This window comes from Pseudomonas neuropathica (assembly GCF_015461835.1).
GTDB lineage: Bacteria > Pseudomonadota > Gammaproteobacteria > Pseudomonadales > Pseudomonadaceae > Aquipseudomonas > Aquipseudomonas neuropathica.
In genome coordinates this window covers 1-103724 of record NZ_JACOPX010000020.1, presented here as the reverse complement: position 1 = coordinate 103724, position 103724 = coordinate 1, and the positions used below count along the sequence as shown (strand labels likewise).

At 59.7% G+C, this 103724-nt stretch carries 103 protein-coding genes; 44 read left to right on the top strand and 59 right to left on the bottom strand.

Annotation, left to right across the window (positions count from 1 at the left end; all coding sequences use genetic code 11):
* Positions 1 to 152: 152 nt before the first annotated feature.
* The 4 genes from trkA to def are packed head-to-tail and all read right to left on the bottom strand — an operon-like array spanning position 153 to position 4409.
* Positions 153 to 1529: a Trk system potassium transporter TrkA gene (gene trkA / locus H8F23_RS25615; protein ID WP_123454924.1), complete on the bottom strand. Its 1377-nt coding sequence runs from the start codon at positions 1527 to 1529 to the stop codon at positions 153 to 155.
* A gap of 22 nt (positions 1530 to 1551) precedes the next feature.
* The gene (gene rsmB, locus H8F23_RS25610; protein WP_194936223.1) at positions 1552 to 2862 is read right to left on the bottom strand and encodes a 16S rRNA (cytosine(967)-C(5))-methyltransferase RsmB; all 1311 of its coding nucleotides are present in this window, start codon (positions 2860 to 2862) and stop codon (positions 1552 to 1554) included.
* Positions 2859 to 3845 (bottom strand): methionyl-tRNA formyltransferase, encoded by a 987-nt coding sequence (fmt, locus tag H8F23_RS25605; RefSeq protein WP_194936222.1) that lies wholly within the window; start codon positions 3843 to 3845, stop codon positions 2859 to 2861. Before fmt ends, rsmB begins: the two co-directional genes overlap by 4 nt.
* A gap of 57 nt (positions 3846 to 3902) precedes the next feature.
* Positions 3903 to 4409 (bottom strand): peptide deformylase, encoded by a 507-nt coding sequence (def, locus tag H8F23_RS25600; protein ID WP_016984087.1) that lies wholly within the window; start codon positions 4407 to 4409, stop codon positions 3903 to 3905.
* 160 nt (positions 4410 to 4569) lie between these two features.
* On the opposite strand from def, the gene H8F23_RS25595 reads away from it, so the two are divergent.
* The 4 genes from H8F23_RS25595 (at position 4570) to H8F23_RS25580 (ending at position 8304) form a co-directional block, all read left to right on the top strand.
* Positions 4570 to 5595 carry a LysM peptidoglycan-binding domain-containing protein gene (locus H8F23_RS25595; RefSeq protein WP_194936221.1) on the top strand — a complete coding sequence of 342 codons (1026 nt, stop codon included), beginning with the start codon at positions 4570 to 4572 and terminating at the stop codon, positions 5593 to 5595.
* A gap of 80 nt (positions 5596 to 5675) precedes the next feature.
* Entirely contained in the window at positions 5676 to 6776 is a 1101-nt protein-coding gene (gene dprA / locus H8F23_RS25590) for a DNA-processing protein DprA (protein WP_194936226.1), read from the top strand.
* Between the two features lie 55 nt (positions 6777 to 6831).
* Complete coding sequence (locus H8F23_RS25585; protein WP_093429535.1) at positions 6832 to 7389, top strand: L-threonylcarbamoyladenylate synthase; 558 nt, start codon at positions 6832 to 6834, stop codon at positions 7387 to 7389.
* A 240-nt stretch (positions 7390 to 7629) separates the two neighbouring features.
* A complete protein-coding gene (locus H8F23_RS25580) occupies positions 7630 to 8304 on the top strand; it encodes a hypothetical protein (protein ID WP_093429534.1) in 675 nt (224 codons plus the stop codon).
* Positions 8305 to 8368: 64 nt separating this feature from the next.
* On the opposite strand, the gene H8F23_RS25575 is transcribed toward H8F23_RS25580, so the two are convergent.
* The gene (locus tag H8F23_RS25575; protein ID WP_099757607.1) at positions 8369 to 9346 is read right to left on the bottom strand and encodes an NADPH:quinone reductase; all 978 of its coding nucleotides are present in this window, start codon (positions 9344 to 9346) and stop codon (positions 8369 to 8371) included.
* A 150-nt stretch (positions 9347 to 9496) separates the two neighbouring features.
* Between H8F23_RS25575 and hemF the strand changes: the two genes are divergently transcribed.
* Together hemF and aroE are read left to right on the top strand one after the other, a co-directional pair.
* Positions 9497 to 10411 (top strand): oxygen-dependent coproporphyrinogen oxidase, encoded by a 915-nt coding sequence (hemF, locus tag H8F23_RS25570; RefSeq protein WP_099757608.1) that lies wholly within the window; start codon positions 9497 to 9499, stop codon positions 10409 to 10411.
* A 9-nt stretch (positions 10412 to 10420) separates the two neighbouring features.
* Positions 10421 to 11242: a shikimate dehydrogenase gene (aroE, locus tag H8F23_RS25565; protein ID WP_194936220.1), complete on the top strand. Its 822-nt coding sequence runs from the start codon at positions 10421 to 10423 to the stop codon at positions 11240 to 11242.
* Between the two features lie 91 nt (positions 11243 to 11333).
* On the opposite strand, the gene H8F23_RS25560 is transcribed toward aroE, so the two are convergent.
* The 3 genes from H8F23_RS25560 to betC all read right to left on the bottom strand — a co-directional run bounded on the left by H8F23_RS25560 (position 11334) and on the right by betC (position 15611).
* Positions 11334 to 12902, bottom strand: a complete 1569-nt coding sequence (locus H8F23_RS25560; RefSeq protein ID WP_194936219.1) for a SulP family inorganic anion transporter — start codon at positions 12900 to 12902, stop codon at positions 11334 to 11336.
* A 257-nt stretch (positions 12903 to 13159) separates the two neighbouring features.
* Positions 13160 to 14080: a choline ABC transporter substrate-binding protein gene (gene choX, locus H8F23_RS25555; protein WP_194936218.1), complete on the bottom strand. Its 921-nt coding sequence runs from the start codon at positions 14078 to 14080 to the stop codon at positions 13160 to 13162.
* 16 nt (positions 14081 to 14096) lie between these two features.
* Positions 14097 to 15611, bottom strand: coding sequence for a choline-sulfatase (betC, locus tag H8F23_RS25550; RefSeq protein ID WP_194936217.1), 1515 nt, complete (start codon positions 15609 to 15611; stop codon positions 14097 to 14099).
* Positions 15612 to 15725: 114 nt separating this feature from the next.
* On the opposite strand from betC, the gene H8F23_RS25545 reads away from it, so the two are divergent.
* Positions 15726 to 16676, top strand: coding sequence for a choline sulfate utilization transcriptional regulator (locus H8F23_RS25545; protein ID WP_194936216.1), 951 nt, complete (start codon positions 15726 to 15728; stop codon positions 16674 to 16676).
* 7 nt (positions 16677 to 16683) lie between these two features.
* Here the strand turns inward: H8F23_RS25545 and H8F23_RS25540 are convergent, their stop codons facing one another.
* Positions 16684 to 17349 (bottom strand): NAD(P)-dependent oxidoreductase, encoded by a 666-nt coding sequence (locus H8F23_RS25540; protein WP_093429526.1) that lies wholly within the window; start codon positions 17347 to 17349, stop codon positions 16684 to 16686.
* 83 nt (positions 17350 to 17432) lie between these two features.
* On the opposite strand from H8F23_RS25540, the gene H8F23_RS25535 reads away from it, so the two are divergent.
* Entirely contained in the window at positions 17433 to 17759 is a 327-nt protein-coding gene (locus H8F23_RS25535; protein WP_194936215.1) for a DOPA 4,5-dioxygenase family protein, read from the top strand.
* Here H8F23_RS25535 and H8F23_RS25530 read toward each other — a convergent pair whose 3' ends face one another.
* A complete protein-coding gene (locus tag H8F23_RS25530; protein WP_194936214.1) occupies positions 17760 to 18161 on the bottom strand; it encodes a GFA family protein in 402 nt (133 codons plus the stop codon).
* Between the two features lie 323 nt (positions 18162 to 18484).
* Here H8F23_RS25530 and H8F23_RS25525 point away from each other — a divergent pair, with 323 nt between their 5' ends.
* The 9 genes from H8F23_RS25525 (at position 18485) to H8F23_RS25485 (ending at position 28937) form a co-directional block, all read left to right on the top strand.
* Positions 18485 to 19792, top strand: a complete 1308-nt coding sequence (locus H8F23_RS25525) for a CitMHS family transporter (RefSeq protein ID WP_194936213.1) — start codon at positions 18485 to 18487, stop codon at positions 19790 to 19792.
* 85 nt (positions 19793 to 19877) lie between these two features.
* A complete protein-coding gene (locus H8F23_RS25520; RefSeq protein ID WP_077575185.1) occupies positions 19878 to 20645 on the top strand; it encodes a TerC family protein in 768 nt (255 codons plus the stop codon).
* Positions 20646 to 20950: 305 nt separating this feature from the next.
* Positions 20951 to 22609, top strand: a complete 1659-nt coding sequence (locus H8F23_RS25515; protein ID WP_194936212.1) for a Na/Pi cotransporter family protein — start codon at positions 20951 to 20953, stop codon at positions 22607 to 22609.
* Positions 22610 to 22777: 168 nt separating this feature from the next.
* Positions 22778 to 24157 carry a M16 family metallopeptidase gene (locus tag H8F23_RS25510; RefSeq protein WP_194936211.1) on the top strand — a complete coding sequence of 460 codons (1380 nt, stop codon included), beginning with the start codon at positions 22778 to 22780 and terminating at the stop codon, positions 24155 to 24157.
* A gap of 185 nt (positions 24158 to 24342) precedes the next feature.
* Positions 24343 to 25371, top strand: a complete 1029-nt coding sequence (locus H8F23_RS25505; RefSeq protein WP_194936210.1) for a DUF5924 family protein — start codon at positions 24343 to 24345, stop codon at positions 25369 to 25371.
* Positions 25372 to 25425: 54 nt separating this feature from the next.
* Positions 25426 to 26574 carry an ABC transporter permease gene (locus tag H8F23_RS25500; RefSeq protein ID WP_093429519.1) on the top strand — a complete coding sequence of 383 codons (1149 nt, stop codon included), beginning with the start codon at positions 25426 to 25428 and terminating at the stop codon, positions 26572 to 26574.
* Entirely contained in the window at positions 26571 to 27374 is an 804-nt protein-coding gene (locus H8F23_RS25495; protein ID WP_116254167.1) for an ABC transporter ATP-binding protein, read from the top strand. The genes H8F23_RS25500 and H8F23_RS25495 overlap by 4 nt, the downstream gene beginning before the upstream one ends.
* A gap of 1 nt (position 27375) precedes the next feature.
* Positions 27376 to 28314 carry an MlaD family protein gene (locus H8F23_RS25490; protein ID WP_194936209.1) on the top strand — a complete coding sequence of 313 codons (939 nt, stop codon included), beginning with the start codon at positions 27376 to 27378 and terminating at the stop codon, positions 28312 to 28314.
* Positions 28311 to 28937, top strand: a complete 627-nt coding sequence (locus H8F23_RS25485) for an ABC-type transport auxiliary lipoprotein family protein (RefSeq protein WP_194936208.1) — start codon at positions 28311 to 28313, stop codon at positions 28935 to 28937. The genes H8F23_RS25490 and H8F23_RS25485 overlap by 4 nt, the downstream gene beginning before the upstream one ends.
* Positions 28938 to 29055: 118 nt before the next feature.
* Here H8F23_RS25485 and H8F23_RS25480 read toward each other — a convergent pair whose 3' ends face one another.
* The 5 genes from H8F23_RS25480 to H8F23_RS25460 all read right to left on the bottom strand — a co-directional run bounded on the left by H8F23_RS25480 (position 29056) and on the right by H8F23_RS25460 (position 33506).
* On the bottom strand, positions 29056 to 30285 hold the full coding sequence (locus H8F23_RS25480) for a nucleoside recognition domain-containing protein (protein ID WP_194936207.1): 1230 nt from the start codon (positions 30283 to 30285) through the stop codon (positions 29056 to 29058).
* A 198-nt stretch (positions 30286 to 30483) separates the two neighbouring features.
* A complete protein-coding gene (gltP, locus tag H8F23_RS25475; protein ID WP_093429514.1) occupies positions 30484 to 31815 on the bottom strand; it encodes a glutamate/aspartate:proton symporter GltP in 1332 nt (443 codons plus the stop codon).
* Positions 31816 to 32517: 702 nt separating this feature from the next.
* Positions 32518 to 32982: an inhibitor of vertebrate lysozyme family protein gene (locus H8F23_RS25470; RefSeq protein ID WP_194936206.1), complete on the bottom strand. Its 465-nt coding sequence runs from the start codon at positions 32980 to 32982 to the stop codon at positions 32518 to 32520.
* A gap of 2 nt (positions 32983 to 32984) precedes the next feature.
* Positions 32985 to 33149, bottom strand: coding sequence for a DUF1328 domain-containing protein (locus H8F23_RS25465; RefSeq protein WP_003177151.1), 165 nt, complete (start codon positions 33147 to 33149; stop codon positions 32985 to 32987).
* A gap of 72 nt (positions 33150 to 33221) precedes the next feature.
* Positions 33222 to 33506 carry a hypothetical protein gene (locus H8F23_RS25460; protein WP_093429512.1) on the bottom strand — a complete coding sequence of 95 codons (285 nt, stop codon included), beginning with the start codon at positions 33504 to 33506 and terminating at the stop codon, positions 33222 to 33224.
* A gap of 427 nt (positions 33507 to 33933) precedes the next feature.
* Between H8F23_RS25460 and algB the strand changes: the two genes are divergently transcribed.
* Positions 33934 to 35280 (top strand): sigma-54-dependent response regulator transcription factor AlgB, encoded by a 1347-nt coding sequence (gene algB / locus H8F23_RS25455; RefSeq protein ID WP_007954049.1) that lies wholly within the window; start codon positions 33934 to 33936, stop codon positions 35278 to 35280.
* 10 nt (positions 35281 to 35290) lie between these two features.
* Positions 35291 to 37081 (top strand): KinB sensor domain-containing domain, encoded by a 1791-nt coding sequence (locus H8F23_RS25450; protein ID WP_194936205.1) that lies wholly within the window; start codon positions 35291 to 35293, stop codon positions 37079 to 37081.
* On the opposite strand, the gene H8F23_RS25445 is transcribed toward H8F23_RS25450, so the two are convergent.
* The 7 genes from H8F23_RS25445 to H8F23_RS25415 form a co-directional block, all read right to left on the bottom strand.
* Entirely contained in the window at positions 37078 to 38691 is a 1614-nt protein-coding gene (locus H8F23_RS25445; protein WP_194936225.1) for an EAL domain-containing protein, read from the bottom strand. The two genes, H8F23_RS25450 and H8F23_RS25445, sit on opposite strands and share 4 nt — an antisense overlap.
* A gap of 76 nt (positions 38692 to 38767) precedes the next feature.
* The gene (locus H8F23_RS25440; protein ID WP_194936204.1) at positions 38768 to 39550 is read right to left on the bottom strand and encodes an N-acetylmuramoyl-L-alanine amidase; all 783 of its coding nucleotides are present in this window, start codon (positions 39548 to 39550) and stop codon (positions 38768 to 38770) included.
* A 101-nt stretch (positions 39551 to 39651) separates the two neighbouring features.
* A complete protein-coding gene (locus tag H8F23_RS25435) occupies positions 39652 to 41730 on the bottom strand; it encodes a diguanylate cyclase (protein ID WP_194936203.1) in 2079 nt (692 codons plus the stop codon).
* Positions 41727 to 42605 carry an endonuclease/exonuclease/phosphatase family protein gene (locus tag H8F23_RS25430; protein WP_194936202.1) on the bottom strand — a complete coding sequence of 293 codons (879 nt, stop codon included), beginning with the start codon at positions 42603 to 42605 and terminating at the stop codon, positions 41727 to 41729. Before H8F23_RS25430 ends, H8F23_RS25435 begins: the two co-directional genes overlap by 4 nt.
* Before the next feature lie 14 nt (positions 42606 to 42619).
* Entirely contained in the window at positions 42620 to 43261 is a 642-nt protein-coding gene (locus tag H8F23_RS25425) for a thiol:disulfide interchange protein DsbA/DsbL (protein WP_122604722.1), read from the bottom strand.
* Positions 43262 to 43448: 187 nt separating this feature from the next.
* Positions 43449 to 44060: a c-type cytochrome gene (locus tag H8F23_RS25420; RefSeq protein ID WP_008081240.1), complete on the bottom strand. Its 612-nt coding sequence runs from the start codon at positions 44058 to 44060 to the stop codon at positions 43449 to 43451.
* Between the two features lie 43 nt (positions 44061 to 44103).
* Entirely contained in the window at positions 44104 to 44394 is a 291-nt protein-coding gene (locus H8F23_RS25415) for a c-type cytochrome (RefSeq protein WP_034152239.1), read from the bottom strand.
* Between the two features lie 191 nt (positions 44395 to 44585).
* Here H8F23_RS25415 and yihA point away from each other — a divergent pair, with 191 nt between their 5' ends.
* Positions 44586 to 45230 carry a ribosome biogenesis GTP-binding protein YihA/YsxC gene (yihA, locus tag H8F23_RS25410; protein ID WP_194936201.1) on the top strand — a complete coding sequence of 215 codons (645 nt, stop codon included), beginning with the start codon at positions 44586 to 44588 and terminating at the stop codon, positions 45228 to 45230.
* 424 nt (positions 45231 to 45654) lie between these two features.
* Here the strand turns inward: yihA and polA are convergent, their stop codons facing one another.
* Positions 45655 to 48459 (bottom strand): DNA polymerase I, encoded by a 2805-nt coding sequence (gene polA / locus H8F23_RS25405; protein WP_194936200.1) that lies wholly within the window; start codon positions 48457 to 48459, stop codon positions 45655 to 45657.
* A gap of 74 nt (positions 48460 to 48533) precedes the next feature.
* Between polA and H8F23_RS25400 the strand changes: the two genes are divergently transcribed.
* Together H8F23_RS25400 and H8F23_RS25395 are read left to right on the top strand one after the other, a co-directional pair.
* Entirely contained in the window at positions 48534 to 48830 is a 297-nt protein-coding gene (locus H8F23_RS25400; protein ID WP_093429504.1) for a DUF2782 domain-containing protein, read from the top strand.
* A gap of 61 nt (positions 48831 to 48891) precedes the next feature.
* Positions 48892 to 49845: a homoserine kinase gene (locus H8F23_RS25395; protein WP_194936199.1), complete on the top strand. Its 954-nt coding sequence runs from the start codon at positions 48892 to 48894 to the stop codon at positions 49843 to 49845.
* Positions 49846 to 49909: 64 nt separating this feature from the next.
* Here the strand turns inward: H8F23_RS25395 and H8F23_RS25390 are convergent, their stop codons facing one another.
* Positions 49910 to 50830: a zinc ABC transporter substrate-binding protein gene (locus H8F23_RS25390; protein WP_194936198.1), complete on the bottom strand. Its 921-nt coding sequence runs from the start codon at positions 50828 to 50830 to the stop codon at positions 49910 to 49912.
* A gap of 66 nt (positions 50831 to 50896) precedes the next feature.
* Here H8F23_RS25390 and H8F23_RS25385 point away from each other — a divergent pair, with 66 nt between their 5' ends.
* The 4 genes from H8F23_RS25385 to H8F23_RS25370 are packed head-to-tail and all read left to right on the top strand — an operon-like array spanning position 50897 to position 53696.
* Positions 50897 to 51379, top strand: coding sequence for a Fur family transcriptional regulator (locus tag H8F23_RS25385; protein ID WP_007911760.1), 483 nt, complete (start codon positions 50897 to 50899; stop codon positions 51377 to 51379).
* The gene (gene znuC, locus H8F23_RS25380) at positions 51379 to 52164 is read left to right on the top strand and encodes a zinc ABC transporter ATP-binding protein ZnuC (RefSeq protein ID WP_007911759.1); all 786 of its coding nucleotides are present in this window, start codon (positions 51379 to 51381) and stop codon (positions 52162 to 52164) included. Before H8F23_RS25385 ends, znuC begins: the two co-directional genes overlap by 1 nt.
* The gene (gene znuB, locus H8F23_RS25375) at positions 52157 to 52945 is read left to right on the top strand and encodes a zinc ABC transporter permease subunit ZnuB (protein WP_007911758.1); all 789 of its coding nucleotides are present in this window, start codon (positions 52157 to 52159) and stop codon (positions 52943 to 52945) included. Before znuC ends, znuB begins: the two co-directional genes overlap by 8 nt.
* 37 nt (positions 52946 to 52982) lie before the next feature.
* Positions 52983 to 53696, top strand: a complete 714-nt coding sequence (locus tag H8F23_RS25370) for a PA5502 family lipoprotein (protein ID WP_194936197.1) — start codon at positions 52983 to 52985, stop codon at positions 53694 to 53696.
* Positions 53697 to 53832: 136 nt separating this feature from the next.
* Here the strand turns inward: H8F23_RS25370 and katE are convergent, their stop codons facing one another.
* Positions 53833 to 55974 (bottom strand): catalase HPII, encoded by a 2142-nt coding sequence (katE, locus tag H8F23_RS25365; RefSeq protein ID WP_194936224.1) that lies wholly within the window; start codon positions 55972 to 55974, stop codon positions 53833 to 53835.
* Positions 55975 to 56234: 260 nt separating this feature from the next.
* On the opposite strand from katE, the gene H8F23_RS25360 reads away from it, so the two are divergent.
* From H8F23_RS25360 to H8F23_RS25350, 3 genes are all read left to right on the top strand, one after another.
* Entirely contained in the window at positions 56235 to 57242 is a 1008-nt protein-coding gene (locus H8F23_RS25360; RefSeq protein WP_099757627.1) for a methionine ABC transporter ATP-binding protein, read from the top strand.
* A complete protein-coding gene (locus tag H8F23_RS25355; protein WP_016986455.1) occupies positions 57242 to 57916 on the top strand; it encodes a methionine ABC transporter permease in 675 nt (224 codons plus the stop codon). The genes H8F23_RS25360 and H8F23_RS25355 overlap by 1 nt, the downstream gene beginning before the upstream one ends.
* A gap of 76 nt (positions 57917 to 57992) precedes the next feature.
* Positions 57993 to 58763, top strand: coding sequence for a MetQ/NlpA family ABC transporter substrate-binding protein (locus H8F23_RS25350; RefSeq protein ID WP_016986456.1), 771 nt, complete (start codon positions 57993 to 57995; stop codon positions 58761 to 58763).
* 282 nt (positions 58764 to 59045) lie between these two features.
* On the opposite strand, the gene H8F23_RS25345 is transcribed toward H8F23_RS25350, so the two are convergent.
* Genes H8F23_RS25345 through H8F23_RS25325 form a run of 5 tightly spaced genes read right to left on the bottom strand, consistent with a single transcriptional unit; the run spans position 59046 to position 62954 of the window.
* Positions 59046 to 59681, bottom strand: coding sequence for an SCO family protein (locus H8F23_RS25345; RefSeq protein ID WP_159813369.1), 636 nt, complete (start codon positions 59679 to 59681; stop codon positions 59046 to 59048).
* Positions 59678 to 60577: a heme o synthase gene (gene cyoE, locus H8F23_RS25340; RefSeq protein ID WP_194936196.1), complete on the bottom strand. Its 900-nt coding sequence runs from the start codon at positions 60575 to 60577 to the stop codon at positions 59678 to 59680. Before cyoE ends, H8F23_RS25345 begins: the two co-directional genes overlap by 4 nt.
* A complete protein-coding gene (locus tag H8F23_RS25335) occupies positions 60565 to 61644 on the bottom strand; it encodes a COX15/CtaA family protein (protein WP_194936195.1) in 1080 nt (359 codons plus the stop codon). Before H8F23_RS25335 ends, cyoE begins: the two co-directional genes overlap by 13 nt.
* 10 nt (positions 61645 to 61654) lie before the next feature.
* Positions 61655 to 62248 carry a hypothetical protein gene (locus H8F23_RS25330; RefSeq protein WP_116254398.1) on the bottom strand — a complete coding sequence of 198 codons (594 nt, stop codon included), beginning with the start codon at positions 62246 to 62248 and terminating at the stop codon, positions 61655 to 61657.
* Positions 62214 to 62954: an SURF1 family protein gene (locus tag H8F23_RS25325; RefSeq protein WP_194936194.1), complete on the bottom strand. Its 741-nt coding sequence runs from the start codon at positions 62952 to 62954 to the stop codon at positions 62214 to 62216. Before H8F23_RS25325 ends, H8F23_RS25330 begins: the two co-directional genes overlap by 35 nt.
* A 71-nt stretch (positions 62955 to 63025) precedes the next feature.
* Here H8F23_RS25325 and H8F23_RS25320 point away from each other — a divergent pair, with 71 nt between their 5' ends.
* Entirely contained in the window at positions 63026 to 63229 is a 204-nt protein-coding gene (locus tag H8F23_RS25320; protein WP_007911731.1) for a twin transmembrane helix small protein, read from the top strand.
* A 9-nt stretch (positions 63230 to 63238) separates the two neighbouring features.
* Here the strand turns inward: H8F23_RS25320 and H8F23_RS25315 are convergent, their stop codons facing one another.
* From H8F23_RS25315 to coxB, 4 genes are all read right to left on the bottom strand, one after another.
* On the bottom strand, positions 63239 to 64126 hold the full coding sequence (locus H8F23_RS25315; protein ID WP_093429494.1) for a cytochrome c oxidase subunit 3: 888 nt from the start codon (positions 64124 to 64126) through the stop codon (positions 63239 to 63241).
* A 25-nt stretch (positions 64127 to 64151) separates the two neighbouring features.
* Positions 64152 to 64703, bottom strand: a complete 552-nt coding sequence (locus H8F23_RS25310; RefSeq protein ID WP_194936193.1) for a cytochrome c oxidase assembly protein — start codon at positions 64701 to 64703, stop codon at positions 64152 to 64154.
* Between the two features lie 116 nt (positions 64704 to 64819).
* Positions 64820 to 66406, bottom strand: coding sequence for a cytochrome c oxidase subunit I (gene ctaD, locus H8F23_RS25305; protein WP_194936192.1), 1587 nt, complete (start codon positions 66404 to 66406; stop codon positions 64820 to 64822).
* Positions 66407 to 66488: 82 nt separating this feature from the next.
* Positions 66489 to 67616, bottom strand: coding sequence for a cytochrome c oxidase subunit II (gene coxB / locus H8F23_RS25300; RefSeq protein ID WP_034152255.1), 1128 nt, complete (start codon positions 67614 to 67616; stop codon positions 66489 to 66491).
* A gap of 369 nt (positions 67617 to 67985) precedes the next feature.
* On the opposite strand from coxB, the gene H8F23_RS25295 reads away from it, so the two are divergent.
* On the top strand, positions 67986 to 68636 hold the full coding sequence (locus H8F23_RS25295) for a hypothetical protein (RefSeq protein ID WP_093429493.1): 651 nt from the start codon (positions 67986 to 67988) through the stop codon (positions 68634 to 68636).
* A 124-nt stretch (positions 68637 to 68760) separates the two neighbouring features.
* Here H8F23_RS25295 and H8F23_RS25290 read toward each other — a convergent pair whose 3' ends face one another.
* The 3 genes from H8F23_RS25290 to H8F23_RS25280 form a co-directional block, all read right to left on the bottom strand.
* On the bottom strand, positions 68761 to 70287 hold the full coding sequence (locus H8F23_RS25290) for a SulP family inorganic anion transporter (protein WP_194936191.1): 1527 nt from the start codon (positions 70285 to 70287) through the stop codon (positions 68761 to 68763).
* 90 nt (positions 70288 to 70377) lie between these two features.
* A complete protein-coding gene (locus tag H8F23_RS25285; RefSeq protein ID WP_064116616.1) occupies positions 70378 to 71106 on the bottom strand; it encodes a carbonic anhydrase in 729 nt (242 codons plus the stop codon).
* 238 nt (positions 71107 to 71344) lie between these two features.
* Positions 71345 to 72403, bottom strand: coding sequence for a PA0069 family radical SAM protein (locus H8F23_RS25280; protein ID WP_194936190.1), 1059 nt, complete (start codon positions 72401 to 72403; stop codon positions 71345 to 71347).
* 226 nt (positions 72404 to 72629) lie between these two features.
* On the opposite strand from H8F23_RS25280, the gene H8F23_RS25275 reads away from it, so the two are divergent.
* Entirely contained in the window at positions 72630 to 72932 is a 303-nt protein-coding gene (locus H8F23_RS25275) for a hypothetical protein (RefSeq protein WP_194936189.1), read from the top strand.
* 70 nt (positions 72933 to 73002) lie between these two features.
* On the opposite strand, the gene H8F23_RS25270 is transcribed toward H8F23_RS25275, so the two are convergent.
* From H8F23_RS25270 to H8F23_RS25260, 3 genes are read right to left on the bottom strand one after another with little or no spacing between them, the layout of a single operon-like run.
* Positions 73003 to 74304, bottom strand: coding sequence for a c-type cytochrome (locus H8F23_RS25270; protein WP_194936188.1), 1302 nt, complete (start codon positions 74302 to 74304; stop codon positions 73003 to 73005).
* A 12-nt stretch (positions 74305 to 74316) separates the two neighbouring features.
* On the bottom strand, positions 74317 to 76101 hold the full coding sequence (locus H8F23_RS25265; RefSeq protein WP_116254160.1) for a GMC family oxidoreductase: 1785 nt from the start codon (positions 76099 to 76101) through the stop codon (positions 74317 to 74319).
* A 2-nt stretch (positions 76102 to 76103) separates the two neighbouring features.
* A complete protein-coding gene (locus H8F23_RS25260; protein ID WP_194936187.1) occupies positions 76104 to 76850 on the bottom strand; it encodes a gluconate 2-dehydrogenase subunit 3 family protein in 747 nt (248 codons plus the stop codon).
* 303 nt (positions 76851 to 77153) lie between these two features.
* Here H8F23_RS25260 and H8F23_RS25255 point away from each other — a divergent pair, with 303 nt between their 5' ends.
* Positions 77154 to 77798: a dual specificity protein phosphatase family protein gene (locus H8F23_RS25255; RefSeq protein WP_194936186.1), complete on the top strand. Its 645-nt coding sequence runs from the start codon at positions 77154 to 77156 to the stop codon at positions 77796 to 77798.
* Positions 77799 to 77847: 49 nt separating this feature from the next.
* On the opposite strand, the gene H8F23_RS25250 is transcribed toward H8F23_RS25255, so the two are convergent.
* Both H8F23_RS25250 and prlC read right to left on the bottom strand, forming a co-directional pair.
* Positions 77848 to 78135 carry a YheV family putative zinc ribbon protein gene (locus H8F23_RS25250; RefSeq protein ID WP_194936185.1) on the bottom strand — a complete coding sequence of 96 codons (288 nt, stop codon included), beginning with the start codon at positions 78133 to 78135 and terminating at the stop codon, positions 77848 to 77850.
* Positions 78132 to 80183, bottom strand: coding sequence for an oligopeptidase A (gene prlC / locus H8F23_RS25245; RefSeq protein WP_095113094.1), 2052 nt, complete (start codon positions 80181 to 80183; stop codon positions 78132 to 78134). The genes H8F23_RS25250 and prlC overlap by 4 nt, the downstream gene beginning before the upstream one ends.
* A gap of 88 nt (positions 80184 to 80271) precedes the next feature.
* On the opposite strand from prlC, the gene H8F23_RS25240 reads away from it, so the two are divergent.
* Together H8F23_RS25240 and H8F23_RS25235 are read left to right on the top strand one after the other, a co-directional pair.
* Complete coding sequence (locus H8F23_RS25240) at positions 80272 to 80817, top strand: gamma carbonic anhydrase family protein (protein WP_093429483.1); 546 nt, start codon at positions 80272 to 80274, stop codon at positions 80815 to 80817.
* A gap of 28 nt (positions 80818 to 80845) precedes the next feature.
* Positions 80846 to 81496, top strand: a complete 651-nt coding sequence (locus H8F23_RS25235; RefSeq protein ID WP_194936184.1) for an HAD family hydrolase — start codon at positions 80846 to 80848, stop codon at positions 81494 to 81496.
* 93 nt (positions 81497 to 81589) lie between these two features.
* Here the strand turns inward: H8F23_RS25235 and H8F23_RS25230 are convergent, their stop codons facing one another.
* Positions 81590 to 82672, bottom strand: coding sequence for an aminopeptidase (locus H8F23_RS25230; protein WP_194936183.1), 1083 nt, complete (start codon positions 82670 to 82672; stop codon positions 81590 to 81592).
* A gap of 59 nt (positions 82673 to 82731) precedes the next feature.
* On the opposite strand from H8F23_RS25230, the gene H8F23_RS25225 reads away from it, so the two are divergent.
* Positions 82732 to 83154, top strand: coding sequence for a PA0061/PA0062 family lipoprotein (locus tag H8F23_RS25225; protein WP_034152270.1), 423 nt, complete (start codon positions 82732 to 82734; stop codon positions 83152 to 83154).
* 40 nt (positions 83155 to 83194) lie between these two features.
* Positions 83195 to 83614 carry a PA0061/PA0062 family lipoprotein gene (locus H8F23_RS25220; RefSeq protein ID WP_186620380.1) on the top strand — a complete coding sequence of 140 codons (420 nt, stop codon included), beginning with the start codon at positions 83195 to 83197 and terminating at the stop codon, positions 83612 to 83614.
* Positions 83615 to 83620: 6 nt separating this feature from the next.
* Here the strand turns inward: H8F23_RS25220 and H8F23_RS25215 are convergent, their stop codons facing one another.
* Positions 83621 to 83860 carry a DUF1161 domain-containing protein gene (locus H8F23_RS25215; RefSeq protein WP_093429479.1) on the bottom strand — a complete coding sequence of 80 codons (240 nt, stop codon included), beginning with the start codon at positions 83858 to 83860 and terminating at the stop codon, positions 83621 to 83623.
* A 259-nt stretch (positions 83861 to 84119) separates the two neighbouring features.
* Complete coding sequence (locus tag H8F23_RS25210; protein ID WP_007911695.1) at positions 84120 to 84551, bottom strand: OsmC family protein; 432 nt, start codon at positions 84549 to 84551, stop codon at positions 84120 to 84122.
* Positions 84552 to 84793: 242 nt separating this feature from the next.
* On the opposite strand from H8F23_RS25210, the gene H8F23_RS25205 reads away from it, so the two are divergent.
* Positions 84794 to 85795, top strand: a complete 1002-nt coding sequence (locus tag H8F23_RS25205; protein ID WP_095113090.1) for an LLM class flavin-dependent oxidoreductase — start codon at positions 84794 to 84796, stop codon at positions 85793 to 85795.
* A gap of 274 nt (positions 85796 to 86069) precedes the next feature.
* On the opposite strand, the gene H8F23_RS25200 is transcribed toward H8F23_RS25205, so the two are convergent.
* Together H8F23_RS25200 and H8F23_RS25195 are read right to left on the bottom strand one after the other, a co-directional pair.
* Positions 86070 to 86291 (bottom strand): DUF1161 domain-containing protein, encoded by a 222-nt coding sequence (locus tag H8F23_RS25200; protein WP_194936182.1) that lies wholly within the window; start codon positions 86289 to 86291, stop codon positions 86070 to 86072.
* Between the two features lie 128 nt (positions 86292 to 86419).
* Positions 86420 to 86635, bottom strand: a complete 216-nt coding sequence (locus H8F23_RS25195; RefSeq protein ID WP_003220389.1) for a dodecin — start codon at positions 86633 to 86635, stop codon at positions 86420 to 86422.
* A gap of 157 nt (positions 86636 to 86792) precedes the next feature.
* On the opposite strand from H8F23_RS25195, the gene H8F23_RS25190 reads away from it, so the two are divergent.
* On the top strand, positions 86793 to 87119 hold the full coding sequence (locus H8F23_RS25190; RefSeq protein WP_007911686.1) for a DUF883 family protein: 327 nt from the start codon (positions 86793 to 86795) through the stop codon (positions 87117 to 87119).
* Here H8F23_RS25190 and H8F23_RS25185 read toward each other — a convergent pair.
* The gene (locus tag H8F23_RS25185; protein WP_194936181.1) at positions 87092 to 88009 is read right to left on the bottom strand and encodes a LysR family transcriptional regulator; all 918 of its coding nucleotides are present in this window, start codon (positions 88007 to 88009) and stop codon (positions 87092 to 87094) included. The genes H8F23_RS25190 and H8F23_RS25185 overlap by 28 nt on opposite strands.
* Before the next feature lie 114 nt (positions 88010 to 88123).
* Here H8F23_RS25185 and trpB point away from each other — a divergent pair, with 114 nt between their 5' ends.
* The 3 genes from trpB to H8F23_RS25170 all read left to right on the top strand — a co-directional run bounded on the left by trpB (position 88124) and on the right by H8F23_RS25170 (position 90746).
* Positions 88124 to 89356, top strand: coding sequence for a tryptophan synthase subunit beta (gene trpB, locus H8F23_RS25180; protein WP_194936180.1), 1233 nt, complete (start codon positions 88124 to 88126; stop codon positions 89354 to 89356).
* Positions 89356 to 90168 (top strand): tryptophan synthase subunit alpha, encoded by an 813-nt coding sequence (gene trpA, locus H8F23_RS25175; protein WP_194936179.1) that lies wholly within the window; start codon positions 89356 to 89358, stop codon positions 90166 to 90168. Before trpB ends, trpA begins: the two co-directional genes overlap by 1 nt.
* Before the next feature lie 122 nt (positions 90169 to 90290).
* A complete protein-coding gene (locus H8F23_RS25170; protein WP_194936178.1) occupies positions 90291 to 90746 on the top strand; it encodes an anti-virulence regulator CigR family protein in 456 nt (151 codons plus the stop codon).
* Positions 90747 to 90793: 47 nt separating this feature from the next.
* Here H8F23_RS25170 and H8F23_RS25165 read toward each other — a convergent pair whose 3' ends face one another.
* The 11 genes from H8F23_RS25165 to H8F23_RS25115 all read right to left on the bottom strand — a co-directional run bounded on the left by H8F23_RS25165 (position 90794) and on the right by H8F23_RS25115 (position 100930).
* Positions 90794 to 92755 carry a DUF7844 domain-containing protein gene (locus H8F23_RS25165; RefSeq protein WP_194936177.1) on the bottom strand — a complete coding sequence of 654 codons (1962 nt, stop codon included), beginning with the start codon at positions 92753 to 92755 and terminating at the stop codon, positions 90794 to 90796.
* Positions 92752 to 93072 carry a DUF2388 domain-containing protein gene (locus tag H8F23_RS25160; protein WP_007911662.1) on the bottom strand — a complete coding sequence of 107 codons (321 nt, stop codon included), beginning with the start codon at positions 93070 to 93072 and terminating at the stop codon, positions 92752 to 92754. The genes H8F23_RS25165 and H8F23_RS25160 overlap by 4 nt, the downstream gene beginning before the upstream one ends.
* A gap of 43 nt (positions 93073 to 93115) precedes the next feature.
* Positions 93116 to 93433, bottom strand: a complete 318-nt coding sequence (locus H8F23_RS25155) for a DUF2388 domain-containing protein (protein WP_099757646.1) — start codon at positions 93431 to 93433, stop codon at positions 93116 to 93118.
* A gap of 107 nt (positions 93434 to 93540) precedes the next feature.
* Positions 93541 to 93858: a DUF2388 domain-containing protein gene (locus tag H8F23_RS25150; RefSeq protein WP_093429471.1), complete on the bottom strand. Its 318-nt coding sequence runs from the start codon at positions 93856 to 93858 to the stop codon at positions 93541 to 93543.
* Between the two features lie 134 nt (positions 93859 to 93992).
* A complete protein-coding gene (locus tag H8F23_RS25145; protein ID WP_194936176.1) occupies positions 93993 to 94202 on the bottom strand; it encodes a DUF1127 domain-containing protein in 210 nt (69 codons plus the stop codon).
* A 258-nt stretch (positions 94203 to 94460) separates the two neighbouring features.
* Entirely contained in the window at positions 94461 to 94676 is a 216-nt protein-coding gene (locus tag H8F23_RS25140) for a DUF1127 domain-containing protein (RefSeq protein ID WP_007911656.1), read from the bottom strand.
* Positions 94677 to 94998: 322 nt separating this feature from the next.
* Positions 94999 to 96492, bottom strand: coding sequence for an acetyl-CoA hydrolase/transferase family protein (locus tag H8F23_RS25135; RefSeq protein WP_123593397.1), 1494 nt, complete (start codon positions 96490 to 96492; stop codon positions 94999 to 95001).
* A 214-nt stretch (positions 96493 to 96706) separates the two neighbouring features.
* Positions 96707 to 98140 carry an NAD(P)(+) transhydrogenase (Re/Si-specific) subunit beta gene (locus H8F23_RS25130; RefSeq protein WP_007911651.1) on the bottom strand — a complete coding sequence of 478 codons (1434 nt, stop codon included), beginning with the start codon at positions 98138 to 98140 and terminating at the stop codon, positions 96707 to 96709.
* Positions 98140 to 98460: an NAD(P) transhydrogenase subunit alpha gene (locus H8F23_RS25125; protein WP_003187417.1), complete on the bottom strand. Its 321-nt coding sequence runs from the start codon at positions 98458 to 98460 to the stop codon at positions 98140 to 98142. Before H8F23_RS25125 ends, H8F23_RS25130 begins: the two co-directional genes overlap by 1 nt.
* 15 nt (positions 98461 to 98475) lie before the next feature.
* A complete protein-coding gene (locus H8F23_RS25120) occupies positions 98476 to 99597 on the bottom strand; it encodes a Re/Si-specific NAD(P)(+) transhydrogenase subunit alpha (RefSeq protein WP_122604768.1) in 1122 nt (373 codons plus the stop codon).
* A gap of 433 nt (positions 99598 to 100030) precedes the next feature.
* Positions 100031 to 100930, bottom strand: coding sequence for a LysR family transcriptional regulator (locus H8F23_RS25115; protein ID WP_194936175.1), 900 nt, complete (start codon positions 100928 to 100930; stop codon positions 100031 to 100033).
* Between the two features lie 157 nt (positions 100931 to 101087).
* On the opposite strand from H8F23_RS25115, the gene H8F23_RS25110 reads away from it, so the two are divergent.
* On the top strand, positions 101088 to 102269 hold the full coding sequence (locus H8F23_RS25110; protein ID WP_007953903.1) for an acyl-CoA dehydrogenase: 1182 nt from the start codon (positions 101088 to 101090) through the stop codon (positions 102267 to 102269).
* 13 nt (positions 102270 to 102282) lie between these two features.
* Positions 102283 to 103503 (top strand): CaiB/BaiF CoA transferase family protein, encoded by a 1221-nt coding sequence (locus H8F23_RS25105; protein WP_194936174.1) that lies wholly within the window; start codon positions 102283 to 102285, stop codon positions 103501 to 103503.
* The last annotated feature ends 221 nt before the right edge of the window (positions 103504 to 103724 follow it).

The window sequence follows — 103724 nt, the reverse complement described above, 5'->3', positions numbered from 1 at the left end:
CCACACGTTGTTCGAACGTCCATCAAGCATTGAACATCTTGAGCACCGAAGGCAGAAGCGAACGGAGCAGAAGGCAGCTCAAGGCTGCCTTCTGCTTGAAACAGGTTTTACCGGACACTAGTGACGCGGAGCATGGGAACGATCAATCAGGATCAGAAGAAGCTCAACCCCACATGAAACAGCTTCTCCACATCGCGAATATGCTTTTTATCCACAAGGAACAGAATCACATGGTCGCCCGCTTCGATCACCGTGTCGTCGTGGGCGATGATCACTTGTTCATTGCGGATCACCGCACCAATCGTGGTGCCCGGCGGCAGGCCGATCTTCTCGATCGGTTTGCCGATGACCTTGCTCGACTTCGCATCACCGTGAGCAATCGCCTCGATCGCTTCTGCGGCACCGCGACGCAATGAATGCACGCTGACGATATCGCCACGACGTACGTGCGCCAGCAAGGTGCCGATGGTCGCCAGTTGCGGGCTGATGGCGATGTCGATGTCGCCGCCCTGAATCAGATCGACGTAGGCCGGGTTGTTGATGATCGTCATGACCTTCTTCGCCCCCAGCCGTTTGGCCAGCAGCGACGACATGATGTTGGCTTCGTCATCGTTGGTCAGCGCGAGAAAAATGTCGGCGTCGGCGATATTCTCTTCCAGCAGCAAATCACGGTCAGAAGCGCTGCCCTGCAACACCACGGTGCTGTCGAGGGTGTCGGAGAGATAACGACAACGCGCCGGATTCATCTCGATGATCTTCACCTGATAACGGCTTTCGATGGCCTCGGCCAGACGCTCGCCGATCTGCCCGCCACCGGCAATGACAATGCGTTTGTAGGTTTCATCGAGACGGCGCATTTCGCTCATCACCGCGCGAATATTCTCACGGGCAGCGATGAAGAAGACTTCGTCATCGGCCTCGATCACCGTATCGCCCTGGGGCAGGATCGGCCGATCACGGCGGAAAATCGCTGCGACGCGGGTCTCGACGTTCGGCATGTGTTCACGCAGCTGCCGCAGTTGCTGACCCACCAGCGGCCCGCCGTAATAGGCGCGCACCGCCACCAGTTGCGCCGCGCCTTCAGCGAAGTCGATCACCTGCAACGCGCCCGGATGCTGGATCAGGCGCTTGATGTAGTTGGTCACCACTTGCTCGGGGCTGATCAACACGTCGACCGGAATCGCTTCGTTCTGGAACAGTTGCTCCTCGCGATTGAGGTAGGACGCTTCGCGTACCCGGGCGATCTTGGTCGGCGTGTGGAACAGCGTGTGGGCGACCTGGCAGGCGACCATATTGGTCTCGTCGCTGTTGGTTACCGCCACCAGCATGTCAGCGTCGTCGGCGCCGGCCTGACGCAGCACCGACGGCAGCGAGCCACGGCCCTGCACGGTGCGGATGTCGAGGCGGTCGCCGAGGTCGCGCAGGCGCTCGCTGTCGGTGTCGACCACCGTGATGTCGTTGGCCTCGCTGGCCAAATGCTCGGCCAGCGAACCGCCGACCTGTCCCGCACCGAGGATGATGATTTTCATCCAGTCACTCCGTTGAATCCGTTTAGCCGCGCGCGGCAGCGATCTTGATCAGCTTGGCGTAGTAGAACCCGTCATGGCCACCCTGCTGGGCCAGCAATTGGCGACCATGGGGCTGTTTGATTCCGGCTGTGGTGGCCAGATCGAGTTCGCGGGCACCCGGGGTGCGCTCGAGGAACGCAGCGATGACTTCAGTGTTCTCGGTCGGCAGCGTCGAGCAGGTGGCGTACAGCAGGATGCCGCCGACTTCGAGGGTTTTCCACATCGCGTCGAGCAGTTCGCCTTGCAGTTGCGCGAGGGCGACGATGTCGTCCGGCTGACGGGTCAGCTTGATGTCCGGATGACGGCGAATCACACCGGTGGCGGAGCATGGTGCGTCGAGCAGAATGCGCTGGAACGGTTTGCCGTCCCACCATTTCGCGGTATCGCGGCCGTCGGCGGCGATCAGTTCGGCGTTGAGACCGAGGCGTTCAAGGTTCTCCTTGACCCGCACCAGACGCTTGGCTTCCAGGTCCACCGCCACCACACCGGCCAGCGCCGGTTCGGCTTCGAGGATGTGGCAAGTCTTGCCGCCCGGCGCGCAGCAGGCGTCGAGCACGCGCTGGCCCGGCGCCAGATCGAGCAGATCGGCGGCCAGTTGCGCCGCTTCGTCCTGCACGCTGATCCAGCCTTCGGCGAAACCCGGCAGGCTGCGCACGTCGGCGGCGGCTTCGAGGATGATGCCGTCGCGGCTGTACACGCATGGCGTTGCAGCAATCCCGGCTTCAGTCAGCAGACCGAGGTAAGCATCGCGACTGTGATGGCGACGGTTGACCCGCAGGATCATCGGCGGATGCGCGTTGTTCGCCTCGCAGATGGCTTCCCACTGTTCCGGCCAGAACGCCTTCAAGGATTTCTGCAGCCAGCGCGGGTGAGCGGTGCGCACCACCGGATCGCGTTCCAGCTCGGCGAAGATCGTTTCGCTCTCCCGCTGGGCGTTACGCAGCACGGCGTTGAGCAGGCCTTTCGCCCAAGGCTTTTTCAACTTGTCGGCGCAACCGACGGTTTCACCGATGGCGGCGTGGGCCGGCACGCGGGTGTAGAGCAATTGGTAGAGACCGACCAGCAGCAGCGCTTCGACATCGGCGTCGGCAGCCTTGAACGGTTTCTGCAGGAGTTTTTCCGCCAGCGCCGACAGGCGTGGCTGCCAGCGCGCGGTGCCGAACGCCAGATCCTGGGTGAAGCCGCGATCGCGATCCTCGACCTTGTCCAATTGCGTCGGCAAGGAGCTATTCAACGAGGCTTTGCCACTGAGGACAGCGGCGAGTGCCTTGGCGGCGGCCAGACGCGGATTCATTGTGCGTCCACCGCTGCGCCAAGCACGGTGCCGACGGCGAATTTCTCACGGCGGCTGTTGAACAGGTCGCTGAAATTCAACGCCTTGCCGCCGGGCAATTGCAGGCGGGTCAGACACAGCGCTTGTTCACCGCACGCGACGATCAGGCCGTCCTTGCTGGCGCTGAGGATTTCACCGGGTCCGCCTATTGGAAAAATCTCAGAACCCGAACCAACGCCATCAACCACTCGAGCCGCCAGCACTTTCATTGCTTCCCCGTTGAGGGTGCTGTGGGTGATCGGCCATGGATTGAAGGCGCGAACCAGACGTTCCAGCTCAACCGCCGGACGGCTCCAGTCGATGCGCGCTTCGTCTTTGTTCAGCTTGTGCGCGTAAGTGGCGAGCTCGTCGTTCTGCACTTCGCCTTCCAGCGTGCCAGCGGCCAGGCCGGCAATCGCTTGCACCACGGCTGGCGGGCCCATTTCGGCGAGGCGATCGTGCAGGCTGCCGCCGGTGTCTTCAGCGCTGATCGGGGTGACGACTTTGAGCAGCATCGGTCCGGTGTCGAGGCCGGCTTCCATGCGCATCACGGTCACGCCGCTTTCCGCGTCACCGTGTTCCACAGCGCGTTGAATCGGCGCCGCACCGCGCCAGCGTGGCAGCAACGAGGCGTGGCTGTTGATGCAGCCCAGACGCGGAATATCCAGCACCACTTGCGGCAGGATCAGGCCATAGGCGACCACCACCAGCAAATCCGGTTTCAGCGCGGCCAGTTCAGCTTGGGCGTCAGCGTTGCGCAACGTCGGCGGCTGCAACACCTGGATATTATTTTCCAGCGCGAGCTGTTTGACCGGGCTCGGCATCAGTTTTTGCCCGCGACCGGCCGGACGATCCGGTTGGGTGTAGACCGCAACGATCTCGTAAGGGCTGCTCAGCAGGGCCTTGAGGTGTTCGGCGGCGAATTCCGGGGTGCCGGCAAAAACGATGCGCAGTGGCTCAGTCATGAAGGGAGTCTCATAAAAAGAAAAAGGCTTGCCGCAGCAAGCCTTTGAAGAGGGGCATCAAGCGTTCTGGCGGTGCTGCTTTTCCAGTTTCTTCTTGATCCGGTCGCGTTTGAGCGTGGACAGGTAATCGACGAACAATTTGCCGTTGAGGTGGTCGCATTCGTGCTGGATGCACACCGCGAGCAGGCCTTCGGCGATCAGCTCATAGGGCTTGCCGTCGCGGTCCAGCGCCTTGATTTTGACCTTCTGCGGGCGGTCGACGTTTTCGTAGAAACCCGGTACCGACAGGCAGCCTTCCTGGTATTGGTCCATTTCGTCGGTCAGCGATTCGAACTCGGGGTTGATGAACACCCGCGGTTCGGTGCGGTCTTCGGAAAGGTCCATCACGACGATACGTTTGTGCACGTTGACCTGGGTCGCGGCAAGGCCGATGCCCGGCGCTTCATACATTGTTTCAAACATGTCATCGACCAACTGACGCACTTCGTCGTCCACTACAGCCACAGGTTTGGCGATAGTGCGCAGACGCGGGTCCGGGAATTCGAGGATGTTTAAAATGGCCATAGGCTTTGATTGCTGCACACGTTGAGTAAAGTCGGGCGATGGCCTGGCAGGTCCGAAGATGCAGGCTACCGTTGTGAAGCGTAGCTTGTGCATTTTGCACAAGCGAGCCACGGGGGCTCTGACGGTTCACGCGAATGCACATGATAAAGGGATTCACTGCATGAGGAAAACACTACTCGCCCTGCTGCTGTTGGCTTCGGCCGGCGTGGCGCAAGGGCAAGTGCAACTCAGGGATGGTTTTCCACAGCAATACACGGTGGTTTCGGGGGATACGCTCTGGGACATTTCCGGCAAATACCTGCGCGAGCCCTGGCAGTGGCCACAACTGTGGCGGGCCAACCCGCAAATCGAAAACCCCAACCTGATCTATCCCGGCGACACGCTGACGCTCAGTTATGTCGATGGCCAGCCACGTCTGACCCTTAATCGCGGCGAGTCGCGCGGCACCATCAAGCTCTCGCCACGCATTCGCACCAGCCCGGTGGCCGAGGCGATTCCGAGCATTCCGCTGAAATCGATCAACAGCTTTCTGCTGAGCAACCGCATCGTCGACAAGGTCGAGGATTTCGACAAGGCGCCGTATATCGTCGCCGGCGATGCCGAACGCGTGCTCAGCGGTACCGGTGACCGGATCTTCGCGCGCGGCCATTTTGATCCTGATCAACCGGTCTACGGCATCTTCCGTCAGGGCAAGGTCTACACCGATCCTGAGACCAAGGAGTTTCTCGGGATCAATGCCGATGACATTGGTGGCGGTGAAATCGTTGCGACCGAAGGCGACGTCGCCACCCTCGCGCTGCAACGCACCACGCAGGAAGTGCGCCTCGGCGATCGCTTGTTCAGCGGCGAGGAGCGTTCGATCAACTCGACCTTCATGCCCAGCGCGCCCACCAGCAAGATCAACGGCGTGATCATCGATGTGCCGCGCGGTGTCACCCAGATTGGCGTGATGGACGTGGTCACCTTGAACAAGGGCAAGCGCGACGGTCTGGCCGAAGGCAACGTGCTGGTGGTAATGAAAACCGGTGAAACCGTGCGCGACCGCATCACTGGCCAGCCGCTGAAAATTCCTGATGAACGCGCCGGGCTGCTGATGGTGTTCCGCACCTACGACAAACTCAGTTATGGCCTCGTTCTTAACGCATCGCGCTCGCTGGCGGTGCTCGACAAGGTGCGCAATCCGTAAGCGTGCTTCACAAGTTACCAACAGAGTTATCCACAGCTTGTTCCGAATGGTTCGGGGCTTATAACGATCAAGGATGATCCATCATGTTGCCTGTTTGTACGCCGGTTTCCCCGGCGGAACTGGAAGCGCGTCTGCGCCTGCACCGCTTGCCGGATGTCGGCCCGAAGCGTTTTGCCAAATTGCTCGAAGCCTTCGGCTCGGCCTCCAAAGCCATCAGCGCGCCGGCCAGTGCCTGGCGTTCTCTCGGTTTGCCGGCGGCGTGCGCCGAAGCGCGGCGCTGCCCCGAAGTTCGCGACGGCGCCAGCCATGCAATGCGCTGGCTAGAGCGGCCGGATCAGCATTTGCTGATGTGGGACCAAGCCGATTACCCCGCATTACTGGCGCAGATTCCCGACCCGCCGCCAATGTTGTTCGTGGCCGGTGATCCGCAGATTCTGGAAAAACCGCAACTGGCGATGGTTGGCAGTCGCCGGGCATCGCGTCCGGGCATGGATACTGCCGCAGCGTTTTCCCGCAGCCTTGCCGGTGCCGGTTTTGTCATCACCAGCGGATTGGCACTGGGTATCGATGCCGCTGCGCATCAGGCCGCGCTGGATGTTGGCGGGTTGACGGTCGGTGTCCTCGGCACGGGGCTGGAAAATTTTTATCCACAGCGCAACCGCCGCTTGGCTGACGCGATGATTGCGTGCGGCAGCGCAGTGCTTTCCGAGTTTCCGCTGGATGCCGGGCCGACCGCGAGCAACTTCCCGCGACGTAACCGCATCATCAGCGGTTTGTCCCTCGGCGTGCTGGTGGTCGAGGCCAGCGTCGCCAGCGGTTCGCTGATCACCGCACGGCTGGCGGCGGAACAGGGACGCGAGGTTTACGCGATTCCCGGTTCGATCCATCACCCCGGTGCACGCGGTTGCCATCAGTTGATCCGCGATGGCGCGGTGCTGGTGGAAACCATCGAGCACATCCTCGAAGCCCTGCGCGGTTGGCAGCATCTGCCGCTATCCAATGACACGGCGAACGTCGATCACCCGTTGCTCAGCCTGCTCCACGCCGCCCCGCACACCAGCGAAGGCTTGGCTGACAGCAGCGGCTGGACATTGCCCAAAGTGCTGGCGGCACTCACCGAACTGGAAATGGATGGCCGTGCAGTGTGCGAAAACGGTCGCTGGTTGGCCAGGACACGCTAGGTTTTACAAGGAAGATCGGTAAACTGCGCGAAACCTGTTTGCGGAGAGTTTTTTCATGGTTAACAGTTGGCGTGTGCAACAAGCCGCACGAGAGATTCGCGCCGGGGCGGTGATTGCCTATCCAACCGAAGCCGTCTGGGGGCTGGGTTGCGACCCATGGAACGAAGAGGCCGTGGATCGGTTGCTGGCGATCAAGAATCGTTCGGTGGTCAAAGGCCTGATTCTGGTTGCCGACAACATTCGCCAGTTCGACTTCCTGTTCGAAGACTTCCCGCAAGAATGGATCGACCGCATGGCCAGCACCTGGCCGGGGCCGAACACCTGGCTGGTGCCGCATCAGGGCTTGCTCCCGGAATGGGTGACCGGCATGCACGATACCGTCGCACTGCGGGTCAGTGATCATCCGCAAGTACGCGATCTGTGCTCGATGGTCGGGCCGTTGATTTCGACCTCAGCCAACCCGCAGGGCCGCCCGGCGGCGCGCACGCGATTGCGTGTCGAGCAGTATTTCCGTGGGCAGATCGATCTGATACTGGGCGGGCAACTGGGTGGGCGCAAGAACCCCAGCGTGATCCGTGATCTGGCGACCGGCAAAGTCATTCGTCCCGACTGATCCAGCCTCGAACATTTGTAACGTGAGTACTCCTCGCTTTGATGGCGAGGAGTACTACACGTGCCTGCGATTTATCCTGCAATGATGCTGGTTGTTGCGTCGGAAAAATCGTCAACTAGCTGAATTAAATGAATTTTCCCACCTGATTATCAGACCGCGTTTCGTGGCGGTATCGCCAAAAGCAACCATCCTTTCCCTGCACTCGAAACACTTCGATAAGTTAAGGTCTGCGGAGAAAGAATGGACACTACGGATTTGCAACTCACGGATTACCTGCAGGCGCTCCAGGTGACGTTAAACAGTCATCAGGAGGGTTGCCGTATCGTGATGCTTGAAGCGGGGTCGGATACCCAGGTGTTCGATCGGTTTATCGATCGGCAATTTCGGCTTCGGCTGCAGCATTACATGCTGACGTCCAGGGCGCGGATGCTCGAAACCCGACTGGCGACACGGTCGCGCAGTACCCACTTTCTGCTGTATCGGCACGAGCAACTGCTGGCGGTATTGAGGGCCACTCCGGCGCCGTTCGAGTGGGCATCACTGGCGCAGCAACATGTTTCGCCCACGGTGGCGTTGTCACGCCATGTCGAACTCAGTCGCTTGATCTCGTACGCGCCCAGCCAACAGCCCATTGCCGTCGACAGTCTGCTGGCGGCCGCTGCCGAGTGGGCCATAAAACAGGGCTATTTAGGTGTCACCGCGTTGTGCAGGGCATCGCAGCTGCGCCTGTACCAGCGTTTCGGTCTGATGCCGGTCGCCTCCAATCCCTTGCATATCGAACAGCGCGCACGCGGGGATTACTGGGTGTTGTCAGCCGAGTGGCGGCAAATCCTCGCCGCGTTGCAACAGCCTGATTCCGCGACGGTCGGTCATTGGGCGCCAAGACCGTTGGCGGCTCATCCACCGCAATACTGAACACGCTCGAAGCGTCCTGCCAGTCATGGTTCTGAAACCCTGACTGGCAGGACGCCGGGAGGTATCAAGGCAGCAGGATGGTGGAACCGGTAGTGCGCCGCGCCGACAGTTCGGTTTGCGCCTTCGCCGCATCAGCCAGTGGATAACGCTGGCTGACATCCACCTTCAACTTGCCACTGATGATCATCTCGAACAGCTCATCGGCCATTCGCTGCAGGTTTTCGGCGTTGTTGGCATAAGTCGCCAGCGTCGGCCGGGTCACGTACAGCGAACCCTTGGCGGAGAGAATTCCCAGATTCACGCCGTCCACCGCGCCGGAAGCGTTACCGAAGCTCACGACCAGGCCACGCGGCGACACGCTGTCGAGGGACGTCAGCCAAGTGTCCTTGCCGACACCGTCATAGACCACCGGGACTTTCTTGCCATCGGTCAATTCCAGCACGCGCTGGGCAACGTTTTCGTGGCTGTAATCGATCGTCGCCCAGGCGCCATTGGCCTTGGCCAGTTCGGCTTTCTCTTTGGAGCTGACGGTGCCAATCAGCTTCACGCCTAACGCTTTGGCCCATTGGCAGGCCAGTGAACCGACACCGCCGGCCGCCGCGTGGAACAGAATGGTTTCGCCACCCTTGAGTTCATAGGTCTGGCGCAGCAGGTATTGCACGGTCAGGCCTTTGAGCATTACACCGGCAGCCGTTTCGAAACTGATTTCGTCGGGCAGATGCACCAGATTGTCCTGGGGCAGCACATGCAATTCGCTGTAGGCCCCCAACGGGCCGCTGCCATAGGCCACGCGATCACCGACCTTGAACCGGGTGACGTCGCTGCCCACGGCATCGACGATCCCCGCACCTTCAGCACCCAGGCCGGACGGCAAGGCAGGCGGCGCGTACAGACCGCTGCGGTAATAGGTGTCGATGAAGTTCAGGCCGATCGCCTTGTTAGCCACGCGGACTTGATTGGGGCCGGGCGCGGCGGGTTGGTAATCAACATATTCGAGCACTTCGGGGCCGCCGTGGGCGCGGAACTGGATACGCTTTGCCATCTGCCTGCTCTCCTTGGGTCTTTTGTGAGCCCCCTATCCAACTCCCATGCTTGATCTTCGTCAACTGCGGCGGGCTGTTGTGCGGTGGTATGCTACGCGCCCATTTGCGTCGCCCGTCTGCCGGGGCGCCGCCCGATTCAAGGTGAAGCCATGACGACCCGCACCGACGCCGTAAAGGCCTATCTGCTCGACCTGCAAGACCGCATCTGCGCGGCTCTCGAAACCGAAGACGGCGGCACGCGCTTCGTCGAAGACGCCTGGACCCGGCCCGCCGGCGGTGGCGGTCGTACTCGCGTGATCGAGAACGGCACGGTAATCGAAAAGGGCGGTGTCAACTTTTCCCACGTCTTCGGCAGTGGTCTGCCACCGTCGGCCAGCGCCCATCGCCCGGAATTGGCTGGCCGCGGTTTCGAAGCCCTTGGCGTGTCGCTGGTGATCCACCCGCACAACCCGCATGTGCCGACGTCCCACGCCAACGTGCGCTTTTTCATCGCCGAGAAGGAGGGTGAAGAGCCGGTCTGGTGGTTCGGCGGCGGCTTCGACCTGACCCCGTATTACGGCAATGAAGAAGATTGCGTTCACTGGCACCGCGTTGCCGAGCAGGCTTGCGCGCCGTTTGGCCCGGACGTCTACCCGCGCTACAAGGCCTGGTGTGACACCTACTTCCACATCAAGCATCGCCACGAACCGCGCGGCATTGGCGGTTTGTTCTTCGATGACCTGAACGAGTGGGACTTCGATACCAGCTTCGCTTTTATGCGGGCCATCGGCGACGCCTACATCGATGCTTATCTGCCGATCGTGCAGCGCCGCAAAAACGATGCGTTTACCGCTCAGCAGCGTGAATTCCAGGAGTTCCGCCGTGGCCGCTACGTCGAGTTCAACCTGGTGTATGACCGTGGCACGCTGTTCGGCCTGCAATCGGGCGGGCGTACCGAGTCGATCCTGATGTCGTTGCCGCCGCAAGTGCGCTGGGGCTATGACTGGAAAGCCGAGCCTGGCAGCGAAGAAGCACGCCTGACCGAGTACTTCCTGCAAGACCGCGACTGGCTGGCCGAGGCCTGAGGACATCTGATGGATCGTTACGTCGTTTTCGGCAACCCGATCGGCCACAGCAAATCGCCGATGATTCACAAGCTGTTCGCCGAGCAGACTGGCCAGCACCTCGACTACAGCACCTTGCTGGCGCCGCTTGAAGATTTCGCCAACTGCGCCACGGCGTTTTTCCAGGAAGGTCGCGGCGCCAACGTCACCGTGCCGTTCAAGGAGGACGCCTATCGTCTGGCCAATAGCCTGACCGCTCGCGCACAACGGGCCGGTGCGGTGAACACCTTGAGCAAACTGGCCGACGGCTCACTGCTCGGTGATAACACTGACGGCGCCGGACTGGTGCGCGATCTGACGGTGAACGCCGGGTTCAGCCTGACTGGCAAACGCATTCTGCTGCTCGGTGCCGGTGGTGCGGTGCGCGGTGCGCTGGAACCGTTGCTGGCGGAACAACCGGCGTCGGTGATCATCGCCAATCGTACGGTGGACAAGGCTGAGTTGCTGGCGGAGTTGTTCTGCGACCTCGGGCCGGTCTCGGCCAGTGGTTTCGACTGGTTGCGCGAGCCGGTGGACGTGATCATCAACGCCACATCGGCCAGTCTCACTGGTGATGTGCCGCCGATTGCACCGAGCCTGATCGAGCCGGGCAAGACCTTGTGCTACGACATGATGTACGGCAAAGAGCCGACGGCGTTTTGCCGCTGGGCCAGTGAGCATGGCGCGGCGGTGGCGATGGATGGTTTGGGGATGTTGGCCGAGCAGGCGGCTGAGGCTTTTTTCCTGTGGCGTGGTGTGCGCCCGGACACTGCGCCCGTGCTCACAGAGTTGCGTCGACAACTGGCCCTTTAAAAAGCTTCGCGAGCAAGCTCGCTCCCACAGTGGAATGCGATCAGATGTGGGAGCGAGCTTGCTCGCGAATGGCCGCACCGCCGGTCTTTGATCAATCCTCAAACCGGATCGGACATTTCTCCGGCCCTTCCAGCTTCCTCAGCTCCTCCACCACCTGCGGCCGCGCCCGGCGCAAGGTCAGGCTGCGATCCTGGCTAAGCAAGCGCCGCGCCTCCTGATGCAGCATCTCCACGCCCGAATAATCGATGAAGTTGATCTGCTGCGCCTCAATTACCACTCGCGAGCCGTGCAGCCGTTGCAGGCGTACCTGCAGGTAATGGCTGGCGCCGAAAAAGATCGATCCGCCGACACGCAACACATCGTCTTCGCCGTCGCGCCAGTGCTGCACGCGCGGTTGCGAAGTGCGCTTGAGGTAGAAGAACAGCGATGCGAGCACACCGGCATAAATCGCAGTCTGCAACTCCAGCAGCAACGTCGCCAGACAAGTCAGCGCCATGACCACGAACTCGGCGCGACTGACCCGCAACAAGGCACGAATGCCGCGGTGATCCACCAGTCCCCAGGCAATCAGCAGAATGCTCCCCGCCATCGCCGGGATCGGAATGTGCGCGATCAGCCCGGCGCCGAATATCGCGAACAGCGCGACCCAGATCGCCGAAAACACCCCGGCCAGTGGCGAACAGGCGCCTGCCTCATAACTCAACCCCGAGCGAGTAAACGAGCCTGCCGACAATGATCCGGAGAAAAACGCGCCGACAATATTCGACAAGCCCTGCGCGCGGACTTCCTGATTGGCATCGAGCAGCTGTTGCGACCGCGCCGAAATCGAGCGGGCAATCGACAGACTGGTGACCAGTCCGAGCATGCCCACCGCCACGGCGCTGGGCAGCAGACGTAAAATCAGATCCAGATCCAGCGGCAATCCACTGAACGGCGGCAAACGCCCGACAAAGGCGCTGACCAGATGCACGTGGCCGAACATCGCCGGCCAAAGCCACACCAGCAGGCTGGCCAAAGCGAGGGTTATCAACAGCGTCGGCCAGCGCGGCAGCAATTGTTTCAACACCACACCGACAACCACCGTCGCCACACCGAGTACCAACGAAGGTTTATCCACAGCCCTGAGGTGTTGCAGCAGATCCATCAAACTGGCCAGCGCCGTGGCTTTGGCCGGCAGCTCGAGTCCCAAAAGATTAGGCAACTGCCCGATGGCAATCACCACTGCCGCGCCGAGGGTGAACCCCAGCACCACCGAATGCGAAACGAAGTTCACCAGCGCACCGAAGCGCAGCAAGCCAAGCAGCCACTGGAAAAGCCCGGCGAGGAAGGTCAGCAGCAGGATCAGCGTGATGTAGTCCTGCGATGCTGGTACGGCCAAAGGGCTGACGCTGGCGTACAGCACGATCGAAATCGCCGCGGTCGGGCCACAGATCAAATGCCATGACGAGCCCCACAGGCAGGCAATCAGCACCGGGATGATTGCGGCATAGAGGCCGTATTCAGGTGGGAGACCGGCGATCAGCGCGTAGGCAATCGACTGGGGTAACGCGAGAATCGCACCGCTAAGGCCGACGATCAGGTCCCGTCCGACGCTGGCGCGGGTTTGCCGCGGTAGCCAGGTGAGGAAGGGCAAGAGAGAGTGGCGGCTGGGGAAGGCCATGGGTCCTCGCGGTTGGGGTTTTGTTCAAGGTTATCAGGGTGTCAGGGGAAAGGCCCCTCACCCTAGCCCTCTCCCAGAGGGAGAGGGGACTGACCGAGGTGATCGGACTCGCTACATCGACCTGAGGAATCAGCGTCGAACTCAGGTCTCGAATCCAAAAAATATCGGCTCCCTTTCCCCCTCGCCCCCTCTGGGGGAGAGGGCTGGGGTGAGGGGGCAAAAATCTCAAGCAGTGCACAATTCCAGCAATCCCACGATCAGAGCTTGGCTTTGACCGCCACCAACGCATCCTTGCCATCTACGGTCCTCACCCCATCCAGCCACTTGTCCAACACCGCCGGATTCTCCTTGATCCACGCCTTCGCCGCCTCGGCATTGCTGACCTTCTTGTTCACCACCTCAGCCATGATGCTGTTCTCCATCTCCTGCGTGAACGAAAGATTGGTCAGCAACTTACCCACATTCGGACAGGCTTCGGCGTAGCCCTTGCGCGTCAACGTAAACACGCTGCCGGTATCGCCAAAATACTTCTCGCCGCCCTTGAGGTAATGCATCTTCAACTGCACGTTCATCGGGTGCGGCGTCCAGCCGAGGAAGGTGACGAATTTCTGTTTCTTCACCGCCCGCGACACTTCAGCCAGCATCGCCTGTTCGCTGGATTCGATCAGCTTCCACTGGCCCATGTCGAAGTCGTTCTTCTTGATGATTTCCTGCAACGAAATATTCGCCGGCGCGCCCGAACCGATGCCGTAGATCTTGCGCTCGAACTTGTCCGCATATTTGTTCAGGTCGGCAAAGTTATGCACACCCGCGTCCCACACGTAGTCCGGCACGGCGAGGGTGAATTCGGTGCCGTCGAGGTTCTTCGCCAGTTGCGTGACATCGCCGGTGGCGACGAACTTGTCATAGAAACCCTGCTGCGCCGGCATCCAGTTGCCGAGGAACACGTCCACCTGGCCGTCCTTCAAACCACCGAAGGTGATCGGCACCGCGAGGGTGTCGACCTTAGCCTTGTAGCCCATGCCATCCAGCAGAAACCCGGTGATGGCGTTGGTCGCGGCGATGTCGCTCCAGCCCGGATCGGCCATTTTCACGGTGTCGCAGCTTTGCTCAGCGAAGGCCGAGGCGCTGCTCAGCGCGAGCAGGCCGACCGTCACTACTGTGGATAACTTACGCATGGACTTCCCCTTAACATTATTGGTTTTGGCAGGGTTGTGGATAACGTGCTTTGCGTTCCAGATCGTCGAGGTCGATGTGGTTGCGCATGTATTGCTGACTGGCGTCCACCAGTGGCTGGTGATCCCAGCTCTTCAGCTTGCCGATGGTCAACGCGTCGGCGACAAATCGGCGGCGGCGCTGGCTCGCGAGGACCTCCCGGTGAATCGACTGAATGTCCCATTTGGCCCGTGCTTCGGCGATAAAATCGTCGAAAAGCAGGCGATGTTGCGGCGATTGGCTGAGTTCTTCCAGTTCATGCGGATCGTTATTTACGTCGAAGAGTAGGCAAGGGTCGCTTTCACTGTAGATAAATTTGTACGCGCCGCGACGGATCATCATCAGCGGGCTGATGGTGCCTTCGGCCATGTATTCGCCGAACACTTCGTCATGACCGCCCTGCCCTCGCAGGTGCGAAACCAGTGAGCGGCCATCCAGTGGCAAGCCGGCTTGCAGCGTGCCGCCGGCCAATTCGACGAAGGTTGGCAACAGGTCTGCGGTCGATACGGCAGCGCTGACACGCCCGGCATCGAACTGGCCTGGAGCACTTATCAACAGGGGGACGCGGGCTGCCATTTCGTACCAATGCATTTTGTACCAAAGGCCCTTTTCGCCGAGCATGTCGCCGTGGTCACCGGAGAAGACAATAATTGTGTCATCGATCAGCCCGGTTTCTTCGAGGGTTTGCAGAAGTTTGCCGACGTTGGCGTCGATATAGCTACATGCACCGAAATATGCCCGGCGTGCATCGCGAATCTTATCCACAGGCAGTGGCTTATCCCACAGGTCATAAACCTTGAGCAGCCGCTGCGAGTGCGGATCGAGTTCGTGTTGATCCGGCGTTGTAGGCAACGGGATATCAGCATCGTCATACAAATCCCAGAATGCTTTGGGAATGGTGTACGGGTCGTGTGGATGAGTCATTGATACGGTAAGGCAGAACGGCTGATCGCCCTCCTCGCGAATGTGATCGAACAGGTATTGCTGCGCCTTGAATACCACCTCTTCATCAAAATCGAGTTGGTTGGTACGCACACACGGACCGGCCTGCAGCACCGAAGACATGTTGTGGTACCAGCTCGGCCGTACATCCGGCTCATCCCAGTTCACGGCCCAACCGTAATCGGCCGGGTAGATATCACTGGTCAGGCGTTCTTCATAACCGTGCAACTGGTCCGGACCGCAGAAGTGCATCTTGCCGGATAGCGCGGTGCGGTAGCCGAGGCGGCGCAAGTAATGGGCATAAGTCGGCACATCGGCAGGGAAATCGGCGGCGTTGTCGTAGGCGCCGATCTTGCTCGGCAACTGGCCGCTGACCAGGGTGAACCGCGATGGCGCGCACAACGGGCTGTTGCAGTAAGCGGCATCGAACACCACGCCTTGGGCGGCGAGGCGGGAAAGATTCGGCAGTTTGATCGGCGATGGGCCGTAGAACGGCAACATTGGCGCGGCCATCTGATCGGCCATGATGAAAAGAATATTCTTGCGCTTCATGTGATCGCGGCATTCCATAGTGAATATTTATGCGACATTGCTGCGATCGAGCATGGAGTCCATGCTTTATCCGGTAAAGCCCGCGCCGGACAATGACTAGGATAAGCACAGCTTATGTATGAAGCCTTGGGTGATCTGTCGCTCGACCTGCTGCGCGCCTTCGAAGCTGCAGCCCGCCAGCGCAGCTTTACTGCAGCAGCGGTAGAGCTTGGCACCACGCAACCAGCGATCAGTCAGCAGATCAAACGGCTGGAAGAACAGCTCGGCACGCGCCTGTTTGATCGGATTTACCGAGGGATTGAGCTGACCGAAATCGGTGCGATCCTGTTTGAGCAAGTTACTCTCGGTTTGCAGAATATCGATGCAGGATTGAGCGCGATCAGCGCACAGCAGCAACATGAAGTCCTGCAAGTTGCCACCGACTTTGCCTTCGCTGCTTATTGGCTGATGCCGCGCCTGCACCGCTTTCATGAAGCTAACCCACAGGTCGACGTCAGCCTGGTGACCAGCGAACGCAACCACAACATGCTACGCACCGATATCGACGTGGCGATCCTGTTCGGTGATGGGCGTTTCAAGCAGGGCGAAAGCCATTGGTTGTTCAGCGAAGAAGTATTCCCGGTGTGCAGCCCGCAATTGCTCAAGGATCGCGCCCTGCCCTTGCCTGCTCACGCGCTGCTGGAGTTTCCGTTGCTGCACCTGCGTGGGGAAAACAGCAGCAACTGGTTTGACTGGAGTGGTCTGTTCCGTGAACTCGGTATCAATACACCGCCGGCGCCGGGGCAATTGCGCTTCGACAATTACACGCTGTTGATTCAAGCGGCGATTGGCGGCCAAGGCGTGGCGATTGGCTGGCGGCACCTTGTGGATAACTTGCTTAGTCAGGGTTTGTTATGCCGGCCGATTGCTGAAACCACGCTGTCGCGCCTCGGTTATTACGTGGTGCTGCCCCAGCGCAAACGTCGGGGCGCGTTGATTCAACAGTTTGTCGATTGGTTAATGGCGGAACAGGCGAGCAGCGCGCAATCCCTCAACGGTTTGACGTTGCCTTCGATCGCGGTTTGAAGATCGTTTACGAATCTGAAGCCGCAACGAAATTCACATGCTGCCCTACATGCAAATTCAGCCGTAGCTCATCGGCAATCCCCACCGCCACGCGGTTCAGCCGCTCCAGTGGCTCGGCCAGACCCGGTTCGAGATTGCCGCCGACCTGGCTGAAATGCTCAATGGTCAGCCCGGCCACGCCGTGTGGCGCATTGACCAGCGTCCAGTGCAGCGGGCTGCTTTGCACGGCTTCGCGAATTTCTTCGGCGGCATGGCGTTGCAGGCGATCATCGACGTCCGGCTCATCGAGTACGGCAAAATCCCCCACCAGAAACAGCCGCGAAACGTTGGCGGCTTGCAGTCCATCGACCAATGCATCGACGGCCAGCACCTGCTCGACGGGGCCGAGTACGACAGAGCGCTCAACGTGATCGCTGCTGAAGGGCAAACCTGGCGCATCCAATAAGCAGATGACCACCGAACTGCCGGCCACACTTTGATTGACTCTCTCGGAATCGAACAGATCGCCGCTCTTGGTGCGTAGTCCGGGACGCGGCGCAAGTGCGGTCAGATCGTCGAGAATGGCGATGACTTCATGCTGACGACGCAGCAACTCAGCCATCAACGCGCTGCCCAGGCTACTCATGGCACCATAGAGCACCACTTTTACCGCCGGGGTTTCGGCATTTTTCATGGCTGATCCCTTTTCTTATCCCTTGTATGGCGTGTGACATACGGGCAATGCCGAGGGTTCGAACCGATTTCCGAGGGCTTCAGATGCAAGCGATCAAGGGCTACCACGCCCACGTCTATTTCGACGCCAGCACCATTGAACAGGCACGGGCCTTGTGCGAACAGGCCGCGCAGTTATTTCCAGTGAAAATGGGCCGTGTTCACGAACGTCCGGTCGGTCCGCATCCGGACTGGAGTTGCCAGTTGGCCTTCGGCCCTGAGCTGATCGGCGAGGTGCTGCCATGGCTGGCGCTGAATCGAAAAGGCCTGGTGGTATTCCTGCACCCGGACACCGGCAATGATTTGCTCGACCACACTGAGCATGCGATCTGGATGGGTGCGATCAGGCCGCTGAACTTGTCTGTTTTTTGATCACAGCGTTTCTTCGGCTTCGCCCGGCAGATGCTCGTCCAGGTGCAGCCAGGGCAATTGGCTGTCGGTCCAGATGTGTCGTTCGGCGGGCGCCAGCTCGGGTTGATCAAGGGTGGCGATGGTTACGTCGATACTCTGTGGGCTGAGCAACGTCACCAACGCCAGTTGCGCGCCGCACTGCGGGCAGAAGTATCGCGCGCAACTGTCGGATGAGTCATAACGCGCCGGCGTACCAGCCAGCCATTGGAAATTTGCCGCCGGCACGGTGATCCAGGTTGTGACAATCCCGCCGCTGACCTTGCGGCAAATCGAACAATGGCAATGGGCGATATCCTGCAACGCCCCGCTGAACTGATAACGAATGTGTCCGCAATGGCAGCCGCCGCTGTGCAATTCGCTCATGTCGAACGCCCTCCTTCCCGGGTTTATTGACTTTAGTTCGCATCCGACGACCGGTTGACCGTTCACCCAAAGCTTTCTTCAGCGAAAGGTAGCTGAAAGCTTCCGCGATTAGCATCGCCTCCACTTCCGGCAACAGACCGGTTGGCCAACGCGTGTGATACCTCGCACGAACGGCCCAATTAACAACAACAATGGTGATTCTGATGTCCTCTGTAGCCCGCCTCCTCGCTTCAACTCCGCCCGTACGTCTCGTGCTTCCCGTTCTGCGCTGATCCCGCCCGATCCGCTCACTCAACTAGCCGCGCTACGCCTGGAGTATTCCCATGCTGACTTTCCTTGGCTTCGCCATGGTCATCACGTTCATGTTCCTGATCATGACCAAGCGCCTGTCCGCGCTGATCGCTCTGATCATCATCCCGATCGTCTTCGCCCTGTTCGGCGGCTTTGCACCGAAGATCGGCCCGATGATGCTCGAAGGCATCACCAAGCTCGCGCCGACTGGCGTGATGCTGATGTTCGCCATTCTCTATTTCGCCCTGATGATCGACTCCGGCCTGTTCGACCCGGCCGTGCGCAAGATTCTCAAACTGGTCAAGGGTGACCCGTTGAAGGTCTCGATCGGCACCGCCGTGCTGGCGCTGGTGGTGTCCCTCGATGGTGACGGCGCGACCACTTACATGATCTGCGTGGCCGCCATGCTGCCGCTGTACAGCCGCATCGGCATGAGCCCGCGGATCATGGCCGGTCTGATCATTCTCGCCGGCGGCGTGATGAACATGACCCCATGGGGTGGTCCGACTGCCCGGGCTGCGAGTGCGCTGCATGTCGACCCGTCGGACATCTTCGTACCGATGATCCCGGCGATGGCCGCGGGTGTGGTCGCGATTCTGGTTATCGCTTATTTCTACGGCAAACGTGAACGTGCGCGTCTCGGTGAGCTGCACCTGATCGGCGACGAGATCGATCACAGCGAAATCAGCGTCTCGCAATTCCCCGATGCGCGCCGTCCGAAACTGATCTGGTTCAACGGCGCCCTGACCTTCGGCCTGATGTGCACCCTGATCGCCGGCCTGTTGCCGTTGCCGGTGCTGTTCATGGTGGCATTCAGTATTGCCATGATCGTCAACTACCCTTGCCTGCAGATGCAGAAGGACCGCGTCGCGGCTCACGCCGGTAGCGTGCTGGCAGTGGTCGGGCTGATCTTTGCGGCGGGTATCTTCACCGGTATCCTGAGCGGCACCGGCATGGTCGATGCGATGTCGAAGAGCCTGTTGGCGGTGATCCCGGATTTCCTCGGCCCGTACCTGGCGGTGATCACGGCGCTGGTGAGCATGCCGTTCACCTTCTTCATGTCCAACGATGCGTTCTACTATGGCGTGTTGCCGGTGTTGGCCGAAGCCGCCAGCCACTATGGAATCACTGCAGTGGAAATGGCCCGTGCCTCGATCGTCGGTCAGCCCGTCCACTTGCTGAGCCCGTTGGTGCCATCGACGTATCTGTTGGTGGCCCTGGCCGGCATCGATTTCGGTGACCACCAGCGTTTCACCCTGAAATGGGCGATCCTGGTTTGTATCTGCATCCTGATTGCTGCACTGCTGTTGGGGACTTTCCCGGTGTTCAGCACTCTATAAGCCCAAGACTCACCGTTTCGGGTCCTGGCTTCGCGGTTTGAAGCCCGGACCTTTTTCGGTTTAACAATTGCTCAAAGGAATACACATGGAATGGCTGACCAACCCCGAAATCTGGGTTGCCTTCTTCACCCTGACCGCCCTGGAAATCGTCCTCGGCATCGATAACATCATCATGATTTCGATCCTGGTCAGCCGCATGCCGAAACACATGCAGCAGCGCACCCGGATCTTCGGTCTTGGCCTGGCCATGATCACTCGCATCCTGTTGCTGCTGTCGATCACCTGGGTCATGCGCCTCACCGCCGACCTGTTCGAAGTGTTCGGTCAGGGCATTTCCGGCCGTGACCTGATTCTGTTCTTCGGTGGTCTGTTCCTGCTGTGGAAGAGCTCGCAAGAGATGTACCACGCGCTGGAAGGCGAAGACGAAAGCGACGAAACCCCGGGTGGCAAGGGTGGCAACTTCCTTTACACCATCATCCAGATCGCGATCATCGACATCGTCTTCTCGCTGGATTCGGTGATCACTGCAGTGGGTATGGTTTCCCACGTGCCGGTGATGGTTGCGGCGATCGTTGTGGCCGTGCTGGTGATGATGCTGGCCTCGGGCAAGATCAGCGAGTTCATCGACAAGCACCCGTCGCTGAAGATGCTGGCGCTGTCGTTCCTGCTGGTGGTCGGCACCGTGCTGATTGCCGAGTCGTTCGACGTGCATGTGCCGAAGGGCTACGTCTACTTCGCCATGGCATTCTCGCTGGCGGTGGAAGCGATCAACATCAAGCTGCGCGGCGCAATGGCCAAGAAAAAACAGCAGCAAGACCCGGTGAAACTGCGCAAGGACATCCCGGGCCAGTAACCCGGTAGTCTTCAGGCAACACCCCTTGTAGGAGTGAGCCTGCTCGCGATAACGGTCTGTCAGTCAACATCAATGTTGAGGCTGATGGCCCTATCGCGAGCAGGCTCACTCCTACATTTGTTTGTGGTGGATTCAGGTGGGTGGATGAAGCGCCTTTCATGACACTTTTGTTTCAATCGACACTTTAGCTGTGCAATGCTGGCGCCCAGACCGTTAGCCAACTACAGCTTAAGTATCAAAAACGTAGAAACCGCGCGGTACCGTCAACTTGCCTCTCTGAGGCGCTGCTACTACAGGGGGTTTGTATGCTCACCCTGCTCAATCTGCTTTCCGCCGTCGCCCTGCTGATCTGGGGCACGCACATCGTTCGAACCGGCATCCTGCGGGTATACGGCACCAATCTGCGCCATGTGATTGGCCAGAACATGTCCAAGCGCTGGCTGGCCTTTGTCGCCGGCATCGTCGTTACCGCGATGGTGCAGAGCAGCAATGCCACGGCCATGCTCGTGACCTCTTTCGTCGGCCAGGGCCTGATGGCGCTGACCCCGGCGCTGGCGACCATGCTCGGCGCCGACGTCGGTACCGCGCTGATGGCGCGGGTGCTGACCTTTGACTTGTCGTGGCTGTCGCCGCTGCTGATTTTCCTCGGGGTGATTTTCTTTCTGTCGCGCAAACAGACGCGGCTCGGGCAGATGGGCCGGGTCAGCATCGGTCTGGGGTTGATCATTCTCGCGCTGCAATTGATCGTCGAGGCCGCCGCACCGATCACCCACGCGCAAGGGGTCAAGGTGATCTTCGCCTCGCTGACCGGCGATATCCTTCTCGACGCCTTGGTCGGCGCGTTGTTCGCGATGATTTCCTACTCGAGCCTCGCCGCTGTGTTGCTCACCGCGACACTGGCCGGCGCCAGTGTGATCAGTCTGCCGGTGGCGATCGGCCTGGTGATCGGCGCCAATATTGGCAGCGGCATTCTTGCGTTCATGAGCACCAGCATGCAGAACGCGGCCGGGCGGCAAGTGGCGCTGGGCAGTCTGTTGTACAAACTGATTGGCCTGCTGCTGATCATCCCGGTGCTCGACCCGTTGGTGCACTGGATCGACAGCCTCGATTTCAGCCCGCAGGAAATGGTCATCGGCTTCCACTTGCTCTACAACACCGCGCGCTGCCTGATTCTGCTGCCGTCGGTGGGGCCGATGGCGCGCCTCTGCGCGTGGCTGCTGCCGGAGCGGCCGGAGGTCAACGGCACCGCCAAACCGCGCCATCTCGACGCGACCGCGCTGGTCACACCGAGCCTGGCGCTGGCCAACGCCGCGCGGGAAACCCTGCGCATGGGCGATCTGCTCGACAACATGCTCGACGCCTCGCTTGATGTGTTGCGCGGCAAGCAGACCGCCGTCACCCAGGAAATGCGTCGACTGACCGACGACGTCGAAGCGCTGTACAGCGCAATCAAACTGTACCTGGCGCAGATGCCCCGCGAAGACCTCGGCGAGCAGGACAGTCGGCGCTGGGCCGAAATCATTGAGCTGGCGATCAATCTGAAACTGGCCGCCGACCTGATCGAACGCATGCTGCGCAAGATCCAGCAGCAGAAAACCTCGCAGCGGCGCTCGTTTTCCGAAGAGGGTCTGGAGGACCTGGCCGGGCTGCAGCAGCAACTGATCGCCAATTTGCGTTTGGGCCTGTCGGTGTTTCTCAGCGGCGACCGCGAAAGTGCCCGGCAATTGCTCCGCGAGAAACGCCGCTTTCGCGCGCAGGAACGTCGTTTGGCCCACGCGCATGTCAGCCGCTTGCAACGCAAGATCGTGCAGAGTATCGAGACCAGTTCGCTGCACCTGGAGTTGATTGCCGACATGAAACGCTTGAATTCGCTGTTTTGCGGCAGTGCGTATGTGGTGCTGGAAACGGCGGATACCGGGGCGCTGGCGGCGGATGATATTGCCGACATTACGCATTCGCCTTGAACGACTGGGGCTGGGTTTAGTCAGTTACATTGATTCAGCCTTCAGGCCGCTATCGCGAGCAGGCTCACTCCTACAGGGGGACGCATTCCAAATGCAGGAGTGAGCCTGCTCGCGATGGGGCCCTGACTGACGACACGGATCTCCAAATCAGCCGTACGGAAGCCTGTTATGCGTTGCCTGTTGTTCGCCTGTCTGTTGCTCGGTTCCCTGCCCGTCTTCGCCCTGGATCGTTTTCAGGTTGAAGGCTATGCGCTGCCCAACGGTTTGCAGCTAATGCTCAAGCCCGGCACCGAACGGGGGCATGTGGCGATCCGGCTGGTGGTCGGCGTCGGCCTTGATGATTTCGAGTGCGATGACAAGGAGCTGCCGCACCTGCTCGAACACCTGCTGTTCAGTGGCATCGACGCCACCGGCGAAGGTGGTCTGGAGGAGCGCATGCAAGCGCTGGGCGGTGACTGGAATGCCTTCACCAGCAACGCCGACACCACCTTCGTCATCGAAGCTCCGGCGAAGAACCAGCGCAAGGTACTCGACCTGCTGCTCGCTCTGCTCACGCAAACGCGTATCGACGACAACGCGATCAACGCCGCCAAACGTGTGGTCGAGCGCGAGGACGGCGGCCATTACACACGCCTGCAACGCTTTCTCGATCGTCAGGACCTCGGCCACACCGCGAGCAATCAGCTCGCTGTTGAACTGGGCCTCAAATGCCCGCAACGCGCCGAGGTCGGCCATCTGACTCAGGAGCAACTGGAGAAGGTGCGCAAGGCCTGGTACGCGCCGAACAACATGACTCTGATTGTCGTCGGCGAACTCGACAAACTGCTGCCGGCCTATCTGGAACGCACTTGGGGCGCGCTCGAAGCGGTCGAGCCGAGCGAACACCGCCCACTGCCGGATATCCGCACCAGCGCCGCCCACGAGCGCACGCTCACCCGTGGCTTTATCGGCGACAGCGCCAAATTGCACTGGCTGGTACCGGAACCGGTGCTGGACGATCAGTACGACCAGACGTTCGATATCCTCAAGGATTATCTCGACTGGGCGCTGTACCGGCAGATTCGTCTCAACCACGGTTTATCCTATGGGCCGTGGGCCGAGCGTGAGGTGTTTGGCGGCGTCGGTTTCATGAGCCTGAATGCCGATCTGGATCGTGATGACGTTGACGAAGCCATTCAGGTGCTGGAGGACCTCAAGGCTGATCTGCTGAAAAACGGCCTGGACCCGGATACTTTCGCGCGGATCAAGCAGGCCTCGATCGCCCATCAGGCGTGGGCGGTGCAAGGCAACAGTGCGCTGGCGGATTATTACTGGAGCGCCCTCGGTGATTACCAGGACGGTCGTTTTGCCAACCCGGCGCGGGAGCTGCAAGGGGTGACGCTGGAAGCGGCGAACAAGGCCATGCGTGAGTTGCTGTTGCAACCGGGGTATCTGCGGATCGAGAAGCCGTTGATCAGTGATGATCAGGTTTTGTGGTTGAGTGCGGGTGGCTTGGGTCTGGTGTTGTTGATCCTGATCGGCTGGCGTTTGCACCGCAAGCGGGGTTGAAGATCAAAAGATCGCAGCCTGCGGCAGCTCCTACAGGGGATTGCGTTCCAAATGTAGGAGCTGCCGAAGGCTGCGATCTTTTGAGGCCCTGAAATGCACCGAATAAGTGACCGGCAGCCTCGCCACAACGCCCGGCGGGCGCTACTCTGTCGAGGTTTTTTCCCCTCAAGTCGTGAACCGCCCAAATGCCAAAAATACAGCTCCTGATCCAGCGCATTCTCGAACTGATGAAGCGTTATCCCGGGGTCATTGCGCTTGGCGGGTTCATCTCCGGGGTCGGCAGTTTCATCATGGTCGATCGTCAGCAGGGCCTGGCGAGCTGGATCACCGTGATCATGCTGCTCAGCTGGATCTGGCTGATGCTGGAAAACACCCTCACCGGCCTCTTCACCCGCGTGTTCAAACGCGAGATTCCCCAGCCGCTGCTGCGTTACGCGACGCAGATGATCCATCAGGAAAGCCTGTTTTTCGTCTTGCCGTTTTTCTTCATCACCACGACCTGGAACAGCGGCCAGTTGTTTTTCACCGGGCTGCTCAGCGTCGCCGCACTGATTTCCATCGTCGATCCGCTCTATTACAAATGGCTGGCGCCACGGCGCTGGGCGTTTCTCGCGCTGCACACTCTGACCCTGTTCGCCGCCCTGCTCACCGCATTGCCGGTGATCATGCACCTGACCACTTCGCAAAGTTTCAAATGGGCGCTGGGCATTGCCGTGTTGTTGTCGTTCCCGAGCCTGGCGTCGATCTTCCCGATCCGCACGGTGCGCAATGCTTTGGCAATCCTGTGCATCACGGTCGGCATCGGTGGCGTGGGTTGGGCGCTGCGTTCGTGGGTGCCGCCGGCGACGCTGTGGATGACCGACGTGGCGATCAGCACGCAAATGCAGGACCGCACCCCCGGCGCCAGCCTCGACACGGTCAGCGCCGAGCAGATTCGTGGCGATGGCCTCTATGCCTACACCGCAATCAACGCGCCGCGCGGGCTCGATGAGCGGATCTATCACGTCTGGCAATTCAACGGCAAAGAGGTCGACCGCATCGCCCTCGACATCCATGGCGGGCGCAAGGAAGGCTACCGCGCGTGGACGCACAAGCAGAACTTCCCCGGCAACCCGGCGGGCAAGTGGCAAGTGCGGGTGTTGACCGAGGATGGCCAGGTGATCGGCGTGCTGCGTTTCGAAGTCACGGACAGCACAGCGATCAAAGAAAAGTAATCCGGTTCGTGCTATTACGTTAGTTCGCATAAAGGCCGAACAAGCACGGAGCTTATGACCAGCAGCTCGATCAGCGGTAATGCTCAACTGGACACGTCGATAACCCCTGCCCGCCTGCGGGTCACGGGGGACTGGACGCTTGCCCATTACGCCGAGCTCAAGCAACTGAGCGAAAAGCTCCACGGTCAGTACGATGCCAACACCCCGATCGACCTCAACAGCCTCGGCGCCCTCGACACCGCTGGCGCTTCGTTGCTGGTCGAACTGCTCGGCTCCGAACGCCTGGGCAAATCCGCCGAACACCCCGATTGCACCCTGACCTCCGCCGACCGCGCGCTGCTGCAAACCGTGTACTGCTCGATGACCGATTTCTGCGTGCCGATCAAAGAGCCGGAAATCAGCGTCAGTGTGCAACTGCTGACGCGCATTGGTCGCGCCGTCGACACCGTCTGGCAGGACACTCTGCAACTGCTCGGTTTCGTCGGCCTGATCATGGAAACCATCGCTCGCAACCTGTTACGGCCCAAGCGCTGGCGCATCACGCCGATGATCGCGCACATCGAGCAGACCGGCCTCGACGCCGCGCCGATTGTGGCGTTGCTGACTTTTCTGGTGGGTGCGGTGGTGGCGTTTCTTGGCGCGACGGTGCTGGCCAGTTTCGGTGCGACAATTTTTACTGTGGACCTGGTGGGCTTCTCGTTCCTGCGCGAATTCGGTGTGCTGCTCACGGCGATCCTCATGGCCGGGCGCACTGCCAGTGCCTTCACTGCGCAGATCGGCTCGATGAAGGCCAACGAGGAAATCGACGCAATCCGCACCCTCGGCCTCGATCCGATGGAGTTGCTGGTGGTGCCGCGGGTATTGGCGATGCTAGTGGCGCTGCCGATGCTGACGTTTCTCGCCATGCTGTGCGGGATCATCGGTGGCGGCGTGGTCTGCGCGGTGTCGCTGGATATTTCGCCGGCGATGTTTCTGTCGTTGCTGCAATCGGACATCGGCATCCAGCATTTTCTGGTGGGCCTGGTCAAAGCCCCGATCTTCGCTTTCCTGATTGCCGCGATTGGTTGTCTGGAAGGTTTCAAGGTCAGTGGCAGCGCCGAGTCGGTTGGCGCGCACACCACGTCTGCCGTGGTGCAATCGATTTTCGTGGTGATCGTGCTCGACGCGGTGGCTGCGCTGTTCTTCATGGAGATGGGCTGGTGAGTCGTCTACCCCGCGCGCCCTCGGAGGCGGTGATCGAAGTCCGTGGCCTGTGCAATCGCTTCGGCAGCCAGAGCGTGCACGAGAACCTCGATCTGGATTTGTACAAAGGCGAGATTCTCGCCGTGGTCGGCGGCTCCGGCAGCGGCAAATCGGTGTTGCTGCGCAGCATCGTCGGCCTGCGCCGCCCCAGCGAAGGTATCGTCAAAGTGTTCGGCAAGAATCTGCCGAGCCTGTCCGAGCATGAGCGCTCGCTGGTCGAACGCCGTTTTGGCGTGCTGTTTCAGAAAGGCGCGCTGTTCTCCTCGCTGACGGTCACCGAAAACGTCGCCCTGCCCCTTATCGAACACGCCGGCCTCAGCCGCAACGACGCCGAACACCTGGCCGCGGTGAAACTGGCGCTGGCCGGGTTGCCGTTGTCGGCGGCGGACAAATACCCGGCGTCGTTGTCTGGCGGCATGATCAAGCGTGCCGCGCTGGCCCGGGCTCTGGCACTGGACCCGGACATCCTGTTTCTCGACGAGCCCACCGCTGGCCTTGATCCGATTGGCGCGGCGCAATTCGATCAATTGATCCTGACCTTGCGCGATGCACTCGGCCTCAGCGTGTTTCTGGTGACCCACGACCTCGACACGCTCTACACCATCACTGACCGCGTGGCGGTGCTGGCGCAGAAGAAGGTACTGGTGGCAGGTCCCATCGACGTTGTCTCGGAAACCGACGACGCGTGGATTCACGAATACTTCCACGGCCCGCGTGGCCGCTCGGCGCTGGACGCCGCCAAATTGCTCAACGAGGTCTGACATGGAAACCCGAGCGCATCATGTGTTGATCGGCCTGTTCACCGTGATAGTGGTGGCAGGCGCCCTGCTCTTCGGCCTGTGGCTGGCCAAGTCCAGCGTCGACACCGAGTTCAAGGATTACGAAATTGTCTTCAGTGAGGCGGTCAGTGGCTTGTCCAAGGGCAGCCCGGTGCAGTACAGCGGGATCAAGGTCGGCGATGTCATCAACCTGCGCCTTGATCCGAAGGACCCACGGCGCGTGCTGGCGCGGATTCGCCTGGCCGGTGACACGCCAGTCAAGGAAGACACCCAAGCCAAACTGGCGCTGGCCGGGATCACCGGTACGTCGATTATCCAGCTCAGCGGCGGTACGCCGGAGAGCCCGAAGCTGCGTGGACATGATGGCAACCTGCCGACCATCGTCGCCTCGCCCTCGCCTATTTCGCGGCTGCTCAATGACTCCAACGATTTGATGAGCGGCATCACTGCGCTGCTGCAGAACGCCAACCAGATGTTCTCTGCCGACAACGTCGAGCGTGTGAGCAAGACCCTCGCCCATCTGGAGCAGACCACCGGGACGATCAACGATCAGCGCGGCGACATCAAACAGGCCATGCAGCAACTGGCGACCGTCGGCAAACAGGCTGGCAGCATGCTCGAACAGACGTCGCTACTGATGCGCAACGCCAACGGCTTGATCAACGACCAGGGCAAACAGGCACTGGGCAGCGCCGAGCAGGCGATGAAGTCGCTGGAACAAAGCACCACCACCATCAGCACTCTGCTCAGCAAAAACGAAAACTCCATCGACAATGGCATGCAGGGCCTCAACGGCCTGGCTCCGGCGATCCGCGAACTGCGTGAGACGCTGACCTCGCTGCGGGCCATTTCGCAACGCCTTGAGGCCAATCCCAGCGGTTACTTGCTGGGCCGTGACAAGAACAAGGAATTCACGCCATGAAGCTGACTCGCCTCGCCCTCTTCGCTGCCGGTTTTTCCTTGATCAGCGCCTGCTCGATTCTGCCCAAGTCCGAGCCGTCGGATGTCTATCGCCTGCCGGCCGCACAGGCGCCCGCCTCGGCCAGTTCGGCGGCGACTCAGTCTTGGTCGTTGCGGCTGAACAAGTTGCAGGCCAGTGAGGCGTTGAACCGGCCGACGATTGCGGTGATTCCGCAGGGCGACGTGATCAGCAGTTACAAGGGCTCGCGCTGGAGTGATCCGGCGCCGGTGCTGGTGCGTAATCGCTTGCTCGATGGGTTTGCGCGTGATGGTCGGGTGACGTTGCTTAGTACCGATGACAGCAACTTTGCGGCGGATCTGGAATTGGGCGGAAGTTTGCAGGCGTTTCAGACCGAATACCAAGGCTCACAGGCCAGCGTTGTGGTGCGCGTCGATGCGTTGCTGGTGCGCGGTTATGACCAGCGCATTCTGGCCAGTCGCCGCTTTGAAGAGCGCCAGCCGTTGAGCGATGTGCAGGTGCCGGCGGTGGTTGCCGGGTTTGGCCAGGCCAGTGATCGCCTGACCGCGAAAGTCGTCGCTTGGGCTGTCGACCAAGGCCAGAAACTCGCTCCCGAAAAGCCCTGATTCATCACAATCCATGTAGGAGTGAGCCTGCTCGCGATAGCGGTCTATCAGCCACCATCATCGGTGACTGTCACCCAGCTATCGCGAGCAGGCTCACTCCTACAGTTTTGATGTGTGATCAGCCGAAGAACCAGTAGCAGACGCCAATCGCGCCGAGCACACCCGCCAGCTCCGCCAGCAACGCACACCCCACCGCATGCCGCGCGCGTTGAATCCCCACCGCGCCGAAATACACCGCCAGCACATAGAACGTCGTCTCGGTACTGCCCTGCACCGTCGCCGCGACCAGCGCCGGGAAGCTGTCAACGCCCGAGGTCTTCATCGTCTCGATCAGCATGGCCCGCGCTGCGCTGCCGGAGAACGGCTTGACCATCGCGGTCGGCAACGCATCGACAAACCGCGTGTCCCAACCGGCCCACTCGACCAGATGGCGAATCCCGTCCAGCCCGAAGTCCAGAGCTCCAGAGGCACGCAGTACGCCCACCGCGCAGAGCATCGCCACCAGATAAGGCAGCAGATTCTTCGCGACATCGAAGCCCTCTTTGGCGCCTTCTACAAACGCCTCGTAAACCTTGACCTTGCGAAACGCGCCGATGATCAGAAACAGCATGATCAACCCGAACAGCGTGAGATTGCCGAGGATCGACGACAATCCCGCCAAAGCCGTCGCGGAAAGGGTGCCGAGCAACGCCATGAAGCCACCCAGGAGCAGCGCGCCCGGCACCAGATAGGCCAACACCACCGGATCCCAGATCCGCAGGCGCTGCATGAATGCCACCGAGAGGAAGCCGACAATCGTCGAGCAACTGGTCGCCAGCAGAATTGGCAGGAACACCAGCGTCGGATCCGGCGCGCCTTGCTGGGCGCGGTACATGAAGATCGTCACCGGCAGCAGGGTCAGGGAGGAGGCGTTGAGCACCAGGAAGAGGATTTGCGCGTTACTGGCGATGGTGGCGCTGGGATTGAGCTCCTGCAGCGCCTTCATGGCTTTCAGGCCGATGGGCGTCGCGGCATTGTCGAGGCCCAAGCCGTTGGCGGCGAAGTTCAGGGTGATCAGGCCAAGGGCAGGGTGGCCGGGTGGGACTTCCGGCATCAGCCGCAGAAACAGCGGGCCGAGGACCTTGGCCAACCATTCGACAATGCCGGCCTTCTCGGCAATGCGCAGAAAGCCCAGCCACAGGGTGAGGGTGCCGAACAGCAGCACCATGACCTCGACCGAGAGCTTGGCCATGGCGAAAATGCTTTCCACCATCGCCGCAAAGATCCCGGCGTTACCGCCGATCAGCCACTGCGCCAGCGCCGACACGGCTGCCACGATGAAGAAGCCAAGCCACAGGCCATTAAGCATCAGTCAAATCCCCCGAAGAATGCCGCGAATGATAGCGGGGTCACCAGAAACGACAAACCCCGGATTTCTCCGGGGTTCGTATGGCTGATGCGGTCCACTGTAGGCGTGAGCCTGCTCGCGATCGCGGTGTATCAGACAACAGAGATGTTGAATGTACAGCCCTCATCGCGAGCAGGCGAAGGCCTACAGGGTTTTGCGTTACGGCTTGGAGATTTCGCCCGCTGGCAGTTTTTCCTTGCTGCGCCAGTGTGGCAGGGAGTTCCAGTAGCGCTGGCCCTTGGCATCGTCGTACATGCCTTCCCAGCGTGCGATAACCAGTACCGCGAGGGCATTGCCGATCACGTTCAGAGCGGTACGCGCCATGTCCATGATGCGGTCGACACCGGCGATGAACGCCAAGCCTTCCAGCGGAATACCGACGCTGCCCAGAGTGGCCAGCAGCACCACGAAGGAAACGCCCGGTACGCCGGCGATGCCTTTGGAGGTGACCATCAGGGTCAGGACCAGCAACAGTTGCTGGCTGATCGACAGGTCGATGCCATACAGCTGGGCAATAAAGATGGCGGCGATCGACTGGTACAGGGTCGAACCGTCGAGGTTGAACGAATAACCGGTCGGCACCACGAAGCTGCAGATGGCTTTCGGTGCGCCGTAGGCTTCCATCTTCTCGATCACGCGTGGCAGCACGGTTTCCGAAGACGCGGTGGAGTAGGCCAGCACCAGCTCATCCTTGAAGATGCGCATCAGCTTGATCACAGAGAAACCGAACAGCTTGGCGATCAGGCCCAGCACCACGAAGGCAAAGAAGGCGATGGCGACGTAAACCAGAATCACCAGCTTGGCCAGCGGCAGCAGCGAGGCGAAGCCGAAGTTGGCCACGGTCACCGCGATCAGTGCGAACACGCCGATCGGGGCGTAGTTCATGATCATGTGGGTGACTTTGAACATGCTTTCCGAGACGCCCTGGAACATCTTCACCAGCGGCTCGCGCAGGTCCGACTGCAGGCTCGACAGACCGAGACCGAACAGCACGGAGAAGAAGATGATCGGCAGCATTTCGCCGCGGGCCATGGCCGCGAAGATGTTCGACGGGATCAGGTTGAGGATGGTCTCGATGAACGCGTGTTCATGCTGCACTTCGGCGGCGGTCGCTTGGTACTTCGAGATGTCCACCGTACCCAGGGTGCTCATGTCGATGCCGGTGCCCGGATGGAACAGGTTGGCCAGCAGCAGGCCGACAACGATGGCGATGGTGGTGACGATTTCGAAATAGATGATCGTCTTCAGGCCGATCCGCCCGAGTTTCTTGGCGTCGCCCACGCCGGCGATGCCGACGATCAGGGAAGAGATGACGATCGGGATCACGATCATCTTGATCAGACGGATAAAGATATCGCCTGCCGGTTGCAGGACGTTGCTGATCCACCAAGCCTTCTCGGCACTGAAGTGATTGAGCAACGCACCAATTGCAATCCCTAGAACAAGACCGATGAGGATCTGCCAGGCGAGGCTGATTTTTGCCTTCTTCATTATCTTTACCCTTACTTGCGTTTGACTCAGGCACATGCAGGAACTGGAACGCTCTTTAGCGGAAAAGTCTGTGCATCTGCCTCCGTATAAGGTGCCCCGAAGCGCGTATTTACGGCTCTTCGGCAGGCGAAAAAAGGCGCAACTATTCCGATGCAAGGTTGCGCCGTCTAATGCCGTAAACGCCTACCCTATGCCGAATCGGCATGAGCTTTTTTAAATGAAACTGGCGTCCCAACCGGTTCGATTGTGACATTTCGGCCGGCATAAGTGCCGTGAACCGGCCATCACAGCCTAGGTTGGTTGTTTTTTGAACGAGAAAAATCGACGAAATATTTAGGAAAAAGCCTACGCAGGAAGACTAGAAGTCCTACTGTTTAAGTGGTCTCTTTGTCGATATACGGTCGCCATGAAACACCGCGTAATGTTTTCGCGCGCAGTGTCAGCGATAAAAAGGATGAGCTGGACGCTCTGGATCAATGTTTTGCGTGTTGGAAAGCTCAGCGCAAGTCCGTCGAGCCACTACGGGTCGGCGAACCTGCGGCGCAGCTTTTACCCTGACCCGGCCCTTGCGCAGGCACTCCCTGTACCCGTAGGTCACTCCGACCCTGCAACAGTCAGAACATCCCGGCCCCTTGGTCATGCGCCTGCCTTCCTCAGGTGGGCGCAATGGAAGGCAGCAGGGCTGCTGCCTTCATGTTCAAATCAGTACCACTTCGGATCTTTCTTCAGGGTTTCCATCAAAAGATCCTGCATGCCTTGATCGGGTTTACCGAGGAAGCGATAGGTCGCATGTCGCGTCGGCGACTTGTCGGCCGGCAGTCCTTCGGGCACATCCACGAGCATGGCGTAAGCGTCTTGCTTGTCGAAACTGAAGGCGACGATCAAACGATGGTTGAGGCACTTGTCTGTGGATTCGCAGAGCGGGCCGACCAGATACTTGTCGCCATCTTCAGTCACGGCATTCATCTGCTGGTCAGGCGTGCCGGACAGGTTCATCACCCATTCCGGCAGGCGTTCTTCCTTCTTCACCACGCCTTCCCAGGTTTCGCGATACTGCGGGTCGGAACTCAACAGTTCGTTGACCCGCGCCTGGCCGTCATTGGCCGCCATCGCCATGGCACTACCGCCCAACAGCAGGGCGGCTGCCAGTGTCTTTAACACAGTCATCGTTAACCTCGGCCGCGACGGCCAAAGAAGAAGGAAGCGATGAACATCACCAGGAACACGACAAAGAGAATCTTGGCGATACCCGTGGCGGTGCCCGCGATACCACCGAAGCCCAGTACTGCAGCGATGATGGCAATGATCAAGAATGTAATTGCCCAGCTCAACATGGTGATTCTCCTTACTTCTCTATTTAGGGGTGTTACGTGTTCTGGCGCTGCGCGCCCGAATTCATGTGTTCTTTAGAAAACCCAACGCTCTTCACGTGGCAGTTGATCCAGCGGCTGCGCCTGATCGACATCCATCATGCGCATCGAGGCGCTCTCGGCCTGGCTGCTGCTGACGGCGCTGAAGTGTGTTTGCGTGTTGTGCTGGATCGAAATCAGCGGCTCAACCTGCTGGCTGTTTTCCCAGCGCAGGTATTGCTGACAGGCGATCAAGGTGATCAACAGCGCCAGTACGCCAAACAGACCTTGCTGAATATGCAGTGGCGAGATACGCACTTGGGCGGCACGTTGGCGAGTCATCCTGGGTTCCTCACTCTTATTCGGTTGGGGCAGTTCGTATCTGCCCTGGCTGAATGAGGTATTGCAGCCTGCATGCCAGTTTTTTAATTGAAAAATATCTAATAAAATCAATGAGTTAAATTAGCTGTAAAAACCGCCTGCGACGCATCCTGCACGATGGGTCATCTGGGATCGTGCGCAATGCACGATTTTTTCGTAGGAGATTTCATTCTTATGGAATTGAGAGCAGGGCGCAGATGTCAGAAAAGTACGCAGGGAATGCCCTGCAAATCGGCATTTGTTTAAAAAACCAACAAAATCAACGTATTGGCCGTAAAGGCAGGAGAGAGCTACCCTCCTATGGCTGGCATCGTTCAGAATCAACCATGCAACTTGCCCGATTTTTCCGGGACTAACCCAAGACCAATCACTATGGAGCGTAGGAAAAATGGAATCTGCCACTGAGCATCAAGGCCGCATTCTGCTGGTGGACGACGAATCCGCCATCCTGCGTACTTTCCGTTATTGCCTCGAAGATGAAGGCTATACGGTTGCCACAGCCAACAGCGCGGCTCAGGCCGACGCCTTGCTGCAACGCCAGGTCTTCGATCTGTGCTTCCTTGATTTACGTCTGGGCGAAGACAACGGCCTCGACGTACTGGCGCAGATGCGCATTCAGGCACCATGGATGCGAGTGGTGATTGTCACCGCGCATTCGGCTGTCGATACCGCCGTCGACGCGATCCAGGCCGGCGCCGCCGACTATCTGGTCAAACCGTGCAGCCCGGATCAGCTGCGTCTGGCCACTGCCAAGCAATTGGAAGTGCGCCAACTGTCGGCGCGCCTCGAAGCCCTCGAAGGCGAGATCCGCAAACCGAAGGACGGTCTCGATTCCCACAGCCCGGCAATGAAAGTCGTACTGGAAACTGCACGTCAGGTCGCCGGCACCGACGCCAACATTCTGATCCTCGGCGAGTCCGGCACTGGTAAAGGTGAGCTGGCCCGAGCGATTCACGGCTGGAGCAAGCGCGAGAAAAAATCCTGCGTGACCATCAACTGCCCGTCGCTGACGGCGGAATTGATGGAAAGCGAACTGTTCGGCCACAGTCGCGGTGCGTTTACCGGCGCCAGCGAAAGTACACTGGGTCGAGTCAATCAGGCCGACGGCGGTACGCTGTTTCTCGACGAGATCGGCGATTTTCCGCTGACATTGCAACCAAAATTGCTGCGTTTCATTCAGGACAAGGAATATGAGCGGGTAGGGGATCCAGTCACCCGCCGCGCTGATGTGCGCATCCTCGCCGCAACCAACCTCAATCTGGAAGACATGGTTCGAGACGGCCGATTCCGTGAAGACCTGCTCTATCGCCTCAACGTCATCACTCTGCACCTGCCGCCTCTGCGCGAGCGTGCCGAGGACATCCTGACGTTGGCCGACCGCTTTCTCGCCCGCTTCGTCAAAGAGTATGCGCGTCCGGCGCGCGGCTTCAGCGACGAGGCACGCGAGGCGCTGCTCGGCTACCGCTGGCCAGGCAACATTCGCGAATTGCGCAACGTTGTCGAGCGAGCAAGCATCATTTGCCCGCAGGAGCGCGTGGAAATCAGCCACCTCGGCATGGCCGAACAACCGGCCAACAATGCACCGCGAGTCGGTGCCGCGTTGAGTCTCGACGAGTTGGAGAAGGCGCACATCGGCGCGGTTCTCGCCACCGCCGGCACGTTGGACCAGGCGGCGAAAACGCTCGGCATCGACGCCTCGACCCTGTATCGCAAGCGCAAGCAGTACAACCTGTGAGCGCCCGACGATGAAACTGGCGATGAAGTTGCGGACCCGTTTGTTCTTGAGCATTTCCGCGCTCATCACCGTGGCCTTGCTCGGGCTGCTGCTCGGGCTGGTCAGCGTGATGCAGATGGCGGGAACGCAAGAAGCCTTGGTGCGCAGCAACTTCGTCACGTTGGATCTGGGGCTAAAATTGCGCCAGACCCTGGGTGATCAACTGATCATCATGATGGCTGAAAAGCCCGACCCGGTAGCGTTCGAAGCGTCGAAACAGCATTACTTCCAGTTGCTGGATGAGGGCATTGCCCAAGAGCAAGAGGGTGATGGTCGGCAATACGGGTTCAGTCAGGCCAAAGCGGATTACCTGAACTTCCTGCAATCGTTCGATCTGTCGCGTGACCCTGCCAGTTCGATGAGCAGCAGCGCCGACTTCAGAGAGCGCTTCAATACTCTGCGCAACGGGCTGATCGCCGAACACAAGCATGCGCTGGACAACATCAACGCGGTACAGCATGAGGCACGTGAACGCGCATTGCTGATCGCCGGTCTGCTGGGCTTTGTCGGGCTGGCGGTGCTGATCATCGGTTTCATCACGGCTCACGGCATTGCCCGGCGTTTCGGCGCGCCAATCGAGGCGCTGGCGAAAGCCGCGGACAATATCGGCCAAGGCAATTTTGAAGTGACCCTGCCGATATCCTCGGCGATGGAAATGAACCTGCTGACCAAACGCTTTGGCCTGATGGCCGAGGCACTGCGTGAGCATCAGGCGACCAATGTCGACGAATTGCTCGCCGGTCAGCAGCGCTTGCAGGCGGTACTCGACAGCATCGATGACGGCTTGCTGATGATCGACCGGCAAGGGCATCTGGAGCACCTCAATCCGGTCGCTCAGCGTCAATTGGGCTGGGAAGATGACCGTCTCGGCCAAGGACTGGGGACGGCGCTGGAGCGCTCGGAGCTGGATGCGCAGCTGCAACTGGTACTGCGCGGCGGCACCCTGGAGCGGGCACCGGAAGATCTGAGTATCGAGGTCGACGGCGAATCAAGATTGCTGACCTACAGCCTGACGCCGGTCAGCCACACCCAGGGCCATATCCTCGGCGCGGTGATGGTGTTGCACGATGTCACCGAGCAGCGCGCCTTCGAACGGGTACGCAGTGAATTCGTCTTGCGAGCCTCACACGAACTGCGCACGCCGGTCACCGGCATGCACATGGCATTCGGCCTGTTCCGCGAACGGGCGAAGTTTCCTGCAGACTCCCGCGAGGCCGATCTGCTCGACACCGTGAACGAGGAAATGCAGCGCCTGATGCAGTTGATCAATGACCTGCTCAACTTCTCGCGTTATCAGAACGGCCTGCAGAAACTCACGCTGGCACCGTGTTCCATCGAAGATTTGCTGGAGCAGGCGCAGCTGCGCTTTGCCGATTTGGCGGCAGCCAAGGGTATCGTCCTGAATGTCGAAGTTCAGGGGCCACTACCGCGTTTGCAGGCTGATCAGGCGCAGCTTGATCGCGTCCTCGACAATCTGATCGACAACGCCTTGCGCCATACCGCCCGCGCCGGTCAGATCCGCTTGCAGGCACGTCGGCATGGTGAGCGGGTGATTATCAGCGTCGAAGACAACGGCGAAGGTATTGCCTACGGCCAGCAGGGGCGGATTTTCGAGCCGTTCGTGCAGGTGGGGCGCAAGAAGGGCGGTGCCGGCCTGGGATTGGCACTGTGCAAGGAAATCGTCCAGCTGCATGGCGGGCGCATGGGCGTTTACTCGCGGCCGGGGCAGGGCACGCAGTTTTATATGGCGCTCGCTGTCTAGGCTTCATCATCCATGCGCCGTCCGGCGAGGCGCCGGCCACGGGTGATCAGTTCGATGAACTGCACCGCGCTCAGCGCATGGGCGAATAACCAGCCCTGACCGAACTTCACACCTTCGCTGCTGAGCAATTGCGCCTGTGATTCCAGCTCGATGCCTTCGGCTATCACCTTTAAATCCAACGCCTGGGCCATATGAATGATGTGCGGGGCGACGCCGCTGCTGGCCGCGTCATGGCCCAGTGCATCGATAAACGCTTTGTCGATTTTCAGGCAATCGACCGGCAAGGTTTGCAGGTAGGCGAGGCTGCAATAGCCGGTGCCGAAGTCGTCGATCAACACCTGATGACCAACGTCGCGCAAGGCTTGCAGGTTTTCCCGCGCCACCACCACATCAATCAAGCCACGTTCGGTGACCTCGAAGGCAATCTGTTTCGCTGCCACGCGATGCAGGGTAAGCAGCCGCGCCATGACCTGGCCGATGCGGGGCACCATCACGTCGCAGGCTGCCAGGTTGACCGAGATGTATAGCTGCGGATTGGCGCGCAGCAACTGGCCCAGTTGCTCCAGCAGGCGCTGCAGGACGAAGTCGGTCATCTGCCGGATCTGCCCGGTGTTTTCTGCCATGGGGATGAACAGGTCGGGGCTGGTCAGCGTGCCGTCGGGGCGGCGCCAGCGCAGCAGGGCCTCGGCTCCGACGCAGTTGCGGCTATCGAGGTCGAAGATCGGTTGATAGAGCACCTGCAACTCGCCGCGGCGGATCGCACCGTGTAGTTCGGCATCCAGAGACTGACGCTGGCGCACCAGTAAGAACACGAAAAATCCGACAAAGGCGCCGAGCAGTAGACACGCCGGGATGATCCACCACCAGACAGCCGGAATGTGCGTGCCGGTTCTGGGGGTGATCAGCACCAACTGATACTCCGGATTATCCGTGGGCATGCGGTAGATCAGCCGGGTCTGCGTGACTTGCAGGGCATCGCGACTTTTCGGTGGCCAGTGTTCCGTGGGTGGCCAGGCTTGCGCCGTGCCCAGCACCGGGATCGCACGGGTGCCATGGTCGAGCACCACCAGCAGGCTGCTGCCGGGGGACAAATCGACCATGTCGGTCAGATGCCCGCGCGAGGTGGCCACGCGGAAATTGCCGCGCCCCAGCATCAGCGCCGCGCGGTTTTCATCAGGTTCGGTGGTGGTGTTCAGCCAATAGCTGTAGGTCGGGCCTTTGATGTCTGGCGCGCGGACCACCGACAGACCTTCCTGGCGCGGACGGTTGGAGCAGATCCGCGAGGCGTCCATGTAAGCTGCTTCATAGACGAAGCGATAGTTGAAGGTGACTTGCTGCAGGGTGGCGATCATTTCATCGTCACAACTGCGCAAGGGCTGCGCTTCCAGGTCGTCGAGACTTTCACGCAACTGGCCAAACAATTGTTCGAGGCGGGCCAGAAAACGTTCGCCTTGTGCGTTCATTTGTTGGCTTTCGTTTTGCTCGACCTGACGCATGGCCACGAACATACCGCCGGCGATCAGCAGGCTGGCACTGAGGACAGCCGCGATCATCGCCAAAAACCAGGGGCGATAAAACCAGCTACGCAGCGTCTCTCGGGTAGCAACCATCATGGAATATCCGAAGAATTACCAATGAGTTATAGCTGCTGATTGCAATTTCGCCCTGACCGTCGGGCGGGCGTCATTATTTTGTCTGATTGAGTACCAGCAACAACGCGGCCGTTTGTGCATCCGGCGTGCCGTCGAAACGCGCAGGGCGGAAGTGCATCTGGAAGGCGGCGAGGACGTGGCGTGTGGCAACGTCCAGCTCACCGGTCTGCGGTGTGTCATAACCCAAGTGCGCCAACTGTGCCTGGAACCAGCTGATGCTCGGCAGTTCGCTGCTGTTGAACAGCATTTGCTGGCGCGCTACTGCCTGTTCGTTCGGCCATACGCCCAAGCCTTCGGCGGCGAGACGTTTCCACGGGAACAACGGGCCCGGATCGAGTTTGCGCAGTGGGGCGATGTCGCTATGGCCAATGATGTGGCGCGGGCTGATGCCGTTGCGCTTGCTGATGTCCTTGAGCAGGACGATCAACGATTGAATCTGCGCTTCGCTGTACGGATACCACAGACGACCGGTCGGGGTGTCCTTGAAGCCCGGATTGACGATTTCGATACCGATCGAGCTTGAGTTAAGCCAGGTACGGCCCTGCCATTGGCTTTCGCCGGCGTGCCAGGCGCGCTGGTTTTCGTCCATCAGCTTGTAGATGGTGCCGCTCTTGTCGTCGCCGATCAGGTAATGGCTGCTGACTTCGCCATGGGTCAGCAGTTGCAGCGAGCGTTCCAGCGACGCCGAGGTGTAGTGGACGATCACGAACTGGATACGGCTGTCGTAATTGGCTGAAGGATGGCTAGTGTCGTAACGCGGGGCGCTGGCACAACCGGCCAGAACGAGCAGCGACGCGAGGAGGGCAAAGAATTTCATGGCAGAGGACAGTACACGCAAGACAGTAATGCAACAGTGTAACGTACTGCCTCGCGTCTCGATGGTCAGTGGGCGGATTTAAACAAAATGGAACAATTTGCTCAGCCCAGCTCGACCCTGTTGCGCCCCGCATTTTTCGCCCGGTACAACGCCTGATCGGCTCTTTTCAATACAAGATCGCTGTGTTCTCCGGCACGGAATGTCGCCAGTCCCATGGAGAGGGTGATGGTCACTCGTTCACCCTTGAAGTGGAACGGGCAGGCTTCGATAGCGGCGCGCAGGGTTTCCAGCAGTTTTGCGCCGACCGCTGGCGGGGTCGCCGGCATCAAAAGAACGAATTCCTCACCGCCGAAACGGGCGATGAAATCGCCGCCGCGCAGACGTTTGCGCAGTACGGTGGCGATGATTTTCAGCACCTTGTCGCCGGCCAGATGGCCGTAGTTGTCATTGATCCGCTTGAAATGATCGAGGTCGAGCATGGCCAGGCTCAGCGTGTTGCCGTGCTGTTGCCACTGCTTGATTTCATGCTCAAGGCGTTCGCTCCACGCGGCGCGGTTCGGTAGGCCGGTGAGCGGGTCGATCAGTGCTTTCTGCCGTTGTACTTCAAGATGTTCGCGGAAACCCTGGGCTTCCTGCTCCATATGCGCCACGCGTTCGGACAGGCTTTTCAGCCGCGTGGCGACTTCCTGCTCGCGGGCGTCGCGCTGCTTCTGGTGCTGGTCCATGGTGCCGAGCAGGCCTTCAAGATGATTTTCCAGCACGTGCTTGAGGTCTTCCAGATCCGCCGCTTCCTGCACGCTGGTCTGCAGGCCGTCGACTTGCTCACGGATCTGCGTGTCCATGGCTTTCGCCGCCGAGCTGTTGTCGGCATGGCCTTCGCTGGCAGCTTGCAGATTGCTCTGAAACGCTTCGAGGCGTTCATTGAGTTGCTGCAGATAGGCTTCGAATTCGTGCTGGCCGCTGTCGGTGATCGCCAGCATCAACGTTGCAAGATCGTCGAGAATCGGGATCAGTTCGTACCAGTTCAAACCGTGTTTTAGCCGCTCACGCATGGCTTCGGCTTGCGGGCGGTGGCGTTCCGGCAGGGTCAGGTCGTCGAGCAGCCCGATCAGGGTATCTTCGATGTGCTTGGCCACGGAACTGTAAGAGGGCTCCGGGGTGTCCGGCAGGGCGAACAGGATGTCGTGCTCGGGCTGTTCCGGGTCGATGGCGGCCAGCGCCTGAGCAATCGGTTCGGGCAGGGGCAGGCTGTCGATGATCGGTGGTGATGGATCACCGGGGTGGATCAGTTCATCAGGATTGACCGCCTCAGCGGTGATCGGCGCTTGAGCCGGCGCTGAAGCGGGGGCGAAAACGGGCTCGGGCTCGAAGCGCTCTGCCTCCGGATCGAGCGGTTCACTGATAACTTCGCTGACGACCGTTGGCGGCACGAAGGCCACCACATTTGCCGGTTCCAACGGGGTTGGAGCGGCTGGCGTGGATGGTTCGACAACAGGCGCAAGTGCTCCGCTGGCAGGCGCTGCCGGTACCGGCTCAGTCGCCGCGACAGGCGCGAGCTGTACGGTTTCCGGTGTGGGTGACGGTGCAGCCAGCGGTTGCTCTGGCGGCGAGGCTGGAACCTGCGCGGGGGATTGTGTCGCTAGCGCTTCTTCGCTGTCACGGCTACCAAACAAACGCTGCAACAATCCTGGGCGCCCCGGTTCGGCTGGCGTTTCCAGCTGACTCAAAGCCTTGCCCTGCAAGCCACTGAGTTCACTCAGCAACAGCGGCATTTCCCGCGCCGAGCCGACGCGGCTATCCAGTTGTTTGGCGAATTTCTTCAGTGGCTGAGCGACTTCACGCGGCAACGGCAAAGCCTGCAACTGCGTGACCAGCGATGTCAGCGCGGTACTGACTTGATCGATGCGGGTTTCGCGGCGCTGCTCGGAATCGAGCACGGCTTTTTCCAGGCGCGGCAACAGGGCGGCGAGGCCGGCGTCCATATCGTCGGTGCGCACCACGTCGCGCATCTCTTTCATGCACTGATCGACGACTTTATCGGTGCCTTCAGCCGCTAGTGTGCTGCGCACCAGACCGCGCCGTAGCAAGTCGAGCCTGGCGGCCCAGCGCCGTTCAAGCTTGTCTTGCTGTTCGATGCTTTTGAGGTACTTCTCTTTCCAGCGCTGGGCGTCGTCGCTCATTCAGGGGTTCCGCGAGGGGCAGGACTCAACGCGGGCAATGCATCGGCCGTGAGCGAACCCGGCAGACGAATCTCTACCGCGACCGGCAGGTGATCGGAAATCGGTTGTGCCAGCACTTCGACCTTTTCCAGCGTCAGGGTCGGGCTGAGCAAAATATGATCAAGGCAACGCTGAGGACGCCAGCTGGGGAATGTCGCTTCCACCTGCGGGGCCAGCAGGCCGAGATCGCGTAACGGAGAATGTTGCAGCAGATCGCTGGCATGGGTGTTCATGTCGCCCATCAATACCTGGTGTTTGTAGCCACCGATCAGCTCACGAATATAGGCCAGTTGCAGGCTGCGGGTTCGCGCGCCAAGGGCCAGGTGCATCATCACCACCACCAGCGCTTCCGGGCCTTCGCCGAAGCGCAGCAGAATCGCGCCGCGACCTTTCGGGCCTGGCAGCGGGTGATCCTCGATCGCCCACGGTTTCAGGCGACTGAGCACGCCATTGCTGTGCTGGGCCAGTCGACCGAGGTTGCGATTGAGTTGTTGATACCAATAAGGGAAGGCGCCGAGCTGCGCCAGATGTTCGACCTGATTGACGTAGCCCGAACGCAGGCTGCCGCCATCGGCTTCCTGCAGCGCGACCAGATCGAAGTCGCCGAGCAAGTCGCCGATCTTCTGCAGATTGCCTGAGCGGCCGTTGTGCGGCAGCAGGTGCTGCCAGCTACGGGTCAGGTAATGCCGATAACGCTCGGTGCTGATGCCGACCTGGATATTGAAACTGAGCAAGCGCAGACGCTGGTCTGCGGGCAGGCCCGTGGACTCCAGGTGATGCTCGTTGACCTGCGGATCATGCAGGCCAACGGTGCGTTCAGACTTCCAGCGGCGCATGGCGGTAGCCGCGCTTAGTTGGCGGCAGCCTTGGTTGCCGCTCGCTCTTTGGCAACCAGTTGGTCAGCCAGCTTCAGCGCCTGCTCGGCACCACCGGCAGAGCCGATGTCGAAGCGGTACTTGCCGTTGACGATCATGGTTGGCACGCCAGTGATTTCGTACTTCTTGGCCAGTTCACGGGCCTTGACGATCTGGCCTTTGATGGCGAACGAGTCGAAGGTGGCGAGGAACTTGTCCTTGTCCACGCCTTGAGTGGCGAGGAAGTCAGCCATGTCGTTCTTGTCGGTCAGCTTCTTGTGTTGTTTCTGGATGGCTTCGAAAACCGCCGCATGAACCTTGTGCTCGACGCCCATGGCTTCGAGGGTCAGGAACATTTGGCCGTGGGCGTCCCATGGGCCGCCGAACATGGCCGGGATACGCACGAAGTTGACGTCGGACGGCAGTTTTTCAACCCAAGGGTTGATCACTGGCTCAAAGGCATAGCAGTGCGGGCAGCCGTACCAGAACAGCTCGACCACTTCGATCTTGCCAGGCTCTGCAACCGGCACCGGGTTGGCCAGCTCCACGTAAGGGGCGGCAGGTGCTTCGGCGGCTTGAGCGGTCACGCCGAACAGGCTGGCAGCGACGAGGGCGGCGCTGATGATCAGATTACGCATGCTTTACTCCTGGACAATTTGGGTCGCCTCGCGCGACCTGTTTTCAGACAGATCCTGGCGGGCATGAGTTCTGTAGTGTAACGGCAGCGGCCACAAAAAAGGGCGGCCAAAGCCACCCTTTTTATACTTGCTGCGACGGATTAATCGAGCGTTAACGTTGCACGAGATCTATCGCTGCCAAATGCTCTTAGTGCAGACCTTGAATGTAGCTGGAGACCGCAGCAATATCTTCGTCGCTCAGGCGCTTGGCGATGGTCTGCATGGTCATGGTGTCGCCGTCGTTGGTGCGGCCGCCTTCTTCCTTGCGGAAATCGGTCAGTTGCTTGGCGATGTATTGAGCGTGTTGGCCACCCAGGTGCGGGAACCCGGCGGCGGCGTTGCCAGCGCCATTCGGCGAATGGCAGCCAGTGCAGGCTGGCAGGCCCTTGGCCAGGTTGCCGCCACGGAACAGCGCTTCACCGCGAGCGACGATCTTCGGATCGGCGGCGCCGACGCTGCCTTTCTGGCTGGCGAAGTAGGCGGCGATGTCGGCCAGGTCCTGATCGCTCAGGTTGGTCAGCAAGCCGGTCATTTCCAGAACGGTGCGTTTGCCCGACTTGATGTCGTGCAGTTGCTTGGTCAGGTAGCGTTCACCTTGGCCGGCCAGTTTCGGAAAGTTTGGCGCCATGCTGTTCCCGTCCGGGCCATGGCAGGCTCCGCATACGGCGGCTTTTGCCTGGCCTGCTGCGGCATCACCGGCAGCATGGGCGAAGCCTGAGATTCCCACGGTCAACAGCAGACTCACGATCAATTTGTTCATCAGCTAATCCAACTACGGCTAAGGGTTAAGTTATGGACCGGGTTTACTCGCTCATCCACAGGATGATGGCTTGGTAATCCTCGGCACTGCAGTCCATGCACAAACCACGCGGCGGCATCGCCTTGAAACCCTGGGTCACGTGTTGCACCAGCGTCTCCATACCTTTCGCCAACCTCGGCGTCCAAGCTTCCTGATCGCCTCTTTCGGGCGCCATGGGTAGTTGGCCGGAATGACAGGCACCACAAACACGGTTGTACACAGCTTCCGGATCCTGTGTAGCCTGTGCGCTGTAAAGCGGCATCAAGACTCCGGCAGCCAGCAGCCATTTCGTCATAAAACGACCTTTTCAGGGTTGAGAGCGTTCTGCGTTCTAATGCGCAATCAAGGTCTGTCGCTCTCGTGAACTTCATCCTACGCTGGGACAAAGCACACACAAAATCTGCGGCATTATATACTGGCGTCACTGAAACGGAAGCGACACCGCGTTCCGCGCCCAATCCCGGCGCCGCCCACATCGGAAATCCCATGCAACTCAAGAATCCCATCCTCGGCCTGTGCCAACAGTCCACGTTCATGCTCAGTGCCGCCAAAGTTGATCAATGCCCTGACGACGAAGGCTTTGAAGTAGCGTTTGCCGGCCGTTCCAACGCCGGCAAATCCAGCGCGCTGAACACATTGACTCACGCCAGCCTGGCGCGCACCTCGAAAACGCCGGGTCGCACACAGCTGTTGAACTTCTTCAAGCTAGACGAAGATCGCCGTCTGGTCGACCTGCCGGGCTACGGTTATGCAAAAGTACCGATCCCGCTGAAGATGCACTGGCAGCGTCACCTTGAGGCTTACCTCGGTGGCCGCGAGAGTTTGAAGGGTTTGATTCTGATGATGGACATCCGTCATCCAATGACCGACTTCGACCTGCTGATGCTCGACTGGGCCGTTGCGGCCGGCATGCCGATGCACATCCTGCTGACCAAGGCCGACAAGCTCACCTACGGCGCAGCCAAGAACACCCTGCTCAAAGTGCAGTCGGAAATCCGCAAGGGTTGGGGCGATCTGGTCACCATCCAGCTGTTCTCCGCGCCAAAACGCATGGGCCTGGAAGAGGCCTACACTGTACTGGCCGGCTGGATGGAACTGGCAGACAAAGGCACCGAGGCGGCAGCCGAGTAATTCGGGATATGGAAATTTGTTTGTAGTGTGTTCAGGCAAGGCGAAAGGGCAGTGAAAAGCGGCCGGGGTCGCGCTCGACTTTAGGGGACCTAAATGAGCATTTGAGCTGATCTTTCAACGCAGCATGAACGCGCTACAGACAAATTTTGGGCAAAAAAAGCCCCGGATTTCATTGGGGAGGGAGAAATTCCGGGGTTTAAGTTCCGAACCGCTAGGGCGGGGTTCAGATATCTGCCAACACTTAACACAACATAGGAGCATCGAAGGGCTTCACCAGCCATTCAGTATCTCTGAGTGGTGTCCTTCCAGATTAGTTCAGATTTTTTTCAAAAAGCTTTGGAATAATCCCAAGCGCTTTTCGAAATAAGCAGGTTTTACTGGCGTTGCCGCGACAACAGGTCGCGGCAGACCGAGATCAAATGGCTCAGTGAGCCTCATCCCAATTGTTGCCCACACCCACTTCGACCAGCAGCGGCACATCCAGTTTCGCCGCTTCGCTCATGTGCACGCGAATCTCGGCACTGACTTGTTCGACCAGATCCTCACGAACCTCCAGCACCAGTTCATCGTGCACCTGCAGGATGACTCTGGCATCCAGACCGGATGTTGCCAGCCAGTTATCCACCGCCACCATGGCCTTCTTGATGATGTCGGCAGCCGTGCCCTGCATCGGCGCGTTGATCGCTGTGCGCTCGGCAGCGGCGCGTTCCTGCGGCTTGTTCGAGTTGATCTCCGGCAGGTACAGACGACGACCGAAGAAAGTCTCGACATAGCCCTGATCCGCCGCCTGCGCGCGGGTGCGATCCATGTACTCGCGTACGCCTGGATATCGGGCGAAGTAGGTATCGATGTAAGCCTTGGCGGTCTTGGTGTCGACGCCGATGTCCTTGCCGAGCTTCTGCGCGCCCATGCCGTAGATCAGGCCAAAGTTGATCGCCTTGGCGCCACGGCGCTGGTCGGAGGTCACTTCGTTGAGTTCGACCTTGAACACTTCGGCAGCGGTGGCGGTGTGCACGTCCAGATTGTTGCGGAAGGCGTTCATCAAGCCTTCGTCCTTGGACAGGTGCGCCATGATCCGCAGTTCGATCTGCGAATAGTCCGCCGCCAACAGTTTGTAGCCCTTCGGCGCGACGAACGCCTGACGGATGCGTCGGCCTTCAGCGGTGCGCACCGGGATGTTCTGCAGGTTTGGATCGCTGGAGGACAAGCGACCGGTCGACGCCACAGCCTGATGATACGAGGTGTGGACACGCCCGGTGCGCGGATTGATCTGCTCCGGCAGACGATCGGTGTAAGTGCTTTTCAGCTTGCTCATCGAGCGGTGCTCCATCAGCACCTTCGGCAAGCGGTGATCGTCTTCAGCGAGCTTCGCCAACACTTCTTCAGCAGTGGACGGCTGGCCCTTGGCGGTCTTCTTCAATACTGGCAGGCCGAGTTTCTCGTAGAGAATCACGCCCAACTGCTTCGGCGAGCCAAGGTTGAACTCTTCCCCGGCGATCTCGAACGCTTCGCGCTCAAGTGCGACCATTTTGTTGCCCAGTTCGATGCTCTGAATGCCGAGCAGTTCGGCATCAACGAACGCGCCTTGGCGTTCGATGCGCGCCAACACTGGCACCAGCGGAATTTCGATGTCGGTCAGCACGCTGGCCAGACTCGGGATCGCGCTGAGTTTTTCGAACAACGTCTGGTGCAGGCGCAGGGTGATATCAGCGTCTTCAGCGGCGTACGGCCCGGCCTGTTCCAGGGCGATCTGGTCGAAGGTCAGCTGTTTGGCGCCTTTGCCGGCGATGTCCTGGAAGCTCACAGTGGTGTGATCCAGGTACTTCTGCGCGAGGCTGTCCATGTCGTGGCGGGTGGCGGTGGAGTTGAGCACGTAGGACTCAAGCATCGTGTCGAAGGCGATGCCGCGCACGTTGATGCCTTGGCTCTGATCGCCGCCGATGGCGCAGTTGGCCAGGATGTTCATGTCGAACTTGGCGTGCTGGCCGACCTTGAGCTTGTTCGGGTCTTCCAGAATCGGCTTGAGTGCGCGCAGCACGGTGTCGCGATCCAGCTGCTCCGGCACGCCGATGTAGGAGTGGGTCAGCGGAATGTACGCGGCTTCGTTGGCCTGCACGGCGAACGACAGGCCGACCAGTTGCGCCTGCTGCGCGTCGATGCCGGTGGTTTCGGTGTCGAAGGCGAACAGCTTGGCGTTGTTGAGTTTTTCCAGCCAGACGTCGAAGCGCGCCTGATCAAGGATGGTTTCGTAGGCAGCTTCGGCGGGAGCGGCAGGCGCTTCTTCCGCTGGTGCGCTGAACAGATCGCCGGCCAGCGCAGGTTCGCTGGCTGCGCTCAGTTCCAGACGTTTGGCGTCGCGATCGAGATCGTTGATCCAGCTTTTGAATTCCAGCAACGAGTACAGCTCGTAGAGCTTGGCCGGGTCTTCGGCACCCATCTGCAAATCATCGAGTTCAACGTCCAGTGGCACGTCGACCTTGATGGTTGCCAGTTGATAGGAAAGGAACGCCATCTCCTTGTGCTCTTCAAGCTTGGCCGGCAGGGTCTTGGCGCCGCGAATCGGCAGGGTCGGCACGATGTCGAGATTGGCGTACAGCTCGGTGAGGCCGCCATTCACGCCGACCAGCAGGCCGGACGCGGTTTTTGGGCCGATGCCGGGAACGCCCGGAATGTTGTCGGACGAATCGCCCATCAGCGCCAGATAATCGATGATCTGCTCCGGAGCGACGCCGAATTTCTCCTTAACGCCCTCCACGTCCATCGAGCTACCGGACATGGTGTTGACCAAAGTAATGTGGCCATCGACCAGTTGCGCCATGTCCTTGTCGCCGGTGGAGATGATCACCGGGCGATCCGCCGCCGCGCTGCTGCGCGCCAGGGTGCCGATCACGTCGTCAGCCTCGACGCCTTCCACGCACAGCAGCGGGAAACCGAGGGCGATCACGCTCTGGTGCAGCGGCTCGATCTGCACGCGCATGTCGTCGGGCATGCTTGGGCGGTTGGCTTTGTATTCGGCGTACATCTCATCGCGAAATGTCCCGCCCTTGGCGTCGAACACCACGGCGAACGGGCTGTCCGGGTACTGCTTGCGCAGACTCTTGAGCATGTTCAACACGCCTTTGACCGCACCGGTCGGCAGGCCTTTGGAGGTGGTCAGTGGTGGCAGTGCGTGAAAGGCGCGGTACAGGTAAGACGAACCGTCCACCAGGACGAGGGGGGCTTGGCTCATGAGCAGGATCAACCTTTTCGGCGGGTCCGGCGCTAGAATAGCGGGACCGTTGACGACAAAGGGACAAGGTTATCATGCGTACGTTAAATCGCTTGCTGCTGGTCGGTCTGATTGCTGCCTCACCGTTGGCCGCGATGGCGGCGGATGATGCGCCGTCAAAGGAGCCGGAAGTTACCATTAACACGCACACGGAAGGCGACAAGGTTATCCAGGAATACAGTCGCAGTGGTTTCGTTTATGCGATCAAGGTCACGCCGAAGGGTGGCAAACCGTATTTCCTGGTGCGCGCCGATGGTACGGACGCGAACTACATTCGCTCCGACCAGCCGGATATGCTGATTCCGTCGTGGGAAATCTTTACCTGGAAGTAAGTTTCCCGACTTTTAATCGGCGTCGCCTGACCGCGACGCCTGAACTGAGCAGTTTTTGACCATGTCTGTGTTCACTCCCCTGGCTCGGCCCGAGCTGGAAACCTTTCTCGCCCCTTACGGGCTTGGCCGTCTGCTTGATTTCCAGGGGATCGCCGCCGGCAGCGAAAACACCAATTTCTTTATCAGCCTGGAGCAGGGCGAATTCGTCCTGACTCTGGTCGAGCGCGGCCCGGTGCAGGAGATGCCGTTTTTCATCGACCTGCTCGACGTGCTCCACGAAGCCGACTTGCCGGTGCCGTACGCACTGCGCACCACCGACGGCGTGGCGTTGCGTGAGCTGAAGGGCAAACCGGCGCTGCTGCAACCGCGGCTGTCCGGCAAGCACATCAAAGTCGCCAATGCTCAGCATTGCGCGCAGGTCGGCGAGTTGCAGGCGCATCTGCACCTGGCGACTCAGGGCGAGCACATGATCAAGCGCAAGACCGATCGTGGCCTGGACTGGATGCTGGAGGAGGGCAACGAGTTGCTCTCGCACCTGAGCGATGAGCCGCGTGCCTTGCTGCAAAAGGCGCTGGATGAAATCACCGAGCGCAAAGAGAAGATCCTCGCGCTGCCTCGGGCCAACATTCACGCCGACCTGTTTCGCGACAACGCTATGTTCGAAGGCACGCACCTGACCGGGCTGATCGACTTCTACAACGCCTGCTCGGGGCCGATGCTGTACGACGTGGCGATTGCCTTGAATGACTGGTGTTCGGATGAGGACGGTTTGATCGATGGGCCGCGAGCCCGCGCGTTTCTCGGCGCCTATGCGGCGCTGCGGCCATTCACGGCGGCGGAAGCCGAGTTGTGGCCGACCATGCTGCGCGTGGCCTGTGTGCGGTTCTGGCTGTCGCGATTGATCGCGGCGGAGCAGTTTGCCGGGCAGGATGTGTTGATACACGATCCCAAGGAGTTTGAGCAGCGCTTGGCGCAGCGGCAGCAGGTCAGTACACCTTTGCCTTTCGCCCTTTAAGATCAAAAGATCGCAGCCTTCGGCAGCTCCTACATGCCGAAGGCTGCGATCTTTTTTTATGGGGCTACAGAGATTCCAGGCACCCGGCCAGATCGTTACCCAACTTCTCCAACACCTGCTCATAGCCCTGAGCCGTCGCCGGGGTGTATCCGCCTAACGCATCCAGCTCAGCCAGTTTCACCGGCAGCCCGGCCACCAAAGTCTCGGCCAAACGCGGGCGCAACGGCGGCTCGCTGAACACACAAGTCTTGCCCACTTCCTGCAAGCGCTTGCGCATCGCCGCGACATGCTGCGCACCCGGCTGCACTTCGGCGGCCACGCTGAACACACCGGTATGCTTCAGGCTGTAAGCCTCTTCAAAGTAATCAAACGCCTCATGGAAAACGAAGTACGGCTTGCCTTCAACGCTGGCCAGACGCTTCTTCAAACGCTGATCCAATGCGTCCAGACGCTCATCAAACGCCTTGGCATTGCTCTGATAGCGCTCGGCGTTCTCCGGGTCCGCAGCGCTCAAGTCAGCGGCCATTTTGTCGGCAATTACCCGCGCATTGACCGGTGATAACCACAAATGCGCATCGAGCGTGCCCGGACGGTGATCGTGATCATGCTCGTCAGCCTCTTCGGCGTGGGAGTGGCTGTCCTCAGCAAAACGCCGCAGTTTCATCCCCGGCAAATCCTGCACGGCGACGCTCGGCAGCGTCCGACCGTTCAACACGCGCGGCAGAAAGCCTTCCATGTCCGGGCCGATCCAGTAGAGCAGATCCACCGATTGCACCTTCCGTACGTCGGATGGCCGCAGGGCGTAATTGTGTGGCGAAGCACCCGGCGGCAGCAGCACTTCGGGAATCGCCACGCCGTCCTGCACGGCCGCTGCAATCAGCTGCAACGGTTTGATGCTGGCGAGGACTTTGACCTCGGCCTGAGCCGAACCGATCAGCAGAAAACTGGCGACAAAAGCCACAAAAACAGAAAAAAGTCGGGACACGATGACCACTCAAGGAGGCGAGAACGGGTAACATAATAACGTCTCTATCAAAACTCGTCGCCGCCCATGCCTATTACACCGATTGCCAGCCGTCCCCACGACCACTCTCATTGCGTGCACAGCGCTTTGTCCGAGGCCGATACCTTGTGCGCCCAGAAAGGCTTGCGCCTGACCGCGTTGCGCCGCCGGGTGCTGGAATTGGTGTGGCAGAGCCACAAACCGCTGGGCGCCTACGACATTCTTGCCGTGTTGAGCGAGCAGGACGGCCGCCGCGCCGCGCCGCCGACCGTGTACCGCGCGCTGGATTTCCTCTTGGAAAACGGCTTGGTACACCGCATCTCCTCGCTCAACGCCTTCGTTGGCTGCGTACACCCGGAACACGCGCATCAGGGCCAATTCCTGATCTGCCGCGATTGCCACGCCGCCATCGAACTTGAGCAAAAAGTGATCAGCGACGCGATCATCAACAGCGCCAAAGACGTTGGTTTCATCGTCGAAGCGCAGACCGTCGAAGTCGTCGGACTGTGTTCCGGTTGCCAGGGGGCTTGATGAGCAATGCGCTGATCCGTCTGGAGCAGGTCGCCGTCACGTTTGCCGGGCAGGCTGTGCTGGACAACATCGAGCTGAGCGTCGAGCCGGGGCAGATCGTCACTCTGATCGGCCCCAACGGCGCCGGCAAGACCACGCTGGTGCGCGCCGTGCTCGGCTTGCTCAAGCCGGACAGCGGCAGTGTCTGGCGCAAGCCGAAGCTGCGCGTCGGTTACATGCCGCAAAAACTCCACGTCGATCCGACCCTACCGCTTTCAGTGCTGCGCTTTCTGCGCCTGGTTCCGGGCGTTGATCGGCCGCGCGCGCTGGCTGCGCTGAAAGAAGTTGGCGCCGAACACGTCATCGACAGCCCGGTGCAAAGCGTTTCCGGCGGTGAAATGCAGCGCGTGCTGCTCGCTCGCGCGTTGTTGCGCGAGCCGGAATTGCTGGTGCTCGATGAACCGGTGCAAGGCGTCGACGTCGCCGGCCAAGCCGAGTTGTACAGCCTGATCACCCGTCTGCGCGACCGCCATGGCTGCGGCGTGTTGATGGTGTCCCACGATTTGCATCTGGTGATGAGCACCACCGACCAGGTGGTCTGCCTCAACCGTCATGTCTGCTGTTCCGGGCATCCCGAGCAGGTCAGCGGCGATCCTGCGTTTGTCGAGCTGTTCGGCAAGAACGCGCAGAGCCTGGCGGTTTATCACCACCATCACGACCACGCTCACGACCTGCACGGTTCGGTGGTCAAAGGGCCGGTTATTGGCCAACCTCACGTTCACGGAGACAACTGCAAGCATGGCTGATTTTCTGTTGTATGCCCTGCTTGCAGGTCTGGCGCTGGCGATCGTTGCAGGTCCGCTGGGTTCGTTTGTGGTCTGGCGGCGCATGGCCTATTTCGGCGACACCTTGTCCCACGCCGCGTTGCTGGGTGTGGCGCTGGGCTTTCTGCTGGATGTCAGCCCGACCGTTGCGGTGACCGTAGGCTGTCTGTTGCTGGCGGTGCTGCTGGTCACATTGCAACAGCGTCAACCGCTGGCGTCCGACACGCTGTTGGGAATTCTCGCACCGAGCACACTCTCTCTCGGCCTGGTGGTACTAAGCTTCATGCATGAAGTGCGGATCGACCTGATGGCCTATCTGTTCGGCGACCTGCTGGCGATCAGCCCGACCGATCTGGCGTGGATCCTCGGCGGCAGCGCGGCGGTGCTGGTGTTGCTGGTGACACTGTGGCGGCCATTGCTGGCGATCACCGTGCACGAAGAGCTGGCCAAGGTCGAAGGCCTGCCGGTGGCGGGCCTGCGCATGGCGCTGATGTTATTGATCGCGGTGGTGATCGCGGTGGCGATGAAAATCGTCGGAGTGTTGCTGATTACTTCACTGCTGATCATCCCGGCGGCTGCGGCACAGCGTCACGCCCGCTCGCCGGAGCAGATGGCACTGGGCGCAAGCCTGCTGGGCATGCTCGCCGTGTGTGGCGGGCTGGCGCTGTCGTGGTTCAAAGACACCCCGGCGGGGCCGTCTATCGTTGTGACGGCGGCCGCACTGTTTCTGTTGAGTTTTGTTCTGCCCCGTCGTGGGGTGTAGACTTGGCCGCTTTTTGCGCAAATAGAGAGTCGCAGGAATGAAGCCGTTCGCCTCCCGTTATCTGCTCCTTGTCGCATTTTCAGTGCTACTGGGCGCCTGCCAAAGCACGCCGCCGGTGGCCGAAGTCCCCGATGCGCGAGCTACGGCCATCGCACAGCTGGAGCAAAGCCTGGCCAGCAGCGAGCTGGCCACTGCCGAAGATCAGTTGGCCGCTTTGCAGAAAGAAACCCCCAACGATCAATCCCTTGAGCAATACCAGCGGCAATTGGCCGAAGCGTATCTGCGTCGCAGCCAGATTGTGCTGCAGAAGGGCGATGTGAATGCTGCCGCTACGGCGTTAAGCCGTGCCCGCGCGTTGATGCCGAAAGCGCCGGCGCTGACCGGTGGCGTCAACGGTGCCATTACTGAAGCGCGCAAGGCTGAGCTGGAAAAGGCTGAGGCTGCATTGCTGGCCGCCGAGGCCAAGCCGAAAGCCAAAGTGATTGATCCGGCTGCCGAGAGCACCACGGTTGCGCTGAACATCACCGATAGCCGCAAACTTCGCCGGCAACTCGATGCGATCGCCGCTGATGTGGTGAATTATGAGTGTGGGGTGACCATTCAGGCGCCGCGTACCGATGACTATCCGTGGCTGGCGACGTTGCTGACCAAGCGGGTGAAGAAGTTGAATCCGGATTTTGATCTGAAGATTGTGAAGCAAACTCTGCGCACAGTACCGGCGCAGATGGTCTTGAGTCCGCGTAAACCTTAAAAGCTTCGTCGGAACGCCGCCCGGAGCAAGCTCGCTCCCACATTTGATCTCGGGCCTGACACAAAATCTGTGTTCACCAGAGATCCCTTGTGGGAGCGAGCTGCTCGCGAAAGCGTCCTTTCAGCCAACGAAGATCTTAAGCTGGAATGGCTTTCGCCTTAGGCTCCCGCGCCCAAACCCGATGCTGCCCGATCGCCGCAAAGAACGGCTTGGTCAACGCTGGCACATCCTTGCCTTGCAGCAATCCGTCATCCGCCTCCAGTTTCAGCAGATTCTGCAACTGCTTCGCATCACCCTGCAACGCAATCGCCTTCAGATGCTTGTACGCCTCCAGCAGGTAATGCAACGCCACGCCATCGCCGCTCAACGCCTTCACCGACGCCGCGCCACCCGGTACGAACACCGCATCGAAAATCACTGACGGCATGCCTTCCATCGAGGCATCCACTGGCAACGTTTTGCCGTCAGCGGTCTTCACCGGCGCTGAAGTTGGGCCGAGCAACTTGGCATGCGCACCCTCAGCGGCCAATGCCTTCTTCATTGCATCAATCGCCGCACCATCGACGCCGTTGGCAGCAAGAATTGCCACTTTTCGGGTTTTGATGTTTTCTGGCAGCAAATTAGCCTGACTCAGTGACGGCGAGTGATCGAAAGACACCTTGCGCGCATCCACTGTGCCTTTGGTAGGCGCCGGCAAGCCCAGATTAGCCGCCACACGCTTGGCCAGTTCCAGATCGATGTTGGCGAGAATCTCGTTCACCTCCCGCGCGCGGATGAACTCACGCTCAACCTTGCCCAGCTCGAAGCTGTAAGCGGCAATGATGTGCTCCTTCTCGTGATCGCTCATGCTGTTGAAGAACAACGTCGCCTGGGAGAAGTGATCGCTGAACGACTCGCTGCGCTGGCGGATCTTGTTCGCGTCGATGCGTTCCGGATAGCTCTCGAAGCCACCGTCCTTTGCGGCCGGCGGGGTTTCTTTGGGCCAGCCACCATCAATCGAGTTCGGCTCATACGAGGCGCGGCCCTTGTCGATCACCGTGCGGTGTTGCGCATCGCGCTGGCCATTGTGGAACGGTGCCACCGGCCGGTTGATCGGCAACTCGTGAAAATTCGGCCCACCGAGTCGGCTGATTTGCGTGTCGGTGTAGGAAAACAGCCGACCTTGCAGCAGCGGGTCATTGGAGAAGTCGATGCCGGGCACGATGTGGCCAGGGCAGAACGCGACCTGCTCGGTCTCGGCGAAGAAGTTGTCGGGGTTGCGGTTCAGGGTCATTTTGCCCAGCGGCGTGATCGGCACGATTTCTTCGGGGATCAGCTTGGTCGGGTCGAGGATGTCGAAATCGAAGTCGTGCTCGTTTTCCTCCTCAATGATCTGCACGCCGAGTTCCCATTCCGGATAGTCACCCATCTCGATCGCTTCCCACAGGTCGCGGCGGTGGTAATCGGTGTCTTTACCCGCGAGCTTCTGCGCCTCGTCCCACACCAGCGAGCAAGTGCCGGCGGTAGGGCGCCAGTGGAATTTGACGAAGCGCGATTTGCCCTCGGCGTTGATCAGGCGGAAGGTGTGCACGCCGAAGCCCTGCATGCTGCGCAGGCTTTTCGGGATCGCCCGGTCGGACATCGCCCAGATGACCATGTGCGCCGATTCCGGAACCAGCGAAACGAAGTCCCAGAAGGTGTCGTGAGCCGAGCCGCCGGTAGGGATTTCGTTGTGCGGCTCGGGTTTCACCGCGTGGACGAAGTCGGGAAACTTGATCGCGTCCTGAATGAAAAACACCGGCATGTTGTTGCCGACCAGGTCGAAGTTGCCTTCATCGGTGAAGAACTTCACCGCGAAACCGCGTACGTCACGCACGGTGTCGCCGGAACCGCGTGGGCCCTGCACCGTGGAAAAGCGCACGAACACCGGCGTCTTTTTCCCCGGATCCTGTAGGAACCCGGCCTTGGTCAGCGTCGAATGGTTCTCGTAGGCCTGAAAGAAACCATGCGCCCCGGTGCCGCGTGCGTGGACGATGCGTTCCGGGATCCGCTCATGGTCAAAATGCGTGATCTTTTCCCGCATGATGAAATCTTCAAGCAGTGACGGCCCACGCGGGCCGGCCTTGAGGGTGTTCTGGTTGTCGGCAATCTTCACACCCTGGTTGGTACGCAGCGCCTGGCCGGTGGCGTCGGAGCGGAATTTCTCCAGGCTGTCGAGTTTGGCGTTGGTGTTGGCACGATCCGGGGTATCGGTTCCGGCCATTTGGCTTTTGTCGGACGTAGGCTTCTTGCTCATCAGTCGTAAACTCCTCGGTTGACCCCGTGGTTTGCCGGGGACTCTTGAGTGGTTCCCGGGCACGGCACCCAGGGTTTTCAAGTCGCTTACTTAGTGACTGATGAGGCGTTGGGGGCGTTCCTTTTTTATGACCTTTGATCTTGTTATTGCCAAATCGAAGGTTAATTGAGAAATAAATGCTAAGAACCTCTATACGGACAGGCTAAAATGCGCGCCCGGCTAACCGCTGATCCTTTTCTAACGCGCCCCACAAGGTTCGCTACGTGATCGAGTTTCAAAACGTCCACAAGACTTACCGCGTCGCCGGTAAGGACATTCCCGCGCTGCATCCGACCAGTCTTTCTATCGAGAACGGGCAGGTGTTCGGCCTGATCGGCCATTCCGGCGCGGGCAAAAGTACCCTGCTGCGTCTGATCAATCGCCTGGAAGACTCCAGTGGCGGCAAGATCATCGTCGACGGCGAAGAAGTCACCGCACTGGACGCCAACGGCCTGCGCCGTTTCCGTCAGCAAGTCGGGATGATCTTTCAGCATTTCAACCTGCTCGCCTCCAAGACCGTGGCCGACAACGTTGCGTTGCCGCTGACCCTGGCCGGCGAACTGTCGGGCGGCGAGATTGACAAGCGTGTTGCTGAATTGCTGGCGCGGGTCGGTCTGTCCGACCACGCCAAGAAGTACCCGGCGCAATTGTCCGGCGGCCAGAAACAGCGCGTCGGCATTGCCCGCGCCCTGGCGACCAAGCCGAAGATTCTGCTGTGCGACGAGGCCACCAGTGCCCTTGACCCGCAGACCACCGCCTCGGTCCTGCAATTGCTGGCCGAGATCAACCGCGAACTGAAACTGACCATCGTCCTGATCACCCACGAGATGGATGTGATCCGTCGCGTTTGCGATCAAGTGGCTGTAATGGATGCCGGCGTGATCGTCGAGCAAGGTTCGGTCGCCGATGTGTTCCTGCATCCAAAACACCCGACCACCAAGCGTTTCGTCCAGGAAAGCGAGCAGATCGACGAAAGCGAGCAACGTGATGACTTCGCTCACGTGCCGGGCCGCATTGTGCGTCTGACCTTCCAGGGCGAAGCGACCTACGCGCCGCTGCTCGGTACCGTCGCTCGGGAAACCGGCGTCGACTACAGCATCCTCGCCGGTCGCATCGACCGCATCAAAGACATTCCGTACGGGCAATTGACCCTCGCCGTCACCGGTGGCGACATGGAAGCGGCCTTCGCCCGCTTCACCGCCGCTGACGTTCACATGGAGGTATTGCGCTAATGGAAGACCTGATCAGTTTCTTCACCAATATCGACTGGTACGAAATCTGGCTGGCCACCGGCGACACGATGCTGATGCTCGGTGGTTCGCTGCTGTTCACCGTATTGCTCGGCCTACCTCTGGGCGTGTTGCTGTTTCTGTGCAGCCCGCGTCAATTGCTGGAAAACCGTGGCCTCTACGCATTCATGTCGCTGGCGGTGAACATCCTGCGTTCGCTGCCGTTCATTATTCTGTTGATCGTGATGATCCCGTTCACCGTGCTGATCACCGGCACGTCGCTGGGCGTGGCCGGTGCGATTCCGCCATTGGTAGTCGGTGCGACACCGTTCTTCGCGCGTTTGGTGGAAACCGCGCTGCGTGAAGTCGATCGCGGCATCATCGAAGCCACCCAGTCGATGGGCGCGACCACGCGGCAGATCATCATGAACGCCCTGCTGCCGGAAGCCCGTCCGGGCATCTTCGCGGCGATTACGGTGACGGCGATTACACTGGTGTCCTACACGGCGATGGCCGGTGTGGTTGGCGCTGGTGGTCTGGGTGACCTGGCGATCCGTTTCGGTTACCAGCGTTTCCAGACTGACGTAATGATCGTCACCGTGGTGTTGCTGTTGATTCTGGTGCAAGTGCTGCAGATGGTCGGTGATCGACTGGTCGTGCATTTCTCGCGCAAATAACCGGTTTTGTAATCAAGAGATGAGCCGGCCATTCGCTGGCAGGCGCCAGACGGGCGCCTCATAAGGAGTTAGCTGAATGAAAAAACTGATCGCTGCTTTTGCTGCCGTTGCAGCATTCTCGGCCCACGCCGAAACCCTGACCGTTGCCGCCACCCCGGTGCCGCACGCGGAAATCCTTGAGTTCGTGAAGCCGGCGTTGGCCAAAGAAGGGGTGGATCTGAAGGTCAAGGTCTTCACCGACTACATTCAGCCGAACGTACAGGTCGCAGAAAAGCGTCTGGACGCCAACTTCTTCCAGCACCAGCCGTACCTTGATGAGTTCAACAAGGCCAAGGGCACTAGTCTGGTTGCCGTGACCGGTGTGCACCTGGAGCCGCTGGGCGCCTACTCGAGCAAGCTCAAGGATCTGAAGGATCTGCCAAGCGGTGCCAACGTGGTGATTCCGAACGACGCCACCAACGGCGGCCGTGCCCTGTTGCTGCTGGCCAAGGCTGGCGTGATCACGTTGAAGGATCCGACCAACATCCTGTCGACCGTCAAAGACATCGCGACAAACCCGAAAGACCTGAAAATCCGTGAACTGGAAGCCGCGACCATCCCGCGTGTGCTCACCCAGGTCGATCTGGCGCTGATCAACACCAACTATGCGCTGGAAGCCAAGCTCGATCCGTCCAAGGATGCGCTGGTAATCGAAGGCAACGACTCGCCGTACGTGAACATCCTCGTGTCCCGCGCGGACAACAAGGACAGCGATGCGATGCAGAAACTCGCTGCAGCCCTGCACAGCCCGGAAGTGAAGAAATTCATTACCGAGAAGTACAAAGGCGCGGTATTGCCGGCGTTCTGATTTAGATTTCTGCAACGAAAAAGGGGACGCCATGAGCATCCCCTTTTTTGTGTCTGGTGTTTGGCTTTGGACCTGCTGTGAAGCTTCCCCTCACCCCAGCCCTCTCCCGGAGGGAGAGGGGGCCGACCGAGGTGTCTTGAGTTCTACATCGACCTGACAGACCGAGTTGATTATGGATTCAGCGGATAACTTTCAGGTCGGCGTAACTCTTGAATATCCCCCAATCAGTTCCCTCTCCCTCTGGGAGAGGGCTAGGGTGAGGGGCTTTTCGCTTTTAAACTGTCACTTACGGTTAAGCATGACCGGCAGCTGCGCAACCAGTTTGGTGTTGTTCAACGGTGCCCGAATAAACCCGCGTTGTGTGCCGTCCGGGCCAATTACCGCGAGGTTGCCGCTGTGATCCACCGTGTAATTCGGCTTGCTCGTATCCGCCGGAATAAACGGAATACTCACCGCGTTCGCCACCTTCTGCAGTTCTTCAATCGAAGTCGGTGTCAGGCCAATGAACTGCGGATCAAAATAGCCCAGGTACTGCTTCAACTGCTTGGGGTTATCGCGGTTCGGGTCAACGCTGACCAGCACGATCTGCAACTTGTCCACAGCGTCTTTCGGCAGTTCACTCTTGATCTGCCGCAGCTGCGCCAACGTAGTCGGGCAGATGTCCGGGCAGAAGGTGTAGCCGAAGAACAGCAGGCTCCACTTGCCTTTCAACTCGTTGATCGCCACCGGTTTACCGTCCTGATCGGTCATCGTCACATCCGGCAGATTGCGGCTCTGCGGCAGCAGGATAATGCCGGCGTCGATCAGCGCAGTCGGGTCGCCCTGGCCCTTGCCGCTCAGCACTTTGTTGACGGTAAGTCCCAGGATCAGCGCGATCACGGCGACGAGGATGAAGACGGTTTTCTGGGTTCGAGTCATAGGTTCAACAGTAAGTAGTGGTCTACGAGCAGGGCGATGAACAACAGGAACAAGTACCAAATAGAGTACTTGAAGGTGTTGATCGCCGCGTGCGGCCGAGTGCCACGGTACAGCACCACGGCCCATTGCAGAAACCTTGCGCCGAGGCCGAGCGCGCAAATCAGGTAGAGCATGCCGCTCATGTGAATCACGTAAGGCAGCAGACTCACCGCCAGCAGCGCGAAGGTGTAGAGCAGAATGTGCACCTTGGTGTAGTGCTCGCCGTGGGTGACCGGCAGCATCGGGATGTCGGCCTTGGCGTATTCCTCTTTGCGATGGATCGCCAGCGCCCAGAAGTGCGGCGGCGTCCAGGCGAAGATGATCAGCACCAGCAACAACGGTTCGGCGCTGACGTGGCCGGTGGCTGCGGTCCAGCCCAGTAATGGCGGGGCAGCGCCGGCGAGGCCACCGATGACGATGTTCTGCGGCGTCGCGCGTTTGAGGAAACCGGTGTAAATCACTGCATAACCAAGAAGCGAAGCCAAGGTCAGCCAAGCGGTCAGCGGATTGGTGAAGGTCAGCAACAACGCCTGACCGAGCAACGCCAGCACCAAGGCAAACGTCAGCGCCGCCGCCGGTGAAACCCGGCCCTCGGCCAGCGGCCGTTTATGCGTACGCGCCATCACCGCATCGATGCGCCGATCCACCACATGGTTGACCGCCGCCGCACCACCGGCACACAACGCGATACCCAGATTGCCGAACACCAGCACCGTCCACGGCACCCCGGCACGGGTCGCGAGGAACATGCCGACCAGCGAGGTGATCAGCATCAGCACCACGACTTTCGGTTTGGTCAGCTCCAGATAATCACGCCAGATCGCCTGATGCGGGCGCTCGCCAATCAGAATCGCCACGGCGTTTCTCCTTTTATGGTGATGGGCGCGGCCGTGTGTTTGCGCGGGCTCAGGCGCCAGCGCGCGAGCACCGGTTGTTTGACCCGAACCAGGCTGGTGCGCGCGTGGTAATTGACCAGCACCATGGTCAGCAGCAACGCCGCGCCGCCAGCGTTATGCGCGACCGCCACCGGCAGCGGCAGATGGAACAGCACGTTGCTGATGCCGAGGGTGATCTGCGCCGCGAGGGCAATCAACACAAGACCGGCCAACCGCGCCATTCCAACCACTTTCAATTGCCAGGCGAGACCGAGCAGCACCAGCGTCACCAGCAGCGCACCAATACGATGAGTCAGGTGAATCGCCGTGCGTGCATCGCTGTCGAGTTGCCCACCGAGATAGTTCGGACCGATGTGTTGGGTCAGGTGAAAACCGTTGGCGAAATCCGCCGGCGGCAGCCATTGCCCATGGCAGGTCGGGAAGTCGATGCACGCCACCGCCGCGTAGTTGGAACTGACCCAGCCACCCAGCGCGATCTGGCCAATCACCAACAACAATCCCGCCGTCGCCCAATACTGCAAACGCTTGGGTACGGTCAGCGCCGGTAGCACGCCGGACAGTCTCAAAGTCAGCAAAAACAGCAAACTCAACGTCGCAAACCCGCCGAGCAAATGCCCGGTGACCACCTGCGGCCAGAGCTTGAGCGTCACCGTCCACATGCCGAACGCCGCTTGCGCAAACACCACCGCCAGCAGAAACAGCGGCAGCTTCAACGGCTGTCCCGGATGGCGCCGATTGACCCACGCGCGCCCGGCGAGGATCGAAATCAGCAGGCCGAGGGTGCCGGCGAAGTAGCGGTGGATCATCTCGTTCCAGCCCTTGTGTGCTTCCACTGGCGAGTCCGGGTAATGCAGTTCGGCATGGGCCAGTTGGGCTTCGCTTTTCGGCACGCTGATAAAACCGTAGCAGCCTGGCCAGTCCGGACAGCCGAGGCCGGCGTGGGTCAGGCGCGTATAGGCGCCGAGCAGCACCACAATCAGTGCCAGCAGGGTGGCAAACAGCGCGAGACGAAATCCAGGTTTGGCCATGACGATGCCCTTATCCGATGTTCGACAGTTTCAGCAGGTGACGCAGGTCGTTGAGCAGATCCTTGCCTTTCACATTCGGCTCGTAACGCAGCACGAGGTTGCCGTGCGGGTCGATGATCCACAGCTGCGGCGTGGCTTTGTCGCCCGTGGTTTTACTGAACGTTGTAGCGTCCAGCGGATAGCGTTGCAGCTGTGGATATTCGCGGTTGAGCTTGGCCTCGTAATCGGCGCTCACCGGTTGCGCCATGGCGAGAGCGTGGCTGGCGCGGCCGGCATCGCGACCGAGGCCGATCTGAATCTGCCGCGCCAGATACACCAGTTGCTGGCAATCCACCGCGCAATCCTTCGGCGCGGTGACCAGCATCTGCCAGCGCTCTTCATCGGCCTGCACGCCGAGGTCGGCGCGGGTCTGGCCGTTGCCGATCAGTTCGCCGTGATAGCTGCGACCCTCCGGCACCCAGAACTGCAATTTGTACATGCCGGTGGCGAGCACCATCGGGCCGATCACGCCGAGCAATATCAGCAGCAACTGAATGCGCCCGCGACGACGGGTGGCGGCAGGTTTCGCCTCAGACATGCTGGGTGGATTCATGGCCGTTCCCATGGTGTTTCTCCTTTGCGTTGTGCAAGCCCAAATAGACGTAGAGGCCGAGCAGGGCGGTGGCCATGGCGAACCACTGCACGGCGTAACCGAGGTGTTTTTCCGGGCCCATGGCAACCACCGGCCAATCGGCCTCGTAGCTGGCCGGGCCGGGTTCGGCGCGTAATTCGTAGGCGAAGCCGTCGCGATCCAGGGTTTTCCACAGCTTGGCGGGTTCGACGGCAGTGATGGTTTGCGGCCAGGTGTTGCTGACCGGATCGGCGTGCAACTGGAAAGTAGCGCCGGGGGCGACGTAGACCCAGGCATCGACATTCAAGGCTTCGGAAGGCGTGGTGAATTGCGGCGGCACGCGGCGGTCCGGCCACGGCAGCCAGCCGCGATTGACCAGCAGCCACAGTCCGCTGCGTTGATCCTGAAACGGTTGCAGCAGCTCGACGCCGACCTTGCCGTTACGCTGACGGTTATCCAGCAGCAAGCTGTGCGCAGCATCGAACTGGCCGTGCAGATGTACGCGGCGATAAGCCGGATCGGCGCTATTAAGGAGTTCAGTGCTGGCCATCGGGTCGGCGGCGCGGCGTTCGGCGTAGCTGGCGAGCAGTGCGCTTTTCTCTGCGCCCCGGCTCAGTTGCCAGAAGCCCAGCGACACCAGCAGTGGCAGCAACAAAGCCACCACTACGGTCGGTATCACGCCCGGACGAAAGCGCTTCATGGCTGTGCCACAAAGTCAGTCGTTGCGATCGCTATACTCAAATGCATCGCTTGTCCCCCGGAGTTCTTCCCATGCTCAAAACAGCCATCGTCCTGATGCTGATTGCCACGGTGATCAGCCTGTTCAGCGGCCTGTTTTTCCTGGTCAAGGACGACAGCAGTTCCAATCGCCTGGTCATCGCCTTGAGTGTTCGGGTGGCATTGGCCGCCGCCACCGTCGGCTTGATCGCCTGGGGCTTTTATAGCGGCCAACTGGTGTCGCATGCGCCTTGGTAGTGGTGATCCTCAGAGTACGTAGACGAAGATAAAGAGGCCGATCCAGACCACGTCGACGAAGTGCCAATACCAGCTCGCCGCTTCGAAGCCGAACTGGTGCTCGTTGTCGAAGTGGCCCTTCATGATGCGCATCAGCATCACGAACAGAATGATCGTGCCGATGGTCACGTGGGCGCCGTGGAACCCGGTGAGCATGAAGAACGTCGCGCCATAAATGCCCGAACCGAGGGTCAGGCCCAGTTCGTGGTAGGCGTGCATGTATTCCTCGGCCTGGAAGCCGAGAAATGCGCAGCCGAGCAGTACGGTGATCGCCAGCCAGATTTTCAGTGCGCCGCGATGGCCCTTCTTCAGCGCATGGTGGGCGATGGTGATGGTCACGCTGGAGCTGACCAGCAGGATCGTGTTGATCAGCGGCAGGCCCCACGGGCTGATGACTTCTTTCGGCGGCGGGAACAGTTTCGGATCTGGCGTGTGCAGCAACGGCCAGGTGAACTGGAAGTTCGGCCAGAGCATGTGCGCGATGCCTTTGGTGCCCTCACCGCCGAGCGCCGGCCCGGAGACGTGCCGCACGTAAAACAGCGCACCGAAGAAGGCGACGAAGAACATCACTTCGGAGAAGATGAACCAACTCATGCCCCAGCGGAACGAGCGATCGAGCTGCGGGCTATAAAGCCCCGCGCGGCTTTCCTTGATCACCGCCCCGAACCAGCCGAACAGCATGTACGCCAGCAACAGGCCGCCGACGAAAAAGATGTACGGGCCGTGGGATTCCGGGCGCGCCGCCTTCAGATCATTGAACCAGGTGGCGAGGCCGTACACGGTGATGGCCATGCCGAAGGTCGCAATGATCGGCCATTTGCTTTGCGGCGGAACGTAATAATGCTCATGAGTTGCCATTTATTGTTCTCCTTATCGGGCACGCTCAACCGCCAGTGTTTACAGCCACCGGCGGATGTCGGGCGGTGATATCGAACAGCGTGTAGGACAGCGTCAGGTGCTTCACATCCTTGGGCATGTCGCGGTCAACAATGAAGCGCACCGGCATCTCGATCTGTTGACCGGGCTGCAGCACCTGCTGGGTAAAGCAAAAGCATTCGGTCTTGTGGAAATATGCCGCGGCGTTGCTCGGCGCGATGCTCGGCACGGCTTGCGCACTCATCGGTTTGTCGGTGGGGTTGCGCGCGATGAAGATCATCTCGTTGACCGCGCCGGGGTTGGCGGTGAGTTCGTCATGCTTGGGGTAAAAGTCCCACGGCATATCGACATTGTTGGTCGAGAGAAACTGCACACGCACCTGGCGCGAAGTGTCGACCACCTGCTCACCCTCGTACTGCCCGGCGGTCTTGCCGTTGATGCCGAAGGCTTTGCACATCACGTCATAGATCGGCACCAGGGCAAAACCGAACACGAACATCGCCAGCACCACGCCGAGGAGGCGGGTGACGAGCTTTTTCAGCGAGATCGAGTCAGCCATGGTTCATGCCTCCCCACCAAACCCTGTAGGAGTGAGCCTGCTCGCGATGGATCCACCGCGGTGTGCCTGACACACCGCCATCGCGAGCAGGCTCACTCCTACAAAAGTCAGGCTTTTCATTTCACTTCCGGCGGTGTGGTGAAGGTGTGATACGGCGCCGGTGACGGCACGCTCCACTCCAGACCTTCTGCGCCATCCCAAGGCTTGGCCGGTGCAGGCTCGCCACCCCGAATGGTCTTGATGACGATGAACAGGAAGAAAATCTGCGTCGCACCGAACATGAACGCGCCAATCGACGAGACCATGTTGAAGTCGGCGAACTGCAGGTTGTAGTCCGGAATCCGTCGCGGCATTCCCGCAAGACCGACGAAGTGCATCGGGAAAAAGGTCAGGTTCATGCCGACGAACGACAGCCAGAAATGCAGCTTGCCGAGGGTTTCGTCGTACATGTGGCCGGTCCATTTCGGCAGCCAGTAGTAGGTCGAAGCGAAGATTCCGAAGATCGCCCCCGGCACCAGCACGTAGTGGAAGTGCGCGACCACAAAGTAGGTGTCCTGGTACTGGAAGTCCGCTGGGGCGATGGCCAGCATCAACCCGGAGAAACCGCCGATGGAGAACAGGATCACGAACGCCACGGCAAACAGCATCGGCGTTTCGAAGGTCAGCGAGCCTTGCCACATGGTGCTGGCCCAGTTGAACACCTTCACCCCGGTCGGCACCGCGATCAACAGCGTGGCGTACATGAAGAACAGCTCGCCCACCAGCGGAATGCCGACCACGAACATGTGGTGCGCCCAGACAATGAACGACAGGAAGGCGATGCTCGCGGTGGCGTAGACCATCGAGGTGTAGCCGAACAGCGGCTTGCGCGAGAAGGTCGGGATGATCGAGCTGACGGCGCCGAAGGCCGGCAGGATCATGATATACACCTCAGGGTGCCCGAAGAACCAGAACACATGCTGGAACAGCACCGGGTCACCGCCACCGGCCGCACTGAAGAAACTGGTGCCGAAGTGGATGTCCATCAGCATCATCGTCACGCACCCGGCCAGCACCGGCATCACCGCGATCAGCAGGAACGCGGTGATCAGCCAGGTCCAGACGAACAGCGGCATTTTCATCAGCGTCATGCCGGGCGCGCGCAGATTGAGGATGGTGGCGATCACGTTGATCGCGCCCATGATCGAACTGATGCCCATCAAGTGGATGGCGAAGATAAAGAAGGTCACGCTTTCCGGTGCGTATGTCGTCGACAGCGGCGCATAGAACGTCCAGCCGAAGTTCGGCCCGCCGCCGGGGGTGAACAGCGTCGACACCAGGATCAGGAACGCCGCCGGCAACAGCCAGAAGCTGAAGTTGTTCATCCGGGGCAAGGCCATGTCCGGCGCGCCGATCATCAACGGGATCATCCAGTTGGCGAGGCCGACAAACGCCGGCATCACCGCACCGAAGACCATCACCAGACCGTGCATGGTGGTCATCTGGTTGAAGAACGCCGGCTCGACGATCTGCAAGCCGGGCTGGAACAGTTCGGCGCGAATCACCATCGCGAACGTACCGCCGAGCAGGAACATGGAAAACGCAAACCACAGGTACAGCGTGCCGATGTCCTTGTGGTTGGTGGTCAGCACCCAGCGCATCAGGCCTTTGGCGGGGCCGTGGGCGTGGTCGGAATGACCGTGGTCATCGATGACAGCGCTCATGGCCGGTCTCCTTTACGTGAGTGGATGAGGCAGGTCGGGGCGCTCTGCCCCGACCGGTTCACGAGGTACGCGATAGACCGGCTCATTTGCTTTCCGCCTGTTTCAGCTCCAGCACTTCTTTTGGCGTGACCATGTCGCCCTTGTTGTTGCCCCAGGCGTTACGTTCGTAGGTCACGACCGCTGCGATATCGACTTCCGACAGCTGCTTGCCGAACGCCGCCATGGCGGTGCCGGGCTTGCCGTGGAAGACAATGCTCAAGTGGCCTTCTTTCGGTCCGGTGGCGATTTTCGAGCCTTTGAGCGCCGGGAACATCGGCGGCAGGCCCTGACCTTCGGCCTGGTGACAGGCGACGCAGGTGGTGTGATAGATCTTGTCGCCGCGTTCCTTGAGTTCGTCGAGGGTCCATTCCTTGCTGGTCAGCTCCTTGAGTTGCGCAGCCTCGGCTTTGCGGTCGGCGAGCCATTTGTCGTAGTCGGCCTTCTCTTTGACCTCGACCACGATCGGCATGAAGCCGTGATCCTTGCCGCACAATTCGGCGCACTGGCCACGGTAGATGCCGGGCTTGTCGATGCGCGTCCACGCCTCGTTGACGAATCCCGGGATCGCATCGCGTTTCACCGCGAAGGCCGGCACCCACCAAGAGTGAATGACGTCGGCGGAAGTCACGAGGAAGCGCACTTTGGCGCCGGTCGGTAGCACCAACGGCTTGTCGACCTCGAGCAAGTAATGCTCGCCCTTGGTTTCCTTGTTGTGGATCTGTTCGGCGGGAGTGGCCAGGTTGCTGAAAAACTCGACGTCCTGGCCCAGGTATTTGTAGTGCCACTTCCACTGATAACCGGTGATCTGGATATCGATATCCGGCTCACTGGTGTCGTACATCTTGATCAGGGTGGCGGTCGCCGGTACGGCCATCGCCACCAGAATCAGGAACGGTACGACGGTCCAGAGAATTTCGACGGTAGTGCTTTCGTGGAATTTTGCGGCGACCTGCCCGGTAGAACGGCGGTGCACCATCATCGACCAGAACATGGCGCCGAAGACGATGATCCCGATCACCACACAGATCCAGAAAATGGTCATGTGCAGGTCGAATACTGCGTGACTGATTTCAGTCGCTCCAGGCGCCATATTTACAGTCCAGGCAGCGTGTGCCGGACTGAAAATCGACCACAACAGGAGGCCCATCCAGACGTGTGGATGTCGCATCATTGCGGGTTCCCCTTATCGTTCTTGTTATCCCGCCGGCTTTCGCCTGCGGCAAGGGAGCGGCTGCATCAGACTACGAACTTGAATCGCCGGGCCTTGCTGCGGGTGCAGTCGGGCGTCATCAGCTAACTCCATTCAATGGCGAGTATAGACAGCGACGGGAAATTGCAATGTGCGCACGTAAATGAACTGAAACAGCTGGCACTTGCGTTCAAGGGCACGAATGGAGAAGGATGCAGACGAGTGGTGGCAAACCGATATAACGCAGGTGCATCAAGGATGAAATAATTATGACAAATGCGTCTTAGCATTTTTCGTAAGCCAGCTAAGTTATGTCTTCCCTATTTCATTGCCTTGTTTCCTGGAGTTTTCATGAACACCGCCGCATTGCGCGAGCAGATCCAAAAAGCCCAACAACACGAAAAAGAAACCGGCCTGCTGACCCGTCAGCTGGAAAGCAAGCTGCCTCATTTACACCCGGCGATCCAATTGCCGGAAGCCGACGCCAACGGTGTGCTGACGCGTTTTGTCGCCGCCTACATTGATGAAGTGCCAGACCTGCTGGATGCAGCCAATGAAGTTGCCAGGGAAGCGGGAATCGAATCGCAGATCAAACCGGTGCTGAAAATCGCCGAGCAGTATTTCCTCCAGCCGCCAGCCATCATGGCCGGGCACGTTGGCCTGGACAGCCTGCTCGATGAAGCCTATCTGGCGCACCGTTTTGTCGAAGAGGTCAACGACCTGTACATCAAGCATTTCGGCCAGCCACTGATCCCCTTGGACATGACGGTCGCTAACTTGATTGCTCACCAATTGATCGGTGAGGAATTTGCCAACCAACTGGACGAAGCGGTGCATCACGCCATCGACGAGATGCTCAACGACGAGAGTTTTGCCCTGGAATCGGTAGAAGCCTACCGCGGCAAACTCAGCAGCCCGGACACCGGCGCCGCGTGGAAACGCTGGCCGTGCATGGGCCGCCGACTGGGTGTGGGCCTGGAACTGGACCAGCCTGCTGCCTGAGTTACACACGATCCAATGTAGGAGCTGCCGCAGGCTGCGATCTTTTGATCTTGATTGTTAAAAACAACATCAAAAGATCGCAGCCTGCGGCAGCTCCTACAGGGGGTGAGTTCAACCGGGAGATTTAGCCGGCTGCACCGATGCCTGTTGTTGTGCGAATCCGTCCCTCAAGCCTGCGCTTCAAGCCTCGCGATTCGATCAACAGCTTCGAGCCCTTCGCCGCATTCGCCCGGCCCCATTCCTCCAGCAACTCCAGACACGAATGGTCGATGTAGCTCAGGTTATTGAGCGGCACATGCACCGTCGTGCCTTGCGGAATACTGCCCAGCACTTGCGTCAACGCCGGCACTTTGAGGAATGTTGCCGCGCCGACCAGACGCAACTCCATCTCGCCGTCCTGCGGCAGATCGATCAGGCTGATTTTCAATCGCGAAGCCTTGAACGCCAGTTTCAACATCGTCAGACCGAAACCGATCAACACCCCGGTCAGCAGGTCAGTGAAGATGATCGCCAGCGCCGTCGCCGCATAGGTGAACATCGGCATCCGCCCATAACGACCCAGACCTCGAAACGCTTTGAGATCGACCAGTTTGAATCCGGTGTACACCAGCACACCCGCCAGACTCGCCACCGGAATGCTTTGCAGCACACTCGACAGCAACAGCACGAACGCCAGCAGCCACAGACCATGGAAGATCGTCGAGTAACGCGTGGTTGCGCCAGCCTGGACGTTGGCCGAACTGCGCACGATCACCCCGGTCATCGGCAGTGCGCCGAGCAGACCGCAGAGCATGTTGCCGACACCTTGCGCCGATAGCTCACGGTCGAAGTCCGAACGCACGCCGCTGTGCATGCGATCCACCGCAGCGGCGGACAACAAGGTTTCGGCGCTGGCGATAAACGCCACGGCAAACGCGGCGACCAGCAGCGTAGGATCGGCCAGGCTGAGCAGGTCCGCCGGTTTCAGCCAATCAATGGCTTCGGCCAGATTCGCCGGTACTTCAACGCGTTTGACCTGCAACGCCAGCAGCAGACTGGCAGCTGTCGCCAGACCCACGCCGAGCAATGCACCGGGCACGAAACGTAGCGAATGCGGGCGAAATTTTTCCCATAGCCACATCACCGCAATCGTCGACAGCCCGAGGAGTCCGGCCTGCCAGCCGAACGACGGCAAGGCCTGCGCCACTGCTGCCGGGAATGCCGTGAGGTTGTCCAGCCCTGAAGGCTTGGGTGACGCATCCAGCATCACATGCACCTGTGACAGCACGATCAACACACCGATCCCTGCCAGCATCCCGTAAACCACCGCTGGCGCTGTAACCCGAAACCAGCAACCGAGTTTCAAGCGCCCGGCCACCAGTTGCAGGAAACCGGCGAGCAGCAGAATCGGCCCTAGCATTTCAATGCCGTGCTGGCGCACCAGTTCAAACACCAACACCGCCAGACCCGCCGCCGGCCCGCTGACCTGCAACGGCGAACCCGCCAGCCAGCCAACCACCAGACCGCCGATGATCCCGGTGATCAGACCTTTGGCCGGTGGCAACCCTGACGCAATCGCGATACCCATGCACAGCGGCAACGCGACCAGAAACACAACCACTGAAGCGAGCAACTCCCGTGGCAACACCGCTTTCAATTGAGCCGCACGCATGGCGATTCTCCCGAAGTTTTCTTCAGGCGTGGCTTCGCCGAACCGCTGAAACAGCGGCCGGCGTCAAACCACACAGATGTTTAGGAAGATTTAGAAGCGCGCTTTGGGCGTCGCCACCGGAATCGGATGGCTACCATCGAGCGGCAGGAAACGTCCCTGATCCGCGTCGTAAGCTTTGATTTCGCTGGTTTCGATGTTGTAGACCCAGCCATGGATGAACAGATGACCGTTCGCCATGCGCGAGGCTACCGAAGGATGGGTACGCAAGTGCTGCAATTGGGCGATGACGTTTTCCTCGGTGAGGATCGGCATGCTTTCTTTTTCGTCGGCGCAGTGACAGTTGTCGTGCACCATGGTTTTCGCGACTTCAGCGTGGCGCAGCCAGGCTTTGACTGTCGGCATCTTCTCCAGGCTGTCCGGATTGAGCACCGCACGCATGGCGCCGCAATCGGAGTGGCCGCAGATGATGATGTGCTGCACGCCCAGCGCCAGCACCGCGTATTCGATCGCGGTGGAAACGCCGCCGTTCATCTGGCCGTAAGGCGGGACAACGTTGCCGACGTTACGGGTGACGAACAGATCGCCCGGCGAGCTCTGGGTGATCAGCTCAGGGACGATGCGCGAGTCAGCGCAAGTGATGAACATCGCCTTGGGCGCCTGGGCCGTGGCGAGTTTCTTGAAGAGTTCTTCCTGCTGCGGAAAGACCTCATGATGAAAATGCAAAAAGCCGTCTACGATCTGTCGCAGCGCTGCATCGGCGGATTCCGCTTCAGGGGTTTGCGCCGACGCAGCCAACGGCTGTTTATCCTTGTCACTCATGATTCATCCTCTTAGGCGGATTAGGGGAGTCATTCCCGTGTATTCCGGTATGAAGCCAGTGGCTGTTTAAAACATCCGGGTCATCCCGACCCGTCAGTCACTCGATGAACAAGGTAGCCGCCGAAACTTAACTCAAACTGAATCAAACGCTCTAGAACGTGTGTTCCAGGTCACAAAAAACGTGACTGGGTGATTTCGGCGGAAGGATTCCAACCCCTCAACCATAGGCCAATTGTCGCTAAATCAAAGACATCTGGCGACCCGGCGGACAGAAGGCCGTGCAATCGAGGTTGTAGCTTTCGCGGTGATTGATGCCCAGACGCTTGATGGCTTTGGCAAATCGTTGCGCGAGCAGGTCGGCGAACACCCCTTCGCCGCGCATGCGCGCGCCGAAACGGCTGTCGTAGAGCTCGCCGCCACGGCTCTGGCGGATCAGGCTCAGCACATGCGCGGCGCGTTGCGGGTAGTGCGCCGCCAGCCACTCCTCGAACAGCGGCGCCACCTCCAGCGGCAAGCGCAGCATCATATAGGCAGCGCTTTGTGCTCCGGCCGCGTGGGCTTCGTTAAGCAAGTTTTCGATCTCGCTGTCGTTGATCATCGGAATCATCGGCGAACACAGCACGCCGACCGGTATGCCTGCTTCGCGCATGACCCGAATGGCGCGCAATCGCGCTTTGGGTGCAGCAGCGCGCGGTTCGAGGATGCGTTTGAGCTCGTCATCGAGCGTGGTCAGGCTGATCATCACCGCGACCAGACGTTGCTCGGCCAACTCGGTCAGCAGGTCGAGATCGCGCAGGATCAGCGAGCCTTTGGTGACGATGGTCACCGGGTGCCGGTAACGCAGCAGCACTTCGAGGGTCTGCCGGGTGATTTTGTGTTCGCGCTCGATCGGCTGATACGGATCGGTGTTGGAGCCCAGGTTGATCGGCGCACATTGATAGCCTTTCTTTCCGAGCTGTTCTTCCAGCACTTGGGCGGCGTTGGTCTTGGCGATCAGCTTCGTTTCGAAATCCAGCCCGGGCGACATGTCCCAATAGGCGTGGCTGGGCCGTGCATAGCAATAGATGCAGCCGTGCTCGCAGCCACGATAAGGATTGATCGAGCGGTCGAAAGGCAGATCCGGTGAAGTGTTGCGGGTGATGATGGTTTTTGCGGTTTCGATCATCACCTCGGTGTTTTGCGTTTCAGGCACTTCCTGATACCAGCCGTCATCCTCGGCCACCGAACGATTCGGCGCAAAACGGTTGTGCGGGTTGCTGGCGGTGCCGCGACCACGGGGCGGGAGAGAATTGATCATTGGGCAGGCTCCGGATCTGTATATGCATACAGTACCTGAGCGCGTCCGGTGTGATCCAGTACCGTTCAGCGATGGGATCTTTTTCAATTCTAAAATTTATATATAAGAGCAAAGGCTGAATACAACCCGAGAAACATATGCTCCATTGTCGCGACAAGTTATCGAATATAGTCTTGGCCACTTCCATCGGCACTTGTCCGATAACTAGATTAAAAGGATTTAATTCATGTCTTATCTCAATCAGCGTGGCGTCTTTATGCAACTGATGCTGCCCAACGCATCGGAGCCCAATACCATTGTTTCGATGCAGCTTGCGCGCAAGGAGCTGGGCTGGAACGCCGAGCAGGAACTGCCCACCGAGGCACTGGTCGACTCGATCTACGTGGTGGCGGTGTCCAGCGACCGTGGCAAGAATTTCACTATTCGCACCAACAAGAAAGATGTAGACGGTGATGGCGATATTGATAACGATGACAAGGCGAAGTTGATTGCGTTGGCCAAAGCCTATGTAAGTATCGTCAATCCGTAAGATCGAAGTTTGTTGCTGTACACGCACATTAAAAAACCCTGCATGAATGGTTCATGCAGGGTTTTTGTTTTTAATGATGATCGGTGACTTGGCCAAGATCATCAGTGGACGTAGTTTTCATATCGTCGCTGCGTAAACCCGCAACCTCTTTGGCGCTGACCGGCGCACCTTTGTTACCCCAACTGCCACGGATGAAACTCACCACATCCGCCACTTCCTGATCCGACAAGCGCCAGGCAAAGCCCGGCATGGTGAACGTCGACGGTGCCGTGTGCGTCGCCGGCAAAGTGCCGCCCTCGAGCACGATGTGGATCAACGACGTCGGGTCTTCCGATTGCAGCACCGGATTGCCCGCCAGCGCTGGGAACACCCGGGTGTAGCCGTGACCATCGGTGCGGTGGCACGCCGCGCAGTTGTCGATGTACACCGCAGCTCCACGCTGACTGTCATCCCCTTTCCACAGCGCCTTGGCTGCTTTTTCATCGTACTGATGCGGTTGATCGTTCGGATCACTGGCCGGCAACGACTTGAGGTAGCGGGCAATCGCCGTCAGGTCGGCATCGGTCATGTATTGCATGCTGTGGGTGACCACATCGCTCATGCCGCCGAACACGGCGCTGCGGTCGCTGCGCCCGGTCTTGAGGAACTGCACCAGTTGTTCCTCGTTCCAGCTGCCGAGGCCATCCTTGTGATCGCCGCGCAGGCTCTTGGCGATCCAGCCTTCCAGCGGCGCACTGCCGGCGAGGAAGGTGGTGCCGTCAGCCGCACTCAGGGATTTTTCCTGCATGGTCAGCGCGCGTGGCGTATGGCAGGCACCGCAATGGCCGAGGCCTTCGACCAGATACGCGCCACGGCTGATGACGGCGTCGTCACCGACTGCCTTGTAGTCCTCGACCTTCGGCGCAAACATCCAGCGCCAGCCCATCAGCGGCCAGCGCATGCTCAACGGCCACGGGATATCGCTGGCCTTGTTCTCCTGCGCCACCGGTTCTACGCCGTGCATGAAATACGCGTACAGCGCTTGCATGTCGGTTTCGCTGACGCGGGCGTAGGACGGATACGGCATTGCCGGGTACAACGTACTGCCGTTTTTGGCGACGCCATGGCGCACGGCCTGATCGAAGTCTTCGAAGCTGTATTCACCGACGCCGGTTTTATCCGGGGTGATGTTGGTCGAGTAGATCGTGCCGATCGGGGTTTCCATCGGCAGGCCTCCGGCGAACGGCTTGCCGCCCTTGGCGGTGTGGCAAGCCACGCAATCACCGGCGCGGGCGAGGTATTCGCCTTGCTTGATCAAAGTTTGATCAACGTCGGCCGCATGAATGGAGGCACTGCCGAGCAGCGCCAGGGTCGCGATAACAAGATTTTTCATGGTCATCGCTCCTTAAGCCTGAACCAGCGGGCCGGGGTTTTTCAGGTATTGCTCGCGGATCGCCTTCGCCGACCAGTAGGTCAGTGCGGCAACCAGCCCGGTCGGGTTGTAACCGAGGCCTTGCGGGAACGCCGAGGCGCCCGGAACGAAGACGTTGTGCACGTCCCAGCTCTGCAAGTAGCGATTCAACGCGCTCTTCTTCGGATCGGTGCCCATGATCGCGCCACCGTTAAGGTGTGTGGTCTGGTAAGACGCGGTGTTGAAGTGGTCACCGACTTTCTTGCCGATCACCGCGATGGCTTTCGGCCCCATCGCTTCGGCGACCTTGCCCATTTTCTCGACCATGAAGCGGTTCATCTTGATGTCGTTTTCCTGCCAGTCGAAGGTCATCCGCAGCAGCGGCAAGCCGTAGGCGTCGCGGTACACCGGATCGAGATCGAGGTAGTTGCCCCGGTAGGACTGATGCGCGCCGTGGGCATCCATCGACACCTGGTGGGTGTAGTAATCGGCGGTCGCGCGTTTCCAGGCACTGCCCCACGCAGGTGTGCCCGGCGGGTTCGAAGTGCCGGCAATCGGCCGGCTGCCAGCCTGGTTGACCCACATCGGCGAGCCGCCGACGAAGCCGTGCGGGCCGTGGTCGAAGTTGTCGGCGTTGAAGTCATCCAGCGCCACGCCGTTGCCGCCGGCGCCAATGAAGTTGTTGGTGTGGGTGTCCTTGTCGAAGAACGCCTTGATGGTCGCCATGTTCTGGTAGGCAAAGTTACGCCCGACCACGCCTTCGCCGCTGATCGGGTCGTATGGCTTGCCGATGCCGGACAGCAGCATCAGACGCACGTTGTGCAACTGGAACGCGCCGAGAATCACCAGATCCGCCGGTTGCTCGATCTCGCGACCCTGACCGTCGATGTAGGTCACGCCGGTGGCTTTGGATTTGCTGCTGTCGAGATTGACCCGCAACACATGCGAGTTAGGCCGCAGTTCGAAATTCGGCAGCGGTTTCAGTGCCGGCAGAATGTTCACGTTCGGCGACGCCTTGGAGTACATGTAGCAAACATAGCCGCTGCAGAAACCGCAGAAGTTGCACGGGCCCATCTGCGCGCCGTAGGGATTGGTGTACGGCCCGGAAGTATTTGCGGATGGCAGGTTGTAGGGTTTGTAGCCGACTTCTGTCGCCGCTTTGCCGAACAGCTGTGCGGAGACTGTGTTTTTCTGCGCTTCCAGCGGGAACGGGTTGGAGCGATCCGGCGCGTACGGGTTGCCACCCTTGCCCTGACCGACCAATTGGCCTTTCACCGTCCAGGCCTGGCCCGAGGTGCCGAAGACTTTTTCGGCGAAATCGAAGAACGGCTCCAGTTCTTCATAGCTGACGCCGAAGTCCTGGATGGTCATGTCCTTGGGGATAAAGCTTTTGCCGTAGCGCTCTTCGTAGTGGCTGCGCATGCGCAACTCGATCGGATCGACCCGGAAGTGCACGCCCGACCAGTGCAGTCCGGCGCCGCCAACACCATTGCCCGGCAGAAACGCGCCCAACTGGCGGTTCGGCAGGGCGATGTCGTTGACGCTGTGGCGAATGGTGACGGTTTCTTTGGAGATGTCCTGAAAGAGTTTTTTGCGCACGCTGTAGGTGAGTTCGTCGATCACCTGCGGATAGTTGCCGTCCGGGTAGGTGTCCTGCATCGGCCCGCGCTCCAGCGCCAGCACGTTGAGACCCGCTTCGGTCAGCTCCTTGGCCATGATCGCGCCGGTCCAGCCGAAACCCACGATCACTGCGTCAACCTTCTTCATTACCGTTGCCATGCTTACGCCCTCTCGCCGCGAATCGAAACTGCCGGGAAGGGGTATTGCTCGTTACGTTCCACCCAATCCATGAAATCGGCGCGGGCGCCGGGGAAGCCGATCATGGTCCAGCCGACCATGCCTTTGTTGCCGCCGTGGATCGGGTCGCAGAAGAACCCTTCCTTGGTGTTTTGCAGCAGCAGATTGAAAAAAATCTTCGCTGGAACGGCGTCAAACTGAGGTTTCCCGGCTTCGAGTTGCTTGAGCAAATCTTCTCGGGTAGCGCTGTCTTGCTCAGCAAATACTTTACCGTTGAGGGATTTTGCCCACTGATCCGTGGCGGCGATGCCGAGGCGATAGATCTCTTTGGGCACCAGTTTGCTCTGCCAACCCATTTCCGGAGCGGCGTCGGCATTGAACGGGCCTTGCATGTACCAAAGCGCACCGGCGGCGTACGGCGTGTTCATCTGCCGGTCGATGTATTCCGGGACACCGGCTTCTAGCGCACCCGGACCTTGGGCATCGTTGGGGATCAGCTGTGCGACGGCAGCATTGATGAACGCCCATTCTTCGGCGGTGAAATAGCTCGGCTGATACACGCTGGCATCAGCGCGAACCGGTTGCGGCGCGGGCGCAGCCGGTTTGGCTTCAGGCGCTGCTTGCAAGACGCTGCTGCCCAGACCGGTGCCAGCCAGGGTGACCACCGGAATCAGGGTCAGGGATTTGCGCAAGAACTCACGCCGCGGGTTGTCTCGATCTTCATCAGACATGGGGTGCACCTCATCAGGCATTAGGGGACAGCCGCTTCTGCGAACGGCTTGAGGATTTTTCGTCGCGACGTGACGGTATGACCCGGAAAATGGGGACGCGTCTGCAACATCGTGTGACAAATGGTAGCAGGCTAAGCTTCGGGATGAATCGATTCAGTGGAAAAAAACAGCGGCTTTCCGCATACCAGTGCATGAAACCGTGCGGATTCACGATTCTTTGACAAGCGCCTCACAGGGCTTTGACCGCTCAACATCGAAGCTGCAGTTCCTCTCACCGATGAACCCCGACACGGTTACCCCAGCATGTCCCGAGTGCGTTTTTTTTCCGCTTTGTGCTTATCGCTATTGGTGCTGTTGCCCTGGATACCTGCCCAGGCTGCGGCAACTGCAACAGTTCGTCCTGCTGATTGGGCGCAACCGGTCGAAGTGCAATACAACCTGTTCCAGATGTCGCCGACGCTCTATCGCAGCGCCTTGCCCGATGGCGGTGCGGTGCCGTTGCTGAAGAATCTGAAAGTCGCCACGGTGATCAACTTCCTTCCGGAAGCGGACAGTAACTGGTTGTCCGAGCCGGGCATCAATCAGGTGCAATTGCCTTACCGCACCAATCATGTCGATGACGCCGATGTGCTCAAGACTCTGCGCGCGATTCAGTCCGCCGAAGCCAACGGTCCGGTGTTGATGCATTGCAAACACGGCTCTGACCGCACCGGCCTGATGGCGGCGATGTACCGGATCGTGGTGCAAGGCTGGAGCAAGGAAGATGCGCTGAATGAAATGACTCAGGGCGGATTTGGAGAAAGCGGTCATTTCAAGGATGGCGTGCGTTATGTGATGCAGGCCGATGTCGACAAGCTGCGCACCGCTCTGGCCAATGGTGATTGCAGCACCAGTGCGTTTGCCACCTGCTCGATGAAGAGCTGGTTTCAGTCAGTCAATCTGAAGTAATCCGCTACCTTCCACGACATTGCATCGTGGAAGGTTTTCAAGCTGCAGCTCAGTCTTCGGATTTCTTCTTGAGCTTCGGATTCGGGAAGAACTGTACTGCCTGCACCGTCTTGTCTGGCGCAGGTTTGTTCAGCGCGCTGGTGTTGACCCGCGTGCCCAGTTCTTTCGGTACCGACAGCCCTTGCTCGTTTAGCGTATCCGAGTAACCGCAGGCCACACATTCGCGGTGCGGCACACCGTCCTCGTTCCACATCATCAGCTTGTCCGGTTCGCTGCACGCCGGGCAGACCGCCCCGGCGATAAAGCGTTTCTTGGTAATCAAAGGTGCCTCACTCATGCTGCCGCGTCCTCACTCAGGCCGCTGTGGCGCAAGAGTGCGTCAATCGATGGCTCACGGCCACGGAAGTCGACGAACAGCACCATCGGCGCCTGCGAACCGCCGCGCGCGAGAATCGCTTCACGGAAGGCTCGACCGGTTTCAGCGTTGAGCACGCCGTCTTCTTCGAATTTCGAGAAGGCATCGGCCGACAGCACTTCAGCCCACTTGTAGCTGTAGTAACCCGCCGCGTAACCGCCGGCAAAGATGTGTGCGAAGCTGTTCGGGAAACGGTTGTAGGCCGGCGGACGCATCACCGATACCTCGTCACGCACGCCTTCGAGCACTTGCAGCACGCTGCGGCCGTCGCCGTGGGTGGCGTGCAGTTCGAAGTCGAACAGCGAGAACTCGAGCTGACGGACCATCATCAGGCCGGACTGGAAATTCTTCGCCGCGAGCATTTTTTCCAGCAGGTCCTGGGGCAGCGGCTCGCCGCTTTCGTAGTGACCGGAAATCAGTGCGAGGCCTTCCGGCTCCCAGCACCAGTTTTCCATGAACTGGCTTGGCAGCTCGACCGCGTCCCATGCCACACCGTTGATCCCGGAAACGCCGGCGTGATCAACGCGGGTCAGCAAGTGATGCAGGCCATGACCGAATTCGTGGAACAGCGTGGTCACTTCATCGTGGGTCAGCAGCGCAGGCTTGCCGCTGTCGGCCGGGGTGAAGTTGCACACCAGATTGGCCACCGGGCTTTGCAGCACGCCGTCGACGGTGCGGCGACGGTCGCGGGCGCCATCCATCCAGGCACCGCCACGCTTGTTGGCGCGGGCGTAGAGGTCGAAGAAAAAGCGGCCGACGTGCTGGCCGTTTTCCTTGATTTCGAACAGGCGCACGTCCGGATGCCAGGTGTCGAAACCTTTCTGTTCAGCGATTTCGATGCCGTACAGACGCTGCACGATGGCGAACAGACCGCCCAGCACTTTGTCGATCGGGAAGTAGGCGCGCAGGGTTTCCTGAGCAACGCTGTAACGTTGTTCACGCAGCTTTTCACCGTAGAAACCGCTGTCCCAGCTTTGCAGATCGGCGCAGCCCTGTTCGGCGGCGTAGGCGCGTAGCTGTTGCAGATCCTGCGCGGCAAACGGTTTGCTGCGCTTGGCCAGATCGCGCAGGAAGCTCAGCACCTGATCGCTGGATTCAGCCATTTTGGTGGCCAGGCTCAGCTCGGAGAAACTGGCGAAGCCCAACAGTTTGGCCAGTTCCTGACGCAGGTCGAGGATCTCTTCCATCACCGGGCCGTTGTCGTTCTGACCGGCGTTCGGGCCTTGGTCCGAGGCGCGGGTGCAGTAAGCGGCATAGACTTCTTCGCGCAGCGCGCGGTCTTGCGCGTAGGTCATCACCGCGTAGTAGCTCGGGAATTCCAGGGTGATCAGCCAGCCGTCGAGGCCTTTGGCCTGTGCGGCAGCAGCCATTTGCGCCTTGGCTGAATCGGTCAGGCCGGCGAGGGCGGCTTCGTCGGTGACGTGCTTGGTCCACGCCTGAGTGGCGTCGAGCAGTTGATTGGAGAAACGGCTGCCCAGCTCGGACAGTTTGCTCTGCACTTCGGCGTAGCGTTTCTGTTCGGCTTCCGGCAGGTCGATACCCGACAGACGGAAATCACGCAGGGCGTGTTCCAGAATAGTCTTTTGCGCCACGTCGAAACCGGCGGCTTCCGGGCTGTTGGCCAGCGCTTCATAAGCCTGGAACAGCTCGCGGTTCTGGCCCATCTCGGTGGAGTAGGCGCTCAAAGCCGGCAGGCATGACTCGTAGGCTTCACGCAATTCGGCGCTGTTGCACACGGCATTGAGGTGGCTGACCGGGCTCCAGGCAGCACCGAGGCGGTCATTGAGTTCGTCCATCGCCAGTACCAGGCCGGCCCAAGTCGGGTTCTGAACCTGAGTCTTGAGGATTTCGGCAATGGCGGCGCGGTTGTCGGCCAGGATCGTTTCGATGGCGGGCAGGACGTGTTCGGCACGGATCGTGGAGAACGGCGGCAGGTCGTAGGACTGCAGAAGAGGGTTGTTCACGCTCACGGTTGGCACCTTGGCTGGGGAAACATTGCCCCATCTTAATTACAATCGGCATTCACCGCAGCTATCGGCGACAGAGAGAGAAATTATCGTGTCCGTTCGCAAGTACCAGAATCACACCCCGCACTTGAACAAAGGCGCGTTTGTCGACGGCTCGGCGGTGGTTATCGGCGACGTCGAAATCGGCGAAGACAGTTCTGTCTGGCCGCTGACCGTGATCCGTGGCGACATGCACCGTATCCGTATCGGTGCGCGCACCAGCGTGCAGGACGGCTGCGTGTTGCACATCACCCACGCCGGCCCGTTCAACCCCGACGGCTTCCCGCTGCTGATCGGCGATGACGTGACCATCGCCCACAAAGTCATGCTGCACGGCTGTACCGTCGGCAGCCGCGTGTTGATCGGCATGGGCAGCATCGTCATGGACGGCGCGGTGGTCGAGGACGACGTGATCATCGGCGCCGGCAGCCTGGTGCCGCCGGGAAAGCGCCTGCAAAGTGGCTTCCTCTATGTGGGTAGCCCGGTGAAACAGGTGCGAGAACTCACCGACAAGGAAAAAGCTTTCTTCACCTACAGCGCGGCGAACTACGTGAAACTCAAGGACCTGCATCTGGCCGAAGGCTACGACCAGCTCTGAATCGCCTTACACCTGCTCAGGATTTCTCATGCATTACCAGACCGTACTGTTCGACCTTGATGGCACCCTGACCGACCCGCGTGAGGGCATCACCCGTTCCATCCAGTTCGCCCTCGCCAAGCTCGGCATCGATGAGCCGGATCTGACCAAGCTGGAACACTTCATCGGCCCGCCGTTATTGCAGGCGTTCATGCAGTTTTACGGATTCGATGAGGCCAAGGCATGGCAGGCGGTGAATTTCTATCGCGAGCGCTTCAAAGTGACGGGCCTGTACGAGAACCGTGTGTTCGATGGCGTCACGCCGTTGCTGGAAACCCTCAGTGGCCAAGGCCGGCAGCTGTATATCGCCACCTCGAAGCCGTGGGAATTTGCCCGCGAGATTGCCCGGCATTTTGATTTCGCCCGGCACTTCAAGGTGATTTACGGCAGTGAGCTGGATGGCACGCGGACCAACAAGGTTGAGTTGATTGCGCATCTGATCGAGGAAGAAGGGCTGGATCCGGCGAATACGTTGATGATCGGTGACCGTAAGCATGATCTGATCGGGGCGCGCAGCAATGGGCTGGATGCGGCGGCGGTCGGTTATGGGTTTGGCAGTTTTGAAGAGTTGAGTGCCGAGGCGCCGGCGTATCATTTCGAAACGCTGGACGAGTTGCATCAGGCGTTTCTGCAGCGCTGATTAGATTGCTATCGCGAGCAGGCTCACTCCTACATCTGGAGCGCATTCCCCTGTAGGAGTGAGCCTGCTCGCGATGACGCCCTTTCAGCCACCTCAGTCTTTCGAATCTGCCAACGCTTTCAGCGCCGCCTTTCGCTCAGCCACCGGCAACCGACCCAACCGCTCAACCTCCGCATAAAACCTCAGCCAATCCCCCCCGACCTTTTTGAACACCGCCGAAAACGCCGGCACCCATTGGTCATACAGCCCAAACGGCAACAAGCGCGCATTGTTCAGCGGCGCATTCACCCAGGCGTCATAACGTTTGTCTCCGGCCCACTGACTGTCTCTCATCAGCCGATAATCCCGGCGAAACTGCTCGAACTCTGCCGCTTTGCGTTCGCGCATCTGCTCAACCGGCAATGACTGTGCATAGAGATTTTCCAGCCGTGAGCGGGTATCGAGTACCAACTCAATAAACTGATCGCGCTGTTTCAGCCGTGAATCGGTATCCGCCGCCAACCCGCGAAACGCTCGCCACTGCCGCGTGCCTTCCTGCTCGACGAACGTGGCAAAGGACTCGTTGAACTCGGTGTCGTCCTTCACATAGAAACGCTGGTGCGCCAGCTCATGAAAGATCAGCGTGGCCAGGCGCTCGTCGCCCCAGCCCATCATCGAATTGAGGATCGGGTCGTTGAACCAGCCGAGCGTCGAATAGGCCTCGACACCGCCAATCGACACGTCCATACCCTGCAAGCGCTGGATCGCCGCCTCGCCGCGCGCGGCGCTCTGGCTGTAGTAACCGCGATAGGCCACGCAGCCGGCAATCGGGAAGCAATGGTTCTGCGGTGTCAGGGAGAACTCTTGAGTGGCGAACACATTCCACACCACGTACGGGCGATGGATGTCGGCGTACAGGCGATAGCTCTGGTTATCCGGTAAATGCAGATGTTCACTCGCAAAGGCGCGGGCCTTTTGCGCTTGCGCCAGGTGTTCGCGCAGTGTCGCGTCGCGGCTCGAATCGTTGATCACCTTTTCCACAGGCTCGCGCGCCCGCAGCAATTGCAGTTGGCCGCTGGCCAACTGACCGTAATAGCTGACGCTGGCGCAACCGTTGAGCAACAAAAACATCACACCCGGAAACAAAATCCGAAAAACGCGATCAAGTAACCCAAGGCTTGGAAACGGCCTGCTCAAAATAAGAAATCCCCCGGAGAGTCTGCCCGCAAGACTATCCCGCCTTAAGGAGCACCGCTATGCGCATGTTGATGCTGTCAGGAGGCCTGCTGACGCTGGCCGGTTGTGCCGGATTCGGAATGCCCGATCCTGACCCTTCGCAAGCCTGGATCGATCTGGATGCCCGGCAGCAGGACACGGCGCTGCAAGCGCTGCAGGTCGATACCCAAGCGACTGCCGACAAACGCTACTTCGAAGTACAGCCCGGCAGCCATGAGTTGAAGGTGCGTTATCAATTTCCTGTCGAGGCGACCAACATCGGTCCCGACGCTGAGCCGCTGTGGCGCGATTGCCAGTTGAGCGTGAAATTCAAGGACTTCAACGCCGGCCAGCGTTATCAGTTGCAGGCCGGCAGTATTGGTTTCCGGCCTTGGGCCAAGCTCTATGACGAGCAGCGCAAAGTGGTCGGCCAAGGCACGCCGGCAGGCTGTCAGCGAACCTGAACGGCGCTATGCTGAGTATTCAGATCAGTGGATATTCGTCATGCGCCAGTTGCTGTTGTTGCTCGTTGCCAGTCTTGTGGCCGGTTGTCAGACGCCATTGCCCCCGGTCGATCCACAGATGGCCTGGGTCGATTTTTCGACGCCGACACCCGGCGGTAAAGTGCTCATGGCCGAGCGCCTCGACAAACAGCGACTGAATGACGGGCGCTACTTTCAGGTCACGCCGGGCAGCCACGAATTGCGCGTGCGGTTTGATTTCGAAGTGTTTGGCGGTGGTGGCGCCCTGATGACCGGCCCCGTAGAGCGGCTGTGCTACCTGTACATCCGCTATGACCATTTCGAGGCCGGGCAGCGTTATGTGCTGGAAGGGCGTTCGCTGGGGTTCACACCGAGCGCCCGGCTGTATAACGCCAAGCGTGAAATCGTCGCCGAGGATTACGACTACAACTGCATTATCTGAGGTGACTCAGCTGTCGTTCTTCTGGTAGATGATTTTCTTGCGGCCATAGTCGCAAGTGCCGACAACCATGGCGATATCGTGTTTTGCAGCCTCTTTCTTGCTGACGATTTCCAGCGTGTAGGAGGGCACGGCTTTGGCCTGAATCTTCACTTCGATTTCTTTCTTCAGTTCCTCGCAGTCTTTGGGTGCCGCAATTACCGAGGTGGCCAGTGCACTGCAGAGGATCGCCAAGCCAATACGTTTCATGAGTGAAGCTCCCTGAGGCAGCGCGCACGGGCGTGCGCTGAAGCTGCTGTCACTTATTCGACCATATTTTTACAGCGAGGGTTCTGACTTCGCTCACAACTTGTGCTGAAGGTTTCAAACCTTGGGTGATCTGCAAATGGCTATCGCGAGCAGCTTCACTCCTACAGGGGATCTTCGTCGCTCACAATAATTGTGTCCGATGGAGATCAACTCTAGGAGTGAGCCTGCTCGCGATAGCGTCAGACCGGTCAACGCCGAATCAACTGACCAGCGAAGCCTCAAGCGTAATCTTCGCATTCAGCACTTTCGACACCGGGCACCCTTCCTTGGCCTTGTTGCTCAGCTCTTCAAACTGCTCCTGAGTCGCTCCAGGGATTTTCGCCTTCAGTATCAGCTTCACCGCAGTGATCGCGAAGCCGCCATCCACCTGATCCAGGGTCACTTCAGCCTGAGTATCAATGCTGTCAGCCTTCAGGCCCGCATCGCCCAGAATCATCGAAAACGCCATGGAGAAACAGCCGGCATGCGCCGCGCCGATCAGCTCTTCCGGGTTAGTGCCCTTGCCGCCCTCAAAGCGCGCCTTGAAGCCGTAAGGGGCTTCTCTGAGGACACCGGTTTCGGTGGAGATCGAGCCGATGCCGGTTTTCAGATCGCCTGCCCAATGCGCGGATGCTTTCTTCACGATAGCCATGTCTGCCTCCTCAAGATCTGACGCGGAAACGCCGCGTCGTCGTGGTTTTTGCTTGCAAGGCTTCTGAGGATAGACGCCGCAGCAAAGTTCAGCCCGGCTGAATCGTTGACTTTTTTAGTAGGAAATTTCATCACTGCTATTGAAACTCGGGTATATGCCCTCATTGCACAAAACACGCTTATGGATTCGGCAGGTTTTCGTTTGCAAGAAGAACCTGCCTCCTCACTCGGAGACGCAGGTTTATGAAGCAACTGTCCGACGTAAAATTTTCCACCCTCGATTTGGTACCGGTGCGCGAAAACGGCAGCCCGGCGCAATCGCTGCGCAACTCACTGGATCTGGCGCAGCACGTCGAGAAATTCGGCTACACGCGGTTCTGGGTGGCCGAACACCACAACATGGACGGCATTGCCAGTTCGGCAACATCGGTGCTGCTGGGTTATCTGGCGGGCGGCACGTCGACCATCCGCGTCGGCTCCGGCGGCGTGATGCTGCCCAACCATGCGCCGCTGGTGATCGCCGAGCAGTTCGGCACCCTCGAAAGTCTCTATCCGGGACGGATCGATCTCGGCCTGGGCCGCGCGCCCGGCTCCGATCAAATGACTGCTCGGGCGTTGCGCCGTGAACGCTCCGGCAGCGCCGATGATTTCCCCGAAGACGTCGCCGAACTGGTGCGCTACCTCGGCCCGCGCACGCCGGATCAGCGCGTGATCGCGATGCCGGGCACCGGCACCAATGTGCCGATCTGGCTGCTCGGTTCCAGCCTGTTCAGTGCGCAATTGGCTGGCGAGCGCGGTTTGCCGTATGCCTTTGCCTCGCACTTCGCCCCACGCTTCATGCATGAGGCCATTCGCGTTTATCGCAATCACTTCAAACCGTCGGCAGTGCTCGACAAGCCGTACGTGATGCTGGGTGTGCCGCTGGTGGCGGCGGATACCGATGAACAAGCCGATTACCTGGCGACGTCGGTGTACCAGCGTATTCTCGCGTTGATGCGCGGGCAGAGCCTGGTGCAGCGTCCGCCGGTGAAAACCATGGACGGGCTGTGGTTGCCGCATGAGCGTGAGGCGGTGGGTGATTTCCTTGGGCTCGCGATGGTGGGTAGCCCGCAGAAGATTCGCGCCAAACTTGAAGTGCTGATTGAGCAGACCCAGGCGGATGAGCTGATTTTTACCAGTGATCTCTACGAACACGCTGATCGTGTGCATTCCTACGAGTTGTTGGCGCAGGTGATGAAGGGCTGAAAGGCCAAAAAACACCCTCACCCTAACCCTCCCGAAACGTCGGACCGCCCGGAGGGAGAGGGGACTGACCGAGGTGTTCTTGCGCCCAACATCGACCTGAAAACTCCAGTCGTACTCAGGTTCTGAACAACCCCCGATCTGCTCCCTTTCCCCCTCGCCCCTCTGGGGGAGAGGGCTGGGGTGAGGGGGATCAATCTCAAACACACCACAAAACTTTCAGACACAAAAAAGCCGACGCCTTCACGTCGGCTTTTGCATTTCAGGCGCGATCAGTTTACTTCGTGTAGACAATGACCTTTGAGCCGCCCTCGCAGGTGCCAACGACTTTGCCGCCAGCCGCCGCGCCCTTATCGACAATCTCCAGCGAATACCCGGAAACGCCCTTGGCATCCAGCTTCGCCGCAATCTCGCTTTTCAGCTCTTCACATGGCTTGCCGGCAGCAAACGCACCACCCGCAAGGCTCAACAAACCTACTGCCAACATGAACTTCTTCATCGGTCGCACTCCCTGGTCGGATCAAAAGAGGCGGGCATCAGGTCATTCACCTGATGCAGCCACCCTGTAGCGCTTTGCCATTCCTATGGCACTCGGCCAGCGCGCAAGTTCAGAAGACTAGACCAAACTCAGCTGCTGGCAATGCGGAAGCCGACTTTCAGCGTCACCTGAAAGTGCGCCGCCTTGCCGTCCTTGATGTGGCCACGGGTGTCGACCACTTCAAACCACTCAAGATGCTTGATGCTCTTGTTGGCTTCGGCCAGCGCGTTGTTGATGGCGTCTTCGATGCTGCTGGTGGACGAACCGACCAGCTCGACTTTCTTGTACGTGTGATGGTCACTCATAACGATCTCCTTGGCGTGTGGAATTGAGACTAGCAGTGAATCTGCACTGTTGATTTCGGCGGCATCGCGCAGGCGAAGTTCAGATTTTCTGCACTTTCTCAAACCGCTGAAGTCCCAACCAACACACGCCACTCATCACCAATGCAGGAGAGCCACCATGGCCAACACCTCTTTACGTAAAGCCTCGTTGCAAAGCATGGAAGCCGAGATCGAGAGTCTGCTCAAATCGTTGGAAAGCTTGAAGGACGACGCTTCGGACGAGTCGCGCAAGACCCTCAAGGCGCTGAAAAGCAATGCCGAAAGTGCGCTGAAGCACTCGCGCCATCTGCTCAGCGATGCCTATGAAGAAGTCAAAGTGAAAACCCGCGAAACCGGGATCGCCACCCGTGATTACGCTCAGGAACATCCATGGACGACGGCCGGTGTGGCCGTCGGTGCAATCGGTCTGCTGGCGGCTTACTTGCTGTTCAAGCGCGGCGAGTGATCCGTCTGGCGCAGCTCGTTCTTGAGCCATTGCGCCAGTTGCCGGGCGCGCCCGTCTGCGGCGCGCTTGGGTAGCCATAACGCCAGTTGCGCCGGGGTTTCACAAAAGCCCCATGGCGCAACCAGGCGACCGGCCTTCAAATCTTCCGTCACCAGCGGCTCCGGCGCGATGGCTACGCCGAGACCAGCGACCGCTGCTTCCAGCAAATAATACAAATGCTCGAAACCTTGCCCGAGCTTCAACGCTTTTGCGTCGAGGTTGCTTTGCTGTGCCCAGCTTGGCCAAGCTTGTGGGCGAGAAGTTGTGTGCAGCAGCGGCTCATTGAGCAGGGCCGAGGCTGACGCGGTTTGCAGACGTTGATAACCACTGAACAGCGGACTCATGACCGGGCCGATGCGTTCTGCAGCCAATTCGTAAACCTGCATGTCTGCCGGCCATGGCGGCTCGGCGAACAGCAGCAAAGCATCCAGCCCCGGACGTCTTGGATCGAGATCGCCTTCACCCGCCGATAGATGCAAACGCAAATCCGGCAGCTCGGCATTCAACCGCCCCAAGCGCGGAATAAACCAGCGCGCCAGCAGGCTTCCAGAGCAGCCGAGTACAAACGGCGCATCCGCCGTGCTTTGCGTCAGTTCAGCGCAAACACTGCGCAAGCGATCAAACGCCTCGCCACTGGCATCGCGTAAACGTATACCGGCATCTGTGAGTTTCAAGCCGCGCCCATCCTTGGCGAACAGACTGACGCCAAGGTGTTCTTCCAGCACCTTGAGCTGACGACTGACCGCGCCATGGGTGACGTGCAGCTGTTCGGCAGCCTGACTGACGCTATTCAGCCGGGCGGTGGCTTCGAACGCACGCAAGGCGTTCAGCGGGGGAAGGTCTTGGCTCATGGTATCTGTGAGTTTTCCTGACAGGTTGTGGCGATCTTATCGGTTTTCAGCATAGAAGGTCAGGGGTAGAGTGGTCGTCATTGTCTTCTCACCCGAATTCACCTGGAGCAACTCATGACCCAGACTTTGAACACCTCTGATCTGCGTAACGGCCCTGACGCCAACGGCCTGTTCGGTTCGTTCGGTGGCCGCTACGTGGCGGAAACCCTGATGCCGTTGATCCTCGACCTGGCCCGCGAATACGAAGCGGCCAAGGAAGATCCGGCGTTCAAAGAAGAATTGGCCTACTTCCAGCGTGACTACGTCGGGCGTCCGAGCCCACTGTACTTCGCCGAACGCCTGACCGAGTTCTGCGGCGGCGCGAAGATTTACCTCAAGCGTGAAGAGCTGAACCACACCGGCGCGCACAAGATCAACAACTGCATCGGCCAGATCCTGCTGGCACGGCGCATGGGCAAGAAACGCATCATCGCCGAGACCGGCGCCGGCATGCACGGCGTGGCCACTGCCACCGTCGCCGCACGTTTCGGTCTGGACTGCGTGATCTACATGGGCACCACTGACATCGAACGTCAGCAGGCCAACGTCTTTCGCATGAAGCTGTTGGGCGCTGAGGTAATTCCGGTCGTGGCCGGCACCGGCACCCTTAAAGACGCGATGAACGAAGCCCTGCGTGACTGGGTGACCAACGTCGACAACACGTTCTACCTGATCGGCACCGTGGCCGGCCCGCACCCTTATCCAGCAATGGTTCGCGACTTCCAGGCCGTCATCGGCAAGGAAACCCGCGATCAGTTGCAGGCTCAGGAAGGTCGTCTGCCGGACAGCCTGGTGGCGTGCATCGGCGGCGGTTCCAATGCGATGGGCCTGTTCCACCCGTTCCTCGACGACAAGAGCGTTGAGATCATCGGTGTTGAAGCCGCCGGTTACGGCATTGAAACCGGCAAGCATGCGGCGAGCCTGAATGGCGGCGTTCCGGGTGTGCTGCACGGCAACCGTACCTTCCTGCTGCAGGACGACGACGGCCAGATCATCGACGCCCACTCGATTTCCGCCGGCCTCGATTACCCAGGCATTGGTCCTGAACACGCGTGGTTGCATGACATCGGCCGCGTTCAGTACACCTCGGTGACCGACGACGAAGCGCTGGATGCGTTCCACAAATGCTGCCGCCTGGAAGGGATCATTCCTGCCCTGGAAAGCGCCCACGCCTTGGCTGAAGTGTTCAAACGTGCACCGAAGCTGCCGAAGGATCACCTGATGGTGGTCAACCTTTCCGGCCGTGGTGACAAAGACATGCAGACCGTCATGCACCATATGGAACAGTCTAAGCAGGAGAAACACTGATGAGCCGCCTGCAAACCCGTTTTGCCGACCTCAAAGAACAGAACCGCGCTGCGCTGGTGACCTTCGTCACCGCCGGTGACCCGGACTACGACACCTCGCTGGCGATCCTCAAAGGCTTGCCGGGTGCTGGCGCCGACGTGATCGAGTTGGGCATGCCGTTCACCGACCCGATGGCCGACGGCCCGGCGATTCAACTGGCGAACATCCGTGCGTTGGGCGCCAAGCAGAATCTGCTGAAAACCCTGCGAATGGTTCGCGAGTTCCGCGAGGGCAACAGCGACACCCCGCTGGTGCTGATGGGCTACTTCAACCCGATCCACATGTACGGCGTTGAGCGCTTCATCGCCGATGCGAAAGAGGCTGGCGTCGATGGCCTGATCGTGGTCGACATGCCGCCTGAGCACAACGCCGAGCTGTGCGACCCGGCGCAGGCTGCGGGTCTGGACTTCATCCGCCTGACCACGCCGACCACCGACGATGCGCGTCTGCCGAAGGTGCTTAATGGCAGTTCCGGTTTCGTTTACTACGTGTCGGTCGCCGGTGTGACCGGTGCCGGCGCGGCGACGCTGGAGCACGTTGAAGAGGCGGTGACCCGTCTACGTCGCCATACCGATCTGCCGATCAGCATCGGTTTCGGCATCCGCACGCCGGAGCAAGCGGCGTCCATCGCGCGTCTGGCCGACGGTGTGGTGGTGGGTTCGGCATTGATCGATCACATCGCCAACGCGACCACACCCGACCAGGCCATCGACGGCGTGCTGAGCCTGTGCTCGGCTCTCTCCGAAGGCGTGCGTAAGGCCCGCGTCAGCTGAAGGTAAAGTTCCTGATACAGAGGAATTAGCGCCTCGCGACACAGACTAATCCAGCAAGACCGAGGGATTCAGAACCACGTTCTGAATCCCTTTTTGCTGTTTGTGCCGTGAGGAAATACCCGATGAAAATGCCGAAACGTCTGATGGCCGGACTGGGCGTGCTGATGATCAGCGTGACACCGCTGCTGGCCAGCGCCGATCCGCGCGACGATCACGACCACGGCGGCCCACAGCAGGGCCAATACAACAACCATGGTAATGATCATCGCGATGATCATCGTGGCCCGCCAAACGATCACCGTGGCGGCCCGCCGCCGCACGACTTCGGCCCGGTGCGCCAGACCATTCGCGATAACCATGGCTACTTCGTGCGCGGCGCACCGCCGCCTCCGGGGATTCATCTGGAGCGTGGCCGGCCGTTGCCGCACGGCTATTACGGCGAGCGTCTGGATAATCGGGCGTTAGGTCGTCTGCCGGTGTACCCAGGTTACGAATGGCGCCGGGCGGGTGGGGATATTGTGCTGATCGCGGTGGGCACCGGGATCGTCTACGAAATTCTCGATGGCGTTTTGTATTGATCTGCAGGCAATAAAAAAGACCGCAGCCATTGGCTGCGGTCTTTTTTTCAGGGCAGCTCCAATCCGCCGGAGGCCTTGTGCAGTTTGCGCAGATGCGCGCCGATCTGCTTCACGTTCTCCTCACTGGCCGCAATTTCCGCAGCCCGCTTGGACTCCAGCAACTTGCGCACTTCGGCGTCGAGATCACCCGACAGCGCGAGCAACTTCTTCTGCCGTTGACTGCTCTCTGCTTCGAGTCGACTGAACTCGGTTGGCTGCGGCAATCCGTAACCCTTGGAATCGAGCAATTCCGCCGGACGGCTAAGGAACCCGCTGTTGGCGAGGATTTCCTGCAAGGTCGCGTTGGCCTTGTCCATGCCGCCGTTTTCCAGCTCCCGCGCGCCGAGGTAGCGTTGCTTGACCTCATCCTGAGCCAGCAACAACTGGCGTCGATAGCTCGCCTGCTCCAACAGCAGCAGGGCGGCGCTGGTACGCAAGTCGGCGCGCTCAAACCACTCACGGCGTTCTTCGGCTGTCAGCGAAAGCCATTCCTCGACGGTGTTCTGTTTGATCGGCAATTGCTTCTTCAGCACATCGAACATGGCCTGATAGCGATCACGGAACGAGTCGAAGCGGTAGCCAAGACGCAACGCTTCTTTCGGATCATCCAGCACACTGGTGTCCGCCAGACCACGGCCCTTCATCACTTCCAGCAAGCCATTGGGCATGATGCTGTCCAGACCCACGAACTGGCTGTTGTCACTGCCGCTGCGCAACAGCTTCAGACCTTCCACCGCACAGTTGTTGGAGAGGAAGAAGTAGTTGCCGTCGTAGCTCCAGTGCATTTCGGCGGCGTGTTCGACCACGCCTTCGATCTCGTCCCGTGACAGGTTCAGCGGCACGGAAGCGAGGCTGCGCAGTTCGGTCTTGGTGTATTCGTCGATGACCTGCGCGAGCGGCAGCACGAACAGGCGCGACGGGTACTTGCCGACCAGTCCGTCCCAGCTCGACAGCTGTACATCACCGACAAAGGCGCGGTAGGACAACACCAGATGCTGGTCCAGATCGAGTCGGCAATCCGGCCCGCGCGGGCGACCCGGTGCGCAGATCACCAGGCGCAACATGCTGTGGCCCCAGCGGCTGACCCAGTTCTGATTGGCCTCGGCCAGCAGGTAGTCAACGGCATACACCCGCTCGGGATCGACCTGCCCCAAAGGTTGCTTGGCGAAGTCGTTGCCGGCATTGAGGAACGAGAACGTCTTGCTGCAGGTGTCCTTGGCCGGTGGCGCCCAGCCGAAGTGCTGCTGGTAATAGCGATACAGCGCCGGGCGGCGGCAGGCGTAGCTCGGGTCGAGGAGGAAATACTCCATGTTGACCGCGACGAACTCCTTGGGGCTGGAGATTTCGTACAGGTCCGGGCTGCGCGCGATCTGGCGGTTGTGTTGTTCGCGCTCACCCCGACGGCCGACGTATTGCTGCCAACCGGCGAGATCGAGCAGGCGTGGGTCATCACTGAGGGTGAAACGCCGGCCGTTCTGGCCGCGACACTCATCGGGAATGCCGATCAGCCCAGCGCTGTTGAAGCGGCGGGTGCAGCGCTGGATTAGCGTGCGCTCGGCGTCCGGCCACAAACGCGCGCGATCGTAAATGTGGGTAATTTCGTGCAATACCGTGGCGAGCAATTCCTGGCGCACAGTGCCGTGGGGGCGATTGGTTTTTTCTTTGGCTGCACTGCCGTCAGTGAGGCTGGCCAGCAGTTTGCGATTCAGATCGAGTTCGGCAACAAGCGTGGCCTGGCCGTAGGCGTTGGCGGGCATGTCGTCGGTCCAGCCGACATCGATGCGCCGATCCAGCCGCTCGATAAAGCTCGGCGGCAGCTTTTGCATCGCCTCATCGATCAGCGCCTGGCTGGCCTGTTGTTGGGCGGGGCTCAGACCGTCAGTCTTGAGCCGCAATTGCAGGCCGGCGTGGGCGCTGTTGCCAAGCAGCAACAACGCCCCGGCCAGCAGCCAGGTGCCGAGTGACTTCACAGTGCGAGGATGGCTTCGGCGAGAACCTGATCGCTGGCGTCGCGCGCTTCCGGCACACGGGTGCGCAGGGTGTTGAGCGCGGCTTCCAGATGCGCGCCACGGATATCACCGTTAGTGGCGACGAAACTGGCGGCATCATCATGTGCTTCGCGGATGATTTTCGAATCGCGGATCGACGTGGTGGTGTCGGAAGTGAAATCGATAGTGCGCTGGGAGGCACGAACGATGATGTTACTGGTGGCTACCAGGGTGTGCGCCTGGGCCACGTCGGCCAACAAAAACAGGCCAAGGGCGGCAGCAATCAGCGGGCTACGCATGGAACGACTCCGGAAGGGCAAGGATAACAGGGGTACAGGATAACTATTGGACGAGAATTGCCTCTGCCAGTTCAAGGTCGCTGACATGAAGTTTCGGCCGGGTTTTGCGCAGGTAATGCAGCGCGGATTCCAGTCGAGCACCACGCCATTCACCGTCACTGGCAACAAATGCGGCGGCGTCATCGTGGGCCGCGAGCAGCAGTTTACGGTCGAACGGTGCGGAAGACACCATGCTGGTGGCGTAACCACTGACGACGGTGCCTTGGGTCGACGCGTTAAAAGCATCGAAGGCGTCCACTGACGTAGCCCAGCCAGCGGTTAGCAGAACAGAAGGGATCAGCAAATTTGAAAGAAAACGCATGAGACTCGGTATTGGTTAGCGAGCCCAAAGGCTAGCGCAATGCCCGGACCAGAGCCAGCGCCGAAACATCGGGACACGACCGGCGTGTCCCGAACGGTGTCAGGCGCTTAGATCGTCAGGATGGCTTGAGCCAACTGCGCGTCGGTAGCTTGTAGCTGTGGGGCCTGATGACGAATGTGATCCAGCGCGCTTTCCAGTTTCACACCACGGATTTCGCCTTCGCTGGCCACGAAGCTGGCAGCGTCGTCACGGGCGGCGAGGACGATTTTGTCATCACGGAACGACGAGGAAACGTCGGAGGTGGCGTCGGACGAGGATTTCAGTGCACCGACAACAGCGTCGGTGGTCACGATGAAGCTGGTGGCGCTGGCGTTGGCAGCCACGGCCAGCAGGGCGGCAGCACTGAGCAAACGAAGACGGGACATGGGTAACTCCTTTGGATAAACCGTATTGAGAGGTGGCTCGGTATCTGAGGAGTCAGACGCCAGTGACACAGTATTCGCCACGTTCTGCGTGGATATTAGGCCTGCTTTGCGAGGTTCGCACAGTGGGCAAAATGCTAGCGCCAGAACGGCTTATCCAGCTCATGGAGGCGATCGGCGTGGCTGAGGCCAAGATCGGCGAGGTCACGGCCATCCAGTTGAGCCAGCAGTCGCCGCGTTCTGGCGCGCTCCAGGTACTCCCAAAGACCGCCAAACAAGCGCCGCAGAGCGTTCCGGCGAGCAACCGGAAGGCTCGAAGTTTCTGAAACATCCTGTAAGTCTTTCATGGGCGTATTCCTTTCACCGGAGAAGGCGGGAGGTCATGTTGAGCCTGTGATAGACAGAGATGCAGATACACTCGAGCAAAATTGTACTGGCTCAGATTGAAATTAAATAAAACTGTACCGGTCGTCGGTATCAGCAGGTGTACCGGGATTTTTTGCTCCCGGAAACGACGAAACCCGTCGTGGTTTCCCACGACGGGTTTCGTTTGATCAATTCGGGTTGCTGGCGGTGGGTCTAACGACCAGAGCCAGCGACGCTACTTAGCGCCAGAACGGCTTGCTCAGCTCTTCGTAGCGTTGTGCTTCGCTGATACCGGCGTCAGCCAGCAGACGCGAATCCAGACGAGCCAGTTGATGGCGGCTGGAGATGCGGCGCTGCCACAACATCAGGTTGGCGATAACGCGCAGAGGCAGGGAAGCCTGGGTGTTTACAGCTTTGTCTTCGAAGAACAGTTCGGAACTGAGTGTACGTTCCATGGTTGACATCCTTCCGCTTGTGGCGGGATCAGGTAGTGGTTTGACTGGTGCCCATGATCCTCTCGTTTGCCAAGTCTCTCTAGATACAGTTCAACTGTATTGTGAGTGACCAGTTAACTGTTTATAGGGGGTGTACGGGTCAAAATTGAACAAACTGTACCTGTCTGCACTCAAGTGGTGCATTTCTACTCGATTCACTCAGAAAGATAGGCAAAGCCTGTAGGAAATGACCGGTACAGCAGTACAGTTTTTGTAAGGGCGGGAGACTTGAGAAAGTCCGCCGACGCAAACTGTGTTTGCGTCGGCGGTTTATCTGTGTGAATCAGACAGCGAGCATGCGCCCGGTTTCTTCCAGGTTCATGTGCCAGCTCAAAGCTTCACGCAGGATGTGCGGGGTGTGGCCACCGATAGCACAGGCCTTCGTGAAGTAATCATTCAGCGCCTGACGGAAGTCCGGATGCACACAGTTATCGATGATCACTCGTGCACGCTCCCGTGGCGCCAGGCCGCGCAAGTCAGCCAGACCCACTTCGGTCACCAGAATGTCGACATCGTGCTCGGTGTGGTCAACGTGGCTGACCATCGGCACTACGCTGGAAATCGCCCCGCCCTTGGCGATCGACTTGGTCACGAACACCGCCAGATGCGCGTTGCGTGCGAAATCGCCAGAACCACCAATGCCGTTCATCATCCGCGTGCCACAGACGTGGGTGGAATTGACGTTGCCGTAGATGTCGAACTCCAGCGCTGTGTTGATGCCAATGATGCCCAGCCGGCGCACCACTTCAGGGTGGTTGGAGATTTCCTGCGGACGCAGTACCAGTTTGTCCTTGTACTTCTCCAGGTTACCGAACACGTCGCTGTTGCGGCGCTCCGACAGGGTGATCGAGCTGCCCGAAGCGAAGCTCAGCTTGCCGGCGTCGATCAGGTCGAAGGTCGAATCCTGCAGTACTTCGGAGTACATGGTCAGGTCTTCGAACGGCGAATCGATCAGACCGCACATTACCGCGTTGGCAATGTTGCCGATCCCCGCCTGCAACGGGCCGAGCTTGTTGGTCATGCGCCCGGCGTCGACTTCCTGCTTGAAGAAGGTGATCAGGTGATCGGCAATGGCGTTGGTGTCGACGTCCGGCGACGACACGGTAGACGGCGAGTCCGCCTGCTGGGTGATCACGATGGCGACGATTTTTTCCGGCGGAATCGGAATCGCCGTGCTGCCGATTCGGTCGTCTACTTTTACCAGCGGGATCGGCGTGCGCGTCGGGCGATAGGTCGGGATATAGATGTCATGCAGGCCTTCGAGGTTGGCGTTGTGCGCCAGATTGATCTCAACGATCACCTGTTTGGCGAAAATCGCAAAGCTCGCCGAGTTGCCTACGGAAGTGGTTGGCACGATGTGGCCTTGCTCGGTGATGGCCACAGCTTCGATGACCGCGATGTCCGGCAGCTTCAGTTGCTGGTTGCGCAGTTGCTCGACGGTTTCCGACAGATGCTGGTCGATGAACATTACCTGGCCGGCATTGATTGCCTTGCGCAAGGTGCTGTCGACCTGGAACGGCATCCGCCGCGACAGCACGCCGGCTTCGGTCAGTTGCTTGTCGAGGTCGTTGCCCAGGCTGGCGCCGGTCATCAGGCTGATCTTCAGCGGCGTGACCTTGGCCCGCTCGGCCAGTGCATGAGGGACGGCTTTGGCTTCGCCAGCACGAGTAAATCCGCTCATGCCGACGGTCATGCCGTCCTCAATCAAAGCGGCTGCGTCGGCGGCGCTCATCACTTTATCCAACAACGAAGGCAGGCGAATACGGTCACGGTACATGGATTATTATCTCGGGAAGCGAGTAGCAGGATGCGCAGTCTAGTGAATTTGACGAGCGCCTGTCCCGCTACCAAGGTCGCAAACGAGGCGTCTATTTAGCGGGTTTGAAGTAAAACACCGTTACTGGATCTGCAACAACGCGGCAAATTGTCCGACTGTTTGCGCAAACAAAAACGCCCCGACAAGTCGGGGCGTTTGGTATTGCAGCGGGGAATTACTCGACCGCTTTGACCATGTCTTCGATGACTTTCTTCGCGTCGCCGAAGACCATCATGGTTTTGTCCAGATAGAACAGCTCGTTGTCCAGACCGGCATAGCCGCTGGCCATCGAGCGCTTGTTGACGATGATGGTCTTGGCTTTGAACGCTTCGAGAATCGGCATGCCGGCAATCGGCGATTTCGGATCGTTCTTTGCAGCCGGGTTAACCACGTCGTTCGCGCCGAGCACCAGCACCACATCGGCCTGACCGAACTCGGAGTTGATGTCCTCCATCTCGAACACCTGGTCGTAAGGCACTTCGGCCTCGGCGAGCAGAACGTTCATGTGCCCCGGCATACGGCCCGCCACGGGGTGGATCGCGTACTTCACGGTCACGCCACGGTGGGTCAGCTTCTCGGTCAGCTCTTTCAGCGCATGTTGCGCACGTGCCACTGCCAGACCGTAGCCCGGGACGATGATCACGGTGTCGGCGTTGGTCAGCAGGAAGGTCGCGTCGTCAGCCGAACCGGATTTCACCGGACGTGCTTCTTTCGCACCGGCAGGACCTGCGTCGGCCGTGTTGCCGAAACCGCCGAGCAATACATTAAAGAAGGAACGGTTCATCGCTTTGCACATGATGTACGACAGGATCGCGCCGCTCGAACCCACCAGCGAACCGGCAATGATCAGCATCGAGTTGTTCAGCGAGAAGCCGATACCCGCCGCCGCCCAGCCCGAGTAGCTGTTGAGCATCGACACCACGACCGGCATGTCGGCGCCGCCGATCGGGATGATGATCAGCACACCCATCACGAACGCCAGCGCCAACATCAGCGCGAACGCGGTGAGGTTGCCGGTGAACATGAAGGTCAGGCCCAGTGCCAGCGTCGCCAGACCCAGCACGGCGTTCAGCTTGTGCTGACCAGCGAACTGTACCGGGGCGCCCTGGAACAGACGGAACTTGTATTTGCCCGAGAGCTTGCCGAACGCAATCACCGAACCGGAGAAGGTGATCGCCCCGATCGCGGCGCCGAGGAACAGCTCCAGACGGTTGCCTGCCGGAATCGAGTCGCCCAGTTGCTTGACGATGCCCAGCGATTGCGGCTCCACCACAGCGGCGATGGCAATGAACACTGCCGCAAGGCCGATCATGCTGTGCATGAAGGCGACCAGTTCCGGCATCTTGGTCATTTCAACGCGTTTGGCCATGATCGAACCGGCGGTGCCGCCGACCAGCAGACCAACGATGACGTAACCGATACCGGCAGTGGCCAGCTCAGCGCCCAGCTTGTAGATGAGGCCGACGGTGGTCAGGATCGCCAGCGCCATGCCGAGCATGCCGAACAGGTTGCCGCGTCGCGAGGTGGTAGGGTGCGACAGGCCTTTGAGGGCCTGGATAAAGCAGATCGACGCGATCAGGTAGAGCGTCGTGACGAGATTCATGCTCATTACTTCGGCGCCTCTTCTTTTACTTTCGGGGCTTTCTTCTTGAACATCTCAAGCATGCGGCGGGTCACCAGGAAGCCACCGAACACGTTGACCGCAGCCAGTGCCACGGCGAGTGTGCCCATGGTTTTGCCCAGCGGCGTGACGGTCAGTGCGGCCGCGAGCATGGCGCCGACGATCACGATCGCGGAGATGGCGTTGGTTACCGCCATCAAAGGTGTGTGCAGCGCAGGTGTAACGTTCCAGACCACGTGGTAACCGACATAAATCGCCAGCACGAAGATGATCAGGTTGTAGATACCGGGGGAGATAAGCTCTTCCATCGTCTGAATCCCTGCTTAGGCGTTTTTGCGGATGACTTGGCCGTCGCGGCACATCAGGCACGCGGCGACGATGTCGTCTTCGAGGTTGACGTCGAACTGGCCTTCTTTGGTGAACACCAGCTTGAGGAAGTCCAGCAGGTTGCGCGCGTACAGTGCCGAGGCGTCTGCAGCGACTTCACCGGCCAGATTGGTTGGGCCGCAAATGGTCACGCCATTTTCGACCACGACCTGATCGGCCACGGTCAACGGGCAGTTGCCGCCCTGAGCAGCGGCGAGGTCGATGACCACCGAGCCCGGTTTCATCTGCGCCACGGTGTCCGCGCTCAACAGCGTCGGTGCCTTGCGGCCCGGAATCAGCGCGGTGGTGATGACAATGTCAGCCTGCTTGGCGCGCTCGTGCACGGCCTGCGCCTGACGCTGCATCCAGCTCGCCGGCATTGGTCGCGCGTAACCGCCGACACCGACGGCGCATTCACGCTCTTCATCGGTCTCGTAAGGCACATCGACGAACTTCGCCCCGAGGGATTCGATTTGCTCTTTTACCGCCGGTCGCACGTCGGACGCTTCGATCACCGCACCCAGACGTTTCGCCGTGGCAATTGCCTGCAACCCGGCCACACCGGCGCCAAGAATCAGCACGCGCGCCGCTTTCACGGTGCCCGCAGCGGTCATCAGCATCGGCATGAAGCGAGGGTAATGGTGGGCGGCCAGCAACACAGCCTTATAGCCGGCAATGTTCGCCTGTGACGACAACACATCGAGACTCTGCGCGCGCGAGGTGCGCGGCGCCGCTTCGAGGGCGAACGCGGTAATCCCGCACTCGGCCATCTTCGCGATGGTTTCGTTGTTGAACGGGTTGAGCATGCCGACCAGCACCGTACCGCGCTTGATCAGCGTCAGTTCGGCATCGCTTGGCGCGACCACTTTGAGAATCAGCTCGGCGCCAAACGCGTCATTGGCACTGCCAATGGTTGCGCCTGCCGCTTCATAGGCACTGTCGACCACACTGGCTTTAACGCCGGCGCCGGTTTGCACAGTGACCTTATGACCTTGGCTGATCAGCTTTTTAATGGTTTCCGGGGTTGCAGCAACCCGTGTTTCACCGGTCTGGGTTTCGAGAGGAACACCAATGTGCACGTCAAATCTCCTGCGTGATCTTATTGAGTAAACCCATGCACTACGGATGGTGCGACTGGGGCGGCCGATCAGCACGATCCCGCCAAATCAGGGCGGGGCGCGGCATTTTGCAGGCGAACTTTATGCCCTTCAAGGGATTATGACGGGTGACGGAAAATTAACTACAAGTCATCCCGTGACCGAATGTCGCAGCGGCCAGCGCAAACCCTTGCAGGCCGTGCCCTGTAAGGATTCTGGCTGAATATGGAAAAATTTCTCATCGGTGGCGTGAATAGGCAGTAATGAGTCGCCGATGAAGGCTCAAAGCCACGTCGATAGGCGCTTGTGGGACGTCTGTACGACTTTCGGATACAGTCTGTTGAATTGCGACAAATACTTATATCTGTAGGGCTTTTGTTTTCCTGACTACGGGGTTAGATAACGTTGTAAGCCTTTACCCTTCTAGGCTGTAGCTCTGTGCCTGAGTTACCAGCCAGTCACGAAATGCCTTTAATGACGCTGATTCGACCTTTCGCTCAGGAATCATCAGGTAGTAGGCCTTGATGCTGGAAAGCGCCTGCGGGTTTGCAATCACCAAGCGTTTCTCGGCCAGCTCGCGCTGAATCAGGAACGGTGGAATCAGCGCAATGCCCATGTCGTGCATGGCTGCCTGGGCGAGCATGGAGAATAGCTCGTAGCGCGGGCCCGTCATGTCGCGGGGGATATTCAGGTGTTGCGAGTTGAACCACTGGCGCCAGGCGTAAGGTCGGGTGGTCTGCTGCAGCAGCGGCAGTTCGGCGATGGCTGCGGCTGTCAGAAGCGTCTTGTTGCCGAGTAGGGCAGGGCTGCACACCGGCATCGGATTCTCGCCCATCAGCCTGTGGGATTCGGTACCGGACCAATCGGCATCACCGAAGTAGATCGCCGCATCGAATTCGGTATCGGCAAACAGAAAGGGCCGGGTGCGGTTGGTCAGGTTGACCGTGACTTCCGGATGCTTGTGCTGGAAATCCTTCAGACGTGGCAGCAGCCATTGCGTGCCGAAGGTCGGCACCACCGCCAGTTCGATTACGTTGGTGCCTTGCTGGCCCATCACTGACAGTGTGTCGCGCTCGACTGCATCGAGTTGCGTAGCGACTCGACGGCTGTAGGAAAGTCCCGCTTCGGTCAGCTTCACCCCACGTCGCGAACGTCGGAACAGTTCCACGCTGAGGAACTCCTCAAGGCTGGCAATCTGTCGACAAATGGCGCCTTGGGTGAGGGAAAGTTCTTCGGCGGCGCGGGTAAAGCTCTCGTGGCGCGCAGCAGCCTCGAAACTGATCAGGGCGGTGGTGCTGGGGATCTTCCTGCGCATGTACGTCAACCTCACTAATGTGCCGCATAAAAGGCATTCCGCGACGTTTCGGAGTGAGAAATTAGCACAACAGAATGCTAAATCCTCGTTTGCCGCGACGGCGAACCGCGCCTAGGATCAATGCCACGTTAATTCACCGATTTGCGAGGACAGACTCATGGGCGGTAAAGCTAGCTTCAACTGGATCGATCCCCTGCTGCTGGATCAACAGCTCACCGAAGAAGAGCGCATGATCCGCGACACCGCCGAGCAGTTTGCTCAACAGAGCCTCGCACCGCGTGTCCTTGAAGCATTCCGTCATGAGAAAACCGACCCGGCGATCTTCCGCGAGATGGGCGAAGTCGGTCTGTTGGGCGCCACCATCCCTGAACAGTACGGCGGCAGCGGTCTGAACTATGTCAGCTACGGTCTGATTGCCCGTGAAGTCGAGCGTGTCGATTCCGGCTACCGCTCGATGATGAGCGTGCAGTCGTCGCTGGTGATGGTGCCGATCAACGAATTCGGTACTGAAGCGCAAAAGCAGAAGTACCTGCCGAAGCTGGCTTCCGGCGAATGGATCGGCTGCTTCGGTCTGACCGAGCCCAACCACGGCTCCGACCCGGGCGCGATGATCACTCGTGCACGTAAGGTCGACGGCGGCTACAGCCTGACCGGCGCGAAAATGTGGATCACCAACAGCCCGATCGCCGATGTGTTCGTGGTCTGGGCCAAAGACGATGCCGGTGACATTCGTGGTTTCGTCCTGGAAAAAGGCTGGAAAGGCCTGAGCGCTCCGGCGATTCACGGCAAGGTCGGCCTGCGTGCGTCGATCACGGGTGAAATCGTTATGGATAACGTGTTTGTGCCGGAAGAGAACATCTTCCCGGACGTGCGTGGCCTGAAAGGTCCGTTCACCTGCCTCAACTCGGCGCGTTACGGCATTTCTTGGGGCGCACTGGGCGCTGCCGAGTTCTGCTGGCACACCGCTCGTCAGTACACCCTCGATCGCCAGCAGTTTGGTCGCCCATTGGCTGCCACTCAGTTGATCCAGAAAAAACTGGCAGACATGCAGACCGAAATCACCTTGGCCCTGCAAGGCTGCCTGCGGTTGGGGCGTATGAAAGATGAAGGCACTGCTGCGGTCGAAATCACTTCGATCATGAAGCGCAACTCCTGCGGCAAGTCGCTGGACATTGCCCGTATGGCGCGCGACATGTTGGGTGGTAACGGCATCTCTGACGAATTCGGCGTGGCCCGTCATCTGGTCAACCTGGAAGTGGTGAATACCTATGAAGGTACTCATGACGTTCACGCGCTGATCCTTGGGCGTGCGCAAACCGGTCTGCAGGCGTTCTATTAACAGGAGAGCGACCATGGGCGCGCTGTCGCATCTGCGGGTACTGGATTTATCGCGCGTGTTGGCCGGGCCGTGGGCCGGGCAGATCCTCGCCGACCTTGGCGCCGAAGTGATCAAGGTCGAACGCCCGGGCAATGGTGATGATACGCGCGCCTGGGGGCCGCCCTTCCTTAAAGACACTTACGGCGAGAATACGTCGGAAGCGGCTTATTACCTGTCGGCCAACCGCAACAAGCAATCGGTAACCATCGATTTCACGCGGCCCGAAGGTCAGAAACTGGTGCGCGAGCTAGCGGCGAAGTCGGACATCCTCATTGAGAATTTCAAGGTCGGTGGTCTGGCGGCGTATGGGCTGGACTACGAATCGCTGAAAGCGATCAATCCGGACCTGATCTATTGCTCGATTACCGGATTCGGCCAGACCGGGCCGTACGCCAAGCGCGCCGGCTATGACTTCATGATTCAGGGGCTGGGTGGGCTGATGAGTCTGACTGGACGTCCTGAGGGTGATGAGGGGGCCGGTCCGGTGAAAGTTGGTGTGGCGCTGACGGATATTCTCACCGGTCTGTATTCGACGGTAGCCATTCTGGCTGCACTGGCTCATCGCGATCACGACGGTGGTGGGCAGCACATCGACATGGCATTGCTGGATGTCCAGGTGGCGTGTCTGGCTAACCAGGCGATGAACTACCTGACAACGGGCAACGCACCGAAGCGCTTGGGCAATGCGCATCCGAACATCGTGCCTTATCAGGATTTTCCTACGGCCGATGGTGATTTCATCCTCACCGTGGGTAATGACGGGCAGTTCCGCAAGTTTGCCGAAGTGGCGGGGCAGCCGCAGTGGGCGGATGATCCGCGTTTCGCGACCAATAAGTTGCGGGTGGCGAATCGCGCGGAGCTGATTCCTTTGATTCGTCAGGCAACCGTGTTCAAGACGACTGCCGAGTGGGTTGCTCAGCTGGAGCAGGCGGGCGTGCCGTGCGGGCCAATCAATGATTTGTCGCAAGTGTTTGAGGATCCTCAGGTCAAGGCGCGTGGTTTGGCGATAGAGATGCCGCATGGGTTGGCGGGTATGGTGCCTCAGGTAGCCAGCCCCATTCGTTTATCGCAGACGCCGGTTGAGTATCGTCGGGCGCCTCCCTTGTTGGGTGAGCATACGTTGGATGTTTTGCAGCGGGTGCTTGGGATGGGGGCGGGCGCGGTGGCTGATTTGAAGGCTGCTGGAGTGCTGTAGACATTCCTTCTATATAGAAGCGCAGCGTTTGCTTCCTATATAGGGAAGCGGTTGACTGTTTTTCAACCAACCTGCAAGTGATTGAAAGAAAAGTGAAATTAACGGTTGACGGCAGATTCAGGATGTCTATAATTCGCCCCACTTCCGGCGCAGTCGAAACGGAAAACTCCTTGAGATTCAATGAGTTATGCAGGTTTCGGCAGCAGGTTGCTTCAGTTCAT

Coding starts and splice junctions, on each gene's coding strand:
- trkA (WP_123454924.1), bottom strand. CDS start 1,529: ATGAAAATCATCATCCTCGGTGCGGGACAGGTCGGCGGTTCGCTGGCC.
- rsmB (WP_194936223.1), bottom strand. CDS start 2,862: ATGAATCCGCGTCTGGCCGCCGCCAAGGCACTCGCCGCTGTCCTCAGT.
- fmt (WP_194936222.1), bottom strand. CDS start 3,845: ATGACTGAGCCACTGCGCATCGTTTTTGCCGGCACCCCGGAATTCGCC.
- def (WP_016984087.1), bottom strand. CDS start 4,409: ATGGCCATTTTAAACATCCTCGAATTCCCGGACCCGCGTCTGCGCACT.
- H8F23_RS25595 (WP_194936221.1), top strand. CDS start 4,570: ATGAGGAAAACACTACTCGCCCTGCTGCTGTTGGCTTCGGCCGGCGTG.
- H8F23_RS25585 (WP_093429535.1), top strand. CDS start 6,832: ATGGTTAACAGTTGGCGTGTGCAACAAGCCGCACGAGAGATTCGCGCC.
- H8F23_RS25580 (WP_093429534.1), top strand. CDS start 7,630: ATGGACACTACGGATTTGCAACTCACGGATTACCTGCAGGCGCTCCAG.
- H8F23_RS25575 (WP_099757607.1), bottom strand. CDS start 9,346: ATGGCAAAGCGTATCCAGTTCCGCGCCCACGGCGGCCCCGAAGTGCTC.
- hemF (WP_099757608.1), top strand. CDS start 9,497: ATGACGACCCGCACCGACGCCGTAAAGGCCTATCTGCTCGACCTGCAA.
- aroE (WP_194936220.1), top strand. CDS start 10,421: ATGGATCGTTACGTCGTTTTCGGCAACCCGATCGGCCACAGCAAATCG.
- H8F23_RS25560 (WP_194936219.1), bottom strand. CDS start 12,902: ATGGCCTTCCCCAGCCGCCACTCTCTCTTGCCCTTCCTCACCTGGCTA.
- choX (WP_194936218.1), bottom strand. CDS start 14,080: ATGCGTAAGTTATCCACAGTAGTGACGGTCGGCCTGCTCGCGCTGAGC.
- betC (WP_194936217.1), bottom strand. CDS start 15,611: ATGAAGCGCAAGAATATTCTTTTCATCATGGCCGATCAGATGGCCGCG.
- H8F23_RS25545 (WP_194936216.1), top strand. CDS start 15,726: ATGTATGAAGCCTTGGGTGATCTGTCGCTCGACCTGCTGCGCGCCTTC.
- H8F23_RS25540 (WP_093429526.1), bottom strand. CDS start 17,349: ATGAAAAATGCCGAAACCCCGGCGGTAAAAGTGGTGCTCTATGGTGCC.
- H8F23_RS25535 (WP_194936215.1), top strand. CDS start 17,433: ATGCAAGCGATCAAGGGCTACCACGCCCACGTCTATTTCGACGCCAGC.
- H8F23_RS25530 (WP_194936214.1), bottom strand. CDS start 18,161: ATGAGCGAATTGCACAGCGGCGGCTGCCATTGCGGACACATTCGTTAT.
- H8F23_RS25525 (WP_194936213.1), top strand. CDS start 18,485: ATGCTGACTTTCCTTGGCTTCGCCATGGTCATCACGTTCATGTTCCTG.
- H8F23_RS25520 (WP_077575185.1), top strand. CDS start 19,878: ATGGAATGGCTGACCAACCCCGAAATCTGGGTTGCCTTCTTCACCCTG.
- H8F23_RS25515 (WP_194936212.1), top strand. CDS start 20,951: ATGCTCACCCTGCTCAATCTGCTTTCCGCCGTCGCCCTGCTGATCTGG.
- H8F23_RS25510 (WP_194936211.1), top strand. CDS start 22,778: ATGCGTTGCCTGTTGTTCGCCTGTCTGTTGCTCGGTTCCCTGCCCGTC.
- H8F23_RS25505 (WP_194936210.1), top strand. CDS start 24,343: ATGCCAAAAATACAGCTCCTGATCCAGCGCATTCTCGAACTGATGAAG.
- H8F23_RS25500 (WP_093429519.1), top strand. CDS start 25,426: ATGACCAGCAGCTCGATCAGCGGTAATGCTCAACTGGACACGTCGATA.
- H8F23_RS25490 (WP_194936209.1), top strand. CDS start 27,376: ATGGAAACCCGAGCGCATCATGTGTTGATCGGCCTGTTCACCGTGATA.
- H8F23_RS25485 (WP_194936208.1), top strand. CDS start 28,311: ATGAAGCTGACTCGCCTCGCCCTCTTCGCTGCCGGTTTTTCCTTGATC.
- H8F23_RS25480 (WP_194936207.1), bottom strand. CDS start 30,285: ATGCTTAATGGCCTGTGGCTTGGCTTCTTCATCGTGGCAGCCGTGTCG.
- gltP (WP_093429514.1), bottom strand. CDS start 31,815: ATGAAGAAGGCAAAAATCAGCCTCGCCTGGCAGATCCTCATCGGTCTT.
- H8F23_RS25470 (WP_194936206.1), bottom strand. CDS start 32,982: ATGACTGTGTTAAAGACACTGGCAGCCGCCCTGCTGTTGGGCGGTAGT.
- H8F23_RS25465 (WP_003177151.1), bottom strand. CDS start 33,149: ATGTTGAGCTGGGCAATTACATTCTTGATCATTGCCATCATCGCTGCA.
- H8F23_RS25460 (WP_093429512.1), bottom strand. CDS start 33,506: ATGACTCGCCAACGTGCCGCCCAAGTGCGTATCTCGCCACTGCATATT.
- algB (WP_007954049.1), top strand. CDS start 33,934: ATGGAATCTGCCACTGAGCATCAAGGCCGCATTCTGCTGGTGGACGAC.
- H8F23_RS25450 (WP_194936205.1), top strand. CDS start 35,291: ATGAAACTGGCGATGAAGTTGCGGACCCGTTTGTTCTTGAGCATTTCC.
- H8F23_RS25445 (WP_194936225.1), bottom strand. CDS start 38,691: ATGGTTGCTACCCGAGAGACGCTGCGTAGCTGGTTTTATCGCCCCTGG.
- H8F23_RS25440 (WP_194936204.1), bottom strand. CDS start 39,550: ATGAAATTCTTTGCCCTCCTCGCGTCGCTGCTCGTTCTGGCCGGTTGT.
- H8F23_RS25435 (WP_194936203.1), bottom strand. CDS start 41,730: ATGAGCGACGACGCCCAGCGCTGGAAAGAGAAGTACCTCAAAAGCATC.
- H8F23_RS25430 (WP_194936202.1), bottom strand. CDS start 42,605: ATGCGCCGCTGGAAGTCTGAACGCACCGTTGGCCTGCATGATCCGCAG.
- H8F23_RS25425 (WP_122604722.1), bottom strand. CDS start 43,261: ATGCGTAATCTGATCATCAGCGCCGCCCTCGTCGCTGCCAGCCTGTTC.
- H8F23_RS25420 (WP_008081240.1), bottom strand. CDS start 44,060: ATGAACAAATTGATCGTGAGTCTGCTGTTGACCGTGGGAATCTCAGGC.
- H8F23_RS25415 (WP_034152239.1), bottom strand. CDS start 44,394: ATGACGAAATGGCTGCTGGCTGCCGGAGTCTTGATGCCGCTTTACAGC.
- yihA (WP_194936201.1), top strand. CDS start 44,586: ATGCAACTCAAGAATCCCATCCTCGGCCTGTGCCAACAGTCCACGTTC.
- polA (WP_194936200.1), bottom strand. CDS start 48,459: ATGAGCCAAGCCCCCCTCGTCCTGGTGGACGGTTCGTCTTACCTGTAC.
- H8F23_RS25400 (WP_093429504.1), top strand. CDS start 48,534: ATGCGTACGTTAAATCGCTTGCTGCTGGTCGGTCTGATTGCTGCCTCA.
- H8F23_RS25395 (WP_194936199.1), top strand. CDS start 48,892: ATGTCTGTGTTCACTCCCCTGGCTCGGCCCGAGCTGGAAACCTTTCTC.
- H8F23_RS25385 (WP_007911760.1), top strand. CDS start 50,897: ATGCCTATTACACCGATTGCCAGCCGTCCCCACGACCACTCTCATTGC.
- znuC (WP_007911759.1), top strand. CDS start 51,379: ATGAGCAATGCGCTGATCCGTCTGGAGCAGGTCGCCGTCACGTTTGCC.
- znuB (WP_007911758.1), top strand. CDS start 52,157: ATGGCTGATTTTCTGTTGTATGCCCTGCTTGCAGGTCTGGCGCTGGCG.
- H8F23_RS25370 (WP_194936197.1), top strand. CDS start 52,983: ATGAAGCCGTTCGCCTCCCGTTATCTGCTCCTTGTCGCATTTTCAGTG.
- H8F23_RS25355 (WP_016986455.1), top strand. CDS start 57,242: ATGGAAGACCTGATCAGTTTCTTCACCAATATCGACTGGTACGAAATC.
- H8F23_RS25350 (WP_016986456.1), top strand. CDS start 57,993: ATGAAAAAACTGATCGCTGCTTTTGCTGCCGTTGCAGCATTCTCGGCC.
- H8F23_RS25345 (WP_159813369.1), bottom strand. CDS start 59,681: ATGACTCGAACCCAGAAAACCGTCTTCATCCTCGTCGCCGTGATCGCG.
- H8F23_RS25335 (WP_194936195.1), bottom strand. CDS start 61,644: ATGGCCAAACCTGGATTTCGTCTCGCGCTGTTTGCCACCCTGCTGGCA.
- H8F23_RS25330 (WP_116254398.1), bottom strand. CDS start 62,248: ATGGGAACGGCCATGAATCCACCCAGCATGTCTGAGGCGAAACCTGCC.
- H8F23_RS25325 (WP_194936194.1), bottom strand. CDS start 62,954: ATGAAGCGCTTTCGTCCGGGCGTGATACCGACCGTAGTGGTGGCTTTG.
- H8F23_RS25320 (WP_007911731.1), top strand. CDS start 63,026: ATGCTCAAAACAGCCATCGTCCTGATGCTGATTGCCACGGTGATCAGC.
- H8F23_RS25315 (WP_093429494.1), bottom strand. CDS start 64,126: ATGGCAACTCATGAGCATTATTACGTTCCGCCGCAAAGCAAATGGCCG.
- H8F23_RS25310 (WP_194936193.1), bottom strand. CDS start 64,703: ATGGCTGACTCGATCTCGCTGAAAAAGCTCGTCACCCGCCTCCTCGGC.
- ctaD (WP_194936192.1), bottom strand. CDS start 66,406: ATGAGCGCTGTCATCGATGACCACGGTCATTCCGACCACGCCCACGGC.
- coxB (WP_034152255.1), bottom strand. CDS start 67,616: ATGATGCGACATCCACACGTCTGGATGGGCCTCCTGTTGTGGTCGATT.
- H8F23_RS25295 (WP_093429493.1), top strand. CDS start 67,986: ATGAACACCGCCGCATTGCGCGAGCAGATCCAAAAAGCCCAACAACAC.
- H8F23_RS25290 (WP_194936191.1), bottom strand. CDS start 70,287: ATGCGTGCGGCTCAATTGAAAGCGGTGTTGCCACGGGAGTTGCTCGCT.
- H8F23_RS25285 (WP_064116616.1), bottom strand. CDS start 71,106: ATGAGTGACAAGGATAAACAGCCGTTGGCTGCGTCGGCGCAAACCCCT.
- H8F23_RS25280 (WP_194936190.1), bottom strand. CDS start 72,403: ATGATCAATTCTCTCCCGCCCCGTGGTCGCGGCACCGCCAGCAACCCG.
- H8F23_RS25275 (WP_194936189.1), top strand. CDS start 72,630: ATGTCTTATCTCAATCAGCGTGGCGTCTTTATGCAACTGATGCTGCCC.
- H8F23_RS25270 (WP_194936188.1), bottom strand. CDS start 74,304: ATGAAAAATCTTGTTATCGCGACCCTGGCGCTGCTCGGCAGTGCCTCC.
- H8F23_RS25265 (WP_116254160.1), bottom strand. CDS start 76,101: ATGGCAACGGTAATGAAGAAGGTTGACGCAGTGATCGTGGGTTTCGGC.
- H8F23_RS25260 (WP_194936187.1), bottom strand. CDS start 76,850: ATGTCTGATGAAGATCGAGACAACCCGCGGCGTGAGTTCTTGCGCAAA.
- H8F23_RS25255 (WP_194936186.1), top strand. CDS start 77,154: ATGTCCCGAGTGCGTTTTTTTTCCGCTTTGTGCTTATCGCTATTGGTG.
- H8F23_RS25250 (WP_194936185.1), bottom strand. CDS start 78,135: ATGAGTGAGGCACCTTTGATTACCAAGAAACGCTTTATCGCCGGGGCG.
- H8F23_RS25235 (WP_194936184.1), top strand. CDS start 80,846: ATGCATTACCAGACCGTACTGTTCGACCTTGATGGCACCCTGACCGAC.
- H8F23_RS25225 (WP_034152270.1), top strand. CDS start 82,732: ATGCGCATGTTGATGCTGTCAGGAGGCCTGCTGACGCTGGCCGGTTGT.
- H8F23_RS25220 (WP_186620380.1), top strand. CDS start 83,195: ATGCGCCAGTTGCTGTTGTTGCTCGTTGCCAGTCTTGTGGCCGGTTGT.
- H8F23_RS25215 (WP_093429479.1), bottom strand. CDS start 83,860: ATGAAACGTATTGGCTTGGCGATCCTCTGCAGTGCACTGGCCACCTCG.
- H8F23_RS25210 (WP_007911695.1), bottom strand. CDS start 84,551: ATGGCTATCGTGAAGAAAGCATCCGCGCATTGGGCAGGCGATCTGAAA.
- H8F23_RS25205 (WP_095113090.1), top strand. CDS start 84,794: ATGAAGCAACTGTCCGACGTAAAATTTTCCACCCTCGATTTGGTACCG.
- H8F23_RS25200 (WP_194936182.1), bottom strand. CDS start 86,291: ATGAAGAAGTTCATGTTGGCAGTAGGTTTGTTGAGCCTTGCGGGTGGT.
- H8F23_RS25195 (WP_003220389.1), bottom strand. CDS start 86,635: ATGAGTGACCATCACACGTACAAGAAAGTCGAGCTGGTCGGTTCGTCC.
- H8F23_RS25190 (WP_007911686.1), top strand. CDS start 86,793: ATGGCCAACACCTCTTTACGTAAAGCCTCGTTGCAAAGCATGGAAGCC.
- H8F23_RS25185 (WP_194936181.1), bottom strand. CDS start 88,009: ATGAGCCAAGACCTTCCCCCGCTGAACGCCTTGCGTGCGTTCGAAGCC.
- trpB (WP_194936180.1), top strand. CDS start 88,124: ATGACCCAGACTTTGAACACCTCTGATCTGCGTAACGGCCCTGACGCC.
- trpA (WP_194936179.1), top strand. CDS start 89,356: ATGAGCCGCCTGCAAACCCGTTTTGCCGACCTCAAAGAACAGAACCGC.
- H8F23_RS25170 (WP_194936178.1), top strand. CDS start 90,291: ATGAAAATGCCGAAACGTCTGATGGCCGGACTGGGCGTGCTGATGATC.
- H8F23_RS25160 (WP_007911662.1), bottom strand. CDS start 93,072: ATGCGTAGCCCGCTGATTGCTGCCGCCCTTGGCCTGTTTTTGTTGGCC.
- H8F23_RS25155 (WP_099757646.1), bottom strand. CDS start 93,433: ATGCGTTTTCTTTCAAATTTGCTGATCCCTTCTGTTCTGCTAACCGCT.
- H8F23_RS25150 (WP_093429471.1), bottom strand. CDS start 93,858: ATGTCCCGTCTTCGTTTGCTCAGTGCTGCCGCCCTGCTGGCCGTGGCT.
- H8F23_RS25145 (WP_194936176.1), bottom strand. CDS start 94,202: ATGAAAGACTTACAGGATGTTTCAGAAACTTCGAGCCTTCCGGTTGCT.
- H8F23_RS25140 (WP_007911656.1), bottom strand. CDS start 94,676: ATGGAACGTACACTCAGTTCCGAACTGTTCTTCGAAGACAAAGCTGTA.
- H8F23_RS25135 (WP_123593397.1), bottom strand. CDS start 96,492: ATGTACCGTGACCGTATTCGCCTGCCTTCGTTGTTGGATAAAGTGATG.
- H8F23_RS25130 (WP_007911651.1), bottom strand. CDS start 98,140: ATGAGCATGAATCTCGTCACGACGCTCTACCTGATCGCGTCGATCTGC.
- H8F23_RS25125 (WP_003187417.1), bottom strand. CDS start 98,460: ATGGAAGAGCTTATCTCCCCCGGTATCTACAACCTGATCATCTTCGTG.
- H8F23_RS25115 (WP_194936175.1), bottom strand. CDS start 100,930: ATGCGCAGGAAGATCCCCAGCACCACCGCCCTGATCAGTTTCGAGGCT.
- H8F23_RS25110 (WP_007953903.1), top strand. CDS start 101,088: ATGGGCGGTAAAGCTAGCTTCAACTGGATCGATCCCCTGCTGCTGGAT.
- H8F23_RS25105 (WP_194936174.1), top strand. CDS start 102,283: ATGGGCGCGCTGTCGCATCTGCGGGTACTGGATTTATCGCGCGTGTTG.